Origin of the sequence: Arthrobacter sp. NPDC058288 (assembly GCF_042880995.1) — a bacterium.
Taxonomy (GTDB): Bacteria; Actinomycetota; Actinomycetes; order Actinomycetales; family Micrococcaceae; genus Arthrobacter.
Map to the genome: position 1 here is coordinate 284316 of NZ_JBHVYH010000002.1, position 111092 is coordinate 395407.

Genomic DNA, 111092 nt, shown 5'->3' on the forward strand with positions numbered 1-111092 from the left:
CGCGGCGGCGCCGGGGACATCCGGCGTGCCGGACCCCTGATCTACGGTGCCCTGGGCGCTGTCCTGCTGGCCTCCCTGTTCCCGCTGTACTGGTCCTTCCTAGTGGGCAGCCACGACAGCACTGCGCTGAGCCGGGGCATCCCGCTCCTTCCGGGCGGGAACTTCCTGGCCAACGCCGCGAAGGTCTTTGACAGCATTCCTTTCTGGAAGGCCATGGGCAACAGCATCCTGGTCTCCACCGTCACGTCCGCCTCCGTGGTGATCTTCTCGACCCTCGCCGGATTCGCGTTCGCCAAACTCCGCTTCCGCGGGAGCAAGGGGCTGCTGGTCTTCGTGATCGCCACCATGGCGGTACCCACGCAGCTCGGCGTGGTCCCGCTGTTCATTGTCATGTCCAAGCTGGGCTGGACCGGTTCGCTCTGGGCCGTCATAATTCCCGGCATTGTCACGGCCTTCGGAGTGTTCTGGATGACCCAATATCTCCGGGACGCCCTTCCGGACGAGCTCATCGAAGCGGTGCGGATGGACGGAGCTTCCATGATCCAGGCCTTCTGGCACATTGGATTCCCGGCCGCCCGGCCGGCCGCCGCCATGCTGGCACTGTTTACCTTTGTGGCCACCTGGACGAACTTCTTCTGGCCGTTCATCGTCCTGGATCCCTCAAACCCCACTCTTCCGGTGGCACTGCAGCTGCTTCAGGCCGCCCATTTCGTGGACTACTCCGTAGTCCTGGCCGGCGCCGTACTGGCGACGGTCCCGCTGCTGCTCCTGTTCATCGCGGCAGGGCGGCAACTCGTATCAGGCATCATGCAAGGAGCAGTAAAGGGATGAGTAACACCCCACTTTCCTTCCCACAGGACTTCCTGTGGGGCGCGGCAACAGCCGCTTATCAGATCGAAGGCGCCGCACACGTTGACGGCCGGCAGGACTCGATCTGGGATACCTTCGCGCGGCTGCCCGGCGCGGTGGCCGACGGACATAACGGTGACGAGGCATGCGATCACTACCGGCGCTACGCGGAGGACGTCTCCCTCATGAAGCACCTGAATATGAAGGCATACCGCTTTTCCACGTCATGGGCGCGCTGCATGCCGGATGGCGTGACGCCGAACTCCGAAGGTATCCGCTTCTACTCCCGGCTGGTGGACGAGCTGTTGGCCGCCGGAATCACGCCGTGGCTGACCTTGTACCACTGGGACCTGCCGCAGTCGCTGGAGGACAACGGCGGCTGGACCAACCGTGACACCGCCTACCGCTTCGCGGAGTACGCCGCCACCATGCATGCGGCGCTGGGGGACCGGGTCAGAATCTGGACCACCCTCAACGAACCGTGGTGCTCGGCGTTCCTGGGATATGCGGCCGGAATTCACGCGCCCGGAAGGCAGGACCCCCGGGCGGGACTGGCCGCAGCCCACCATCTGCTGCTCGGCCACGGACTGGCGGCTCGCGAACTGCGCCGCCTTGACCCGGATGCCACCCTGGGCATCACCTTGAACCTGACCGTCGCCGACCCCCGGGACCCTGCCAGCGAAAGTGATCGGGACGCCGCCAGGCGGATCGACGGCCAGTTCAACAGGATCTTCCTGGACCCGATACTGAAGGGGGAATACCCTTCCGATCTCTTGGCGGATGTAGCGGACCTGGGTCTGGCCGAACGCATCCAGGACGGCGACCTGGCGATCATCTCCACGCCGCTCGATCTGCTTGGCGTCAACTATTATCACGGGGAATCCGTCACCAAGGACCCGGCGGAGCACCCGGACCCGGCAGGTGCGGAGGTGGCTGCGGTGCGCCCCGTCTCCTCTCCGTTTGTCGCCGCTGACGGTGCGCGCTCTGTGCCCCGCGGGCTGCCGGTTACCGGCATGGGCTGGGAGGTCCAGCCCGAGGGACTGCGCCGGCTGCTCAACCGTCTGCAGCTCGAATACACCGGTCCCGCGGGCATCCCGGTTTTCATTACGGAAAACGGGGCAGCCTATGATGACGTTCCGAATGAAGCCGGTTTCGTGGACGACCAGGACCGGATCGGGTTCTTCGCTGCCCACCTCCGCGCGGTGCACGATGCGATGGGAGACGGAGTCGACGTCCGCGGTTACCTCGCTTGGTCCTTTCTGGACAACTTCGAATGGTCCTTCGGTTATCACCAGCGCTTCGGCCTGGTCCGGGTGGACTACCGAACCCAGGAGCGCATCCCGAAGGCCAGCGCTCTCTGGTATTCCTCGGTGGCGGCGGAGAATGCAGTTCCGGCCGCCGACACCCTCGCATCCGCTTCAGCGTCAGGTGTCGTATTGTCGGTGTAATGAAGGAACAGACGCTCCGGCCCGGCCGCCCTCAGGCAGGGCGGCCGAGCCCCACGCTTGAAGATCTTGCGACGGCGGCAGGGGTGTCCCGCTCCACGGCGTCCAGGGCGATCAACGGCGGCCTCAAAGTGAGCCCGGAAGCCCAGGCCGCCGTTGACGCCGCGATCGTCGCGTTGGGATACACGCCGAATCGTGCGGCGCGCAGTCTGGTGACCAAACGCACCGCATCGATTGCGCTGGTCATTCCGGAGCCGGATGCCCGGGTCATGATGGATCCCTTCTTCGCCGCCGTCATCACCGGCGTCAACGAGGCCCTCCGGGGGACGGACATGCAACTGGTTCTGCTGATGTCCCGTGCGGGCGACGACTCTGCCAGGACCATGCGCTATCTTCGCGGCGGCCACGTGGACGGTGCGATCGTGGTGTCCCACCACCGCGCCGACGACTGGGCGGAGACGCTCGCCAAAACGGGCCTCCCCACTGTCCTGATCGGCAGGCCGTGGGACACAGGGCTGGGCGTCCCGTTCGTGGACCTGGACAACTTCGAGGGCGGCCGTTTGGCGGCACGGCACCTTGCCTCCATAGGACGCACCAACCTCGGAACCGTAGCCGGGCCGGCCGACATGACCGCCGCCGCGGATCGGCTGGAAGGATGGAAGCAGGGACTTCGTGAGGCCGGCCTTCGTCCCGGACCCGTCAGCCACGGGGATTTCACGACGGCGGGCGGCGCCGACGCCGCCCGGAACCTGCTAGCCGAGGTGCCGGAGCTGGACGGGGTGTTTGCCGCATCGGACCTTATGGCGCTGGGGGTCATCGAGACCCTACGAAGCCGGGGCCGGACGGTACCCCGGGATGTCGCCGTCGTAGGTTTTGACAACCACGGGCTCACGGCCGGCAACGGCCTGGACCTGACCACAGTCACGCAGCCGATGGTGGATATGGCTGTCACGGCAGGCCAGCTCCTGATCCGCCGAATTGAAGATCCGGAGACGCCAATGGAACCGGTCATCTATCCGGCGGAACTGGTGGTGCGAGCCAGCACCGGAGGCCTGCCCGCCCAAGCGTAGGGGGCAGTTCCTGAAGGCCACGGGCCTTAAGTGAGGCTTTCTCCGGTGAGGCGGGCGAGGAGGTTGAGGAGCTCAGCCTGGAACCGTTGGTCGTAGACGGAGGGGTGTGCCTTTTCCCGGTGCTGATGGTGCCAGTAGCCGCCGCTGGTGAGCGCCTCCGGGTCGTCGCTGGCGGCAAGCCATTCCTGGGTGAGGTGACCGAGCCGCAGGTCGTCCGGAGCGCCGGCGCCGCCCATCCTGGTGGGGACCCAGCCGGGGTCCACAGAGTTGGTCAGAACGTCCGGCCACAGACGGGCAATGGCTGCGGCCAGGGTGGTGAGGTAGAGCTTGCTGTCGGAATAGGAGACGTTGTGTGGCTGCGCGCCCTGACCGATGGCGGCAAGGGAGGCCCGGCCCCCGCGGTGCATGCCGCTGCTGAGGTAGATCAGCCGGCGAGGGCGATGGATGAGTGCGGTCAAGAGGTACGGGGCAACGACATTGACCTGGAAGATGTGCGGGCGGTGGAGCACGCCAGCGTTATGAATCACGGCGTCCACCGGCCCGCTTCGGTTCACTTGGCGGGCGAGGTCGCGTGTTTGCTCGATGTCCGACAAGTCGCCGACTACGCCTGTGGCGCCGAGGTCAAGGAGATCCTGTATCGCGGCCAGCCGGTGGACGCTCCGTGCGTGCACGATGACCTCGTGGCCCTTGTCGTGGAGGGACTGTGCGGCAGCCCGTCCAAGTCCGTCGGTTGAGCCGGTGATGATGATGCGTGCCATCGTCCCTCCTGCGTCCGATAGTGGTCTCCAACGATAATCCCAACGGGTCAAGGCACAATGGAAGGTATGACCCTTACGACGTTCGCCCTTGTCCGACATGGCCAGACTGACTGGAATGCGCAGCGCAGGCTGCAGGGATCCACGGACATTCCGCTGAACGATGTCGGCCGCGGACAGGCGCGCGACGCCGCCGCGGCCCTGTCCGGCCACGAGTGGGACGCGATCGTATCCTCGCCGCTGAGCCGTGCTGCTGAAACTGCCAACCTGATTGCCGACGGGCTGGGCCTCAGCGTGGCCCGGCACGTGCCGGAGCTCACCGAGCGCAGCTTTGGACCGGCGGAGGGCCTGCAGGCCGGCCCCGAACTTGAAGCCCTGCGCATCCCGGGCGGTTTCCGCGGTGCGGAAAGCGAAGACGAGGCAGCCAGCCGCGGATTGACCGCGCTGGAAGCCCTGGCCGAAGAGTTCCGCGGCCGCCGCGTCCTGGTGGTGGCCCACGGCACGCTCATCCGCGTGAGCCTCAGCCGCGCCATCGGCCGTACGCTGCAGAGCGTCGACAACGCCGTGCTCAACCTCGCCCACCACCACGCCGTTGACGGCTGGCAGCTGGAATACTTCAACGGCGAACGGTTCGCAGCTGCCGTCGAGGCCTGAGCCGGGCCTAGGGGTGGAAGTACTTTTCCGCCGGTGTGAAGCCCGCCCGGTCCACTTTCCGGTGGTAATGAACTCCAACCATGCCGCCCAGAACGGAGCCCAGCAGAGCTAGGGCGGCGACGGCGATGGCCGCGATAATGCTGCTTGTACTCACCGGGGCTTCAGCTACGGGGAGCCGAAGAAACTCATTGAGCATGTTCCAGACATTGAATTGCCCGCCGCCGATAATGCCACCCACCATGGCCACGAGGGCCACTGCCGCGGCCACGATAACAGCCCACAGCCACACCATGAGGCCTTGGCCGACGCCGTTGAACCGCGCCATCCGTCCGGCAACGTAGCCGCCCGAGAAATACGCGAAGAAGGGGACCACCAGAAGCAGGGCCACGCCGGCGACGCCACCGGGCCATGGGAGTATTAGGCCGGATCCTGCGGCCACGCCCACGCCGGACAGAAGCCCCGCCCTCCCGGCGGCCACAACGAAGACAGCGAGCAAAACCGTCATCGCGGTCGCCGTCAGCCAGCCAAAGAAGGCCGCACCCACCTTGATGCCGCCAAACTGTTCCTCTTGCCTGGCAACGACAGTTTCCCGGCTGGTAGCCGACGGAACTGCCGGGAGGGGAACTTCTTCCGGGGCGCTGCCGTCGTCGCGGTCCAGGCCGCCATCAGAATCCCTTGCGCCACCCATCACGCGTCCCAGCTTTCGATAACCTAACGGTGGGTATGGCCCAAGGTAATCCAACTTAGGGGCGGTCCACGAGAGGCTTTGGGCCCGCCCTTTGACTCAATCGGCATGGGCGGGATCGCCGGTGAACCGGCGGTCTCAGGCAGCCTCGCGGGCCTGGCGCTTCCCATCCGGAAGGGACCGCGGCGGAGAACTTACCGTGGCCCTGGTCCTGGCCGGGAGGCGGCTGCCTTGGGCCACCTTGCTGTCGCCGTGGAGGCGGACTCCGTGACCTATCACGGCGCCCGCTCCGATCTTGGAGTGGCTGCCGATGTGGGCCCGGTGGCCGATCACCGCTCCCTGCCCGACGTACACAGCATCGCCGATCACCACTTTGTGGCCGACACGCGCACGCCGGTCGATCCAGCTGCCGCCGCCCACCCGGCATCCGGCCCCCACCTGGGCGCCGGCCTCCACATAGGCGGTTGAACTGATGAAGGACGACTCATCCACGTCGGCCCCACGGCCGATCAGGCCGCCGCCGTTGGGGTGCCGGTGGTAGCTGATGACCTTCCCGGCGTCGTCCTCGACTGTTTCGATTTTCCTGCTCATTACCTTCCCGTCAGTCCGGTGTAACCCATAACAGCGGACACTCTTTTTAACACCCGGTGAGCATCAAGCATTCCTTTCACAAACACGGCATTCCGCCCGATTTACGGAACATGTGGACCGGTTCGGTGGTTAATCAGGGAAAGGGCGCAGGCTTCCCACAAGGAGGTGTGTGGTGACAACGAATGACAAGGACCTGTCAGGGCGCCAGCCCCAAGGTGGTGTGCGCGGCGCGGGGTATCCGGCCATTGTGGACGGGCACCCGTGGCGCCGGTACGTGGCGCTGGGGGACTCGTTCACCGAAGGAGTGGGCGACCCCGACCCCCGGCGTCCCGGGGGAGTGCGCGGCTGGGCCGACCGTGTGGCAGAGGAACTGTCTGCCGGCCGAGCGGACTTCGCGTACGCGAATCTGGCCGTGCGCGGCCTCCTGCTGGACCAGATCCTGGCCCGGCAGACCGGTCCGGCGCTGGTCCTGCAGCCGGATCTGATCACGCTCTCCGCCGGAGGCAACGACATGGTCTTCCACGGCAGCGATCCGGACAAACTCGCTGACAGGCTCGACGACGGCGTGGCACTCCTGGGTTCTTCCGGTGCCACTTTGGTGCTCTTCACCGGGCCGGACTGGGGATCTACGCCCGTGCTGGGCCGTAACCGGAGCAAAGTCGCAGTCTTCAACGAAAACATCCGTGTGATCGCCTCCCGGCATAACGCTGTCATCGCCGATCTCTGGGGACTGCGGGAGCTCCGGGACCCGCGGATGTGGGACCCGGACAGGCTGCACTTGTCCCCGCTGGGTCACCATGCCGTGGCGATGAGGGTGCTCGATGCGCTTGGGGTGGGGCACCCGCTGCAGCCTCTGCCAGCGGGAGACCTGACACAGGGCGACTGGCGCCGGGCCAGGGCCGAGGACCTCGTCTGGGCCCGCAGGTATCTGCTGCCGTGGGCGTGGCGACGGGTCCGCAGGCCCGCCGGCGTCACGGAACCGACCGCGAAGCGGCCCTCTGCCGCCCCGGTCAACAGTTCCGGGCAACCCGCCGTCGTCATGGAGGGCCAGGCGTGAGCAGACGACGGCGCACCCGTAGCTCAGCTGGGAGAGCAGGGGACTTTTAATCCTCGGGTCGTGGGTTCGAGCCCCACCGGGTGCACAGTGGAGTGTCGCCCCGTCAGCGTCGGTGCCCTGCCATAAACTCACCCAGTGGCAGATTTAAGCACCGAAGGCAGTGCAAACATGGCGGTGATCCCGGTGCTGGAGGGTCAGACCTGCATTGGCGAACTGCTTCCGGACGTCAAGGAAATGGTGGGAATGAGCTTGCCAGAAGGGGCGCTGCCCGACTCCAGCGGATCAGCAGACGGCCAGCTGACGCTCTTCTGACACGCCTCCCGGTGCCACGGCAGGCCGTCGCGCCGGGTATGCTCCGCTCACGGCTGCAGCGGGAGGAACAGTACGGTGTAAATCCCCAGCAGGGCGAGGACGACGACGCTGGCGGCGACCGCCGCCGTCGAACCTATATGCGGTGGCATGGTTTCCTGCCTGATGCCCCGGACGGCCCGATGGAACCGGCGCTTTTGGGTGAGATTGATGGCCAGCGCGGTGACGACGGCGCCGCCGACCAGCGTCCCGACAAACCAGCCGTGGTGGGGCATCCACCGCAGGAAGACTGACGCAGCGATCACCATGGACAGGGTGGTGCGGCTCCAGGCCAGGTCAGTGCGTTCCGGCTGGAGGCCGGTATCGCCGTGCCAGGAGGCACCGCTGCGGTCGGCCATGCTCAGGCCGGCCGGACGATAACGAAAACCACCATGATGGCTGCCACGAGGGCCCCGCCGATTGCCAGTACCGGGGCCATAAGGGGGAGCGGCATGGGTGCTTTTCGCCGCATGGCCCGTTCCACGTTCACCCACCGGAAGAACGAGCCGCCGCCGATCAGCAGCGCCAGGACCAGCAGCAGGACTGAAATGGTCTTGCGCAGTTCGGGGCCCAGGAGCTCGGCCATAAAGGCTTCGACCGCAACGCCACCGGCCAGCAGGGCCAGCGACGTCCGGATCCACGCCAGGAACGTCCGCTCATTCGCCAGGGTAAACCGCGGATCGGGCTCGGTGCCGCCGCGGAGGATCCGGGACGTCAGCCGGCCCCTCGGATCCGGCTCTCCGGTGTTCGAATCTTCTGACAACGTGAATCCCTCCGCGCACGGCAGGTCGCAGCATGCTCCCTCTACTGCGTACCACGTTACCGGCCGCGGGTCAGGCAGCCCCCGACCAGTGCGGGACGGCGGGGGGCCGGCGGACCGCGGCGTGCTTGCGGAAGCCGTCAACCGGCAACCGCCGGGGGTCGCAGGCCGCGGGGACGGGGGCAGGCGTCGCAGCAGCCGGTGCCTGGGCGGGCGCCGGGACCGAACTGCCGGCAGGGCAGAGGTCGCTGATCAGCCCCATTCCCGCGCACTCGCGGACCGCTTCGATGGCCGCCACCGCCGACTGCTTGTCGCGGTAGGCGCCTGACACGGCAAGCTCGGCTCCTTCCGGCGTCGTCAGCCGGAAGCGGTACTGCAACTCTGCATCGACGAAAACTTCAAACTTCCCGGCCATAACTAATCCTTCCGGTCTGCGGAACCGGCCCGCCGGCAGCTTCGCCGCGAAAACGGGCCGAACGCATCTCTGCGAACAGCTTCCGCTGGTCTGGTCGAACGATCAGAATTGATCGGTTCATCAAGTGCTTCAAGTCTGTCCCGGCCCCTTGTAGGCTCACAAGACCGATCAAGTTAAGCCCACGTAAAATGCATGCAACGGATGCCACTCCAGAGCCGTCGCGTGTCCCGGCAAACACTGAGGAGCCCGTAATGACCACACTGTCGGATCGACCCAACACCGCCTTGCTGGTGATCGACGTCCAGAACGGAGTGGTGGCCGATGTGCACCGGCGCGACGCCGTCGTCGCCAATATCGCCGCCCTCGTTGACAAAGCGCGGGGCGAAGGCGTGCCGATCGTCTGGGTCCAGCACTCGGATGAGCAGCTGGAAAAGGGAAGTGATGCCTGGCAGTACGTTCCGGAACTGCAGCGGCAGGATCCGGAACCGCTGGTGCACAAGTCGTTCGCGGACTCCTTCGAGGACACCGACCTCGAAGATGTGCTGGCCGGAGCAGCGGTCGGACGCCTGGTGGTGACCGGCGCGCAGACGGATGAGTGCATCCGCTCCACCATCCACGGCGCCTTTGTCCGCGGCTACGACGTGACCCTCGTTGGCGATGCGCACACCACGGAGGACCAGAGCGAGTGGGGTGCCCCGCCGCCGGACAAGGTCATTGCGCACACCAACCTCTACTGGAAATATCACACGGCTCCCGGCCGCACGGCTGCGGTTGAGGACAGCAAGGATGTAACTTTCGCGGGCTGAGCCGGGCAATCCGGGAGAATGGGTCCCGGCAACAGGCCTCTTGGCGAGGCCGCGGGATCGAACTGGGTGGAGCTGTGGTGGAAGTTGACGTCGTCGTGGTCGGCGGAGGCGCGATGGGATCCGCTGCCGCGTGGCAGCTTGCCCGCCGCGGCAGGTCTGTGGTCCTGCTGGAGCAGTTTGAACAGGGGCATCACATCGGCGCCTCCCACGGTGCGACCCGCAATTTCAACATGGCCTACGCCGAGGCCGACTACCTGGACCTGGTCACCGAGGCCAAAGACCTCTGGGGCGAGCTTGAGGGGGAAACAGGCACGCAGCTCCTGGACCTCGTGGGCTTGGTGAACCACGGCAACGTCCGGCGGCTGCGGGAGGTCCGTTCGTCGCACGCGGCACGGGGCATTGAGAGCCACTTCATTCCGGCAGCCGAGGCGGCGGAGCGCTGGCGGGGCATGAACTTCCGGAGCGACGTGCTGGTGGTGCCCGGTTCGGGACGGGTCCGCGCCGCCGACGCGCTGCTGGCGCTGCGCCAGGCCGCCGAGGCGCACGGCGCCCGCTTTGACTACTCAACGCCGGTCCGCGACATCCGCGTTGACGGCGACCGCGCCGTCGTCGTTATCGACTCCGGCGAGATCACCGCGCGCCGTGTGGTGGTCACCGCCGGCGCGTGGACCGGCAAGCTCCTCGGGAACCGGGTCACGCTGCCGGAGCTTGTGGTCACGCAGGAGCAGCCTGCGCACTTCACGCCGCTGGACGACTCGCTGGCCTGGCCCAGCTTCAACCACAACCCGGACCCGGATGATCCCCGCGACGCGTACTGGTACAGCCCCGTCTACGGCATGCTCACCCCTGGCGAGGGCGTCAAGGCGGGCTGGCACGGCGTGGGGCCCGTGACGGACCCGGACGCGCGCAGCTTTACCCCCGAACCTGTCCAGCTGGAGGCGCTGGTGCGTTACGTCCGGGAGTGGCTCCCGGGCGTGGACGCGGAGTCGGCGGTTCCCATCAGTTGCACGTACACCAGCACCGCCAACGAGGACTTCGTGCTGGACCGTTTTGGTCCGGTGGTGGTGGGAGCGGGCTTCTCCGGCCACGGGTTCAAGTTCACGCCGGCCATTGGCCGGGTGCTTGCAGACCTCTCCGACGGCGGGGGCGCGCCCGCCCGCTTCACCGCCCGGCGCTAGGTTCAGGCCCCCGGGCGGCAGGACGGATTTCTCCGGAGCAGGTAGCGTAGGGTGACATGCGCAACGGTCGAATGCTTCCCTGCATCCTCGCGGTGCTGTCCGTCGCCGCAGCCTTCTTCCTGGGTTTCGCTGCACCTGCAAGTGCCGAACCCTGCCCGGACAAGCAGGTTCCGGCTGCCGCGGGCCGTTTCTGCGTCTCCGGCGGGCCGCCTTCCCCGGCGCCCACATCGCCTGCAACTGCACCGGCAGGAGCAGTCAGCCCCGGACCCGCGCAAGGCGGCGCCGGTCCCGCAGACACACAGCCCCCAGGCCCCGGTTCCGGCGCGGATAACGTGCCGGCGCAGCAAATCGTCGCCAGTGAGGGTTCAGCCCCCGCCCCCTCGGCGTCCGCCGGGGCGCCGTCCGCCGCAAGCTTTACCGCGCCGCCGGCGGGCGCGGCATCGCCGGTGCCGTCCCGCTCAGCCCGTACGCTGACAGCGGCACCTCCGGATTCCGGCAGGGCCGGGGAGGCGACCGTTCCCCTCGCGGGATACCTGGTCGCCCTGGGCGGCGGGATGCTCCTGCTCTCCTCGGCGTTTGGTTTCATGAGGTTCCGCCCCGCAGCCCGCTGACATTCAGGAAGGCCCGCCATGACTACCGCAAACGCCGTTGACGAGCTCACCGGGATAGCCGGCTTCGCCGCCCGCGGCATCGATGCGCTGGGGGAGTGGGGCGTCGGACTCTTCACCTTTGCCGAAACCATCATCCCGCCCATCCCCAGCGAGGTCATCCTGCCGTTGGCGGGTTTCCTCACCAAACAGGGGAGCATGAGCCTGGCCCTCGTGTTCCTCACCAGCACCCTGGGCGCCTACGCCGGCGCGCTCCTGCTGTACTGGATCGGCGCGAAGCTTGGCTTGGAGCGGTCCATCCGCGGGCTGTCCCGCCTGCCGCTGATGGACCGGGAGGACTTCGAGAAGGCCGCCGACTGGTTCCAGCGCCACGGCAAGTCGGCGGTGTTCTTCGGCCGCTTCCTGCCCGGGGTGCGCAGCCTGATTTCCCTGCCCGCCGGTGCGGAGAAAATGAACCTGGCCACGTTCAGTATCTTCACGATTGCCGGGAGCGGGCTTTGGAACGGCCTGCTGATCGGCCTCGGCGTGCTCCTCGGAGCGCAGTACCACCTCATCGAGGAGTACTCCAAATACCTTAATTACGCCGTCTATGCCGCGCTTGCAGCCGTGATTGCCTGGGTTTCGATCAGGGCGTACCGGCGGCAGCGCGAACGGGTGGACCAGAACCGGGGCTGAGGGACGCCCGTCAGGCTGTTGATCCCCGGATCACCAGGGAGCTTTCCAGCGTCACCTGGGGCTGCTCCAGCGGACGGCCCTCCATGAGGGAGCGCAACTGCTCGCCGGCCTTCAGTCCGAGGGGCGTGGCCGGCAGATGCACGCTCGTCAGGCCCGGATTGCTGGTGGCGGAATACGGCAGGTCATCGAAACCCGCCACCGCCAGCTCTTCGGGGATCCGAACCCCCGCAACGCGGGCTTCCTGCAGTACGCCGTAGGCGTGCGTATCGGTACCGCAGACGACGGCGGTGACCCCGTTCCGCCGCCACTGCGGCCATGCCCGGGCGAACGCCGCGGCCGCCGTCCCCACGTCGATGGTGGTGCTGATGATGCATTCGGACGGCACTGAGATCCCGCGCGCCGAAGCCTCCTCGAGGAACGCGGTGCGCCGCACATCGAACGTGGCCGTTCCCGTCACGCTGTCCACGTACGCCGCGCATTTGTGCCCAGCCGCGGCCAGGTGCGCTGCCAGCTCCCGCGCGCCGTGCGCCACATCGAGGTTCACCGACGGGGCGTAGGCCTCGAGGCCGGGAGCGTCCAGCAGCACCAGCGGGCCCGTAGTGGACAGTTCCTCCAGGAATTCGGCGTCGGGGGCATCCACCAGCAGGCCTGCGGGCCGCAGCGCCATCAGCTTCCGGACATCGTCGGCCTGCGGAAACTCGCCGGCCTCCGTGACGGACAGGAGCAGCTGGTAGTCGGCGCCCAGCGATTCGCGCACGCCGGCGATCACCTTGGCGAAGAACGGGTTGGAGATGTCCGGCGCCACCAGGATGACAATCGAACTCACTCCCTTGGCCAGGGAGCTCCCGATGCCGTCCACCACATAGCCCAGTTCGGAGATGGCGTCCCGCACGCGCGAAATGTTGTCTTCCGACACGCGGCCGCGGGTCTTGCCGTTGGCCACCAGGGAAACGGTGGCCGTGGAAACCCCCGCGCGGGCGGCAACCATGGCCGCCGTGACCCGCGGCGCTGCGGCCCTGGGTCCGGTGCCCGGTTGGTGCTGTACGTGGTGCGCGGATTCCATACCCTCGATCGTAGTGGGCGCGGTGAGCCCTTGTGCCGCTCCACCTGCGGATCACCCCCCGCGTGGCGTCAAGCGCTTAACGCCATTAACGTTAAGCGCTTGACGTAACCCTTCGTAAGGTGCCATGATCTCCCTGTTTGCTTTAGCACCCTGCCTCCGGGCGGGCCCCCAACGACGTGGAGATAGACGTGGACCCCAACCCCGTGACCCCTGCCCGCAAGAAGATCATCCTGGACTGCGACCCCGGGCATGACGACGCCGTGGCCTTGCTGCTGGCGCACGGCAACCCCGATATCGAACTGCTTGCCGTCACCACGGTGGTGGGCAACCAGACCCTCGAAAAAGTCACCCGCAACGCCCTGTCCGTCGGCACAATCGCCGGCATCACGGGCGTCCCCTTCGCCGCCGGCTGCGACCGCCCGCTGGTGCGCACCATCGAAACTGCGCCGGACATCCACGGCGAAACCGGCATGGACGGCCCCGCCCAGCCCGAGTCCGCCATCCAGCTGGACCCGCGCCACGCCGTCGACCTCATCATTGACACTGTGATGGCGCACGAACCCGGCACTGTGACCCTGGTCCCCACCGCCGGCCTCACCAACATCGCCATGGCCGCCCGCAAGGAACCGCGCATCGTGGAACGCGTCAAGGAAGTGGTCCTGATGGGCGGCGGCTACCACGTGGGCAACTGGAGCGCCGTGGCGGAATTCAACATCATCATCGACCCAGAAGCCGCGCACATCGTGTTCAACGAGGCATGGCCCGTGGTGATGGTGGGCCTGGACCTCACCCACCAGGCGCTGGCCACCCCCGGGGTGGTGGAGAAGATCGCCGCCGTGGGAACCGGACCCGCCAGGTTCGTCCTGGAACTGATGGAGTTCTTCACCAAGACCTACAAGGACGCCCAGGGCTTCGACCACCCGCCGGTCCACGACCCCTGCGCCGTGGCTTACGTGATCGATCCCAGCATCGTCACCACCCGCAAGGTTCCGGTGGACATCGAACTGCACGGCAGGCTGACCCTCGGGATGACCGTTGCAGACTTCCGTGCCCCGGCCCCGGCAGACTGCAACACCTCCGTCGCCGTGGACCTGGACCATGCACGGTTCTGGGACCTCGTCACCGACGCCCTCATCCGAATCGGCGAACCCGTGCTGGCGGCCCCGGCCGTCGTCACAGCCGGCGCAGCAGCCGGAGGGGTCAAGTAAATGACCACGCTCACCGAAACCAAAACCACCCGCGGCAACGTCACCGCCCTGATGGTGGCCCTGCTGGCCTCCTGCGTGGCGTTCCAGCTCAACGCCTCCATGCTCAGCCCGGCCCTGGTGACCATGGGGAAGGAACTCAACACCGACCAGGCCGTCATCGGCCTGTCCCAGACCTGGTTCTTCACCGCGGCCGCGCTGTTTTCCCTCTTCCTGCCGCGCCTGAGCGACATCATCGGACGGAAGAAGATCCTGATCGGCATGATGCTGCTGATGGCCGTCGGTTCGGTCATCGCCGCACTGGCCCCGGACGTCACCTGGCTCTTCGTGGGGCGCATCATCCAGGGCGTCAGCGGTCCCACCGTGCCGCTGTGCCTCATCATGCTGCGCTCCGCGGTCAGCAACCCGCGCAAATACGGGACGCTCATGGGCCTCATCACGGCAGTCAACGGGGGCGTGGCCGGCGTCGACTCCTTTGTGGGCGGCTACTTTGCCGAACACTTCGGCTTCCGCAGCATCTTCTGGCTCATGGTGGTCCTGGCCCTGGTGGCCATCGCACTGATCGCTCTCCTGGCCGGCGAAAGCAAGCCCGCGGCCGGCACCACGATGGACTGGCTCGGCGTCTTCTTCATTGTTGTTGCTGTCGGCGCGCTACTGACCGCCCTCAATGAGGGCTCCAAGCTGGTGGGCGGCTTCTCGGCGGGCACCCTGATGCTGGCCATCGGGCTGGTGGCGGTCGCCGCCGTCGCCTTCTACGCCTTCTGGACCGTCGAAAAGCGTTCCAAGGAGCCCATGGTGGAGATCGTGCACCTGCGCCAGCGCTCCACCTGGGCGCCCCTGTTAACCACCACGCTCACCATGACCGGGATTTTCGCCGTCATCAACGGCATCGTCCCGGCGTATGTGCAGGCGGCCGCTCCGGGCTTCGGAGTGGGTCCCACGGAAATGTCGCTGATCATCCTGACCCCGTACGCCCTGCTCGGCTGGGTGGTTGGCCCGCTCAGCGGCCGGTTGGCACCGGTCCTTGGATACACCAGGGTGCTGCGCATCGGCCTGCTGGGCAGCATCGCCGCGCTGGCCCTGATCGCCTTCTTCGGCCTGGGCAGCCTGCCGATGATGGTCGCCGGTACGGTCTTGCTGGGCATCATGTACGCCGGTACGGTCAACATCATGCTGAACGGACTCGGAGTGGTGCTTTCGCCCGCCGGAAACCCGGGCTTCCTGCCCGGCATGAACGCCGGTGCCTTCAACCTGGGCGCAGGGCTCAGCTTCCTGGTGCTTCCGGCCGTGCTGGTGGCAACCTCGGCGCTCGGGGACGCCAAGGCGTCGTACCTGACCGTCGTGGTGGTCGGCCTGGTCATCACCGTTGCCGCCTTCGGTGCCTCGCTCCTGATCCCCAAGCCGGTTGAAGCCGAGGTGGCCGAATGAGCGCCGCAACGGACGCGCACGGCCGGATCGTCGTCGTCGGCTCCCTGAACGCGGACCTGACCATCTACTGCGAACGGCTCCCGCTGCCGGGCGAGACAGTGCACGGCACCGGATTCGCCGTCAATCCCGGCGGCAAAAGCGCCAACCAGGCCGTGGCGGCAAGCTTGCTGGGCGGGGCAGTCAGCCTGGTCGGGGCAGTGGGGGACGACCCCAACGGCGAGATGCTCCTGTCCTCCACCGCGGGCGCCGGCGTGGACATTTCGCATGTGCGCACGTCGCAGTCCGCGGCCACGGGAGTCGCCGTGATCGCGGTGGACCAGCACGGCGAGAACAACATCATCATTTCCGCCGGAGCCAACGGAACCCTTGCGCCCGCCGATGTCGCGGCGTCCGCGGACGCGTTCGACGGCGCCTCCGTGGTGTGCCTCTGCCTCGAGGTCAGCCTGGACACTGTGGAAGCCGCCGCCGTCAAGGGGCACGACGCCGGTGCGACGGTCCTGCTGAACCTCTCGCCTTACGGCGAAATCCCGCAGAGCCTGGCGGACCTGACCGACGTGCTCCTGGTCAACGCGCACGAAGCGTCGCTGTTCCTGGGGGCAGGGGAGATGCCTGATGCCGAAGCGGACGACGCCGCGTGGGACCAGGTCCGGGAGCGCTTCGCCGCGCGCGGCTTAAAGCGGGTCGTGGTCACCCTCGGATCCAGCGGGTCGGTTGTCCTGGACTCGGCGTCCGCCGGCGCGGACCGTGTTACCAGGATCGCTCCGGTCAAGGTCCATGCTGTGGACACCACGGGCGCCGGCGATGCCTTCACCGGCGCCGTGGCCGCACGGCTCGCCGCCGGTGAGCCGCTGGCCGAGGCCGCTGCGTTCGCCTCCATAGCTGCGGCCCTGGCCGCAACCCGCAAGGGCACGCAGGCTGCGTACGCCGGTGTTGCTGACGTGGAGCGGAAGCGGGCGTAGCCGCCGAGATGGTCAGCATGATCCGCGCAGCCCCGCCCTATTCCCCGTGGACTTCGGCCTGCTTCTCCTCGGAGCGGTCAAGGTACGCCAGCAGCAGCTCGGCGGCCCGCTCGAACTCGCCGGCCTCCAGTGCCTCGCAGATCTCCTCGTTGTCCTTGAGGTAGCCGCTGTAGAAGTGCGCATCCATCGTGGCCTTGTGGAAGAACAGCCGCATCTCGGCCAGGACCTGGGACATGATGGTGTTCAGCCGGCGGCTGCCGGCCATGGCCACGATGGCGCCGTGGAAGTGCTGGTTTGCGGTGCCCAGCCCCTCGTCGTCGTTCGCGGCGGCCGCGAGCTTGCCTTCCTCCACCGCCGCCCGCACGGCCGCCACCGCTTCCGGGCTGCCCCCGCCGCGGATGGCGCTGACTTCGATGGTGCGGCGGACGGTGTAGACGTCGTGGATATCGCCGGCTTCCAGGCTGGCTACAAAAACCCCGCGGTTGGGGTGCCGGATCACCAGCCGTTCGCTTGCAAGCTCGGCGAAAGCTTCGCGCACCGTGTTGCGGGAGACGCCGAGGTCCTCGGCAATCGTGGATTCGGTCAGCCGTGCGCCCGGGAGCAGGATTCCTTCAGCCAGTTGCAGGCGCAGTTCATCGGCCACCCTGTCCGCCACCGACGGCACGGCGACGCGCAGCCGGGCTGCTGCCGTTGATGCGCTTGAGAGTGCTGTGGAGTTGCCCCGGGTTGCTGCTGCAGAAGTGGCCATACTCCAGAATTTACACGATCGTCACATCGTTGAATCGAAGGATTGTTGAACAATCGCTAAATTTGGTGCATCCTAGTAGGAGTAAATCGATGAGACGAGGATCACAATGGTGTATATGGATCTGAACAGCGACGTAGGCGAGTCCTTCGGCCGTTGGACCCTGGGTGACGACACGGCGATGTTCCAATCCGTGTCCAGCGCCAACGTGGCCTGCGGTTTCCACGCGGGCGATCCCACCGTTATCCGCCGCACCTGCCGCGAAGCCGTGCAGGCCGGCGTGATGATCGGTGCCCATGTGGGTTACCGTGACCTCTCCGGATTCGGCCGCCGCTTCGTGGACATCGATCCCAGCGAACTGGCGGACGACATCGTCTACCAGATCGGTGCGCTGCAGGCGCTGGCCGCCACCGAAGGCGCCCGCGTCCGCTACGTGAAGCCGCACGGCGGCCTGTACAACGCGATCGTCTCCCACACCGCCCAGGCACGCGCCGTCGTCGACGCCGTCAAGTCGATCGACGCCTCACTCCCCATCCTCGGCCTTCCCGGCTCGGAGGTGCTTCGCCTGGCAGAAGCAGCCGGACTCCGCGCTGTTTCCGAAGCCTTCGCCGACCGCGCGTACAACCCCGACGGCACGCTCGTTTCCCGCTCGCTCCCCGGAGCCGTCCTGCATGACCCGGCCCAGGTGGCCGAACACGTCCTGCGGATGGCTGCCGACTCCGCCATCCGCACCGTGGACGGCTCCATCCTGAGAATCAATGCAGACAGCATCTGCGTCCATGGCGATTCCCCCGGGGCCGTTGCCATGGCTGTCGCAGTGAAGGCTGCGCTTTCCGACGCCGGCATCACCATCAAAGCTTTTGCCTAAGACCGCGTTCGCCTGAACGGCCTACGCCTCACCCCGCCACCGCTTCGCGGAGTAAAGAGTTCCGCCCAGCAACCGCGCCCAGCACGCAGGCAGCACCACCGCACCCCTGAAGGAAAGACCATGACCACACACCACTCGGCCGCCCGTACCGGCCGGAAGATCCCGCCCGGCGCCCTGAAGGCATACATTGCCAGCCTGACGGGCACCTCGCTGGAGTACTACGACTTCGCCATCTACTCGGTGGCCTCGGCGCTGGTCTTCCCCAAGATCTTCTTCCCGGGCAACGACGAGTTCGTAGGACTCCTGCTTTCCTTCTCGGCTTTCGCCGTAGGTTACCTGGCACGGCCCATCGGCGGCGTGATCTTCGGCCGCCTGGGCGACAAGATCGGCCGTAAGCACGTCCTTGTGGTCACCCTGATGCTGATCGGCGTCGCCACTGTCCTCATCGGCCTGCTCCCCGACTACTCCGTTATCGGCGTGGCAGCACCCACCATCCTGGTGCTCCTGCGCCTGGCCCAGGGCATCGGCGTCGGCGGCGAATGGGGCGGTGCCGTCCTGCTCTCCAGCGAATTCGGTGACGCCAACAAGCGCGGCTTCTGGTCCTCCGCGGCCCAGATCGGGCCGCCGGCCGGAAACCTGATGGCCAACGGCGTCCTGGCTGTGCTGGCGGCCACCCTCAGCAACGAAGCCTTCCTCTCCTGGGGTTGGCGCGTAGCCTTCCTCGCCTCCGCCCTGCTGGTGGTGTTCGGCCTGATCATCCGCCTCAAGCTTGAGGAAACCCCTGTCTTCAAGGCCATCGCGGCCCACGGCGAACAGCCCAAGGCCCCCATCACCGAGGTGTTCACCAGGGAACCGCGCGCACTGATTGCCGCCGCCCTGTCCCGGGTCTGCCCGGACGTCCTCTACGCCCTGTTCACCGTGTTCGTAGCCGTCTATGCCACCAAGGAACTCGGCCTGACCACCGGCAACGTCCTCACCGCCATCCTGATCGGCTCGGCGTTCCAGCTGTTCCTGATCCCGCTGGCCGGCGCCCTGACGGACCGCTTCAACCGCCGCCTGGTCTATGGCATCGCAGCGGTGGGCACCGCCCTCTACATCCCGCTGTTCTTCCTCATGATCGATGGCAAATCCGTGCTGATGCTTATCATCGGCGTGGTGATCGGCCTGGCGTTCCACGCCTTCATGTACGGCCCGCAGGCCGCCTACATCACTGAGCAGTTCCCGGCCCGCCTGCGCTACGCCGGCAGCTCGCTGGCCTACACCCTGGCCGGGGTGATCGGCGGAGCCGTGGCACCGTTGATCTTCACCGCCCTCTACGCGGTCTCCGGTGACTGGTTCCTGATTGCGGCCTACCTCCTGGTGGCCGCGGCAGTAACGGTGGTGGGCCTCGCCCTCGGCCGCAACCCGCAGACCGCTGAAGAAGAGCGCCTCTTGGCGGACTCCCACGCCTAGCCGGCGCGGGAAACCTATCCGGCACGAAACCCGACCACGCCCCCGGCAACGATGAAAGCAGCAGCTATGGAAACCCTGACCGTCCACAAGGTCCTCTCGGTGCGGCCCGTGGGCACGCGTGCGGTGCTCGCGGAGCTCCCCGGAACGCAGGAGGTCCTCGCCCTCCAGACCCTGCTCCTGGAATCGCCGCTGCCGGGCCAGGTGGACGTGCTGGCGGCAGCGCAGACCGTCATGGTCCGCGCGGACTCGCCGGCGGCTGCCCGCCGCATGGGCGCGCTCCTGCTGGAGCTGGACCTCACCGCTCGGGCCAAACAGGACGGCGGCCTGGTGTTCATCGACACCGTGTACGACGGCGAGGACCTCGCCGAAGTGGGACGGCTCACCGGCCTGGGGGCGGAAGGCGTCATCAAAGCCCACACCGGCCAGGTCTGGACGGTGGCCTTCGCCGGGTTCGCACCCGGTTTCGGTTACATGGTGGGGGAGAACCAGACCCTCGAAGTGCCGCGCCGGAGCTCACCGCGCACTGCCGTGCCCGCCGGATCCGTGGCCCTGGCAGGCAACTATTCGGCGGTGTATCCGCGCAGGTCCCCGGGTGGCTGGCAGCTGATCGGCCGCACCGGCGCCCGCATGTGGGACCTCGACCGGGCCGAACCGGCCCTGGCCAGCCCGGGGCACCGGGTCCAGTTCCGCGCCGTCCGCGAAGTTGTGACCATGGCACCGGAGCCCGCAGCGTCCGAAGCCGCACCGGCCGCAGGAACGCCGGAGGGGCTGCCGGGCCAGGAAACACGTTCCGGGCTGCGGGTCGTTTCACCCGGGCTGCAAAGCCTCATCCAGGATCTTGGCCGGCACGGCCACTCCGCCCTGGGCGTCTCTGCCGCCGGCGCGCTGGACCGGGCTTCGCTACGCCGGGCCAACCGGCTGGTGGGCAACGGTTCTTCCGCCGCAGCCATCGAAAGCGTGGCCGGCGGTCTACGGGTCCAGGCCGTCGGGGACCAGGTCCTGGCCGTCGCCGGGGCGCCGTCGACACTGACCATTGATTCGCCGCCGGACGCTGAACCGGACGCTGAATCCGGCGAGGGTTACGACGCCGGCAAGCCTGCCCGGCAGCGCATCGTCCCCATGGCCACCCCGTTTGCCCTGCTCGACGGTGAAATCCTTACCCTCGGCGCACCGGAATCCGGGTTCCGCAGCTACCTGGCCGTCCGCGGCGGGGTGGACACCGCGCCGGTGCTGGGCAGCCGTTCCACCGACACGATGTCCGGCATCGGGCCTGCTCCGCTCGCCGCGGGCCAGCTCCTCGCATCCGGCGACGTCACCGAATCCGGCGTGGTGGGCAGCCCCGAACTCCAGCCGGACTTCCCCGGGGACGCCGTCACCGTACTGGACATTGTGCCGGGACCGCGGGCCGACTGGTTCGATCAGGCTGCCATGGACTCCCTGTGCGGGCAGGACTGGGTGGTGAAGCCGCAGTCCAACCGGGTGGGCATGAGGCTGGATGGCACGCCCCTGCAGCGCAGCCGGCAGGGCGAACTGCCCAGTGAAGGCACCGTGGCGGGCGCCATCCAGGTCCCGCCCGAGGGCCTCCCCGTCCTCTTCCTGGCGGACCACCCGATCACGGGCGGCTATCCGGTGATCGGGGTGGTGGTGGACCACCAACTGGACCTTGCCGCCCAGGTGCCGATCGGCGGCAGCATCCGCTTCCGCGTTGTCCCCGAAGAGGCTTCCGCCGAACCGGCTGCCCCGGAACAGGCTTCCGCTGTACAGACGTCCCCCGAACAGACTTCCCAAGAAAAGTGAGTAACTTGATGCGCAAGGTCCTGATTGCCAACCGTGGTGAGATCGCCGTCCGGATTGCCCGAGCCTGCGATGACGCACAGCTCGAATCCGTTGCCGTGTACGCGGATATCGACGCCGATGCCATGCACGTGGGTGCTGCCAGTGAAGCCTTCAGCCTGGACGGCAACTCCCCGGCGGATACGTACCTGAACATTCCGAAGCTGCTCGAGGTGGCTGCCAGGTCAGGTGCCGACGCCGTCCACCCCGGCTACGGCTTCCTGTCCGAGAACGCCGATTTCGCCCAGGCAGTGCTGGATGCCGGTCTGGCCTGGATCGGCCCGGCGCCGGACGCCATCCGGCAGCTCGGCAACAAGATCACCGCCCGTGAAATCGCCGTCCGGGCAGGCGCCCCGCTCGTGGCAGGCAGCGACGGTCCCGTGGATTCGGCAGCGGAGGCCCGCGCTTTCGCGGAACAGCACGGCCTGCCCATCGCCATCAAGGCGGCCTTCGGCGGCGGCGGGCGCGGGCTGAAGGTGGTCCGGAACATGGACGAGATCGAGGAATCCTTTGACTCCGCGGTCCGTGAAGCCGTGGCAGCCTTCGGCCGCGGCGAATGCTTCGTGGAGCGCTACCTGGACCGCCCGCGGCACGTCGAAGCGCAGGTCCTGGCGGATACCCACGGAAACGTGGTGGTGGTCGGAACCCGCGACTGCTCTTTGCAGCGCCGGCACCAGAAGCTCGTGGAGGAAGCACCCGCACCGTTCCTCAGCGACGATCAGCGGCAGCAGATTTACAGCGCCGCGAAGGCAGTCTGCCGGGAAGCCGGCTATTCCGGCGCCGGCACCGTGGAATTCCTGGTTGCGGCGGACGGTACCGTGGCCTTCCTGGAAGTGAACACCCGGCTGCAGGTGGAGCACCCCATCACCGAGGAAACGACAGGGATCGACCTGGTCCAGGAGCAGTTCCGGATCGCTGACGGCGAGGCCTTGCGCATCACCGCGGATCCCGAGCCCCGCGGCCACTCCTTCGAGTTCCGGCTCAACGCCGAGGACGTGGGGCGCGGTTTCCTGCCCTCGCCCGGAACCATCGCCGAATTCCACGGCCCCACCGGACCGGGCATCCGCCTGGACACCGGCGTCCGCTCCGGGTCCTTCGTCGCACCGCAGTTCGACTCGCTCCTTGCCAAGCTGATCGTCACGGGAGCGGACCGGCAGCAGGCCCTACGCCGGGCGCGCCGCGCGCTCGCCGAAATCGAGATCACCGGCGTTGCCACGGTGCTGCCGTTCCACCGCGCCGTGCTCGAATCGCCGGATTTCACCTCTGAGACCGGGCTGGGCATCCACACCCGCTGGATTGAAACGGACTTCGCGGACCGCATCCCGGCCGATCCGGGCTACAGCACAACCGCCCCCGACGGCGAACGCCGCACCATCACCGTCGAACTGGACGGCCGCCGCCTGGCAGTCGGGCTGCCCGCTGACCTGCTGGACGGCTGGGCACGCTCGGGCGGAGCCCTCCCCGCCGGCGTCTCGCTGGAGGGAACGTCCGACGGCGGTGCTGCCGCCGGTTTCGCCGCCGACCCCGGCGAGCTGCGCGCTGACATGGCCGGAACCGTCGTGAAGTGGCTCGTGGAGCCGGGCGCCGAAGTGTCGGCGGGGGACGCCGTCGTCGTTCTTGAAGCCATGAAGATGGAAACGCAGGTGACGGCGCACCGCGACGGAACGGTGACCGGCATCCGCACCGAGGCCGGCGGCGTGGTCAGTGCCGGGGCGGTGCTCGCGCTGATCGGCTAGGTGAACAACCCGCGGATGCTGGACGCGCCTCCGCGGGGCGGCGATGATAAAAACATGCGCGGTTGCCGGTCCGCCGGTGCCGGTTGCGGCGGGGCTCCGCGCACTGGAGGCGCATTGGCATGACACGAAAAACCCGGACTGTGAAGCACCCTCCGGACGGCGGGCAGCTCGAGCCGGACGGGCAGTTCCTGGCTGACTACTATGCCCATGTCGCCGCCGAGGACCTTCAAAACTACGCGCCGGAAACCCTCCGCAGCAGGGCGATGCACCACCTGACCGTGGCGGCGTCGCGCGCGCCGGGGGAGGCCGCCGTCGGCATCTTCAACGAACCTGATGCGCGCGTCATTGTGGTGGTCGCCGACGACTTGCCGTACCTGGTTCAATCCCTTACGGCAGAGCTCACCCGCGACGACGCCTCCATCCGCCTGCTGGTGCATCCCCTGCTTGAGGTGCTTCGCGATCCCCTTTCCAACGTGCTGTTGGAGGTCCGGCCAGGGCCCGCGAGGGAAGGGCTGGCAGCCGAACAAGGCCACGGAGCGGAAGGGCGCGCGGACGCTCCGGCCGAATTTTCCGGCGGCTCGGCGCGGACTGCCGAGGCCTGGGTTGCGGTGGAAATCGGCAGGGTGCCGGATGAGCCGTCCGGAGAAGCGCTCGCGGAGAGACTGAGGGCGGTCCTGGCCGACGTCCGCGCCTGCGCCGAGGACGCACCGGAAATGGACCGTAGGTTTGCCGACGCCGTCGCCGCCGCCGCGAATTATCCGCCGGCGATGGTTCCGGCGCCCGGGCAGCTGCGGGAGCTGCTGGGCTGGCTGGGGGAAGGCAACTTCGTCCTGCTCGGCTACTGCCGGTATGAAATCACGACGGCGGGCGGCCGGGAAGGGCTCGCCCGGCGCCCCGGTTCCGCCCTTGGCCTGCTGCGGCGCCCGCTGGCGGCCGGCACCCCCCGTGGGGACGGGGAGGAGCGGATGCCGTGGCCGAACTCGTGCACCCTCGCCACCTCGGACCTCCGGTCCACCGTGTTACGGGCCTCCTACCTGGACGAACTGCGCCTGCAATTGCTGGACGGGAACGGTGCTTTCGCCGGAGAACACCGGTTCGTGGGGCTGTTCACGCCGGGTGCGGCCCACCAGTCCGTGCGGCGGATTCCAGTGATCCGTGAAAAAGCCCGGATGGTCCGCGAACGGCTCGGACTCCAGCCGAGGTCGCACCGTGCCAAGGACCTTGTGGCCGTGCTCGAATCCTTCCCGCGCGACGAGCTCTTCCACGTCGACGTCGACGACCTCACCAGGCTGGCGTCCGAGATCCTGCGGGCCGAAGAACTGCGCCGGCCCCGCCTGTTCCTCCGCCAGGACAGCTTCGGCAGGTTCATGTCCGCCCTCGTCTTCTTTCCCCGCCGGCGGTACAGCACGGCGGTGAGGCTGCTGATGGAGCAGGAACTCAAGGCCGCCTTCCACACGGATGCCATCGATTTCGAAGTGCGGCTGACCGATTCCCCCATGGCCCGGATCTTCTTTCGGATCCTGCTGAACCGTACTGCCGCGTCCGCTCCGGACTCCCGGTGGCCCGGCGTCGACCCCGCACAGCTGGAGCGGCGCCTGATCTCAGCCACGCGCTCGTGGGAGGAAGGGCTGGAGGAGGCAATCCGGGACCGCTTCCCGGCGGCAGAAGCTGTCCGGCTCACCGCGCTCTGGTCCGGCGCCTTTCCGCCAAGCTACCGGGCGGACCATGAGGCGGAAACCGCCCTCCAGGACATCGTCAATTTCGAAAGCTTTGACCTGAACGGTGCAGGCGGGCGGCCCCCCGGAGACCCGCTTCTCATCGTGAACGTTCCGGGCGGATCCCCTTCACCGGGCAAGGACACCCGGCTCCGGCTGTACTTGACCCAGGCGCGCAGCCTCACCCAGATCCTGCCGCTGCTGCACGATTTCGGGCTCGACGTCCTGGACCAGAGGCCGTTTGAAATCCGGCGCGGGAACGGCCCGGGCCTGTTCCTCTACGATTTGGGCGTGAACTTTCCGCCCGGCGTGGACCCGGCCGCCACAGGAGGACTGCTCGCAGACGCCTTCGGCGCCGCCATGCGCGGGGACGTCGAGTCGGACCGGATCAACACCCTGGTCATCCGCGAGGGCATCGACTGGCGGCAGGCGTCCATTCTGCGCAGCTACGCGAAATATGTCCAGCAGCTGGGAACCGCCAACTCCTACGGATTCATTGCGGACACCCTCACCGCCAATGTGCGGGCTACGCACGCGCTGCTTGCCCTGTTCCACGCCCGGTTCGACCCCGGGCTGGATGTCCGGCGCAGGTTCCGGGACACCGCCGCCGCCCGCGCTGAGCTGCTGTCAGCTATTGACGAGGTCCCGCTCCTCGACGGCGACCGGATGCTGCGTACGTTCATGAACCTGGTGGAAGCCACGCTGCGCACCAACTACTTCCAGAACAAGCCGCACCTCAGTTTCAAACTGAATCCGGCGGCCATCTCCGTGGCCCCGCTGCCCCGGCCGAAGTACGAGATCTGGGTCTATTCGCCCCGGGTGGAAGGTGTCCACCTACGGTTCGGGGAGATTGCCCGCGGCGGCCTGCGCTGGTCCGAGCGGAGCGAGGATTTCCGGACGGAAGTTCTGGGACTGGTCAAGGCGCAGAACGTGAAAAACTCCGTCATCGTGCCCACCGGCGCCAAAGGCGGGTTCTACCCGAAACAGCTTCCGGACCCCGCAGTCAACCGTGACAGGTGGCTCGCCGACGGACTGGAGTGCTACCGCACCTTCATCAAGGGCCTGCTGGACCTCACGGACAACCTGGTCACCTCCGCCCGGGAACAGACAGTGGTGGCCCCGCCCCGGGTGGTGCGGCACGACGGTGACGACTTTTACCTCGTGGTAGCCGCCGACAAGGGCACTGCCTCTTTTTCCGATGCAGCCAACGCTGTGGCCCTGGAGTACGGCTTCTGGCTCGGGGACGCCTTCGCCTCCGGCGGTTCTGTGGGGTACGACCACAAGGAGATGGGCATCACCGCGCGCGGTGCCTGGGAATCCGTGACGCACCATTTCCGCGAACTCGGCATCGACCCGCAGCGCGAGGAGTTCACCGTGGCGGGCATCGGGGACATGAGCGGCGACGTCTTTGGGAATGCGATGCTGCTCTCGCCGCACCTCAGGCTTGTGGCGGCCTTCGACCACCGGCACATCTTCCTCGACCCGGCGCCCGATCCCGCAGCCTCCTTCGAAGAACGACGCCGGCTCTTCAGCCTGCCGCGCTCCTCCTGGGAAGACTACGATGAATCCCTCATCAGCGAGGGCGGCGGCGTCCACTCCCGGCGCGCGAAGGCCGTCAGCATCACCGAGCAGGTCCGGACCTGCCTGGGCCTCGATCCCGGTATTACGGCGCTCCCGCCCCATGCCCTGCTTCAGGCCATCCTCCGGGCGCCCGTGGACCTGCTCTACAACGGCGGCATCGGCACCTACATCAAGGCGTCCTCGGAAAGCCACGCAGACGTGGGCGACAAAGCGAACGATCCAATCAGGATCAACGGCAGGGAAGTGCGCGCCAGGGTGGTCGCCGAAGGCGGAAATCTCGGCATCACCCAACGCGGCCGCATCGAAGCTTCACTCGCCGGTGTCCTGCTCAACACCGATGCGATCGACAACTCGGCCGGTGTGGACTGCTCCGATCATGAGGTCAACATCAAAATCTTCGTGGACCGGATGATCGCCACCGGGCGGATGCCTGCCGCGGAACGCACCGCTTTCCTGCACTCCCTCGTGGACGACGTGGCCCGTCAGGTTCTGGCCAACAACGCCGACCAGAACGTCCTCCTGTTCAATGACCGGCATCTTGTCCTCGAATGGAGTCCGGGCTTCCAGCGGACCATCGACTGGCTGGAAAGCGCCACGGACCTGGACCGCGGACTGGAGGCTTTGCCGAGCACCGAACAGCTTGAGGAACGGGTGCGGCAGGGACAAGGACTGACCACTCCCGAATTGGCCGTGCTCGCCGCCTACGCGAAGACAGAACTGGCCAGGGAACTCACCGCCAGCGACCTCGCAGACGACCCCTGGTTCAAACGCGTCCTTCGCGGCTACTTCCCGCCCCGGCTTGCCGGACGTTTCGACGCGGATCTGGACGCACATCCCTTGCGCAAACAGATCGTGTGCACCGTGGTGGCCAACGACATGGTCAACCTGGGCGGGATCACCTACGCCTTCCGTGCCATCGAAGAAACCACAGCCACCCCGGCGGCGGTGGCAAGGGCCTTCGTGGTGGCCCGCGAGGCCTACGACCTGCCGTGGATTGCGAGCAAGCTGGCTGCCCTGCCGCCGGAGTTTCCCAGTGAACACTCCGCCGGAGTAGCCATCCATATGCGCCGCGTACTGGACCGGGCAACCCGCTGGTACGTCACTCATGACCACCGCGACCAGCCTGTCACCGAGGCGCTGGCGAGGATCATGCCCACCATGGACCTGCTGCGGACACGAACAGCCGACTTCCTGCGCGGCTCCGACCTTGACCGCGTCCAGGAACGCCTCGCCCATTGGGACGCCGTCCGGCTTCCGCATGACCTGGGCACACGGGCGGCGGACATGCTCGAAAGCTTCGGGCTGCTGGACATCTCCCTCGTGTCCGAGCAGACGGCCGAGCCCATCGAGGTGACCGCCGACCTCTACTACGCGGTATTCCAGCGCATCGGTGCCGCCAGCCTGCTGCTGCGCATCACCGATCTCCCCCGGCAGAGCCGATGGGAGACCCTGGCCCGCGCGGCACTGCGGGACGACGTCTACTCTGCCGTGGCGGACATGACTGTCTCCGTGATGCAGATGACCCCCGTGAGCGACCCCGGCCAGTCCGATGCGGTGGAGCGCATCGTGGCGTGGGAGCGCGGCCACCAGGAGCAGCTGGCCAGGATCAAGGACACCCTGGCCGAGGTAACCAAACCCGGGCAGGTGGACATCGCCTCGATCTCCGTGGCCCTTAAATTGCTCCGGACGCTGGTACGGCAATAGAAACTGCGCGGTATCGGCCGGGGAGCAGGTCCGGCGTGCCCCGCGAAGAGGGTCGCTAGCGGCCCACAGCTTCCTTCGCCGGCACGTCCACGGACTTCAGGGTCAGCCGGGTCGACTGCAGGACCGTTCCCAGCAGTGAGCGCGCCGAGAGGAGGAGGCTGCTCACTTCGGGGCAGGACAGTTCGTAAAACAGCCGGCCATCCTGGCGCGAGGGGATCACCAGGCGCTGGCGGCGAAGCACACCGAGGTGCTGGGAGAGGTTCGAGGGCTCCAGGCCTGTATCGTCCCGCAAGCGGCTGACGGCCACGGGGCCGTCGGCAAGCATCTCCAGGACCTGAATCCGGACAGGGTGTCCCATGGACTTAAAAAGTTCGGCCTTCACATCACTCAGGACCAGGCCTACGGGCAAGTCGTCCTTCATCGGGATTCCCTTCCTCCGTCCGCAGCCGGCGATAACCATAACGCTTGTTCAACGAATACAGCCTATGCCAGACAGAAAAGTCTGTCTCGCCCGCACGGCCAATTGGCGTGATGTGCATGTATATCGTAGCCCCGGCCGGTTTGGGATGATCGCTGGATTTAGTCCGTGGGCACCCCTTGCGCGGATGCCCTTGAGTAGTTCAGAATTTCATGAATTCATCAATTCGAGCCGGCTGTTCACAAGCGGCCGGCAACCCATGGATGGATTCAGGCTGCTTCCGCTGACAACGGCGTCACCGGGAGTGGCATGACCCGAGGTTCCAGGAGGGCTCAATGGCAGGAACGTTCGAACTATTCGCCGACTCAGATGCTTCCTTCAGATTTCAACTGACAGCCCCGGACGGCACCGTCATGGCGGTCTCGAAGCCGTTCCCCGACAAGCGGGCCGCCGTGGCCGGGATCGCCGCGGTGCGCGAGTATGCAGGGATGGGTTTTGTCACTGAAGTTCCGGCGCCGAAGCCGGGGCGGGTGTCCGCCGTCGCCGATTTCCCTGCGTGGTGAGCCCTGTGACCGCGCGGAAAGCCCCTCAGGCGCACAGCAGTCTCCTTGCCGCCGGGGACTGCATCGCCGGGACGTTCCGTTATGACGCGGTGACCGGCAAACTCGACTGGTCCGAGGAGCTTTTCCATATTCACGGATATCGCCGCGGAGAGATCGTGCCCACCTTGGACCTGTTGCTCTCGCACAAGCATCCCGACGACCGAAGCCGTGGCCTGGAGATATTGACCCGAATCCGGAACGCCGGGGGAAGTTTCTTCAGCTACGACAGGCTCATTGACGCGCGCCTGCGCGAGCACAGGATCCTGACGACGGGCGAGGGCGTGCTTGACCAGGCGGGCCGGCTGAGCCACATTGACGCCTTCGTGATAGACCTCACCAAGATGCTGCGGCGCGAGGCGGAGCAGTTCGCCCGCGCCGCCGTTACAGCGGCCAACGCGAGCCGCAGCACCATAGAGCAGGCCAAAGGCATCCTGATGGGGGCCCTGCGTATCGGATCGGAGGAGGCGTTCAAGCTGCTCGTCGCCCACAGCCAGCACAGCAACATCAAACTGGCCAGGACCGCAGCCGACCTCGTAGCCCTTGCCAACAACGCCAAGGACCCCGCGCTGCTGGACGGTTTCGTTCAGGCCCTCCACCGCGGACCTGCCGGACGCCGGCCCGGAACACTCGGCGTCCACGGCCCTCCGGGGAGGCGTCAACAGCGCGCCATGTAAAATTCCTTATACGATGACTGCCGACGACGCCAACCGTTCCACCCTGCTGCCCGCCCAAGCAATGGCGGGCCGCGATGACCCCGTGGACCGCATTCTTGCCACCGCTTATGAGCTGTTTTCACGCCGCGGGATCCGCGATGTGGGGACCAATGAACTCATCAGCCGCTCCGGGGTGGCCAAGGCGACGTTCTACCGGCACTTCCCTTCCAAGGACGCCCTGGTCCTGGCCTTCCTGGCGCTTCGTGACCAGGTGTGGACCGTCGACCTCATCGTCTCGGAAGCCCGCCGCCGGGGCGCCACACCCGAGGAGCGGCTGCTCGCCATCTTCGATGTGTTCGGTGATTGGTTCCACCGGGACGACTTCGAAGCGTGTACGTTCATCAATGTCCTGCTGGAAATGGGGCCCGACCATCCGCTGGGGAAGGCGAGCATCGGCTACCTCACCAGGATCCGCGGCCACATCCAGGCCCTGGCGGAGGAAGCCGGGCTGAGCCGCACCGAGGAATTCTCAAGGTCCTGGCACATCCTGATGAAGGGCTCGATCATCTCGGCCACGGAGGGGGACTTCCTGGCGTCAAAGCGTGCCCAGCAGATGGCCGGCTGGCTGATCGAGCACCACCGGAACTGAGCGTTTAGGCTTCCCGCGCTTAGGCGTCGCGTGCTGAGGTGTCCCGGGCGGTTGCGCCGCGAACCGGGGCGCCGCCGGTGGCATCGCTCAGCGGGCGCCGGGCCAGCCAGGCTGCCACGATCGCGCCCGAGATGTTGTGCCAGAGCGAGAACACCGCGGACGGCAGCGCGGCCAGCGGGCTGAAGTGCGCGGTGGCCAGCGTGGCGGCCAGCCCGGAGTTCTGCATCCCCACTTCAAATGCCAGCGCGCGGCGGGCTTTGTCATCCAGCCTGCCGAGTTTTCCGGCGAGGTATCCGAGGCCCAGGCCAAAGCCGTTGTGCAGCACCACGGCGAGGAACACGATGCCGCCGGCGGCCACAATCTTGCTGGCGCTGCCTGCCACCACGATCGCAACAATCAGGGAAATCACGACGGCGGACGCCCAGGGGAGTGCCGGGAGAACCTTCGCGACGAGCTTCTTGAGGAACAGCCGTGCCAGCAGGCCCGCAATTACCGGCAGGAGGACAGTCTTGACGATGTCCAGGACCATCGCTCCGGCGTCGATCTGCAGGAAAGACCCGGCCAGGAACAGGACCAGCAGGGGAGTGACGATGGGAGCTATCAGCGTCGAGACGGATGCTACGGCCACCGAAAGGGCAACGTCCCCCTTGGCGAGGAAGGCCATTACGTTCGACGCTGTTCCGGACGGCGCACAGCCCACCAGGATGAGGCCCACGGCCAGTTCGGGTGGGAGGTTGAGTGCCACGGCAATCAGCCAGCCGGCACCCGGCATGATCACGTAGTGGGCCACGATGCCCAGCACTACGGCCCAGGGACGCTTGACCACGGAGGCGAAGTCCGGCGGGGTGAGCGTCAGGCCCATGCAGAACATGATGACGCCCAGCAGGTACGGGACCCCGGGGGCCATCGGCTTGAAGGCGCCCGGCAGCAGGAAACCGGCAATGCCGGCGGCCACCACCAACAGCGGGAAGACCGTGACGGCAATTCGCGCAATTTTGGCCTCTGCGGCCAGGGCCGGATTAAGCGGGGCGGCGTCAGCTTCGGCGCCGGCCTTCAAGGTGTCGTGGGATTTGGTTGCTTCAAGCATCCAATAATGCTCACACTCCGGCGCCTGGTCGGGCCAGTTCATGAACAGATGTCTGACATTTGTGTCGGGCCCGACCAGGCGCCGGATGTCGGCCGCTACTGCGGCCCGGGCACCGCGCTATTGGGCCGGCGGGCCGCTGTAATCGGCGATGTGTGCCGTGGCTGCGTGCTCGCGAATCTCGGTGACGCCGGAAGCGGCCGCCGCGCTGTCCCGGTAGAGCCCCGAGACGGCAAGGATGTTGCCTGCCCCGTTGACGAGCCGGATACGGACGCCGCCTTGTTCCGCGGCGACGAGTTCAAATTTTCCTGCCATGCTGGACCTCCCCCAAGGTGGTGCGCCTGCCAGGTGGTCGCAGGCTGCTCCCACCACCCTAGATGACAAATCTTGTCACATGAACTACACAACGTTCTGTTTCGAGCCGGGGAGTGAGGCGGGCGCGCTAGTGTCCTGCGTTGAGCTTCCCGGCGAGCCGTTCACGCATCCGGGTGCTGGCGGAGTTCAGGCCGATCAGCTCCACTTCCCGGCCGTGCCTGCGGTACTTCTCGGTGACGGCGTCCAGCACGGCGATCGTGGACGCGTCCCACAAGTGCGAAGCGTGAAGATCGATGATGACGCGGTCCACCGCGGGTGCGGCATCGCGGGCGTATTCAAACTGGGTGTAGAGGTCGTTGGAGGACGCGAAGAAGAGCTCTCCGTCCACCGTGTACGTTGCCACGGTCTCGCCATTGAGCTCGATCTCGGTCCGTTCAACCGTGGCGAAATGGGCAACGCGCCGGGCGAACATGGCCATGGCGGCCAGGACTCCGACGCCCACTCCAATGGCGAGGTTGTGGGTGGCCACCACGGTGCCCACGGTGATCAGCATAACCGCTGTTTCGGATTTGGGCATCCGCTTCAGTGTCTTCGGGGCGATGGAGTGCCAGTCGAAGGTGATGGCGGAAACGAAGATCATCACGGCCACGAGTGCGGCCATGGGGATCAGGCCCACAATGTCGCCGAGCGTCACCACCAGGACCAGCAGGAAGACGCCGGCCAGGAACGTAGAGACCCTGCTGCGGGCACCGGAACCCTTGACGTTGATCATGGTCTGGCCGATCACGGCACATCCGCCCATGCCGCCCAGGAAGCCGGTGACGATGTTCGCCACGCCCTGGCCCCAGGACTCCCGGGTCTTGTTTGACCGGGTGTCCGTGATGTCGTCAACAAGCTTGGCCGTCATCAGGGATTCCAGCAGTCCCACCAGTGCCATGGAGAGCGCGAACGGGGCGAGGATCTGGAAGGTTTCCAGCGTCAGCGGCACGTTGGGAATGAAGATCGTGGGCAGGCTTTCGGGAAGCTGGCCTTTGTCCTCGACGGCGGGAACGTCAATCTTGGCGAGGACGGCAAACAGGGTGAGAGCCACGATCGCCACGAGCGGCGAGGGTACCGCTGACGTGAGCCGCGGGAGCGCAACGACGATCACCAGGCCGACAGCCACCAGGGGATAGACGAGCCATGGCACGTCGATCAGCTCGGGCAGCTGCGCCATGAACACGAGGATGGCCAGGGCGTTGACGAACCCCACCATCACTGAGCGCGGAATGAAGCGCATGAGTTTGGTGACGCCCAGGAGTGCCAGGAGGATTTGAAAGACCCCGGCCAGGATCACGGCGGCGATCAGGTAGTCCAGGCCGTGGCTCCGCATCAGCGGGGCGATCACCAGGGCCACCGCACCGGTGGCCGCGGAAATCATGGCGGGCCGGCCGCCCACGAAGGAAATCGTCACGGCCATGGTGAAGGACGCGAACAGCCCGATCCGGGGATCCACGCCTGCAATGACGGAGAATGCAATCGCCTCGGGGATGAGGGCCAGCGCCACCACCAGTCCGGCGAGGGCTTCCGTCTTGAGGCGGCGCGGGGAACGGAGCGTAGCCCGGACGGACTGGAGTTGTTCGGGCTTCATGTGTTCCTAGAGCTTGGTCTGGCGGTAGCGCTCGATCTGTTTCAGCCGCCGCAGGAGGCTGTCGCGCCGGGGGTGCGGAACGACGTCGGGCGCCTCCGCGGTGAGGTCAATGTGTTTGGTGCCGTACTGCCACAGCAGCAGGTCGTCCAGCAGCCGGTCGGGCCCGGGGGAGTACCTGTGGTCCAGGGCCTTGCGGACTTCGGTGATCCGGTTGGCGCTGAGCAGCTCTGCCAGCTGCACGGTCTGGTTGAGGCCGTGGGCCGCCATGAGTTCAGCTGCCCAGCCCCAATCATCATCCACTTTACGGTCTACGTGCGGAAGGAGGGTCCGCCAGACGTCGCGGATCCGGTTCGGGGTGAGCTGCGCGGCGCCTTCGCCGTCCGTGTCCCAGTATCCGCGGACTTCCTCGTAGCGTTCGTGAAGGTCCGCGAAGGCGCCCTCCACCGTTTCCAGCATTGCCGCCGTGGCCGTGAACTGGCGATCAAAGTGCGGAGTCCAAGCGCGGGGATCCTCGGCCTTGAAGCGGATGTCATGCTCGATCTCGCTCCACGCGTGGGCAAAGACCGTGCGGATCTGGCATTCGAAAAAGTAGCTGCCGTTGGGCTGGAGGTCCGGGTTGAAGACCTTCTGGTAGTCCTTGACGGCTTCGTTCTGGATGGTCCGCAGGATCAGGTGTCGGCTGGAGTAGCCGTAGGTCCCGGACTCGATGGAGCCGATGTCCTTCTCACGGTCGCCGCGGCAGTCAAAGAGCTGGCGTTGGCGTTTGATCAGGTTTGCCACCATGGCGTTCTCCGCCGGAAGCTTGGTGATGACCCGTACGCCCACCATGTCGTTGAGGGTCCGGAACGGGTCCGGGAACTTCAGTACGGGCGGCCCGCCTGGCTCCAGCGGCTTCTCCGTCCGGGAAATCTTTTCCTTGAAGGACTCCACCGTTTTGGTGCGGCCGGTGACGAACAGGGGCGTCACCTCGGTGTCCTTGAGCATGCTCCGGAGCGTGAGCAGGACTTCCCGGGTGACCAGCTTCAGGGCAGGGCGGACCCGTTCGTAGAGTTCCACGTTTTCCTGCACGGATTCGCGCAGGCCTGCGTCCAGGCGGTCCCAGTTGGTAGCCATGGTTCCAGCTTACGGGCGGGCGCCGACAGCCGGGGCTGACACTCCACCGGCTGGTCAGTCCGTGGCGCCGGTGCACGTGGCCGGCGCCGCCGTCGAACCCGCTGGCGCAAAGCTGTCCGACACCCAAGGTAGGCTCGGCACATGGCTGATGTGCGGCGCCGGACCTTCCTTTCGCAGGGGCTGGGCGCTGCCGCAGCGGTGACACTGGGGGCACTGTCCGCTTCCTGTTCGTCGGGCCCGAAGGAGGACGCAGTGAAGCGGCACAAGTACCAATACGGCGACGACCCCAGCCAATGGGGTGAACTCTTCCTCCCGGACGCCCCTGGAACCCGGGGCGTGGTGGTGGTCATCCACGGCGGGTACTGGCGCTCGCAGTACGGCGCGGAACTGGGCGAGCCGCTGGCCAGGGACCTCGCCATGCACGGAATGCCTGCCTGGAACCTGGAGTACCGGCGCGCCGGCAACGGCGGCGGCTGGCCGCACACTTTCGAGGACGTGCTGGCGGGCATCGACAAACTCCGGGACGTTGCTGCCATGCACGGGCTGGGCCTCGACAGAGTGGTGGCACTCGGCCACTCGGCCGGCGGGCACCTGGCCGTCTGGGCGGCAGGCCGTTCCCGCCTGGGGCAGCTCGGCGCACCGGACGCCGACCGCCAGTTGCAGCGCAAGAACGACGACGATGCGGTGCACCTTACCGGGGTGGTCAGCCAGGCCGGGCTCCTGAACCTGGCCGACGCCGAGAAGCTCAACCTCAGCAACGGCGCAGTCAGCAACCTGCTGGGAGGCTCGTCAGCTAAGTACCCGAAACGGCATAAGTTCGTTGATCCCATGAGCGCAGTCCCCCTGGGGGTCCCCGTCTACGCCGTCCACGGAAGCGACGACGACGACGTTCCGGTCAGCCAGTCCGTGTCCTACGCCTGCGCGGCCAAGGCTGCCGGCGCGCCCGTCCAGCTGCTCAACGTGCCCGGCGACCACTTCTCCCTGATTGACCCCAAGGCCCCGGCCTACCGGAAGTGCCGGGACCTGGTGCAGGAACTCCTCGGCTGACGCGGGGCCCGGCAGCGGCTTCATTTCCGCCCGGCGCGTTTAACCCGCGGTGGCGTCCGTCGCCTAGACTGGACCAAGGTGCGCCGGGAAGTCTGGTCGGCATGATTTTGTCGACTCAACGTTTAGGACGCTTTAATGAGCCACGCACCTACGCCCGCCCCCGATGCCAAACCGCGCACCGTCCTTGGCTACGGCAGCTACGCCGAATCGCTGCGCATCGGCGAGATCCTGCGCAAGGAAACAGTCGGCGGCGCCCTCCTGGTGGCCGCTGCCGTCATCGCCCTGATCTGGGCAAATTCACCGCTCTCGGACAGCTACTTCGCGTTGCGGGACTACAAGATCGGCTACGAGCCCTGGCACCTCGAATTGAGCCTGGGGGCCTGGGCTGCCGACGGGCTGCTGGCCATCTTCTTCTTCCTGGTGGGCCTGGAACTCAAGCGGGAATTCGTGGCGGGCGACCTCCGCCAGATCAGCAAATCAATCGTGCCCGTGGCCGCAGCGGCCGGAGGTGTTCTGGTACCAGCCCTCATATATGCCGCCGTGAACATATACAGTCCGGAAACCCTGCGCGGCTGGGCCATCCCCACTGCCACCGACATCGCATTCGCCGTTGCCGTGCTTGCCATCATCGGCTCGCACCTGCCCAGCGCCCTGCGAATCTTCCTGCTCACCCTGGCAGTGGTGGACGACCTCATTGCCATCAGCATCATCGCGTTCTTCTACTCCAGCGACATCCAGGCGGCCCCGCTGCTGCTCGCACTCATCCCGCTTGCCCTGTATGCCTTCCTGGCGCAGAAGTACCGCCGCTTCTTCGGCGCCCACTTCATGGCTGCCTGGGCCATCCTGCTGCCGCTCGGCATTGTCACCTGGGCGCTGGTGCACGCCTCCGGCATCCACGCCACGGTGGCCGGTGTCCTGCTCGGGTTCGCCGTGCCGGTGCTCCGGTCCAAGGCCAGCGGGGGTCCCGAAGCGGGCCCCGGCCTGGCGGAGATCTTCGAACACCGGTTCCGTCCCATATCCGCCGGCGTGGCCGTTCCCATCTTCGCCTTCTTCTCCGCCGGCGTGGCCGTGGGCGGCTGGGAAGGGCTGGGCTCCGCCCTGGCCGACCCCGTGGCCATCGGCATCATCATGGCGCTCGTCCTGGGGAAGCCGATCGGCATTATGGGCACCACGTGGATCCTCACCAAAGCCACCAGGGCGCGGCTGGACGGATCGTTCAAATGGATCGATGTTTTTGGCGTCTCGCTGCTGGCCGGAATCGGCTTTACCGTGTCCCTGCTCGTCGCGGAACTCAGCTTCGGTCACGGCAGCCTGCACGATGACCACGCCAAGGTGGGCATCCTGGCGGCGTCTCTCCTCGCCGCAATCCTGGCCACCGTGGTGTTGCGGACCAGAAACCGCCAGTACCGCCGCGCGGAAGAGCTGGAGAAGATCGACTCGGACCAGGACGGCATCCCGGACGTCTACCAGCACGAAAGCCGCGGCTGACGACCGGACCCCTTGCTGCGTCATACCCCTAGGGGTATGGTTTTGGTAGCGTGCGGAAGCCGCCGCCACCGCCCGAGGAGGATGCCATGGACGTCGTTGTCATCGATACCCCGCAGCTGGGGGACCGGAGCTACCTGGTGCATGATGGCACGGTGGGCTTGGTCATCGATCCGCAGCGGGACACGGACCGCGTGGAGGCCGCGGCCCGCGAAGCGGGCGTGACCATCACCCACGTCGCCGAAACGCATTTGCACAACGACTACGTCACCGGCGGCCTGGAGCTCGCCAAAGCCCATGGTGCGACGTACCTCGTCAATGCCGCGGACCCGGTCCAGTTCGAGCGCGAACCCATCGCCGACGGCCAGGAGGTCCGCGTAGGAGCGCTGACCGTGAGGGCTGTGGCCACTCCGGGCCACACCCACACGCACCTGTCCTTTATCGTGGACGACGGCGACAAGCAGGCGGTCTTCTCCGGCGGCAGCCTGCTCTACGGCTCAGTCGGCCGGACGGACCTCGTTGCTGCCTCCGACACCATCGGCCTGACCCATGACCAGTACGCGTCCGTGCGCCGGCTTGTGGCCGAGGCCCGCCGGGACGCAGCACTATTCCCCACCCACGGCTTCGGCTCATTCTGCTCATCCGGTCCGGCAACCGGCACGGGGTCCTCCACAGTGGGTGAGCAACTCACCGCCAACCACGCCCTGACCGATGCGGACGAGGACCACTTCGTCCAGGAGCTCATCGCCAACCTCTCCGCGTACCCGGCCTACTACGCTCACATGGGGGCCATGAACGCCAAGGGCCCGGGACCCGCGGACCTCACCGTTCCGGAGTCGCTGGACCCGGCCGAACTCACCCGGCGCCTGGAAGCCGGGGAATGGGTGGTGGACCTCCGCCGCCGCGTGGCGTTCGCCAGCAACCACCTCAAAGGCAGTGTCAGCTTCGAATACGGCAGCGGCTCCAACTTCACCACCTACCTGGGCTGGGTCCTGCCCTGGGATGAGAAGCTCACCCTCGTGGGCTCGCGGGACGACGTCGAAAAAGCCATCCGCGATCTCTCCCGGATCGGCATCGATTCGCCGGATGCCGCCGTCGGAACCGAACCGCACGCCCTGGCGCCGGACGCCGCCGTCGCCTCCTACCCGCGCGTCGGCTGGGACGGCCTGCTGGCCGGCCGGGCCGGCGGCGACACGATCCTTGATGTCCGGCGGACGGAGGAGTTTGCCGCATCCCACGTTTCCGGAGCCGTCAACGTCCCCGTCCACCAGCTCCTCACCCGCATGGATGAAGTTCCGGCCGGCAGGCTGTGGGTCCACTGCGGAACCGGCTACCGCGCCGGCGTTGCCGCCAGCCTGCTGCAGCGGGCGGGCAGGGACGTGGTCCACCTGGATGCGAGGTTCGAGGATGCCCGGAAGTCCGGCGTCCCCATGGACAACGCGCCATCGGCGTAACGGGCACGGCGTAATCAGGAGCGCGGGCACCCCGTTCTCTGGCAGAGTATGACCATGCTCACAGTAATTGGCGAAGGCCTGGTTGACGTTGTCCAACGCTCCTCGGGAATCGAGGCCCACGTGGGCGGCAGCCCGCTCAATGTGGCCGTGGGACTGGCGCGCCTGGACCATCCCGTGCAGTTCATCGGCAGGTTCGGGCGCGACGCCTACGGAGAGTCGGTGGCCGCCCACCTGAAATCCAGCTCGGTAATGGTGCCGCAGGGGCCGGACGGCCTGCCCACCAGCGTGGCCACCGCGTTGATTGACGACGACGGCGCCGCCACCTATACGTTCGACCTCGCCTGGGAACTGCCCGGCCTCGCGGACCGGCTGCCGTTCATGCTGCAGGGGACCACCCTGGTTCACACCGGTTCCATTGCCACCATGCTGGCGCCGGGCGCCGCGGACGTGCTTGCCGCCGTCGAGCACGCGCACCCGTCGGCCACCATCAGCTTCGATCCCAACTGCCGCCCCAGCATCATCACCGACGTGGACTACGCCCGCCGGCAGGCGGAAAAGTTCGTCACCCTGGCGGATGTGGTGAAGGCCTCTGACGAGGACCTTGAGTGGCTCTACCCCGGTGTGGACGTCTTGGATTCGGCCCGGCGCTGGCTCTCCCTGGGCGGTCCCGAGGGGCCGGCCCTGGTGGTGGTGACCCGGGGCGCGGCCGGGCCGTGGGGCATCACCGCCGCCGGGGAAGCGGAGTTCCCCGCGCCCGCGGTGGAGGTGGCAGACACTGTCGGTGCAGGGGATTCCTTCATGGCCGCGCTGCTTTCCGGCCTGGTGGACCGCGGCCTGGACGGCGCGCAGAACCGGAAGGAGCTGCGCGAACTGCCGGCCGAATCCCTCCGTGAACTGCTGGCCCATGCGGCGTGGGCCGCAGCCGTCACCGTGTCCCGGCCCGGAGCCAACCCGCCCACACGGGCCGAGCTGAACCACTTCGAGCTCGAAAGCCTAGAGCGCGAGGGCCTGGCGGGCGACGCGGCGCTCGCCGGGGACGACTTGAGGAATGCCGACTCCGCCAGCAACTGAAAGGCAACACATGTCTACCCACGGTGCCCCCTCCCTGCAGGTCCGCAGCCAGTCCTTCCGCGACGGCCAAACCCTGCCGCCCGCCCAGCGAAGCGGCAAGATGCGCGCCGGCGGCAAGGATGAATCTCCGCAGTTGAGCTGGAGCGGTGCGCCTGCCGGAACCAAGGGCTATGCAGTCACGGTGTTCGATCCCGATGCCCCGGGCCGGGGCGGATTCTGGCACTGGGCCGTGCTGGATCTCCCGGCAGCCGTCTCCTCGCTGCCCGAGGGTGCGGGCGCGGAGGGCGGCCGGCTCCTTCCCACCGGTGCGCTGCAGCTGAAGAACGACGGCGGGTTCCACGGCTATCTGGGGGCCGCGCCGCCGCCCGGCCACGGCCCGCACCGCTACATCGCCACCGTCTATGCCCTCGATGTTGAGCACCTTGGCCTGGACGCCGGGTTCAGCCCGGCGAAGCTGGAATCAAAGCTGGCCCCGCACATACTGGGCCGGGGAACGCTCACGGGGATCTTCGAACGCTAGGGCCTGCCGGCTGCCGGGCCGCGCCTGCCGGGGCCGCCGGGCCAACGTAGACTGGCAGTATGCGGCTGGTAGCAAGTGACATTGACGGAACGATCCTCGGGCATGACGGCAAAATCAGCCACCGGACCATCCGTGCCTTCCACGCGTGCCGTGACGCCGGCGTCGAACTGGTCTTTGTGACCGGACGTCCGCCCCGCTGGCTGCACCCGCTGGAGGACCAGCTGGGGCATGCCGGAACCGTGATCTGCTCGAACGGCGCAGTGGTGTGGGACCTCGAGGCGGGCCGCCTGGTCTCAGCACGTACGCTAGCCCTGGACGCGGTCTTCGAAACGCGCCGCATCATCAAGCAGCTGCGGCCGTCCGCCCTGTTCGCCGCGGAAACCCTCACCGGCTTCCACCTGGAACCGGGTTTCATCGAAAACGACTCCAGCGAGCTCCTGTCCGAGTACACCCCCGCCCCACTGGCCAGCACCCTCACCGCTGACGACGCCGTGGTGAAGTTCCTGGCCATTGTCCGCGAAGGCACCGCCGACGACTTCCTCGCCGAAGTGTCACCCGCGGTGGCGCACCTCGCGTCCGCCACCCACTCTGCACCCACCGTGGCCATGCTGGAGCTCGCCCTGCCGGGCGTCAACAAGGCCGTGACCCTGGCCGAATACGCCGCCACCCTTGGTATTGACGCCGCTGACGTAGTGGCGTTCGGGGACATGCCCAACGACATCGAGATGCTCCGCTGGGCCGGCGACGGCTACGCAATGGCCAGCGGCCACCCCGAGGCCATCCGGGCAGCAGGGCAGCAGGCGCCCCATTTCGACGACGACGGCGTGGCCCAGATTCTCGAGGCCAAGCTGGCCGGACTTGGCGTGAAGCCCGCCTAGGCAGGAGCCCGGCAATGACGGAGTTCCAGCCTTTCTTCGCCGCCGGAAGCGGCTCCGCGCGGATCGCGATGGCCCACCGCGGGTTTTCGCCGAACGGGCTGGAGAACTCGATGTCGGCGTTCCGCGCCGCCGTCGACCTCGGCTACCGGTACCTGGAAATGGACGTTCACACCACAGCTGACGGCGTGCTCCTGGTGTTCCATGACCCCTCCCTGGACCGTGTCACTGACGGGCAGGGCCGCATTGCCCGGCTCCCTGCCGGGACCGTCGCCCGGGCACGGATCGGCGGCGTGGAACCCATCCCGCTCTTCGAAGAGATGGTCCGGGCCTTCCCTGACGTGCGGCTAAACCTTGATGTCAAGGATTGGAACTCCGTGCCGAGCCTGGCTGCGGCGATTGAGCGCCACGGTGTTCACGACCAGGTGCTGATTGCGAGCTTCTCGGACCGTCGGCGCCGGGCGGTGGTCAAGCAGTTGAGCCGGCCGGTCGCGGCGTCCGCCGGCATGATGACCAACGCGCTCTTCACCATGTTGGGGCCGGTGCTTCCGGCGCCCGTCATCCGGCGGGCGCTGCGGGGCGTCCACGCGCTCCAGGTGCCCGTTAGCTACGCCGGCGTCCGGGTGGTGACGCCGGCCTTCGTCCGCCGCGCCCACCGGCACGGCCTTCAGGTCCATGTGTGGACCATTAACGACCCCGCGGAGATGCACCGGCTCCTGGACCTCGGCGTTGACGGCATCGTCACCGACCGGGCCGATCTCCTGAAAAAGGTGCTCCAGGGCCGGGGGCAGTGGGACTAGCTGCCGTGGCGTGACGCCCGCTGCGCGTCTAGCACTGCTGCGAACTCGTCCGCCGCCACAGGCCGGCCGAAGTAGTATCCCTGCGCGCTGACGCAACCGATGCTGGCAAGGTGCTGTGCCTGCTCCGCGTTCTCCACGCCTTCCCAGACCGCTTCGAGGCCGCAGGCCCGGATCAGCTGGAGGATCGCCGCTATCAGGGCGGGCTGGGCCGGGTCCGTGCCCAGGTCCTTCAGGAGGGAGCGGTCCACTTTGACCTTGTCCACGGGGAGCTTGCGCAGGTAGCTGATGGAGGAGTAGCCCGTGCCGAAGTCGTCGATTTCCAGCCCCACACCCAGCTTCCGCAGGCTGTTCAAGGAGTACCGGTCCAGTTCGTTGCCGCTGACGATGGCGCCTTCCGTCAGCTCGAGCACCAGGAGCTCCGGGTTGAGCTCCGCCTCGCTGAGGGCATCCCGGACTTCTTCGATGAACTCAAGGCGCTGAAGGTCCGTGGGGGAGATGTTGATGCGCATGGAGAATTCATCGCCCGCCCGGCCCTCTGCCCGCCAGTCCCTCAACTGTCGAACGGCGGTACGCAGGACCCAGCCGCCCAGCTCGGAAATGAGTCCGGCGTCTTCCGCGAGCGGGATGAATTCGTCAGGCATCACCATCCCGCGGGACGGGTGCTTCCAGCGGACCAGGGCTTCAGCGCCTTCGATCCGCCCCGTGGTCAGGTCCACCACGGGCTGGTAGAAAAGCACCAGCTCCGAGCCGGAAATGGCCGTCCGCAGGTCCTCAATAAGCTGGCTCCGCAGCTGGCGGGCGTGCAGCATCGCCGGTTCGAAGACTTTGAGCCGGCTGCGGCCCGCGGCCTTGGATGCGTACATCGCCACGTCGGCCTCAATGAGCAGCTGTTCCGCGCTCTGGCCGGTTCCACCGATGCACAGCCCCATGCTGGCGCCACACTGGACGGCGTCGTTCTCAAGCTCAACCTGGCCGTCCAGGGACGCGAGGATGCGGTTGCCCACGCTCGCGGCGCGGGCCACCGTGGTGGCGGGCATCAGAACGGCAAATTCATCTCCGCCCAGGCGGGCCACGGTGTCCGTTTCGCGGACCGAGCCTTTGATGCGCTCCCCGACTGCGGCCAATACCTGGTCACCGGCAGCGTGGCCAAGGGTGTCGTTGATGCCCTTGAAGGCATCAAGGTCCAGCAGGAGGAGTGCCGGCGGCAGGCTGCCCTGCTCAGCCTCCGCCAATGCCGCGTTGATGGCGCTGACCAAGGCGGCACGGTTCGCCAGGCCCGTCAGCGAGTCCGTGAGTGCCATCTTCTGCATTTCCAGATGTGCCTCGTTGAGCAGCCGGGTGCGCAGTTCCACCCGCTGTTCCAGCTCCTGGTACATGATCTGGAGATCCTCGGCGAGGAGGTTGGTTCCCATGATGACGGCATCCAGTTCGTCCCTGGCGGGGGACACTTCAATCCTGGAGTGCAGCTCTCCTGCGGCGAGGCGGACGATTCCGTCCAGCAGCTTGCCCAGGCGCGGATCGCCGTCAGTGAACATGGGCGTTTTCCTTCAACCACTTGAGTGCATCGATTTCGGACGTGAAGTAGCTCGCCGGCCCGGACTTGAAGTCACCGCCAAGGATGAAATGGGCCAGGATACGGTCCACGGGGGTCCGGCCCAGCAGCGCCCAAGCAGCCACGGTGCTCACGTTGCTGAAGACAGCCCTCGCTGCCCGGCTCACAGACGCAACGTCCGTCACATCCATCAGAACGGCCAAGGGGAAACCGGATTGCGGGGCCTTGAGGCCGGCAGCCAGCAGCTGTGCCGAGTGTTCGTCCAAGTGCTCGTCCCGGGGAAGCACGATCCGGACAATCTGCTCTTGCATCAATCCAAGCGGCTTAGGCATCAATCCCCCGAACATATGAGAGGAGCCGTTTGGCCTCCCTGGCCCTACCGAAACTCCGGCGAGGCCCTGCGACTAAAATACACTGTCCACCGGCGTCCGGAGCCCGTTAGCCCACATCGGCCGCAAACGCGCGGACCTGGGCGCTCCGTTCCGAGGCGGCGGCATTGTCGAAGAGCTCGGCAGCATCCGCCAGCCGCTGGAGGGCTTCGTCGCGTTCACCGTTGGCAAGGAGGGATTTTCCCAGCAGGAAAGAGGCTTCCCCGGCCGTTTGTGTGGCCAGAATCCCGGCTTCGGTGCAAAGCGGCCTGAGCATTTTGATGGCGGTGGCCATGTCACCGGTCAGGAAATTCCAGTGGGCGCGGGCAAAGGACATTTCAAGGAGGTCGCGATCGCTTCCGCCGACGACTTCAGTGGCAAGTTCGGCCCGTTCGATGCAGCGAAGCGTCGCGGGTCCGGTGAGTTCAGCCTCAAGACGCATCACCGCCGACGCGCGGTTAAACCGGGCCCAGAGGTCCACGTCCTTCGATGGTGAAAGGCTCTCTGCGGCCATGTCGTGGTACCGGCCGCCGTCCGTGACCCTGCCAGTGAGGAACGCGACGTTTCCGATCACCCAGTAGGCCTTGCCTGCGGTGTCCTCATCCACGAGCTCCGTCAGCAGGCCCTCCAGCAGAAGGCACTGGTCCCACGCCTCTTCCAGCCGGCGGCTCTCGGCCAGGGCGGCGATGAGTGCGCGCTGTGCTTCCACGTGGAGGTATACGTACTCGGCGTTGCCGGCCACGAGGTTGGCGGCTGTTGCGGCGGACGACACAGCGTCAGGGAGCCGGCCAAGTCCTTGCTGGGCCACAGCCAGCAGCGTGTAGGCGCGGGCGGCCAGCAAGGGGTGATCGGCTGACAGCGGGGATTCGGCGAGGGACCTGGCCACTTCCAGGCACTCGGAGATTGAGCCCTCGTCACGGAGGCACTCGGCCTTGAGGTAGATCATGTTCCACCAGCCGGAAAAATCACCGGACTCCAGGGCCAGGGCGGCGGCCGCGGCGGCCTGCGCTTTCGCAGCGGCATAATCGCGGTTTCTGGCACTTTCGCGGGCCTGCAGCTCGGCAACTACGTAGGGAGTCAAATTCCGGGGATACGGCATTTGCCAATTATCCATCATGGCTGCCCCGGCCGCAGTCGGGTTCCGGCAATTACTTTCGTATTACATGGCTTTAATGTTGATGATCGGACCGTATAATGACGCTCGTAATGCATGATCGAACCTAATTGATTGAAAGGACCAACGGATGAAGAAGATTGCCGCAACATTCTTGCTCACCGGCGTTCTGGCTGTCGCTGGATTTGCAGCACCCGCCAACGCCGCTCCTAAGTCGGACACAACTGTCAGCAGCTCCAGCAAGACGACGACTACCCAGTCCTCCATCGGTTGGTGGCCCAACTAGTTCGGCAAAAGACTGCCCCCGGATTTCTTATCCGGGGGCAGTTCCTTTTAAGGCCGAGAACGGCTTCAGGGTCCGGAAACCGGCAGTTGGACAGTGATGGTGGTTCCAGCCCCCAGCTCCGAGTTCACGGCCACATATCCGCGGTGTGCCTTCACGATGTCGTGTGCAATCGCGAGTCCCAGGCCGCTGCCCGGCACGGCAGTGGATGTGGCGTTGGAGGCACGGAAAAACCGGGTAAAAAGGTGCGGGATTTCTTCTTCCGGGATTCCTACCCCCGTGTCGCGAACATGAACATTTACGCCCGCCTCGCCGTCCGTCATTGCCTCAAAGCGGCAACTGACAACAATCCTGCCTCCGCGTGGCGTGAATTTGATGGCATTTGAAACAAGGTTGGTAAACACCTGCTCCAGCTGGACTTCATCGGCGATTATCGCCGGATCGCCCTCACACAGCTCCAAGGAGATGGAAACGTCCCCCAGTTCTGCCAGCGGACGCAGCGCAACCGTAACGATCTGCAGGGTGTGCCCCAGCTGGACGGGGCCCAGGTGCAGGTTGGCGCCGTCGTAGTCCTGGCGGGAAACAGTGAGCATATCTTCGATCAGCCGGCGGAGCCGCTCGGAGTTCCTGACAATGATGTCCAGCATCCGGTTCACTTCAGGAGGCACCGGACCCCCCACGCCGTCCTGGATCATGTCGAGGTAGGCGGAGATGGAAGTCAGCGGGGTCCGGAGCTCATGGTTGACGGTGGCCAGGAAGTCGGTCTTGGCCTGGTCAAGCTGCCGCAACTGCTTGACCACCCGTTGCTGGGCGCTCATCAAATGGCTTTGGATGAGCCCGTAGGCAACGTTGCCGGCAACGTGCTGAATCAGGGAAATTTCGGTCCGTGTCCACACGCGAGGCTCGTCCAGCTGCGCAATCCAGATGACGCCGAGCGATGACTTTCCCTCGCCCACGGGAACGAATGCGGACGCCCACGGGCCCATATTTTCGGACCAGGCCGCCAGTTCCTGGTCCTCAGGGGCCCATTCGTGGAAATGGTGGTCTTCCACCGCAAGAACTTCGGCCTCCGACCACAGCCGGTCCGCAACGCGGTGCGCGGAGGACTCCTGGATTCCGAGTCCTTCGGGGACCGGGGCGAGGCCCGGGCGGTGCCACTGGGCGGCTATCCGCGGTACCCGGTCGTCGTCGAACGTGGTGAACAGTACGCGGTCGGCGCAAAAAGTCTCCCCGAATCCCCTCACCAGGGAATCCGAAATCAGGCGGGGATCGTGGGTGGCGCGGATGGCGGAGGACACCAGGCGGAGCTTTTCGCGCAGCCGCTCAGCGCTTTGCCGGGCGTCGGAGCGCTGTGCGGCGCGGCTGACCAGAACGTCCGCCCGGTGCACCAGCTCGTCCGGCGCGGCCGGCTTCGCGATGTAGTCCGCCATGCCGAGCGTCCGGAGGCTGTCCGCTGCGGATTCGTCTGCCAGGTCAACGAGGAGCAGCAACGGCGCATCCACTGGCGGGACCCCGAAGGAATGGTCCGCGACGATGATGCTGGGCACGTGCTGCTCCAGGAGGCCGGTCAGTATTTCGTGGTTTGAGGCCGTGGAGACCTCGAACCCCGCGGCTGCCAGGAACCCGGCCGTGGCGGTCCGGCGACCGCTGTCCGGATCCGCCACGACGGCCGTGCGTGGTACGAGTGATTTCTCCGCCGTCTGAATTACCACACTGCCCCCTTCGGTCCCCGGTTGAGTACATTGTAGGGTTACATCACTGGCGAGCATCCCGTGCGGGCCACACCTGGCGGGAGGAAGGGCGGAAATGTCCGGAGACGACGAGGCGGGCGCGGAAGCGGGATTGACGCTCGGAACCAACGGAGTACTCCGGCTGACGTGGCCGCGGGGCGCCGTGATCACGGCCCAGGACGCGGAACGCGCCATGATCAGGGTGAACCAACTCTGCGGCAACGACCGGCATCCCATGCTGGTGGACATGGCCACGACGGCCGAGGTGTCCCGCGGCGCCCGCGCTGTGTTCGGCCGCCCGTGCCAGGCGTCCCGCATCGCCCTGCTGGGCTCCTCGCCGGTCGACAGGGTCCTGGCAAATTTCTTCCTGGGGATCAACTCTGTGCCGTGCCCCACCAAGTTCTTTACGTCTGAGCGGGACGCACTCACCTGGCTTGCCCTGACGTGAGTCGTGGCGCCTTTATTATTCGGGCGTCATCTCGTTGCCCTTATATTTGGACCATGCTCGCCGCCCTGAAAAAGTATCTGCTGGTCCCCAAGCTAGTGCGCTTATCCGCAGGCGCACCGCGGGACCACCATGTTGCGTGGGACCAGTTCTGGTCCAATGTCAAAGCCACGGGAGCCACCGGAGATGTGCTCTGGGACTCCGGCAGCGACCACGAAATGCGCGGCTATGTGGACAGGCTGCGACAGCACCTGGACCCCGGCCTGCCGGTGGTGGACATCGGCTGCGGCAACGGCAGCTTCACCCGGCAGCTGGCCGGGCATTTCCCCCATGCTGTGGGGGTCGACGTTTCCGCGCATGCAGTCCGGCGTGCCCGCGCCGAGTCGGCCGGGCTGGCGAACGTTTCCTATGCCGTGGCTGACATGACGGCGCCCGGTGCGGGGAGCCGACTGCGGGAGGAACTTGCCGCACTGGGGGCGGGACGCCCGGCAGGAGGCGGAGCGAATGTCTTCATCCGTGGTGTGTTGCACGTCCTGGGCGAACGTGACCGGTTCGCGTTGGCCGAAAATGCCCGTGCCATCACGGAGGCGAACGGCCGCGTCTTCCTGGCCGAAACCGACTTCCGGGGCAACGCCATCGACTACGTGTCGCACCTCGGCGCAACGCTCCGTTCCATTCCTGCGCCGCTTGAAGGCGCCATTCGCGGGCTGCCGATGCCGGGGCGCTTCGGCCCCAAGGAGCGGAGCCTGGCGTTCCCGGCCGGCCGCTGGACCCTGATCGAGGAAGGGCCCACGACGATCGAGACGATGCCCCTGTCCAACCCCGCCCGGTCCGATCTCATTCCCGGCTACTTCGCTGTGCTGGAGGCAAGGAGCTAGGCACAGCTCCCGGACCCCGTGCGGCCCGGCGCTAGCCGCGGCCCATGCCCCGGCGGGCCTGTGACACTCCAGAATTATCGGCATGCTTATGAATTGTCCAGAGGCCGTTGGGGCAGGATCAGGTTCCCAGTTCCATCATGAGGGCGGGCAGCTCATCGGCAAGTTCCCGGGCCAGGTATCCGAGGCTACCCAGCCGGCTCGCCAGCCTGTCGCCGGCAGCGGCGTGGAGATGGGTGCCCCAGCACGTCGCCTGCGCATCCGACGTCCCCCGGGCGCGGAGGCCCGCGATGGCGCCGGCCAGGATGTCCCCGCTGCCGGACGTGCCCAGGCCGCCATAGCCGGTGGTGATTTCCCACAGCTGGATCTCCGCGCTGCCGCTTTCGTCCCCCGGGCTTCCGTCCTGCTTCCCTTCCGGGCCGGGGCCGGCGATGACGCCCTGGCAACTCACCACGGCACCGTAACGCCCGGCTATTTCCGCCACGCCCTGGTGCAGTTCCTCGACCTCCCGCCCCAGCAGGATCCCGGCTTCGGTGATATTCGGGGTCAGGATGAGCCGCCCCGCCCACGGTTCGAGCTCGTCAACGAGCCCCGGAAGGCAGCCCAAAGCGTAGGCGTCGAGGACCACCGCCGGCCCCTTGCCGGAGCCGCCGTCGGCGTCCCTTCCTTCGTCGCCGTCGGCGCTCCGGGAATCCAGCTTCAGCAGCTCCCTCAGGAGGGACTCGGCTTCGCCCAAGTCGTCCAGTCCCGGTCCCACGAGGACGGCCGCGGCCTTCTTCAGTTCTTCGGCCAGGACAGATACCCCGGAGCCTTCGACGGCGCCGTCGTCTGTTTCGGCGAGGCCCACCACTCCCGCTTCCGGCAGCGCCACGGCAACGTGCACCGCTGTGGAAACCGCAACAGCCAGGGTCAGCCGGCCCGCGCCGGCGCGCAAAGCCGCGGTGCCGGCCAGAAGTGCGGCGCCCGGAGTCTTGCGGGCTCCGCCGATCACCAGCACGGATCCGCGGTCGTCCTTGCCGGATCCGCCGCCTGGAAGGGGCCAATCGCGCAGCATGGTGGGAGTGACCGGCTTGGCTGCCGGATTGCTAGGCAGGGTGGACATTGGCGTCCCCCGCATGTTCGGTCACCGGCACGCCTTCGCTGACCAGGTGGTCGGCCATGTTGAAGCTCTCCAGGATCCACGGCCCGGTCCCGTCCGGCCGCACGAACCGTGTGAGGGAGGCGTTGAGGATGGTGGACGTCGCGGCAATATCGAGGATTTCGGATTCATTGAGCCCTTCAAGAATGTAGCGGAACAGCAGGATCAGCGCGTCATGGCACACGAGCATGATCCGGCCGCCCGGTTGCCGTTCAAGATCGGCAAGCAGGGATCGAAGCCGAAGCACGACGTCGGCCCAGGACTCGCCGCCGGGGGGCCGATAGTAGAACTTTCCCAGCCAGCGCCGCCGGGCCGCTTCCTCCGGCAGCCGGGCTTCTACCCCTGCGGAAGTCAGCATGTCCAGGATGCCCAGTTCCCTGTCCCGGAGCCGTTCGTCGATGAGGATACCTGCGGGCCAGCCGCCGGTTTTGACGGCCAGCTCGGCCGTCTGCCGGGCGCGGACGTAGGGCGAAGACCACACCCCCGCGGGCCGATCTTCCTCGGGAAAGTCAGCGAACAGCCTGCCCAGGGCGAGGGCCTGATCTCGTCCGGTGGCGGAAAGCTCCACATCGGCATCCCGGGCCGGCACGTCGATGACATGCGCTCCGGCCTGTCTGGCCCTCGTCGCGGCCACGTTCCCTGCGCTCTCGCCGTGACGCACCAGCACCAGTTCGGTCAGTCCCGTTCCCGCGGGATCTCTTCCTAAGAAGTTCCGGTCATCGGATTGCGGCATTGCTACCCCCTTGGTCCGGGCCCGTTTCCCGGGCCGCGTTCGCGCCCTCGTTGGCTGCGTATAGCTCAGGAAGGCCCACGTTACTACTGCCCGTGAGTCCTTGTCGCGGTAATCATGGAAGGCTAGGCTGGCCACCCATCAGCCTGCACGTCTCCGCAGTCCATGCAGGCGGCCCCCGAAGAACGGACCCACCATGAGCACCTACCACCCGGAGAACGACCCCTCCAATCCGGACCGGCCCGGCAGCGCTGACCCGTCGTCGAGGCGGCCGGGCGCGGAAGCAACCAGCCCTGAAGAAACGGAGGGGAAGGACCGGACGTCCAAGGATCCTGCGGCCACGGCGAACCCGGACCCGCTGGAAGGCAACATCACCGGCCTGGAGCCCGGCGGGGGCGTTCCGCCCGGCGAAACGCCGCCCGCGGAAGACTCCATGAGCGCGGACCAGGGGCACGGCGAATAGCTGAATACGCTCCGCAGGGGGCTATTGTCGACGGATGAAGGGTGCCGTAGCTACAGACGTCGAGGCCGGAGGCCTCCGCGGGCGGATGTTCGCCTCGCGTGCCACAGCAACCGTCCGTGCGGAGGCTCCCGCGGAGTCCCCGACCATTGTCCTCATCCATGGGATTGGCGTCTCCCACCGCTACCTTGTCCGGCTGCACCAGGCAATGGCGCGGATGGCGGACACTATTTCGATAGATCTTCCGGGCTTCGGCTCCACGCCTCGCCCGGACCGCCAGCTCAAGGTGGCAGACCAGGCAGCCTTTATCCATGACGTGCTGGACCAGGCCGGGGTGGGGCCGCGTATCCTGGTGGGCCATTCCATGGGGGCGCAATTCGTCCTGGAAGCCGCCCTGCAACGGCCGGACGAAGTGCCGTACGTGGTGCTGATGGGACCTGTGGTGGATGTCAGGCGCCGCACGCTGCCCCGCCAGATGCTGGCGCTGGCCAAGGACGCACTCCTCTATGAAACCCCGGGTTCGAACGCTTTGGTGTTCAGCGATTACCTGCGCTGCGGGCCACTCTGGTACCTCAAGGAGCTGCGGGTCATGATGAACTACCGGACCGAGGAACGGATCCGCGGGCTGGTCACGCCCGTGATGGTCCTCCGCGGCGCATCCGACCCCATCGCGACTGGGGAATGGTGCCGGATCCTGTCCCGCCGGGCACGGGCGGGGACGTTGGTGGAGGTCCCCGGCTCCGGGCACGTGGTCCAGCACACCGGGACGGCCCAGGTGGCGCACGCAATCAGCAGCTTTACGGGCCTCCCCGGTTCCGGCGCCCCGGAACAAGTCCTGAACCGTCAGTAGTCCGGGCCGGCTGGTCACTTTCTCCGGTTTCATGACATGAAGGCAAGCGCTTTCCGGTGGATGCTGGCAGGATAGGCACATGCGCATTCTCATCGCTCCGGACAAGTTCAAAGGGTCACTCACCGCTGCCCAGGCGGCCAGCGCCATCGCCGAGGGTGCGCTGCGCGTCTATCCGGACGCCGTCGCCACGCAGTTTCCGGTGGCCGACGGCGGGGAAGGCACCCTTGAAGCGGCCGTCGCCGCCGGATACGAGGAACGGCTGAACGCAGTCGTCGGCCCCATCCTTGCGCCAGTCGGTGCTGCCTGGGCCATCCGCAAGGATGCCTTCGGCGGCGCAACCGCCGTCATCGAGACCGCCCAGGCGTCGGGACTGGCGCACATGGAGCCCACGCCCGCGAACGCGCTGCGTGCCCACAGCTACGGCTGCGGCCAGCTGATCGCTGCCGCGCTGGACGCCGGGGCCACCGAAATCGTGCTGGGGGTGGGCGGTTCTGCCATGTCCGACGGCGGGAGCGGCGCCTTGCGCGCCCTGGGGTTGAAGCCGGTGGATGCTGCCGGAAACGTGGTTCCCCTGGGTGGCGGTTCCCTCGTGGACGTTGTGGACGTGGATGTGTCCGGCCTGGACCCCCGGCTGGCGTCCGTGAAGTTCCGGATCGCAGTGGATGTTCAGAACCCGCTGTTCGGGAGCGAGGGAGCGGCACACGTCTTTGGCCCGCAGAAGGGGGCAGATGCGGATGCCGTGGAGCTGCTGGATGCCGGGCTCCGTAACTGGGCGTCCGTTCTGGGGCAGGCCACGGGACGCGATGTCAACGTTCCCGGGGCCGGTGCGGCCGGCGGTTTCCCGGCGTCGTTCCTTGCGTTCAGCGGCGCCACCCTCGAAGGCGGCTTCGCCCTGGTGGCGGGCCTGACCGGCCTTGCCGGCCAGTTGGCTGAGGCTGACCTGGTGATCACCGGTGAAGGGTCCATGGATTCGCAGTCGTTGACCGGCAAGGCCCCGATTGCACTGGCGGACGCAGCACGCGAGAGGGGCATCCCGGTCATTGTGGTGGCCGGCCGCATCCTGGTCACTCCGGAGGACCTCGCCGAGCACGGCGTGGTGGCCGCGGCGCAGCTGCTGGACGTCGCCAGCAGTCCGGAAGACGCCGTCGCCAACGCCGCGAAGTACCTCACCTGGGCCACCAGCCAGGTCCTCGAAGGGGCCTGACGCGGGGCCTCGGGTCAACCGCTAGGCGCCGGTCTCGTAATGCGGTTCCGCCACCGGTTTGGACTCGGGCGAACCCCGTTCGCGCAGGTAGACAGAGGCCCCGACCAGGACGGCGACAGCCAGGAATTCGCTCTGCCAGTTCTGGAAGGACTCGAACCAGAATCTGCTGGTGACGAGGTAGCCGAGCAGCGTCACGCCAGGCTGTCCGTGGCTTTGCTGTTCCTGGCTGTATTCCTCACTGCCGCCAACCGCATGGAGGGTGATGGATGCGAGGAACAGCAGCAGGAACATGATGGACAGGGAGTGCTCGTAGAGTTTGAGCACCCAGCCGCCCCGCCGCACGGGCCAGGGGGTGGTGGCCTTTACGGGAGCATCCCGCGGGTCCTGGTCCTGGGGTGCTTCCTTGCCCATCGGCTTCGATTCCGAGGAGCCCTTTTGGAAAAGGAATACCGTCAGGATGACGTACATGCCCATCTGCAGGAATTCCGATTCCCAGTTCTCGAAAGTCGCTTCAAGAAATGCCCCGGTGCCAAGATATTCGGCGATGCCCACGGCCGACTGTCCATGGGCGACCTGGTCTTCGCTGTAGTCGCTGGCACCGCTGATGACCATGCCGCAAAAGAACAGAACGAACAACCCGATATTGGCCAGCAGCAGCCCGTGTTCCTTAGCCCACTTCTTCATGGCGCCTCCCGTGGAGTTTGATTGAATTAGGGTCCAGCCCTGGCATTGTGGCTAGACCCTCGATGCCCGTTTGAGGAGCCAGATCGGCACGACCACAAGCAGCACGATCATGGCGGCGAGGAGTCCACCGCCGGCGAGGAGTCCTGCGTTCCGTCCGGCGGTCACATCGAAAACGAGTGACGCGGTCCCGGCGCTGAGGAGTGCGACGCTGGCCAGCGCCACTTTTGCTATCCGGTCCGCGCTCGAAACGAGCGTCCTCTTGAGTTGTTTCCGGAAGAGCCTGCGGTGCACGCTGACCGGGAGCAGGATGACGGCGGTGGTCAGTGCGGCAAGGATCACGTTGGCCAGGTAGAGTGCCACCTGGTAGTCGTCCAGGGTCTTGAACCGCTCCTGGAAGGGAATGGTCAGGAGGAAGCCCGCGAGGATCTGCACACCTGTCTGCAGTACCCGGAGTTCCTGGATCAGCTCTCCCCAGTTGCGGTCCATCTGCTGATTGACGGTTTCGTTCCGGCCGTCGCCTGCCACTGCGTCATGACTTTCTGACATGGGCTCACCTCCGGACCGGGCACGCCTTCGCGCGCAATTAACTTTCAACCTAGGCTTGAAGCATTCATCAGGCAATACTCCGCCTCCCCGGCAATACTAAGTTTGCTGACTAATTTGTCAAAAACGGTGGACTTGCCCTGTCTGCTGGGATAGTTTCGAAGGGCCGGTCACGGACCGGACCCAGTGGAAACCGAGACGTTAGCGAGGTGGACTATGACCGACAACAAGCAGGACCACCAGCCGCTGGACCCCAGGACGGGCTATCACGAGGGGCCGTTCCCGGAGCAGGTCCAGGAGCAGCCCGGGCTCACGGCGCCCATGGAGCCGCAGCCGGATCACGGCGAGGAGAGCTACGAGGGAAGCAACGCGCTCACCGGCAAGGCGGCGCTCATCACCGGCGGAGACTCCGGGATCGGCAGGGCCGTGGCCATTGCGTTCGCCCGCGAGGGGGCCGACGTCGCCATTTCCTACCTTCCCGAAGAGGAAGCCGATGCCCAGGACACGGCGGCGTGGATCCGCAAGGCCGGGCAGCGGGCGCTGCTGCTGCCGGGCGACGGCCGCAGTGAAGACTTCAGCACCCGGATCGTGGCGGATACGCTGGCGGAGTTCGGCCGCCTGGACGTGGTGGTACTGAACGCGGCCTACCAAAAGAACCGCGACAGCTTTGAGACGCTTCCCACCGAGGAATTCGACCGCGTCTTCAAGACGAACCTGTATTCCCTGCTCTGGACGGCCAGGGCGGCAGTACCCCATCTCAAGGCGGGCGCATCAATCATCACCACCGCCTCCATCCAGGCCTTCAACCCCTCACCGGGGCTCATCGACTACGCCATGACCAAGGGCGCCCAGGTTGCCTTCACCAAGGCCCTGGCCCAGGAGCTTGGCCCCAAGGGCATCAGGGTCAACGCGGTTGCACCCGGCCCCATTTGGACGCCGCTGATTCCCGCCACTGAATGGCCGGAGAAGCTCCCGAAGTTCGGCCAGGACACTCCGCTGGGACGGGCGGGACAGCCAGCCGAGCTGGCGGCAGCCTACGTCCTGCTGGCCTCCGACCACGGCTCCTACATCTCCGGGGCCGTACTTCCGGTGACCGGCGGAAAGGGTCTTTAGCGCTTGCCACAGACTTTCCATTCAGGCCCGACTACCCCAGGAGGAACGAGATGACGCAGGAGAACCAGGGCACGCCCATCGAGGAAGAAGGCGGCTACGGTACGCCTACAGTCGAGCAGGAAATGGGCGGTGCGGACACGAAGAAGTTCGCCCAGCCGCGTGACGAAGAGGCCTTCGACGCGGCTGGCCTGAGCCAGGACAGCCCCGACGGCGAAACCTACCCCGCCGGGGCGCCCGACCTCAGCCAGTTCGGCGCCGAGGACCAGGACAGTGCAGGAGAGCCCGGAGCGGGACGCTTCGGTGGAACGGAGGACCAGATGAACGCAGGGAACGAAAGCTCAGACCCCGGCTTTGAGCCGGAGAACACAGGACAGTCAGCAGGAGACGACGCCGCAGTGCCGTCCGCGGATGCCGAGATGGATGAGTCCAACACGGAGGATCCCGACGCCGGACGGCCGTTCTCCTCGGAACCTAACCAGGACGCGGCCGGGATTCCGGACGGCAGCGGCACCGACCTGCCGGACAGCAAGGCTCCCAAGGACCGGGGCGACGATAGTTTCGACGCCGGATAATTCGGTTCCGGATGAACTGTCCCTGCGGGCGGCTGCTGATGCGGCCGTCCGCAGGCGTCTTAGGGGCGCTTTTTCGGAGTCCGCTTGGCCGCGGCGTTGATTGCTGCCTTGGCTGCCGGAGGCAGCCCGGCCTGTTCGGTTTCCGGTTCCGCGACGCTGCCGCGGGCCTTCGCGATGGCCTTCATGCCGTGGTAGATCACCAGGGCGGCGGCGGAGCCCAGGGCGATGCCGGTGAACGTCAGTTCGCCGATGGTCCAGGTGTAGTTCGCGATGCCGATAATCAGGGCCACCGCTGCTGTGGTCAGGTTGACCGGGTTGGAGAAGTTGACCTTGTTCTGGACCCAGATCTTGACGCCCAGGATGCCGATCATGCCGTACAGCATGGTGGCGGCCCCGCCCAGCACGCCCGGGGGAACCGTTGCGATCAGTTCGCCGAATTTGGGGGAGAAGCTCAGGATGATCGCGAAGATGCCGGCCACCCAGTAGGCCGCCGTCGAATAGACCTTCGTGGCGGCCATGACACCGATGTTTTCCGCATAGGTGGTGGTTCCGGAGCCGCCGCCGAAGCCCGCCAGTACCGTTGCGGCGCCATCCGCCATCAGGGCACGGCCGGAGACGCCGTCGAGGTTCTGGCCGGTCATCGCGGACACGGACTTCACGTGGCCGATGTTCTCGGCAACCAGCACCAGCACCACGGGAACGAAGAGGCCCACCACGCCAAGGTGGAATTCGGGGGTCTGGAAGTGCGGCAGCCCCACCCACGCCGCGGCGTCCATTTTGGCGTAGTCCACCTCGCCTCGGATCATGGCCACGAAGTACCCCACCACCACACCCACCAGGATGCTGAGCCGGCCCAGGATGCCCTTGAACAGCACGCTGACCAGGATGATGGTGGCGAGGGTGATCGCCGCGGTCACGGGGGCGGCGTCGAAGTTGTTTTTCGCGGCCGGGGCCAGGTTCAGCCCGATCAGGGCCACGATGGCACCCGTGACGATGGGCGGCATGAGCCGGTTGATCCAGCCGGCCCCGAACTTTTGCACCACGGCGCCGATAACGGCCAGCCCGGCGCCGGCGAGCACCACTCCGCCAAGTGCGCCTGGAATCCCGAACTGCTGTTGGGAGGCCATGATCGGGGCAATGAACGCAAAGCTGGATCCGAGGTAGCTGGGTACCCTGCCCTGTGTGATTACCAGGAACAGCAGGGTTCCGATGCCGGAGAAGAACAGTGTGGTGGCCGGCGGCATTCCGGTGATGATCGGCACCAGGAACGTGGCGCCGAACATGGCTACCACGTGCTGCATTCCCACGCCGATGGTGAGCGGCCAGGTGAGTCGTTCACCGGGGGCCACCACCTCACCGGGCCGGACCGACTTTCCGTTGCCGTGAAGCTTCCATTTGGTACCAAGCATGCTCATGGCCGGGAGCCTTTCAAAGAATTTTATGTCGGGAGCGGGGAAGGAATCTTCCGGAGCAACATTACCGCGCGACGCCGTGGGGCCCACCGCTGTGCGGAAGGTCACGTGAGGTCACGGGAAGAGGAAAGATTCGCTTGAAGTTGCAACTATGGACAGCAAAAGCGCCGGCCGCCTCCGGGTGCGCGGGCCCAGCGAAAGGTATGCAGATGACAATTGCCCATGAAGAAGCAGTGATCGACGCAGCCGCAGTGGACGCGATCTTCGCCGAAGCGCGCACGGCCAACGCCTTCACCGGCGAGGTCACGGACGAGCAGGCCCGCGCCATCTACGAACTGACCAAGTTCGGTCCCACGGCCTTCAATTCCCAGCCGCTGCGGGTGACGTATGTTCGCTCCGACGAGGCCCGCGCGCAGTTGGTGGACACGCTGTCCAATGGCAACAAGGCCAAGACCGCGTCCGCCCCGCTTGTTGCCATCCTCAGCTACGACACCGCCTGGCAGGATCAGTGGGACAACTTCCTTCCCGGCTACAACGCCCCCAAGGCCATGTACGATGCCGCACCGGAGCTCGCGGCAAGCACGGGCAACAATAACGCACACCTGCAGGCCGGCTACTTCATCCTGGCCGTCCGTTCGCTCGGTTTCGCGGCCGGCCCCATGACGGGTGCCGATTTCTCCCTAATTGACGCCGCGTTCTTCCCCACCCGAGACCAGAAGAGCTTCCTAGTGGTCAACATCGGCCAGCCCGGTCCCGACGCCTGGGGTGCCGCAAAGCCCAAGTTCGCTTACGAAGATGTGGTCCGCACCGTCTAGGTCCGCGCCTGCTCACGGCGGCCTGGCTGCGGCTTAACCCGCGGCCTGCCGCGCAAAAGAGGCCCCCGGCACGATGGGGGACACGCCGGAGGCACTCTGGACAACATTTCTGCAGTTGAGTGCACGGCATGTATCCGGGGCCACTTCCCATTTTAGCCAAAATCGCCAATCCGGCTACTGTGCCCGGCCGCTCGCGGGACGGGCGCAGGCCGCCCTGCATCGTGGCACACTGGCCCTATGCGGAACCTGATTCTGGTGGCCTTCATCGAGCCCGTTTCTGACGGACTCGTGTTTCCCCGCGACGACTGGCCCCTGCATATCACCCTGGTGAGGTTCGACGTCGACCTGCAGTCCGGCGACGCGGACACCAGTGTTGATGCGGGAAACGACGACGGCGGCGGGCAAAGCGCCGGCCTCGCCGACCGGATTGCCGGACTTATCGACAAGCCTGTACGGGCGGCCCTGGGTTCTGGACTCACCATTGGTGAGGATGCCGGCTTCGGCCGGCAAGGATCCGTCCCGGTCGGCCTCGTACAGCCCAGCAGGCCCCTGCAGGAACTTCACGAGTCACTGGTGGGAACCGTTATGGAGCTGCCTGGCCGGGTGCCCACGCCGCAGCACATCCTGGACAAGTACCGTCCCCATGTGTCCCATCACGGGCCCAAGCGCCCTCAGCCGGGAGACGCCGTCGTTCTTGACCGCGTGGCCTTGGTGGACATGGCGCCGGACGGAAACCATTCCGTCCGGCGCATCCTCCATCTGTGGGAACTTACGAAATAACCCCGTCAACCAGGGCCTTGGCCTCCGCCTGGACCTGCTTGAGGTGATCGGCGCCCTTGAACGACTCGGCGTAGATCTTGTAGACGTCCTCGGTCCCGGACGGACGGGCGGCGAACCACGCGTTTTCGGTGACCACCTTCAGTCCGCCGATGGACGCCCCGTTCCCGGGGGCCTCCGTGAGCTTGGCCGTGATCGTTTCGCCGGCGAGCTCGGTGGCGGTGACGTCGGACGGCGAGAGCTTGCCCAGCGCCGCCTTCTGCTCGCGCGTGGCTGCGGCGTCGATCCGGGCATAGACAGGATCGCCGAACTGGTCAGTGAGGCCCTTGTAGAGCTGCGACGGCGACTTGCCGGTGACGGCGGTGATCTCCGAAGCCAGCAGCGCCAGCAGGATACCGTCCTTGTCGGTGGTCCAGACGCTGCCGTCCATCTTGTTGAACGAAGCGCCGGCGGATTCTTCGCCGCCGAACGCGCCCTCGCCGGACAGCAGCCCGGGAACAAACCACTTGAAGCCCACCGGCACCTCGACGAGTTTGCGGCCCAGGCTTTCGGCCACGCGGTCGATGATGGACGACGAGACCAGGGTCTTGCCGATCACGGATTGCGGGTTCCAGCCGGTGCGGTGGCGGTAGAGGTAGTCGATGGCGACGGCGAGGTAGTGGTTCGGGTTCATCAGCCCGCCGTCCGGTGTGACGATGCCGTGGCGGTCGGCGTCGGCGTCGTTTCCGGTGGCGACGTCGAAATTCGCGCCGCTGGACATGCGGTTGATCAGCGAGGCCATCGCTGACGGCGAAGAGCAATCCATCCGGATCTTTTCGTCCCAGTCCAGTGTCATGAACGCCCACTGCGGATCAACCGTGGGGTTCACCACGGTGAGGTTCAGATGGTGGCGCTCGCCGATCTCGCCCCAGTAGTCCACCGAGGCGCCGCCCATGGGGTCGGCGCCGATCCGGACGCCGGCCTCGCGGATGGCGTTGAGGTCCAGGACGGACGGAAGATCGTCAACGTAGCTGCTGAGGAAGTCGAACTTGCCGGTGGTCTCAGCCGCCAGGGCATCGGCCACCGGAATGCGCTTGACGCCGCGGAGCCCGTTTTCCAGGAGTTCGTTGGCGCGGTTGGCGATCCAGCCGGTGGCGTCGGTGTCTGCGGGTCCGCCGTGCGGCGGGTTGTACTTGAAGCCGCCGTCACCGGGCGGGTTGTGGCTGGGCGTGACCACGATACCGTCAGCCTGCGGGGCTCCCGCGGGGGCGTTCCGGTTGTGGGTGAGGATGGCGTGGCTCAGGGCAGGCGTGGGCGTGTACCCGTGGCGGGCATCGATCAGCACGTTCACGCCGTTGGCCGCCAGCACCTCGAGGGCGGAGTTCTGCGCCGGTTCGCTGAGTCCGTGGGTGTCCTTTGCCATGTACAGCGGTCCGGTGATGCCCTGGCCGGCGCGGTATTCCACGATCGCCTGGGTGATGGCCACGATGTGGGGCTCATTGAACGAAGCCTTGAGGCTGGATCCCCGGTGTCCGGAGGTGCCGAACGCAACGCGCTGGCCCGGATCGCTCAGATCGGGGGAAACATCGTAGTACGCATCCAGGAGCGCAGTGAGGTCAACAAGGTCTTGGGGTTGGGCAACTGTGCCCGCGCGGCTAGCCATTGCACCAGCATGCCAGACGACGGCGGGACGCAACACGCTTTGTCCGGAATCCGGCCCCTATGACGCCGAATTTCATCCCGCATTTACCAATTCACCCCTCTTTGCATTTATTCGGAGGCAGTAATTGGTTGCGAAAAAGCGAGTGGTGACGCCAAAACTACCTATATACCGCCCGTGCCGCGGCTGCTAATTTTCTAAACAAATTACGACGGCGGGTCCTCCGCCGCCGTCAGCGTTGCGGCGAATCCAAGGGGAGGACATTCCATGGCAGCAGGCGACGGAGCGTCAGAACAGTCACGGTTAGCTGCGGAGCGGATTGCGCGGCTGAAGCGCCAGTTGGACCACGCCGAACGTGCCGCCGACACGTGGGGCGCCGGGGCGGAGGGGGAGCGCCGCACTGCCACCCTGCTGGGCAGGCTGACCCCGGATGGCTGGTTCATGCTGCACGATGTGCACTGGCCCGGACGGCCGCTGGCCAACCTCGACCATGTCCTGGTGGGGCCGGGCGGCGTTGTGGTGGTGGATGCCAAGAACTGGTCCGGCACGGTTGAGGTCAGGGACGGCATCCTCAGGCAAAACGGCTACTCGCGGAACCCTGCAGTGGACGGCGCCCTGGGGCAGGCGGCAGCCGTTGCCGCACTGCTCGGTGCGCCGCACAGGCGCCTGGTCCGCTCCATCATTTGCCTGACCGGCCACCCTGACTTTGCAGAGGTAACAGAATCCGGCATTGAAGTGCTGGGCATCAACAGGGTGGTGGCACGGATTGCGGCCCTCCCGGCAGTGCTTGATGTCCAGACGGTGGTTGGCCTGTATTCCCACCTGGGACAGCAGCTCACGCAGCCCCAGGCGCCCGCCGCGAAAGCACCCGCCGTACCTGACTTCCGCGGTAACCCGGCCCGCAATCCGTTGGCTCGTCCCTATCAGGGCGGCGTTTATCCCGCGCCGGTCCCGGCGCGCAGCGGATACCGGTCCGCCGGGCGTCCCCCGCAACCCGGAGACCAGGCCTCTACGGGCAAGCTTGTGGCGGTCCTGTGGAGCCTGCTCGTCCTGGGAATCGTGGCTTTCTCACTTTCGGCGCCGCTCTGGAACCGCTAGTCCCTGACAGCGGCATGTCACGGGTGTATCACGGCGCGGCCCCTGGGGGCGGCGCATTGGTAGGCTGGATATACCCACCACAAAAGGGATTTCCCAATGACGAACCAGCCTGCCCCCGGCGACGAGGGGACGCCCCAGGGCTACCAGCCGCCGTCGTATGTTCCACCGCAGGGATCTCAGCCCGTTCCGCCCGGTGCCACTTATGGCCAGCCGGACTATGGCCAGCAGCCCGGACCTTATGGCCAGCACCCCGGACCGTACGGCACCGCCTACGGGCAGCCGTCGTATTACGGCATGCCCCCTGAGCCCAAGGGCCTGAGTATTGCCAGCCTGTGCTGCGGCATTGCGGTATTCATCGGGCTGGGTCTATTCATCCTGCCGCAGATCGCCGCCGTGGTCCTGGGCCACCTTGCCCTGCACCGGGAACCTGCCGGGCGAGGACTCGCCATCGCGGGCCTGGTGCTCGGTTACGTCGGCCTGGCACTGACGGCGATTGTGCTGACGTTCGCCGTGGCGGCCATCTTGGCGGCGTCCAACGCGGGGTACGGGTACTAGGCGGCCTCACTCCGCCCAGGCCCGCACCACACTACCGGGTCAGCGTACTCCGGCCATCAGTTTCTTAATGGCCGGAGAAGCCGCCGCGAGACCGACTGCCAGCGCCATGGCCGTGCCGCCGATGCCGATGAAGTACGGCAGTTCGTCCTGCGGGTTGTACAGCCCGGACAGGATGCCGGCCAGGGTGGTGCCGAGCGAAACGGACAGGAAGAACAGCGCCACCATCTGCGTGTGGAAAGCCTGCGGTGCCAGCTTGGTGGTAACGGACAGCCCGATGGGGGAGAGGAAGAGCTCCGCCAGCGTGAACAGGAACAGGATTCCCACCAGTGCCAGGAGTGGCGTCTTGCCGCTGCCGGCCAGCGGAATGAAGGCCAGGAAGGCCAGGCCCATCACGAACAGGCCGATGGAGAACTTCAGGGCCGAGCCGGGCTGCTTGTTGCCCAGCCGGGTCCACAGCGCAGCCATGACGCCGGCAAAAATGATGATGAACACGGGGTTGATCGACTGCACCCAGGCGGCCGGCATCTCCCAGCCAAAGAGGTTCCGGTCCAGCTTCTCTTCTGAGTACACGGCAATAAACGTGAACTGCTGCTGGAAAAGTGCCCAGAACGCTGCGGAGGCAATATACAGCGGGATGAAGGCCACCACCCGCTTGCGCTCGATGCCTGTCACTTTGCTGCTGGAGAAGATCAGTCCGAGGTAGAGGACGGACGCGCCGATGGCCGCGTACGCCATGGACATGGCCAGGTTTTCGGCGTTCACGGCACCGGTGGCCAGGAGAACGGCCACCACCGCGGCGATGGCCAGGAAGATCAGCCCGTACCTGGTGCGTTGGGCCGCCGGGAGCGGGTTGGGCACGTGGTGCGCCGCTTCGGGGAGCTTCCCGCGTCCCATCGCGTAGATGCCCAGGCCGAGGGCCATTCCCACGGCGGCGGCGCCGAAGCCCCAGTGGAACCCCTGGCTTTCCTGCAGCCACCCGGTAACCAGCGGGCCGATCAGCGCGCCGGCGTTGATGCCCATATAGAAGATCGAGAAGCCTGCGTCGCGGCGTTCGTCCTTCTCCCCGTAGAGGGTGCCCACCAGCGCTGTGGCATTGGCTTTGAGGCCGCCCGAGCCGACGCCCACCAGCACCAGGCCGGCAATGAGTCCGGGAATGCCCGGGACAAGCGCCAGGGCGATGTGGCCTGCCATGATCAGGACTGCCGAGCCGAACAGGACCCGTTCCGAGCCGAAGAGCCGGTCAGCCAGCCACGCGCCCAGAATGGTGGACAGGTAGACTCCGCCGCCGTAGGCGCCCACCAGTCCGGCGGCCAGGCCCTGCTCAATTTCGAGGCCGCCCTGCGCGGCCGTGAAGTACATGTAGTAGAGGAGGATGCCCTGCATCCCGTAGAAGGAGAAGCGTTCCCACATTTCTACGGAGAAGAGGCTGGCCAGCATCTTTGGGTGGCCAAAAAATGACGTATCGCCCGGCGTTGTAGCGGGGCGATCGGATAAATGAGTTGTGCTCATTTACTTAAGGGTGGCACCCGGACGCGCGATTGTCACATTCCCGCCGGCAGGAAAGCAAGGCGGACACGCCGTCAGAACCCGATCTGCGCCGCCACCTGCAGCAGTACCTTCTCGGATCCCGCAGGCCCCACCAGCTGGATGCCCATGGGCAGTCCGGCGCCGGGTGAGCCGCCCGTCCAGTGCACCGGAATGCTGATGGCGGGCAGGCCGCACACGTTGACCATGCTGGACCACGGCGCGTATTCGCACTGCTTTCGATAGTCGCCGTCGGCGTCCCCTGCCCATTCCGAGACGGGCCAGTAGCCGTCCCCGTGCGAGGCTCCCGTGAACCAGCCCACGGGACGGGGTGTCTGGGCCAGCGCCGGCATCAGCATGAGGTCCCACTGCCTGTACTGGGCCACCGTGTCCCGTTCAAACTGCCGCAGAAAGCCCAGGGCCTCGTTGAGTTTTGACGCGCTCCGCTGCTGTGCGCGCCGTCGGAACGTGCGCGTCAGCGGGGTTAGGAGGGCTTCGCGCTGCGGTGCAATCCGGGCGCTCCCGACGCCGGCGGTCCACGCCGTGGTGAACGCATCAGGGTAGCGGTTGTCATACCGGACGGCCGCTTCGGCGGTGGAGTGGCCCGCCGCTTCCAGCAAGCGCACGCCCTCGTTGAGCGCATCCATGGCTTCAGGGGCCGCCGTAAACGGAAAAATAGCCTGCCAGGGGCTGTCCAGGCTCACGCCGATCCGCAGTCGACCCGGCGGCCCGGAGACGGATGCGAGGTAGCCGCCCGCGTCCGGCGCGTTCACCAGGGCGTCCAGCATCAGGGCGGCGTCTGCGGCTGACCTGGCCAGCGGGCCGGCTACCACCAGACGGGCGGGATCACCGGTGCTTTCACCGGCCGGGACGAGTCCGCGTCCCGGTTTCAGGCCCACCAGCCCGCACGCCGCCGCAGGGATCCGAACGGAGCCGCCGCCGTCGGACCCGGGAGCGAACGGAACCAGGCCGGCGGCCACCGCGGCGGCGCTTCCGCCCGAGGATCCTCCCGAGCTGCGGCTCAGTGCGTGCGGATTGCGTGATGGCGGCGCGATCAGGTTTTCGCTGTAGGCGGTCAGGCCGAACTCCGGAACCTGGGTCTTGCCCAGCGAGATGGCACCGGCGCCCTTCAACACCGCCGCCAGTGCGCCGTCCACGGACGCAGGTTTGTGTTCCAGGGCTGCGCTGCCGTGGGTGGTCACCACGCCGGCCACATCTGTCAGGTCCTTGAAGGCCACCGGCATGCCGTGAAGTAGCGGAAGCTGCCCGGCCGATCGGGCGTACCGTGTGTCCGCGTTCGCGGCATCCGCCAGGGCCTGTTCCCCGGTCACCGTGATGAAGGCGCCGAGGGCTGGATTCCGGGCCGCGATCCGGGCGAGGAAATGCTCCGTTACCTCGCGGGCGGAGAGCTCGCCCGAGTGCAGGGCGTCGCGAAGCCCCACCGCGAAAAGTTCGTGGATGTCAGCCAAGGAAACGTGCCTCCAGGCGCTCTTCCGCGGCGGTCGCCGCGCCACCCTGGACCTGTCGGGTGACGCGATACGCTGCCTTGCCCCGCACTTCGGTGACCGCCTCCACGAGGTCGGTACCGAAGTAAACCAGCCCCGCGCCGTCGTCCGTGCAGTGGGTCTCGCCCAGAGTGGCGTCGGCCACCAGCCGGTGCACCAGCGGTCGGCGCTGGGCCTCCGAGTCGTAATGCACGCCGTTGGCATAGGGCAGGAAGCCCAGGGCGTTGGTCACCGGACGCAGCTGCGGGCCGAACGAATCAGTGGTGCCGCCCTGGAACCAGCAAATTGACCCTGCCGAGACGCCGGCGAGGACCACGCCTGCTTCCCAGGCGCGCCGCAGGATTTCGTCCAGGCCGTGGGCCCGCCAGACTGCCAGGAGGTTCACCACCGAACCCCCGTTGACCCACACCACGTCCTGTTCCAGGAGATGGGCTTCAGGATCGTCGAAGCTGGGCATGGTGAAGAGATTGAGGTGGCTGAAATCGAAGCCGGCTATCTTGGCAGCCTGGTCCAGTTCAGCGTTGAATGAGCGCTGGTCACCGGCCGCGGTGCCGATGTGCGTCACGCGCGGGGCGCGCCCGGTGAGGCCGGAAAGTTCGACGGCGTGGTGCAGCAGGGCGTCAAACTCCAGCCGTGAACGCCGGCCGGCCTTGTATCCGCCGGACGTGGCCAGGATGGTTGGCTGTGGGGCTGCCATCGACGATTCTCCTTTGCCTTCCATTGAAGCGTAACGTGCCCCGGATTCGGCGTGCCCGCCTTCTGCGGAGGCTACGCTGGAGGCAGACCTGCATTCTCCGGAGAGGACTTCCATGAGCGACTTCGAAACCGTGACCGTGACCGACGTTCCCGCCGAGGCCAGAATCCTTGACGTGCGGGAGGACTACGAGTGGTCGGCCGGGCATGCCGAAGGTGCCCTGCACATTCCACTGGACCAGCTGCCGGCCCGGCTCGGCGAACTGGACCCGGACGAGGATGTTTATGTCATCTGCCGCACCGGCGGCCGTTCCTTCCGGGCGGCCAAGTGGCTTGTGGGGCAGGGCTATTCCGCTTTCAACGTGGCGGGCGGAATGGACCAATGGCTGGAGTCGGGCCTGCCGCTGGTTTCGGACAACGGGCTCAAGCCGGTCATCCTCTAGCACGCGCCCCGGGGCCCGAAGGCGCTCTGGCACGCGCGGCACCAGCACTTCACCATAGGCCGCCCACCCGGCGGCGCTGACATGATCACTAAGGACAGTCCATGCCCGCCCATCCCGTCACCTACACTTTCCTTGGCCCGGAGGGAACCTTCACTGAGGCTGCGCTGATGCAGGTGCCGGGTGCAAACGAGGCCGTCCGCATTCCTTCTTCCAACGTGAACACCGCGCTGGACAAGGTTCGTGGCGGATCTGCCGATGCCGCCATGGTGCCCATCGAGAATTCCGTGGAGGGTGGCGTAACGGCAACGCTGGATGCCATCGCGTCCGGTGCGGAACTGAGGATTGTGCGCGAGGCGCTGGTGCCCATCAGTTTCGTTCTGGTCGCCCGCCCGGGCGTGGACATCGCGGACATCCGCCGGGTCTCCACCCATGGCCATGCCTGGGCCCAGTGCAGGCTCTGGGTGGAAGCTAATATGCCCGATGTGGAATACATTCCCGCGTCCTCCACCGCCGCGGGGGCCATGGGCCTGTTGGACGAGGAGGGTGTGCACTATGACGCCGCCATCTGCGCCCCGATCGTGGCCACTGAGCAGCCCGGACTGCGCGTGCTGGCAGAGAACATCGGGGACAACCCGGGTGCGGTAACGCGGTTTGTCCTGGTCAGCCGTCCCGGGGCGCTGCCCCACCGCACCGGAGCGGACAAGACCACGGTTGTAGTTCCGCTGCCGGAGGACCGGCCCGGCGCGCTGATGGAAATCCTGGACCAGTTCGCCACCCGCGGCGTGAACCTCAGCCGCATCGAATCGCGCCCCACCGGGCAGTACCTCGGCCACTATTTCTTCAGCATCGACGCCGACGGCCACGTGGAGGACGCGCGTGTGGCCGACGCCCTGGCTGGGCTCCACCGGATCAGCCCGGCCACGCGATTCCTGGGGTCCTACCCGAGGGCCGATGCGCAGAGCCCGGACGTGCCTCAGCACACCTCCGACGAAGCATTCCGGGCCGCACATGAATGGGTGGCAGGAATACTTAAAGGGGCATCGATCGAGCCTGTTCATGCCCCGCAGGGTTCGCCCACAGCTTAGGCAAATGCCCGTCCGGGTACTTCCCCGCCTGCACCGCAGTGCGTATGCTTGCCTGATCCATTGGGGAAGGCCTCTACCGGAAGGAGCGGGTCATGTCAGGATCCAGCAGCGACAACGACGGCCAGGGAATGATTGTCAATCCCAAGCCGACTGCCGAAAATCAGGACTGGGACGGCGACGATGCAGACAGGGCGGATCGCCTGCGCTTCGAAGAAGAACAAGCCATGATCCGTGAGCAGTCCGAAGCCCGGGCGGCGGCAAAGGCCGCAGCCGAGGCCGACGAGAAAAAGGCAAGCGCCTAGGTCCGCAGTGTCCGCAGGAGGCTGCCTGCCGGGTGCCTACTGCGGGGCTGAGGCTTCTCCTGTGGGCGTTTCGCCGCCCTGGCTTTCCGGAACGCGGACCAACAGGGAACGCGGTTCCACCCGAACAGTGACGTCGGTAGCCTCCCCGGACGGGTCGCCGTCCACTTGGGTCGCCACCGGCTCGGCGCATTTGATCACGATTTTGCCGGAGCGGTAATAGCTCATCACCGGCAGGTTTCTCTTGTGCTTGAACATGATCTTTGCGTACATCGCGATCCACCCGATGGCGCTGCGGGGACTCATCACCACCACGTCCAGCATTCCGTCGTCGATCATTGCCTGCGGAATGAAGTCGATGCCGCCGGGAATGAGGCCGCAATTGGCGAACAGCACACTGCGGATCTTCCGTGACTGTTCCGGCTGGTCGTCCAAGGAGATGGACACCTTCTTGCGCCGCCCCGGCAGGTGCCGGACGCCGGCCTCAGTGTAGGCGAGCCAGCCCACGGCCTTCTTCAGCCCGTCGTTGGTGTCCCCGACGACTTCGGCATCCATCCCCATGCCGGCGATCACCAGGAATGCGTGCTCTGATGAGGTGCCTGTCCGCGAATTCTTGATACCCATGCGCGCCGTGTCGATGTGCCGCTGGTGCCCAAAGAGCGCTGTCTGGATGCTGCCGTGGAGGTCGTTGACGTCCAGGTGGACATTCCTGGCCAGCAGGTTTCCCGTGCCCAGCGGGACCAGGCCCATGGGCACGTTGGTGTGGGCAAGCTTCTCGGCCACCACGCGCACGGTGCCGTCACCGCCGCCCACCAGGACGACGTCGGCCCCGCTGGCGACTGCCGCCTCGGCCTGCGCGTATCCGGGGTCCTCGGCCGTTGTCTCGAAAAAGAGGGGGGCCTCCCAGCCGGCAGACAGGCAGGCGCGCTGGATGAGTGCGCGGGCTTCCGATGACTTCGCTTTGACCGGGTTCATTACCACAGCCACCTTCTGCTGCACCATGCCCGGATGGTGAGTGTCCTCCTGGACGGCACTGCGCGTATGCAGTGCCTTCAGCCTCCGCACGCCCCACCAGCTGGAGACCGCGAAAGCCAGGGCCGCAGCAAGGATGAGGTAGAGCAGCCAATCGTTCATGGTGCTCCAACACTATCCCGCGCGGAGGTCCGCTCCGACGTCCATGCGGCCCGCCGCGTCATGGCGGGCGGATTCGATACTCTTGTCTGGTGATCGACGTAAAAGACCTCAGCGAAAATCCGGACAAGTTCCGTGCCAGCCAGCGCGCCCGCGGCGCCGACGAGTCCGTGGTGGATGCGATCATCTCCGCAGACGCGGCACGGCGGGCGGCCTTGATCCGCTTCGAAAACCTCCGCGCCGAGCAGAACGCGTTCGGCAAGAAGGTGGCGCAGGCCAAGGGCGAGGAAAAGCAGGCCCTGCTGGCGGAGGTCAAGGTCCTGGCCGCATCGGTCAAAGCCGCCTCGGCTGACGCCGACGTTGCCCAGGGCCAGCAGGAGGAACTGCTCCGCGGTATCCCCAACCTGATCGAGGACGGCGTTCCCGAAGGTGGCGAGGACGACTACATTGTGGTCAAGACCGTCGGCGAACCCCGTGAATTCCCGGATTTCGAGCCGAAAGACCACCTGGAAATCGGTGAGCTGATCGGCGCCATCGACATGGAGCGCGGCGCCAAGGTGTCCGGTTCACGCTTCTACTTTCTTCGCGGAGTTGGTGCCCGGCTGGAGATGGCTCTCCTGCAGATGGCCATGGAGCAGGCCATCGATGCCGGTTTCGTCCCGATGATCACCCCTACGCTGGTCCGTCCGGAAACGATGCAAGGCACCGGATTCGACGTCAAGCACGACGCCGAGATCTACCGGCTCGCCGAAGACGACCTGTACCTGGTGGGCACCTCGGAGGTGGCCCTCGCCGGGTACCACGCGGACGAGATCCTGGACCTCTCGGGCGGCCCCATCCGCTACGCGGGCCAGAGCTCCTGCTACCGGCGCGAGGCGGGGTCGCACGGCAAGGACACCCGCGGCATCATCCGGGTCCACCAGTTCAATAAGGTGGAAATGTTCATCTACACCACGGTGGAAGAGGCTGCCGCCGAGCACAAGCGCCTGCTGGCATGGGAAGAGGAGATGCTGGCCAAGTGCGAGCTCCCGTACCGGGTGATCGATACCGCCGCCGGCGACCTCGGCAACTCGGCGGCCCGTAAGTTCGACTGCGAAGCCTGGGTGCCCACGCAGGGCGCCTACCGCGAACTGACGTCCACCTCGAACTGCACCACGTTCCAGGCGCGCCGCCTGAACATCCGTGAGCGGGTGCTGAACGAGGACGGGGCACCCAAGGGGACCCGCGCCGTCGCCACCCTGAACGGCACGCTGGCAACCACCCGGTGGATCGTGGCCATTCTGGAGCACCACCAGAACGAGGACGGCTCCGTGAACGTCCCGAAGGCACTCCAGAAGTACCTCGGCGGGATGGAAGTACTGCCGGTGCTGTAGTTTCGGGTTCTCCTACGAAGAATCCCCGTCACGTGGTCGACTCCCCGGGTAACGCCAAGGAGATTAGGCCACGCGGCGGGGATTTTCGCGCTGTGATCCCTGCGGCGGGGATTTTGTGCACACGCACGGCGTCGGGTGACACGCCGGTAAACACTCACAGTGTGGACAAACTGTGGGTGTTTACCACATGTTCACGGCCGCTGTGGCGTGCGTCCTAGCGGCGCGTCCGCGGCGTCTGCTGTACTAGGTAAATGACAACATTGACTGAAACCTCAGTCGCTGGCAACGACGACCAGCGAAACAACGGCCAGAACGACCCCGCCCAGAAGCTCATGGTGGCCCTGGATGTCGACGGCACCCTGGTCAACCATGACGGCCACATGTCGGCTCCCGTGCGTGAAGCGGCCCAGGCAGTTGTGGCCGCTGGCCACGAAGTTCTCATCGCCACCGGACGATCCCTGAATGCCACCCTGCCCATCATCGAGCAGATCGGGATCGACACGGGCTACGCGGTGTGCTGCAACGGCGGCGTGACGCTCCGGCTCGATCCGGCCCACCCCGACGGCTACGAAGTCATCCGCAAAGCCACGTTCGACCCGGGCCCGGCTCTCCGTGCCCTCCGCAAGCGGCTTCCCATGGCCAAGTACGCGCTGGAGGATGAGCACGGAAACTTCCTTTCCACCGAGCGCTTCCAGGACGCGAGCTTTGGCGTGGAGGCAATCGGCGTGGACTTCCAGACCATGCTGGATGCCACTGCCGTGCGCGTTGTGGTGTTCAGCTCCGAGAACACGTCCGAGGAATTCAACGAGGCCATCAAGCACATCGGCCTCTCCGGCGTCACATATTCGGTTGGGTGGACCGCCTGGCTGGACATCGCCGCCGAAGGGGTGACCAAGGCCAGTGCCCTTGAGCACCTCCGCGGGCACCTGAGCATCGAGTCGCACCTCACGGTGGCGATCGGCGACGGCCGCAACGACATCGAGATGCTCACCTGGGCCGGACGTGGCGTCGCCATGGGCCAGGCTCCCGACGAAGTGCTTGCGGTTGCGGACGAAGTCACCATGTCCGTCCACGACGACGGCGCCGCGCACGTTCTCCGCAGCCTGCTTTCCTAAGTAACGGCTTCCCAAGCGGCAGGTTGCGCCGGTTCTACTTCTCGTCCGGTCCCAGGTCGGGCCCGGCGGCGAACCGCACCTCGCGCGTCGCGCTTCCGTGCAGTTCCAGGACGGCGAGCTCGTTGGCGCCCTTGCGGATCAAGGGGCCCGGAACGTAGAGCGTGCGCTGGGGGCCGCGGCTCCAGTAGCGGCCAAGGTTGAAACCGTTGATGAAGGCAACACCCTTGGTCCAGCCGTCCAGGCGCAGGAACCGGTCGCCGGGGCCGTCGGCCTCGAACGACGCAAACGACAGCGATGGGCCCGGCACGCCGGCCTCGGTGGTGCCCTGCGCCGGCAGTTCCTGTGCCGCATCCCTCAAGGACTCCAGATCGCCGGCGTCGACATGCCGGATCTGCCAGCCCTGCACTTCGACGCCGTTCAGCAGCGCCGGCCCGGTAAGCCCCTTGGCCTCGCCGATCCGCTCGCCGTAATTGACCCTGCCCTGGTCCTCCAGCAGGACCCGTAGGCGCCCGCCGCCGGGGAGGGTGATGGCGCGCTCGCGGAGCTCGCGGCTCAGGACGCCCACGGGAACGCCGTCCAGGAAGAACTGGGCACGGTCCCGGACCTCGGCGAAGGACAGGACGCCTCCTCGGGCAATGTCCACCTCGTAAAGATAGAAACCGCGATAGCGCCCGGTGGCCTCGGTAGTGGGCACCGGACCCGGCGCGGAGGGCGGGGAACCGAGGAGGGGCGCAAAGTCCAGGAGCGGCACGGACGTCTCCACGGAAACAACCGACGCAGGCGCCTCCGTCCGCCCAGCCGGGACCTCCTCCGGCACGGGGAAATGCTTGGCAATGACATCCCGGAATGCAAAGTACTTGGCGGTCGGATGGCCATCCTCGGCGAGCGGCGCGTCGTAGTCATACGAGGTGATGGTGGGCTCGTAGATGCCTTTGTCGTTGGCGCCGTTTGTGAAGCCGAAGTTGGTGCCGCCGTGGAACATGTAAATGTTCACCGAAGCCCCTGCGGTCAGGAGCGCATCCAGCTCGGCGGCGGAAGCAGCGGCGTCGGTGGTGTGGTGGTGGGTGCCCCAGTTGTCGAACCAGCCATTCCAGAATTCGGCGCACATGAGCGGCCCGGCGGGCTGCCGTTCGCGCAGGAACGCCAGGCGCTCCACAGCACGCGAACCAAAGGTCCCGGTCTTGTGCAGCCCGGGCAGCGAGCCGTCCTCGATCATGGTGCCGAAGGGCTGGTCGCAGGTGAACAGCGGAACGTCCACGCCCTCGCGCTTTACGAGGTCCACCAAGTGCTGCAGGTAGACCTTGTCCTTGCCGTAGGCACCGTACTCGTTCTCTATCTGGACCAGGATCACCGGCCCGCCGCAGCTGATCTGCCGCTTCGCAACTATCGGCAGGAGGGCTTCGAAATAGGAGTCGACAGCGGCAAGGTAGCCGGATTCGCTACTGCGGACACCGACGTCGGGGTCGGTGTAGAGCCACGCAGGCAATCCGCCGTTGTCCCACTCGGCGCAGATGTACGGCCCCGGACGGACGATCGCCTTCATTCCCTCGGCCGCCACCAGATCCAGGAAAAGCCCCAGGTCCAGCCCGCCCGAGGTATCAAAAACACCAGGAAGAGGCGAATGCTCATTCCACGGCACATATGTCTCGATGGTGTTCAGCCCCATGAGCCGGGCCTTGTGGATCCGGTCCGCCCAAAGGTCCGGGTGGACCCGAAAATAGTGGATGGCTCCGGAGAGGATGCGGAAGGGTTCATCGTTCAGGAGGAAGTCCCGGTCGCCGATGACAAAAGTGTCCAAAGAAGTTCCTAACGGGGGTGCTGCCCGCAGCGGTGCTAAGAGGAATGCAGAGCGGCGTGGAATGCGTACGAGGCGTTGCTCCAGACCACGAACAGCAGCGGTGCGGGCGCCAGGGCGACGCCGAGCACGGGCTGCAGGACAGCGGCCGAGACGATGATGCCCAGCAGGACCAGCAGGGCCAGGCTCAGGTACCAGCGCTGTGCGACCAGGTAAAGGGATGCCTTGAGGATGCTTTTAAGCCTCGCCTCGGGCAAAAGTACGACGCCGGCAGTCGCCGTCACCGTCAGGCTCACCGTCACAGCGGCCGCGACGACGATCAGCGGCACCAGCACCGCTGCTGCCGGCATGGACTGGACGATGACCAGGTCCAGGCCGAGGAACATCAGCACGGCAACCGCACTCAGGCCGAGCGGTGCGGCCCGCCGGAAACTGCGCGTGTATCCGCGAAGGAAGGCGGCAACAGGCCTGACCGCGGCGCCGTCGTCGTTCAATGAGCGGAAGGCGGCGAACATGCCGGCGAGCGACGGGGCCACGGTGACCGTGAGGGCAAGGAAGAACGGCCAGGCGGCCGCAGGATCGGCCACGAGCGCGAGGCAGAGCACCAGCGGTGCATTGGCCACCGCCAGCAGGACGTTCCCGGCCAGGAAGGTGTAGATGAACCCGAAGATGCTCCCGAAGGTTTCGAATCCCGGTCGCGCCCACGGGCGTCGCTGCTCCGGGGCAACCTGTTCTCGCACGGCTGTCATCCTTTCATTCCGCTCGTTGCGATGCCCTGGATGAAGTAGCGCTGGCCAAGCAGGAAGATGATGAGGATCGGAATCACGGAGATCACGGATCCGGTCATGATCATGGCGTACTCAGCGTCGAACTGGCCCACGAAGGAGCGCAGGCCAAGCTGGACGGTCCAGAGGCGGTTGCTGGTGAGGTAGATGAACGGGCCCATGTAGTCGTTCCACGTGTTGACGAAGGTCAGCAGCGCCAGGCTGGCGAGGGCGGGCTTGGACAGGGGCAGGATCACACGTGCCCAGATGCCGTACTCGCTGAGGCCGTCGATGCGGGCAGCCTCGCACAGTTCATCCGGGATGGTCATGTAGTACTGGCGCATCAGGAATACCCCGAACGCACCGAACGCCTGCAGGAGGATCAGGGCGTTGAAGCTGTTGGTGAGGCCCAGCTGCTGCATCATGATGTACTGCGGCACCATGTAGGCCTGCCACGGCACGGCGATGGTGCCGATGTACGCCAGGAACAGGACATCCCGGCCCGGGAAGCGGACCTTGGAGAAACCGTAGGCGGCCAGCGACCCCGTCAGCACCTGCAGGCAGGTGATGATCACCGCAAGGTACAGGGAGTTCTGCAGGTAGCCCATCATGGGGATGCGGGTCCAGATGTCCGTGTAGTTGCTCCACACGAACTCGCTGGGGATCCACTGGATGGGGACGGTGAGGACCTGGTTGTTTTCCTTCAGTGAGGAGGAAACCATCCAGATGAACGGGACCATGAGCGCCACCACCAGCACCACGAGCACGCCGTAGATGATGACGTTGGCGGTCCGCTTCTTCTGTTCGCGCGTGGAGCGCTTGCGCTGTGAAGCGCGGCGGTCTTCCGGGCTAAATGCCCCGCCCCCCAACGGTACTCCGCCTGTGAGATCAGGGGCCTTGAGGTCTTCGGCCATGTTGGTCATCAGCGTTCCCTCCGCTGTTGGATCTTGAATTGCAGGACGGTGACCGTCAGGACGATGAGGAACAGGACCAGGGAGATGGCCGACGAGTAGCCGAACTTTCCTTCGCCGATGCCCTCCTGGTAGATGAGCTGTGACAGCACCGTGGTGGAGCGTCCGGGGCCGCCGTTGGTCATGACCACGATCAGGTCGAACACCTTGAAGCTGGAGACTGTCAGCATGACCACGACGAAGAAGGTGGTGGGCCGCAGCGAGGGAATGGTGACGTTCCAGAAGCGCTGCCAGGCGCTGGCACCGTCCACTTCGGCCGCTTCATAGAGTTCGGTGGGGATGGCTTGCAGGCCGGCCAGGTACAGCACCATGTAGTAGCCCATGTCGCGCCACACGCTGGTGATGATGACGGCCGGGAGGGCCCAGTCCGAGCTGGACGTCCAGCCGGGTGCCTCGGCGATGCCGATCGCGTGCAGGAACTGGTTGATGGGGCCGCTGTCCGGACTGAACAGCATGTTCCAGACGACGGCGACTGCCACCAGCGACGTGATGTACGGGAAGAAGATTGCCACCCGGAAGAAACCGATGCCCTTGAGCTTGCGGTTCAGCAGCATAGCCAGGACCAGGGCGAGTGCCATGGTGAGGGGGACGTGGCCAAGCGCGTAGACCACGGTGTTGCGCAGGGCCACCCAGAAGGAGTCACTGGCGATCATGCGCTGGAAGTTGGCCAGGCCCACCCATCGGGGCGCGCTGAACGAAGTCCATTCCATGAAGGAGAGGGCGAATGCGGCGAGGACGGGGACGAGGGTGAAGGCGAGGAAGCCGAGGAAGTTCGGAAGGATGAACGTCCAGCCGATCAGCGTGTTGCGCCGGGCCTGCTTCCTGTTGCCGCGGCTGTGCGGTGCAGTCCGTGCCGGGATAGGAGCCTGGGTGATTGTTTCTGTAGTCATGGTTACTTCAGGACTTCGTCCTTGACGCGCTTGCCCATCTCGGCGATCCCGTCGGTAACGGACCGCTCGCCGACCATAATGAGGTCGTGCTCCTGGTTGAGGATCTTATCCGTGGCTGCGGACTTGTCGCTCACCGGCATTTCAAGGGCTGTGTCGTCCGGCGTGAAGGCCTTCTTGGAGAGCTCGTCGGTGGGCAGGCCGTCCAGCTTGAAGTACTCCGCCGTGACGGCGTCGTTCTTCAGGGCTGGCACAACACCGATCTTGGAGATGGCCTTGGCGCCTTCCTCGCCGGCTGCCCACTCGATGAATTTCTTGGCCTCATCGGAGTGCGCTGCGTTCTTGTTCACAGCGAAGGCAGTGGGGGAACCGAACGTGGTGACCTTGCCGTTGGCGTCCTTTTGCGGCAGTGGAGCCAGGCCCCAGTTGACGTTGGTCTTGCCGTCCTTCTTGGCCTGGAGGATGCCGGCGATGTACCAGGTGCCCATGGGCATCATGGCAGCCTGGCCGGATTCAAACATGGTGCGGTAACTGGTTTTCTGGCTCTTCGCGGTGCCAAAGTCCAGGGTGGCGCCGGCCTTCTGGAGATCCAGCGCAGTGTTGTACTGGTCCTCGAAGAAGCCGTAGTCGCCGCTGACCTGGTCGCCGTCGTTCTGTGCAGCGGCGATTGCCTGGACCACTGAACGCCAGATGTGGTGGTAGGTGCCGTAGACCTTCTTGCCGTCAGCGGTGGTGGAGAGCTTCTTGGCGATCTCCGAGTATTTCTCCCACGTCAGGTCCTTGGGGTCTTCGATACCGGCAGCTTTGAAGAGGTCCTTGTTGTAATACAGCAGCCAGAAGTCCTGCCGGTACGGAGCGGCGAAGTACTTGCCGTTGATGTCGAAAGCGTCCAAGCTGGCCAGTTTGTCCTTGCCCACCGTGTCCACCACGCTGTTGATCTCCTGCAGCTGGCCGTTGCTGGCGTACCGGGAGTAATCGATGACGTTCTTCATGGTGAGGACGTCGGTGGTGTCGCCGCCGGCCAGCATGGTTGTGACTTTCTGCGGGTAGTCGTCCGCCAGGATGTCCACGGGTTCAATGTCGACGTCGGGGTGGGCCGCTTCGTAGCCGTCAAAGAGTGCCTTGAACTCCGGGGTGCCCTCATAGTTCCAGACAGAGACCGTCAGCCGGGTCTTGCCTTCGGCCGCCTGCGGTTCCGCGGGTCCGGCGGCGCCGGCGCAGCCTGTAAGGCCGAGCCCTGCAGTTACCGCCAGTGCGATCCCGGCGAGGGTTGTGCGCTTCATTGCGTTCTCCTTAGTAGGGGTTAAAGTCTGCCGCACGTGCGGCTGTTGTTATGAGGTGGGGCGGGGTGGGCCTAGGCGCTGAGGCCGAGGTCTTCGTGCATTACCTGTGCCACAAGGTCTTTGCCGGCGAGGTACCGTTCAAGGTCGTCCAGCGCTGCATCCGACATCCTCCGCGTTTCGGTGCCGAGGGAGCCTGCGATGTGCGGGGTGATGATCACGTTGGGGAGGTCGTACAGGACGGAGTCTGCGGGCAGTGGCTCGGGTTCCGTGACGTCAAGCAGGGCGGTGATGCGTCCAGTGGCGCACTCGGCTTCGAGTGCTTTGGTGTCAAGGAGTGATCCCCGTGCGGTGTTAATGAGCGTCGCGTGGTCCTTCATGGCGCGAAGCTCCCGTGTGCTGATCATGTTGCGTGTTTCCGGCAGGGCCGGTGCGTGGATGGTGACGACGTCCGACACCGGCAGGAGTTCCTCCAAGGTCACCAGCCTGCCGCCCGCGGCCGCCACCTGGAGGGGATCGGCGTAGGGATCACTGACCAGGCAGGTAACGTCCTGGAGTTGCTGGACCAGTTGGACCACCCTGCGGCCGATGCGTGAGAAGCCGATGACGCCCACCACACGGCCGATGTTGCCAAGCTCGCCCCGTTCCGTGGCGTAGCGCCAGTCGTCGCGGCAGGTGCGGGCATCGTTGGCGAGGACATGGGCCTTCTTGCCGGCCAGGACGATCGATGCGAACGTGAATTCGGCAACGGGGATCGCGTTGGCGTCGGCGCCGTTGGTCACGAGGATGCCCCGGTCCCATAGTTCCTCGCTGACGAAGCCCCGGACCGTTCCCGCGCAGTGGAAGACGGCGCGCAGCCTGGGCATGCGCTCCAGCCGCTCTGCGTTGAGATGCGGCACGCCCCAGCTGGTGATGAGGATTTCCACCTCGTCCAGACGTCCTGCGAGTTCGGGCGTGTCAAGGGACTCCGTCCACGGCTGACCGCCGAGGTCGACCAGTCCTGCCAGCCGGTCCAGCCGGGTCGAATCGAACTGGTCAGCAAAGGTTCCGCTGTTCATGACCAGCAGGGCCTGGGGCTTGAGCGACATTGAGGGGACCTCCCTTCGGGTTCCGGACCGGCCTGTTCAGCCGGTTATTTATGTGTTGCATCACATCTAATAATCAGTACATACTCATAAACAAGACATTTCATTCAATTCAATCGCACTCGATCTAAAACAATCAGATTCGAACAAACGAGAAGGATCCAGCATGGCAACACCCATCGGCACCGCAGCCGTGGAAGCGCCGCCACCGTCCCGAAAGCACCCGCTGCGCGCCGCGTGGGGCAACAAAGCCGACGCCTCCGCGCTAATCAAGGCACTCAAGGGTTCGAAGCAGCGCCTCACCGTCCGTCCAGCGACCGACGCCGCGTGGCAGCGTGTTGCCGCCCGCCCGCTGGGGCAGTTGGCCGCACGGGCGGAAGGCGAAAAGGGGAGCCCCTGGCCCCAGCCGCTTGTGTCCCAGTACGCGCGGTACTTCCGCGATGGAAACCGCACGGCCTATGAAGGACTCGTGGCGGATCGACAGCAGCGGCTGACCCGCGCCGTCGTGATGGCTGCCGTGTCCGGAGAGCGTGACTGGCTCGACGAGGCGATCGACGGTGCGTACCTCCTGTGCGAGCAGAGCTCCTGGAGCTGGGCGGCGCACGACGACGTCTTCAGTCACGGCGGGGAGGTGGTCCCGGTCCGTTCCCGCCCGTACCTGGACCTTGGCGCGGGCGAGGTTGCGGCGCAGCTTGCCTGGCTGGACCTGGTGCTGGGCCAACGGCTGGACGATCGGGCACCCGGGCTGCGGAAGCGCCTGCGGTACGAGACGCATCACCGCGTGATCCGCCCGTTCCTGGACCGCCTCGACTGGCACTGGCTGGGCCTCGACGGGGATGTCCACAACTGGAACCCGTGGATCCACTCGAACATCATCGTCGCCTCGCTGCTCCTGATGGACGATCCCGCACTGCAGGCCCGCACCATCGCGCGGTGCATCGAGGGCATTGACCGTTTCCTCGCCTCCATTCCGGAAGACGGCGCCATCGACGAGGGTTTCGCCTATTGGTGGAACGGCGCAGGCCGGGCGTTGGAAGGCCTCGCCGTCCTGGAACAGGCCACCGACGGGATGCTCGACGTCGACCTCCCGGTCATCCGTGCGCTGGCCGCCTTCCCGCACCGCATGCACCTCGGCCACCGCTGGTTCCTCAATGTTGCTGACGGTCCGGCCCGAGCCGCCCAGGGGCTCGCGTGGGACATGCTGCACCGCTGGGCCGTGCGTTTGGGCGATACGGAAGCCGCGCAGCACGCGGCGGCCTTCAACTCCAGATTCCCGGACGCCGCCGCGGGACTCGGCAGGGTGTTGCACTCACTATTGGCGCCCGCGCCAGAGGCCGGGCACCAACAACCACCACTGACGGCCTTCGCCTACCTGCCGTCCGTGCAGATCATGGTGGCCAGGCAGACTCCGGGCAGCGCCTCCGGTCTGACCCTGGCGGCCAAAGGCGGGCACAACGGCGAGCACCACAACCACCGCGACGTCGGCTCGGTAGTGGTCGCCGTCGACGGTGTGCCGTTGCTCGTTGACGCGGGCCAGCCCACCTACACCGCCCAGACCTTCGGACCCGACCGCTACCAGATCCGGGCCATGCAAAGCGCCTGGCACAATGTCCCGGCGCCGTTCGGGCTGGAGCAGGGGACCGGGACGGAGTTCGCGGCCGCCGTTCTCCACGAGCCGACGGCGCAGGAACCGGTGCTTGCACTCGGACTCGGCGCTGCTTACGGACTGGGCCACGCCGAACAATGGATCCGCACGTCGCTGCTCAACAGGGAACACGGCACGGTGGTCATCGACGATCGCTGGAACCTGCCTGAATCTCCGCCGCGAAGGCTTCCGCCAGACGGAACTGACGACGTCGATATCACTTACCTCGTAGCCGGGACCCTGAGCGTCGGCAACGACGCCACCGCGACAGTCCTGCCGCACGGCATCCCGGCTGCCGGGAGCGGCCGGGGCGCCCGGTTGCGTTGGAAGCCGGCCACCGCCGTCGTACTGGTGGATGAATGGCACCTCGACGATCCGCTGCTGCGGGAAGTGTGGGGCGAAAAGCTGACCCGCCTGCGGTTCCGCATGCCAGCCGAAACCCGCGCTTCCGGCGCATTCACCCTCACTGTGGAGGCAACGAATGAGTACTGAATCAAGCCCGGAAACGGGCGGCAAGTCCCTGTTCTCGCTCCAGCGCCGGGAGCGGCTCATGGAGGAACTCCGGGCGCACGGCGCGATCACCGTGCGTGGCATCGCCGCGAAACTGGGTGTCAGCGAACTGACCATCCGGCGTGACGTGAACATCCTTGCGGATGAAGGACTGGTGTCCCGCGTGCACGGAGGCGCCACGCTGCCCAGCCCGCTGGACCGTTCCGCGTCGGCGGGCAGGCCGTCCTCCCACAGCTACTCCATCGGCATGGTGGTCCCTTCCCTGGACTACTACTGGCCGCAGGTCATCAGCGGCGCCAGGGCCGAGGCCGAGGAGCAGAACCTGCGGATCCTGGTCCGCGGTTCCACCTACGACGCCGCCGACAACCGCCGGCAGGTGCAGGCTCTGCTCGACACGCAGAACATCGACGGGCTGATTGTGGCCCCGGACATGACCGGCGAACGCGGCCAGGAGCTGCTTCGCTGGCTGAATGCGCTGCCCATTCCGGTGGTGCTGGCGGAGCGCCGCTCACCCGGCGACAACCCGGCCCACCGCCTCGAGTGGGTTGCCACTGACCACGCGTTCGGCGCCGGCATGGCAGTCCGGCACCTGTGGCAGGAAGGCCACCGGCAGATCGGCTGCCTCACCGATTCCTCCAGTCCCACCAGCCCCCATGTGGTGCGGGGGTGGCAACAAGCCATGAAGGCCCTCAAGATCCCGGTGGAAGGCTCCGTCCACGAGGACTCCGCCCAGCTGGTCAACGGCGATCGGACGGCACATTTCGACCACGTCCTTGAGCTCTGCAAGAAGTCGGGGACCACGGCAATGCTGGTCCATTCGGACACCCAGGCGGTGGCGTTCGTGCAGCACTGCGTGGACAGGGGACTGCAGGTGCCGGGGGACATGGCGATCGTGGGGTACGACGACGAAGTGGCCTACCTTGCCGAGCCCGCCATCTCTGCGGTCCGGCCGCCCAAGCAGTATGTGGGCAAGGTTGCCGTCCAGCTCATGGCCGCCCGCCTGGCGGAGGGAAGGATGCGGCCGGTACACCGCATTGAGCTGAACCCGGAGCTGATCCTTCGTGAGTCGTCAGTCGGCGCGCCACGCGTTCCTGCCGCAGGCGTGCTTCAGGACTCCCTGTGACCCCGGCGGTGGCTGCACCCCGGGCGCTGGTGCTGAGCGGCGCGGGGCGGTATGCGGATCCCTGGCACCCCTTCGCGGAAACCTCCGCGGGCCTTGCGGAACTCCTCCGGGAAGCGCGTTTCGGCGTGGCGACGGCTGACGACGTCGACGCCGCCCTCGCGGAGCTGGCTGCCCCGAATGGGCCATCCACTTTGGACCTGCCCGACCTTTTGGTGGTTAACGTCGGCCTGCCACGGGATGGCCGGCCCTCGCCCGGAACGCCGGAAGCTTCGGCAGGCCTGCGGCGCTGGCTGGCGGGCGGCAGGCCCATGCTGGTGAGCCACGCCAGCTCCACCAGTTTCCTTGACGCCCCTGAATGGGCGGACGCGCTGGGCGGACGCTGGATCCGCGGAACGTCCATGCACCCTGACTACGGCCCCGCATCGATTCGCCTGCGGACGGAAACCGGCGGCCTGGTTGAGGGCATCAGGGACTTCGAGCTGATGGACGAGCGCTATAGCTACCTGCAGACGGCGCCCGCCATCAACGTCCATGCCACCCACACCCACGACGGCCTTGAGCATCCCGTGATGTGGTCCCTGGACCGGGGTCCGGGCCGGACGTTCTACGACGCCCTGGGCCATGACGCCGCCTCCTACCAATCCCCTGAGCACCGCGAGGTCCTGTTGCGCGCCATTGCGTGGCTCACGGCCTAGCCTCCACGACCCCAAGGAACCCATGCCCTCCACAGCGACTCCTGCTGCCTTGACCCTGCCCCCACTGGATCGCTCGGTTTCGCCGCGCACCGGCCTGACCCGCGAGCATTGGTGCGCCTACGCCGACTTCCTGCTCCGCTCCGCCCACCGCTACAGCAGCGAAGACCACGCCAACCTCCGACTGCCTGGTGCGAACAGCGCCTATGGCCCGCGAAGCGATTCGCTGGAGGCGTTCGCCCGCACCTTCCTTTTGGCGTCCTTCCGGATGGCCGGCGATGCCGAGGGGACCGGCTGGATTGCGGACTGGTACGCCCGCGGGCTTGACGCCGGGACGAACCCCGCAAATGCGGACCGCTGGCCTACGCCCGGGGAACTCGGCCAGGCCAAAGTGGAGGCCGCCTCGCTGGCCGTCGGGCTGGCTTTGACCCGCGACGTGCTGTGGGACAAACTCCCGCAGCGGGTCCAGGAACAACTGATCGCCTGGTTCGAGACGGTCATCGGAGAGGAATACCCGCCCATCAACTGGGTGTGGTTCCAGATTGTGGTGGAGACGTTCCTGGCCAGCGTGGGAGGACGATATTCGGAGGCAGACATCGAAGCCGGGCTGGCCATCCATGATTCCCTTTATCGCGGCCACGGCTGGTTTGCCGACGGCCCGGAGCGCGCTTATGACCACTACGTCGGCTGGGCCTTCCAGGTCTACCCGCAGCTCTGGGCGCTCATGGCCCCGCACGATCCGCGGGTGCAGGCCCGGAAAAAGCGTGACGGAGAGCGGCTCGCTGACTTCCTCGACGATGCCGCCTGCCTTGTCGGAGGGAACGGGGCGCCGCTAATCCAGGGACGCAGCCTCATTTACCGCTTCGCCGCCGCCGCGCCTTTCTGGGCGGGCGAGCTTTCGGGGCACACGCGGCTGGCCCCCGGGATGAGCCGGCGGGCCGCTTCCGGGATGCTGGACTATTTTGCCCGCCGCGGGGCGATTAACGGGAACGGCCTGCTCTCCATCGGCTGGCACGGCGAATTTCCCGGCATGAGGCAGTCCTATTCGGGGGCCGGCTCACCGTACTGGGCCGCCAAGGGGTTCCTGGGGCTGGCCCTGCCTGCGGACCACCGGGTGTGGACCGCGGTCGAGGAGCCCCTCCCCGTGGAGGCGGGCGATACCCAGCGGCTTATCACCGCCCCGGGGTGGCAGGTGGACGGAACCGCGGCAGACGGCGTGGTGCGCATCCGGAACCACGGAACGGACCACGCCAATCCGGGAGTTGAGGCGGCAGACTCACCGCTTTACGCACGCCTCGGTTATTCGACCCACACCTTCCCGGACCTTGAACCGGAATCCCTGGACAACGCGGTCGTGTTGGTGGACAGCGAGGGCCGGCTCACGCACCGCACCGGTTTCGAATCCCTCGGCCAGAGGGATCTCGGCGGAGTCCTCGCCGGCGCATCCCGGGCCGGCACCAACTGGATTGCGGTTGAACCCGACGGCGGGCCCGACCATGGCAGCGGAGCCACAGGGACTGCGACCCGAGGTCCCGAAGTGACGGTGGTGTCCCTGACCCGGGGAGCGGTGGAACTGCGGCTGCTCCGCGTCCGCGGCGCAGCCCCGGACGCGGAGGCCAGGTTGCGGATCGGCGGCTGGCCGGTCGATGCCGGATCGGCGGTGGCCAGCCGGATCCGTCCGGTTGCCGGCTGGGGTTTGCCCTTGAACGACGCCGGAACGTGGCACCGTCAACGGCCGCACCCGATGGGGGAGCATCTGGTTATTCCGTGGGTCGGCACGTCGGGGCCGGTGGCGGACGGTGACTACGCCGCCGTCGTCGGGCTGTATGGAAAGGGCACGGAACAGGCCTTGGAGGGTGCCGTTTTGGCCGACGGGGGTCGGCGGTTTGAGTTCGCGGACGGCACCCCGGTTGACCTTGACGCCGTGTGGGCGGAGTTCACCGGCTGACGGCCAACGACATAACGAAAGCGAGTCCCTGGCCGGATGTTGAGCCATCGGGCCAGGGGCTCCCGTTTCCGTCGAGTGCTACCTGGAGGTGAAGTAGCTTACGCACTCTCCTTCGGTGCGGAATCCCGGCTCGACGTTGGTTGCCCAGCCGCCGTTCGCGCAGGCGACCTTACCCGTTACGAAGGCCACGGTGTAGCTCCGCGTGGTGCCGTTCGGGGCGGTCACTGTGACGGCTGCCGTCGGGGTGTCTGCAGTCGCCTGCACCACCGACACCTTGGCGTTCGTATCCAGCGGATAGGCCGCGACCGAGGGGGCAGCCGCAGAGGCCGTCAGCACCTTGTAGCCTTCGATGGCAGGTGAAAAGCCAGCTACGGATTTCTGGTCCACCAGCAGCCGGCCTAGGTCGGGGAGCCCCGCCTCACCCAGGCGGGAGCCTGAGATGACCACCTCTGCCACCTTCGTGTATGAACCACTTGTTGCCAGGGCAACCCGGATGCCGCGCGTCGTGACCGGGTTGAAGGGGACCGTCGCCGGGACAGCCGTGCTGAGGCCGGTCATGGTTCCCGCCGAGGTGTCCTGCCAGACCCCGGCAGCGTCCTGATACTGCACCGTCAGGCTCTGGGCGGCCTTTTCGGCGAGGCTGACAGTTACCGAATCCACGGTGTAGTCCCTGCTGAAGGCGTAGCTCAGGCTGTCAGCACTCCGGCCTCCACTGACCCAGTTGGACCAGCGGGTGGCGGTGTTGCCGTCGCACGTGTTCCTGGCAATGTAGGACCCCTCGGTGTAGCTGGCAGTCACAGAGGTGGTGGGATCGTCCTTGCAGATGTTGCTGCTCGGGACGCGGTCCACCACCAGGACGGTGAGGGTGGCGTCGAGCGGTTTATCGCCGTCGCTCCCCGTGGCTGCCTTGCCGTGTACGGTTGCCGTGCCCACAGCCTGGAGCGCTGTCGGGTCAAGGGTCGCCCAGTCCCACGTGACCGGGAGGTCGTTTCGAACCGATGCCGTGCCCACCTGTCCGGGGACCGTGGCCGGAGCGGCGGCCCGGACGTCGGCCGGCAGAGATCCGGTGCCGACCGTGGCGGAGACCGGGTCCGTGGCAGTGTACTTGCCGACCGTTACGGTGACCTTGGCGTCGTTGAACGGCTCGCCGTAGACGTCAGTGCCTGAACCGGTGATGGTGACTGTGCCGCGCTTCTTCCAGACCGCAGGATCCACGGATTCCCACTGGACCGGCACGGGCCGGCCCTCGCCCTTTGAGTAGAGCGGAGCCACGGTTGCCGGAAGCTGGGGCGCGACGCCGATCGGCGTGCTGAGCTCCACTGGTTTGGTGCCGATGAGTTTGAGGTCCGCGAGGTCAGTGAAACCCCAGGCCTGATGGGGGTTGCCGCTTGCCGTCGCCGTGGTGCCCGTGGAAGAGCCCAGCGCAACAGGCGTTCCGGCGGCGGTCTGGCTGCCGGAAACCTGCAGGGCGATGGCTGCCGCAGCGTTGACCAGGGACCACTGCTTGCCGTTCTCGGTGGTGACGATCCACTGGGACGACGGACTCACCTTGGCCTGATCGAGTGTCATCGCGGCCAGCGAAGCAGCGCCGGACTGGCTTGCATTGAGCACTCCGCCGTTGCCGGTCAGTACGCGGCCGTCCTTGTTGGTGATCACCCAGCGTCGGTCATTCGCGTAGTCCTCGTTGCTGTTCACCGCCTGGAAGGTCCACAACTGCGGGGTGACCTCCGCCGTCGTCGTCCCCAATTCCTGGATGGAGGCCGATCCGTCGGCCCGGGCGGTCAAGTACTTGCCGCTGGCCTCACCGGTCAGGTGATAGCTGTGGCCGTCCTGAACCGGTGCGGCGTCCTCTGCAACGCCGCTGACGCCGTCGACGACGAACGTCACCACGGAGGCTGCAGGCACCTCCAGCGTTGCGGACTTGGCAGATGCGTCGACGGCGATCGGCGCGCCCTGCACGAGCGCGTTGCGTTCGATGTCCTCCAGGGGCGACTTGGTGGTGACCACCGGAGTGACGGTTGCTCCCGGCGCGATGGCTCCGAAGCGGCTAAGGTCCAGGGTGACCTTTTCCGCCGTCGGAGTGTCGTTGAAGTGCACCAGCGTGGCGCCGTTGCCGTCAGCGTCCAGTGCGCTGGCCGTCTTGGCGTTGTCGTTCTGGATGAGGAAGTCGCCAGGGCGGATGTAGTGGGTGAAATTCCGGGTGGTGTTGTACTTCTGGTTGGTCAGGACGCGGCACTTGGCGTCCTCGGGAGTGTTGCCGTCGTTGAGCCGGCGGTTGGAGAAGCCTTCGCGGCCCTCGTAATTGCAGTCGAAATCCACGTAGATGGAGCCCCAGCCCTTGTCGCCCTTCTCCTGTTTGTACGTGTCTTCGACTGGCTGCCACAACACCCAGGCATCCGGTTCGAGTTCCCGCAGGTCGTTGACCATGCGGCTGGCGATGCCCAGGCCATTGGTGATGTTGGAACGGTCCCAGCCGCTGGTGGAGTCGCCCAACACCGGATTGCCGGGCCAGAAGCCGCCCACTTCGCTCATCCACAGCGGCTTGACTGTGGACTTTGCCAGGTCACGCACCCGGCGGCGATCGCTGGTGCCGTAGGTGTGGACGTTGAGCTGCGCGACGGCGTCCTTGGCTTGCTGGCTGTAGCCGTTCCAGTTGGTCATGAACTTGGAGGGGTCCGTCTCGTCCATCGCGGAGATGACTGCGTCGGTGCTGGTGCCGTCCTTGCCAAGTTCCGCTGCGAGCAGCTTGGTGACGCGGTCCTGTGCCGCGGGATGGATCAGGGCGCCTTCCTGCTTCTGGGTGTAACTGGTGGGCGGCTTTCCGGTGGCCGGATCGATCGCGGTGCCCCAGTAGCCCGAGTTGGGTTCGTTGAAGGGGTCGATGGTCTTCACATCGATGCCGCTGCCGTTTTCGAGAAGCTCGACGGCGTGCTTCATGTATGCGGCGAACTTCGCTTCCGCTTGGGGCAAAAGGTTTTCGCCCTTGTTCGAGTTGACCTGGCCGGAGACGTAGCCGCTCTTGGTCATAAACCACGGCGGGGAGTTGCTGAAGGCTTCCCAGTGGGTGATTTGCCGCTCTGTTGCCAGCCGCTCCACCCACCAGCGCTGGTTCCGGTCGGCATCAGGATTATAGGAAGCGGGATCGTCCGGGTTCCACTGCTCGAGGAACGCGAGTTTGTTTGCCTGGGCTGGATCCACGGATCCGTCGGTGTTGTACAGTCGGGAGGATATTTTGCCGTCAGCTGCCTCCTTAAGCGGCTTCCACCAGCCTTCCACTGCGCTGCCGTCGTTGAGGTAGTCCGCGACGTCGGACGCGTTGCCTCCCCCTACGTTGTAGCGGGCGATATTGAGGTTCAGTCCGTCCTCGCCGAAGACTTTTTGGTAGAGCTCCTCGCGGAGCTCGGGGGAATAGCCTGCCGTCGCATTAGCGAACCAGACAAGGCTGGTGCCCCAGCCTTCGAAGGCTTCGCCGCGGCTGGCAGGGTTGGGGGTGATGGTGACAGAAGCGGCGGCATCTGCTCCGGCCGGTGGCGCGGCTGGCAGGAGTGCCAGGGCGGCAACTGCCATGACTGTGGTGGCAAAAGCCGCCACAGGTCTGCGTGTTCTTCGGGCGGAAAACGTCATTGTTGTACCTCGTTGTCTCAGGGGTGCGATGCTGATCCGGCCGTGGTGTGGATTGCCGGGGCTAAGGAATCCGGGAAGCCGGGCAAAGCGAGACTATGGGCGAGGTGTGCGCGGTTCAAGGCATACGAACAGGCTCGTTCGTGCTCGATCAGAGGTGTTCAGCCACGGTAGCGCGGAGGGCGCCAGTTGCGGGACAGCGCCAGCTCAGCGGACCTCAAGGATCAGCTGGAGCAGCCGGGCCGCTGCCGGGCGGGCTGCATGTTCCTCGTTCCACTGGGCCCTGGCCACGGCCTTGCTGACGGCCTGGGTGGTGATGCCAAGCTCTTGGGCGACAGCCTTTTGCTGGCCCCGCACTCCGGGTGTCAGCAGGTCCAGGACACGCCACTCCGCCGCACTGCGGTCATGCACAATGTGGCCAAGGAGCTTCAGGACGGCCTCGGCTTCCGCGGCGAGATCGGCTAACGGACCGTCAACAGCAACGGGGACGCGGTCCTTGCCGTTCCGCAGGCGGTCCACGGCGCGGCGGGCGTAGATCAACCCGTGCCCGGTGGCGTCCTTGATCCGGTTGGGCAGCGGCTCGTTAACCGGCCCCACGCCGATACCCACGAACCAGGTGCCGGAGCGAAGCGCGATCAGGGCAGCTTCCACCGCCTGGTGCGGGGACTCAACGATGCCCTGGACCTCGTCCTCAACAGACCGGTCGAAGTCAAGGCACGCCGGTATGTGCCGCAGGTCCTTGAGCAACTGCGGCACCCGGTCGCCGTCGCGCCGGCTGTCCGTTTGGTTGATGGTCAGCGTGAACATTGTGGATCACAGAATACCCGGTGGCCGTCCTTCCGGGCCTACCACTGCGCGGACGTCCACGGCAGTGAACTTCGCGTCAAAGGTGTCCCCGCTGCCGCCTCCGAGTGCGGAGGCGAACGCCATCAGCATGTAGGCGGGTGCGAATGACCAGCAGACGGCGCGCCAGCCGCCCAGCCAGGCTCCCGACGTCGTGCCGTCCGCGATTCTGACAGAACGCATCCCGGCGGCCGCGTCGCCCAGGCTGCCGGTAGTCCCCATGATCATGCCGTAGGCAAAAAGCACCAGTAACCAGACGGCTGCAAGGGCTGCGACGAACAGCCCGTCGCTGGACAGCAACGCCAGTGAGACTGAGCCGAGTGCCAGATTCTGGACCAAGGAGTTCAGCACTGCCATCAGGATTCCCGAAACGGCCATCACAACGAGGGCATCCAGAGCCCGGCCCCAGAAGTGAGGCCAGCCCGGCTTAGGCACGTAGGACGCCCCGGAGACGGTGTGCCGACGGACCGGGCGTCCGGTGGCGGGGTCGACCAGTCCGGTGTTCCGGGCAAATTTTTCGTCAGTCGTGGCCATGACGGACTTAGTTGACGGGGGCCGGAACAGTGGGGAGCCGCTGGTCAAGCGTGATGTGGCGGGCCTGGGGGCCGTTCATCGTGGGGCTGGATCCCCCTGCGGCGGCGAGTAGCAGGAACAGGCCAACAACCGGAAAAAGTACCGTGCGGGAAAACATGACCCAGCCGGACCGCCAGATTCCTGGTTTTTCGCCTGAGGAGAATCGCACCACGCGTGTGCCCGCCGCGAGGGCGCCCAGGGATCTGCCGCCGGGGCAGAAGAACCCGTAGGGCCATGGCGTGACCAGCCAGGCGGCGATGGCAGCCGTCACGGCCGTGCCCGTTGTTCCTGTGTCGGAACCGGCCATTGCCCCGTAGGCACCAGCCGCCAAAACGGCGATGAGGCCGAAATCCACGCCCCATGCCCCGAACTGCTGCCACGCGCTTGCCTTGATCACGGACACACCGTTGCCCAGCCTGGTGCTTCTTTCATGGACCATCGCCACGTGGGTTCCCCTTATTCCAACGCCGAACCAAAACAGAATGAACTTACCCTGTGAGGCATTGCATCGCGATGGGTAGGACAACCCACCCTGCCCGTAGGTTGTGCCCGTGCCGTGAAGATGTTGCGATGGGGGAGGACGCTGCCGACGGCGGCAATGACGGAAACGGAGGACCGCCATGGCCAACGCGCCCGGTGGGGACACAGTCAGTGACACCACACCACGTGATGCCAGGACTTTGGCAGGCGACAGCAGCGAATTGGCGCTCGTGGACCGCTGGTGGCGGGCGGCCAACTACCTGTCCGTGGGCCAGATCTACCTCCGCTCCAACCCGCTGCTCCGTGAACCGCTGCAGGCGGAGCACACAAAATCCCGGCTCCTGGGCCACTGGGGGACCACCCCCGGCCTCAACTTCGTTTACGCCCACCTCAACCGCGTCATCCGGCGGGACAGCCAGGAGATGCTCTTTATCGCCGGACCGGGCCACGGCGGTCCGGCCGTGGTTGCCAACGCCTGGCTGGAGGGCACCTACTCGGAGATCTACAGCAACGTGGGCAACGACGAGCCGGGGCTTGCCGAGCTCTTCCGGCAGTTCTCCTACCCCGGCGGAATCCCCAGCCACGCCGCACCGGAAACCCCGGGTTCCATCAGCGAGGGCGGCGAACTCGGGTATTCGCTGGCACACGCCTACGGGTCCGTCTTCGACAATCCGAAGCTGATTACCGCCGTCGTGATCGGTGACGGCGAGGCCGAAACCGGGCCGCTGGCGGCCAGCTGGCACTCGCACAACTTCCTGGACCCCGTGGCTGACGGCGCGGTGCTGCCCATCCTGCACCTGAACGGCTACAAGATCGCCAACCCCACGGTCCTGGCCCGGATGCCGGAAGCCCAGCTGGAGCAATTGCTCCGCGGCTACGGCCACACACCGCACTTCGTCACCGTGCAGGATCCGGACGATTTCGAGGGGGCACACCGTGACTTCGCCGCTGTCCTGGACACCTGCCTCGCCGAAATCCGCGCCATTCAGGCGGAGCGCCGCGACGCCGAGGCTCCGGCAGCGGACGATGCAGGCGCCGCCCAATGGCCCATGATTGTGCTGCGTTCACCGAAGGGCTGGACCGGCCCGAAGACGGTGGATGGCAAGCAGGTCGAAGGCACGTGGCGGAGCCACCAGGTGCCGCTGTCCGAGGTCCGCACCAACCCGGAGCACCTGGCCCAGCTGGAGGCTTGGCTCCAGTCCTACGGGCCCAAGGAGCTCTTTGACCAACACGGCCGCCTCCGGCCCGAAATCGCCGCGAATGCTCCGGCGGGGGAGCTGCGAATGAGTGCCACGCCGTATGCCAACGGCGGCATCCTGCTGCGCGACCTCAAGCTGCCGGACTACCGCAAGCACGCCGTCGAGGTTCCCCGGCCGGGGGTTGAGCGGGTCAGCGCCATGATCACCCTCGGCGGCTGGATGCGGGACGTTATTGCCCAAAACCCGGAGACTTTCCGGCTCTTCGGCCCCGACGAGACCGCGTCCAACCGCCTGCAGGACGTCTACGACGTCACGGACAAAGTGTGGCAGTACCGGATAGACGACGTCGACGAGCACCTTGCGCGCGCCGGCCGCGTGATGGAGGTGCTCAGCGAGCACCTGTGCCAGGGCTGGCTGGAAGGATACCTGCTGACCGGCCGGCACGGAGTGTTCAGCTGCTACGAGGCCTTTATCCACATTGTCGACTCGATGTTCAACCAGCATGCCAAGTGGCTCAAGGTCCACCGGGAGCTCGCTTGGCGCCAGCCGGTCGCGTCACTGAACTACGTGTTGTCCTCGCACGTCTGGCAGCAGGACCACAACGGCTTCTCGCACCAGGATCCGGGCTTCATAGACCACGCAGTGAACAAAAAGGCCGAGGTCATCCGCGTCTACCTGCCACCGGACGCCAACACGCTGCTGTCCGTCATGGAGCACTGCCTGGCTTCCCGGGACTACGTCAACATCGTGGTCAGCGGCAAGCAGCCCTCACCCACCTGGCTGGGACCGGCCGATGCCGCCCACCACTGCCAGCGGGGACTGGGAATCTGGGAATTCGCCGGATCCGAGGTGCCGGGAGAAGAGCCGGACGTAGTGCTGGCCTGCGCCGGAGACGTGCCCACGGTGGAGACCGTCGCCGCCGCGGAGCTGCTGAAGGAAGGGGCGCCGGGGCTGAAGATCCGGGTGGTCAACGTGGTGGACCTGATGCGCCTCCAGGATTCCAGCGAGCACCCCCACGGGCTGAGTTCACGCGATTTCGACGGCATTTTCACCGCGGATAAGCCCGTCATCTTCGCCTATCACGGCTACCCGTCCCTGATCCACCGGCTGGCGTACCGGCGGACCAACCAGGAAGGCCTCCACGTCCGGGGATACAAGGAGGAGGGCACCACCACGACGGCGTTCGACATGGCCATGCTCAACGGGATCGACCGCTTCCAACTGGCCATCGACGCGATCGACCGGATACCCGGCCTGGCGGAGCGGCACTCGCTGCTGCGCCAGTCGCTGCAGGACAGCCGCATCCGGGCGCACAACCACACGCGCAGCCACGGCGAAGACCAGGCTGAGATCAGCGACTGGACGCTCGGCGGCGGGTGATGCCGTTACCCGGCGAGGGCTGCCAGCGGGCCGGACGGCAGGTGGATCCAGCCTTCGCTGAGGGCCGCTGCGGCGTTGCCGCCCGGCGGCATCAGGGTCTGGCCGAGGCTCACGGCGCGGGCGGTAAGCGCGGCGATGACGGCGTCGAACATGTCGTCCGAGGCCGCGAGGGCATCACGGTGTCCGGCCAGGTCCAGCCAGGGCGCCGCGGCGGTCAGGCTGTCCAGGATCAGGGCCAGCCGCTCTGCTTCCGGAGTGCCGCGCCCTTTGTAGCCGCGGGCGTGGATTCCCCAAAGTTTCAGCGACGCTGCGGGATAGACCTCCGCCAGCCTGCCCGAACCGTCCCTGGCCTGCGCCCCGTGGTCCCGGGCGATCTTGGCCTGGATGACCGCGCAGCGCATGGCGGGGTGGGCCAGCCGGTCGGCGGAGACGCTGAGCGGGATCAGCCCCGTTGAGCCGGTGACGAACCGGTCCGTGTCCCGGTAGGCCAGGAGCCGTCGGCCCTCGATGCCGTCGTGGTCCAGCACCGGGTGGGCGTCGAAGTTCAGGTGCCCGGCAATGAAGGGCAGGAACGCGTCCGGCCAGCCCACCGGGCAGTCGATGCCCGTCATGTCAGTGCCGCCGAACAGTTCCACGATGTCCTCGTCAGTGACGTCCAGGGACACGTGGATCAACTGTGCACCGCCATGCGTCCAGTCAAGGACTGCCGCGGCAGTCTTCCTGGTGGCCGCGGCGAGGTCCACGCCCAGTGTCTTCACGGGTTATACCGAGCGGTAGCGGAGTGCGCCGGGAAGCTCCCCGCGGTTCCCGAGGCCCTCCCCGGAAGCGAACCGGGCCCAGACGGCGCGGAGGGCGCGGCCGTGGGCGTTGATCTCGTCCCAGGAGGCGCCCGCGACAAGGCCGGCGGCCGCCCAGGTCTGCTCGTTGCCGAACAGCAGCGGCAGGTCAACAGTGTGGGCGGCCCGGAAGAAGTTGCCGGGCGCGGCCCATGTAAGCACGTAGCTGTACGCTTTCCCTCCCGCCCGGGCGTGCCGCCGGGCGAACTTCCTGGCGGACCGGCCGTACACGGCTTCGGTTACGGCCCGGCTGATGGCATTGACGACGGCGGTCCCGACGACCGGAACCCTGGCGAGGCGGCTGGCGACGGGATTGCCGGGCAGGAACATGCGCGCCTCGTCGGCGGTGTGGCCGATCAGGACCTCGATCCCAGGGGCGGTCGCGTTCCATGCGGCTTCAATCTCGTGTTCCGGCGGCAGGGGTGCATGTCCGTACTGCGTGCCGAAGGGCATCGCCGCCTTCAGCCCGAACTTCCGGGCCACCTGCGAAACACGCCCTTCAATGGCCACCACGTCCATCGCCGGGGTGTCTTCGGTGACATGTTCCGCGGCGACGCCCATCGCGGCGCTCATTTTTTCCCGGCCACGAGTGATGCCCAGGGGTGCGCTCTGGATGATGGCGCGCTGGAACAGCGACGGTGCTTCCGGCGTCGCCATCAGGTGGGCCACGGCGTCGCCTCCAGCTGACTGGCCGAACGCGGTGACACGTTCCGGATCGCCGCCGAAGGCGCCGATATTGCGCTGCACCCAGCGGAACGCCTCGAGCTGGTCCAGCAGCCCAAGGTTGGCGGGGCGTCCCGTACCCGTTGCCAGGTATCCGAAAAGGCCCAGACGATACGTCACGGACACAACGATGACCCGGTTCTCGGCAACCAGGGCCTTGGGGTCGAAGATGGCCAGGTCCCCGGAGCCGGAGGTGTAGGACCCGCCATGGAGCCAGACCATGACCGGGACGCGCTCGCCGTCGGCGAGGCCCGCCGGAATGGTGATCGAGAGCCGCTGGCAGTCCTCGCTGCCGGGAAGCTCGCCATAGCGGGTTCCCAGGATGTCATCCAGGAACGGTACGGGACCCTGCGGGCACGCGGGCGAGAGCGAGGTGGCTTCACGGACCTCGGTCCAGTCGGGCGCACTTGCCGGCGGCTGGAATCGGGCCGCCGTGGCGTAGGGGATCCCGGTGGCACGCACAACATCGCCGTCCCGCCACCCGGTCACCGGCCCGCAGGGAGGACTGAAGCACGGAGGACTAGAGGCAGGGGCGGCGGTCATGAGGCAACGATTTCACGGATTCCTGGCACACCCCTGAAAACGACGACGGCGGGCACCGGGTTCCCGTGAGTGCGCCCACAGCGCGAACGGACACTTGAGGCCCCGCAATCCGCAGATTAAAGGGCCTCAAGTGTCCGTTCGCGCTTGGCGAGGCGGTGGAATTACTAGTGCGCTGCCGGAACGTAGCGCTTGATGGACGCTTCCAGCTCGGCTTCGGCAGCTGCGCAGTCGCCCCAGCCTTCAGCCTTGACCCACTTGCCCGGTTCCAGGTCCTTGTAGCGGGTGAAAAAGTGCTCGATTTCCTTGATCAGGAATTCGCTGACGTCGCTGACCTCTTTGATGTGGTCAAAGCGGGCGTCAACAGGAACGCAGAGCACCTTGGCGTCCCCGCCGCCGTCGTCCGTCATGTTGAACACGCCGATGGGGCGGGCCTCAACGATGACGCCCGGGTGCAGATCGAAGTCCTGCAGGAGCACCAGTGCATCCAGCGGGTCGCCGTCTTCGCCGAGGGTGTTCTCGAAGAAACCGTAGTGGGTGGGGTACTGCATGGAGGTGAACAGGACGCGGTCCAGGCGGACGCGGCCGGTCTCGTGATCGACTTCGTACTTGACGCGCGATCCCTTGGGGATCTCGATGGTCACGTCATGCTTCATGGAATGCTCCTCGACTTCAGGGGTGTTCGCGGCACACATAAACATCAGCAAAAGGAGTGTCGGTGCCGCCGACTACTATTGAGGATATAGCGATAGGCCCAGGTTTCATGAACTAGTGGGGACATTTCAGGACTAAAGGACCAACTGCAGCATGAAACGCATGATGAGCCGCGCGGCCGGGCATCCCTGGCTTGAGATCATCAGGCGGCAACTGCCGCTGGCGCTGTTGACCATCCTGATTGTGGCGCTCGCCGTTCCGGGGGCCATGCTCGTAGCCCCCGCGCTGACGGGCCAGCGGCCCAACCCGGAAGGCACTGACTCCACGGCCCCCGCCTGGCAGCAGGTCCCGCGGGACCTTTCCCTTCCGCAGGGCATCTCACCCCTTAAGGACTCGGCGCCGGTTCCGTGGCCGGACACGCTCGCCGCGCAGCTCAACGCCACCCTGAAGGCCGACGGCGGCGGGTCATTTACCGGCGTGGTGCAGGACGCCGCCACCGGCCAGGTGCTGTTTGACCGGGGCGGCTCCGAGGGCAGGGTGCCCGCCTCCAACATGAAGCTCCTGACGGCCGCTGCCGCCCTCCGCGCCATCGGACCTGACCAGCGCTTCAGCACCAAAGTGGTTTCCGGCGCTGAACCCGGATCGGTGGTCCTGACCGGCGGCGGCGACGTCCTGCTTGGTGCGGGGGAGTCCTCCCAGGACGCTGTGATGGGCCACGCCGGACTGGCCACGCTGGCCAGGCTGACCGTCAAGTCGCTCCAGGAAAACGGCGTCACGGGTCCGGTGCAAGTCCGGCTGGATGACTCCTTGTTTACCGGCCCGGCACTGAACCCGACATGGAGCCTGGACGATGTGGCCGCCGGCGAGACCGCGCCCCTGTTCCCCCTTGCCCTCAACTCGGCCAGGTACGACCCCGCCGTCACCACCGGACCCCGCCCTCAGGACGCAGCCATGGCAGCAGCGGAGGCGTTCTCCGCCCAGCTCACAGCGGCAGCTGCCGCAGCCGGGCTGTCCGTCACGCCCGGCGTCGAGCGCGCCAAGGCCCCGGCAAGCGGCACGGTGCTGGCGGAAGTCCAGTCGGCCACACTCCGCCAGCAGGTGGACCTGATGCTGCAAACCTCGGACAACTACCTGGCCGAGGTGCTGGGCCGCCTGGCGGCCGTGGCCAGCGGGCAACCCGGCAGCAATGACGGCGCCACGGCCACTGTGTACAAGCAGGTGCAGGACCTGGGAATCCCCGCGGACGGTCTCCGCGTGGCAGACGTCTCCGGCCTGTCACTGGGGAACCAGGTATCGGCCAGCCAGTTGGCGGAGATCGTCAGGGCCATCACCTCCGGAACCGAACCCGGCCTGCGGGCTGCCATTGGCGGGTTTCCGGTGGCAGGGCTCACCGGAACGCTGGGCAACCGGTACACCGACGCGTCCACGGAGCGCGGTGCGGGGCTCGTGCGGGCAAAGACCGGAACGCTGAACTCCGTGATTGCCCTCAGCGGCTATGTTGTGGACGCCGACGGACGCCTCCTGGTGTTCTCCTTTATAGGGAACGGGCTGGACCCCGGAGCTGCGGGGAACAGGACGGCGCTGGACCGCACGGCGTCGGCACTGGCCTCCTGCGGTTGCCGCTGACCGGCGGCTGCAACGTTCCCGCTAACCGGCGGTATCGCCCGAGCGGGCAGCTGCGGCGTCGCCGGCATCGGCTGCGGAACTCAACCGGGTACCTGCCCCGGCGGATGCTTCCGCGGCAGTGCCAAACGCGGCGGTCCCCAGCAGTGCCGCCATGACGACGGCGGACAGGACGGACCTCCAGTTGTTGCTCTGGCCCAGGCTCAACGGCGGGATCGGGCGGTAGGTAATCATCGGACTCTCCTCGGTGTGTTGGTCTCCTATGCCTACTCTGGTCCGGAATATTTGTGTTCATCTGTTCCGGTCCTGTGCCCTGCCTGTGCGTTGCGGCCCCGCCCGCAACCCCACCGGCCCCTCCGCAACGCCTACTCGTCCGGTTCGCCGGTCAGCGAACTTAAGGCGCAACCGCGGAGTGCTGTGATCTGATGGACGCTATGGAGTCAACTGCAGGCGATTCATCAGTACAGGCCCAGGCGCTGATCAACTGGGAGCTCGCGGCGTCAACAGCGGCGCGGCTGGCTCCGGCGGGACCCTCGCTGGGGTCCGCCGAAATCGGGACCGCCGTGGAGAACCTGCGCCTGATGGCGGACATCTCCGTGCCGCATGTCCATGACATCACCGGGCTGGAAGCCGCGCGGGACCTCCGCGATTCCTCCGTGCTGGTGGTGGACCGCGCTTCCTGGGCCAAGGCCAACACCCAGAGCTTTGCCGTGATGCTGAAGCCGGCCATGGAAAAGATGCTGGAGGGGCGCCGCGGAACCATGAGCCCCGGTGCCGCGTCTGTCAGCGGAGCCATCACGGGAAGCCAGTTGGGCGCTGTGCTCGCCTTCCTCTCCAGCAAGGTCCTGGGCCAGTACGATCCCTTCGCGGCGCTCGCCGAAGACTCAACGGCCCCCGCCGCCGGACGCCTTTTGCTGGTCGCGCCGAACATCGTCCAGGTGGAGCGCGAACTCAACGTTGCGCCCGAGGACTTCCGGCTGTGGGTCTGCCTGCACGAACAGACGCACCGGGTGCAGTTTGCGGCCGCACCCTGGCTGCGCCACCACATGCTCAACGAAATCGACAACCTCAGCGAGCATCTGCTGGGCAACGTCGATACCCTCCTCGAGCGCGCGTCCGCTGCCGCCAAGTCACTCAAGGACCGCACCGCCGCCGGAACCGCCCCGGGACGCGGCGCCATCCTGGACCTGCTGCAGGACCCGGAAGAAAAGGCGTCCCTGTCGCACCTGACCGCCGTGATGAGCCTGCTGGAGGGCCACGCCAACGTGGTGATGGACGCCGTCGACGCCAGCATCGTCCCGTCCGTCAAGACCATCCGGCAACGCTTCAACGCCCGGGGAAAAGACCGCGGCGTCGTGGAGAAGTTCATCCGCAGCCTGCTGGGCCTCGACGCCAAGATGCGCCAGTACACGGACGGTGCCAAATTCGTCCGCGCCGTAGTGGACGTGGCGGGCATGGAAGGCTTCAACCGTGTGTGGGAATCCGCTGCGAACCTGCCCACGGAACCGGAAATCCATGACGCCAAGCTCTGGCTCGAGCGGATGGGGCTCTAGTTGTCCCACGCACCAAGCGGACGACGGCGGCCCGGCCGGTTGTCGCCCGTCGTCGGCAAGGCGCGGAAAATGCTGCAAAACGCCCTGGCCGACGCCGGCTACCCGGCGCGGGTGCTCGTCGCCTGCAGCGGCGGCCCGGACTCCCTGGCCCTCGCAGCCGTCGCGTCGTACTTCGGCCGCCGCGGCCACGTGGACGGCCACCCCGTATCGGTGGGCGCCGTCGTCGTTGACCATCAGCTGCAGCCCGGTTCCGCCGGCGTCGCCGCCCAAACCGCCGAGGTCCTTCGGGACCTGGGGCTTTCCCCTGTGGAAGTGCGGCGGGTTGACGTCGCGTCCACCGGGATCGGTCCCGAAGCCGCGGCCCGGGACGCCCGCCACGCGGCCCTGGAGGAAGCCGCCGCCCACGCCGGTGCCGGCGCAATCCTCCTCGGCCACACCCTGGACGACCAGGCGGAACAGGTGCTGCTCGGGCTGGCGCGGGGCTCCGGCACACGGTCGCTGGCGGGAATGCGGCCGGTCCGCGGACTCCTGCTCCGGCCGTTCCTTGGCCTCCGCCGTGCCGACACCCTGGAGATCTGCGCCGTCGAAGGACTGGACCCATGGCACGATCCCAGCAATGCCGACCCGTCCTTTGCCCGGTCCCGGACGCGGGTGGAGGTCCTGCCCATGCTGGAGGAAAAGCTCGGTCCCGGCGTCGCGGAGTCCCTGGCCAGGACGGCCTCCATCCTGCAGTTGGACGCCGACTACCTCGACGACGTGGCGAACAGCACGTATGAGCAACTGGCGGAGCAGTCCGGCGGCGAGATCCGCCTCCCCGAAACTGCGCTGGGCGAGTTGGCCCCCGCCATCCGCTTCCGGGTGATCGCCAAGGCGGCCGCCGCCGTCGGGGGCCAGCAGCCGAGCTATCAGCGGCTGCTGGCCGCGGAGGCACTCCTGCGCCGGCAGGGTTCCGCGGGCCCCGTGGAACTGCCCGGCGGAGTGAGCGCCTACCGGTTGTCGCTGGCGCAAATCCTCGCCGGCGAAGGGCAGGATCCTCCAGACCGGGCCGGAGATGCCGCCAACGGCGGTCCCCGCGAGGCCGCCCGCTGTGGGAAGCTAGTATTCCGGCCTCAAAGGCCGCCCCAAAAATAGTCGCACCCGCATCTACACAGGAGCCATTGGTGGATTCAAACGACGTCCAGGCAGACCTCAAGCACGTTCTCTACACCAAGGATCAGATCCAGCAGCGGATTACCGAGCTCGCTGCACAGATCGACAAGGACTACGAGGGCCGGGAGCTCCTCATTGTCGGCGTATTGAAGGGCGCGGTCATGGTCATGGCAGACCTGGCGCGGGCACTTCACAGCCACGTTTCGATGGACTGGATGGCAGTTTCCTCCTATGGTTCGGGGACCCAGTCGTCAGGTGTTGTGCGCATCCTCAAGGACCTCGACACGGACCTCATGGGCAAGGATGTCCTGATCGTTGAGGACATCATCGATTCGGGCCTGACGCTGTCCTGGCTCAAGACCAACCTGGAATCCCGGGGCACGGCGTCCGTGGAGATCTGCACCGCCTTCCGCAAGCCCACGGCCGCCAAGGTGCAGATTGATGTCAAATACGTCGGCTATGACATCCCGAATGAATTCGTAGTGGGCTATGGCCTGGACTACGCCGAGAAGTACCGCAACCTGGACTTCGTGGGCACGCTCGCCCCGCACGTCTACGAATAGGCGCTTCCCCGGGATCCCTCCCGGCCGGCCGGACCCCCAGCGGGCCGCGGCCCTGTACCGCTACGCCTAGAGGGAACTTTTGCCCTGCACCGTGCGTGATTCACTCCGAACGGTGTATAGCTAGAAGCTGACGCAGCACCACACGCGCGCAGACCAGTCGCCGTGCAGCACTACCAGGAGGGACGGGGCCAGCCCCCGATCAGATGAAAGCTAAGAGTTTCTTCAAGGGCCCGGGCATCTGGATCGTTGTTGTGGTCGGAATGCTCCTGCTGGCCTTTGCCACGCTCGCCCCCGGAGGCGCAACGCGGATCGACACCAAGCCGGGCCTCGAGCTCCTTGCGGACAAGGGCAAGGTGGAGCAGGCCAAGATCTTTGACGCGGAGAACCGCGTGGACCTTGTGCTCAAGGACAACCTGGTCATTGACGGTCAGGACAAGGGCAAGAACGTCCAGTTCTTCTTCGTCAATGCCCGCGCCGCGGACGTGGTCAAGGCCGTCACCGACGCCAACCCCTCCAGCGGTTACACCGATCAGCCCATCGAAAACAACTGGTTCTCCGGGCTGTTCTCCCTCCTGATTCCCGTGCTGCTGCTGGGCGTCCTCTTCTGGTTCCTGCTCTCCCGAATGCAGGGCGGCGGGTCCAAGATCATGCAGTTCGGCAAGTCCAAGGCCAAGCTGGTCAACAAGGACATGCCCCAGGTGACGTTCAGCGACGTCGCAGGCGCTGATGAGGCCGTGGAGGAACTCCAGGAAATCAAGGAATTCCTCCAGGAACCGGCCAAATTCCAGGCTGTGGGAGCCAAGATCCCCAAGGGCGTGCTGCTCTACGGCCCTCCGGGAACCGGTAAGACCCTGCTGGCCCGCGCCGTGGCCGGTGAAGCGGGAGTGCCGTTCTTCTCAATCTCGGGTTCCGACTTCGTTGAAATGTTCGTAGGCGTGGGTGCGTCCCGTGTCCGCGACCTCTTCGAGCAGGCCAAGGCCAGCTCGCCCGCCATCATCTTCGTCGACGAGATCGACGCCGTCGGCCGCCACCGCGGTGCGGGCATCGGCGGCGGCAACGACGAACGCGAGCAGACCCTCAACCAGCTTCTGGTTGAAATGGACGGCTTCGACGTCAAGACCAACGTCATCCTGATCGCCGCCACGAACCGCCCCGACGTGCTGGACCCCGCCCTGCTGCGCCCGGGCCGCTTCGACCGCCAGATCACCGTTGAAGCCCCGGACCTCGTGGGCCGCGACCAGATCCTGCAGGTCCACGCGAAGGGCAAGCCGATGGCTCCCGGCGTCGACCTCAAGGCCGTAGCCAAGAAGACGCCCGGGTACACCGGTGCCGACCTCGCCAACGTCCTCAACGAAGCCGCCCTGCTGACGGCCCGCTCCAACGCGAACCTGATTGACGACCGCGCCCTGGACGAGGCCATCGACCGTGTCATGGCCGGGCCGCAGAAGCGCAGCCGCGTCATGAAGGAGCACGAGCGCAAGATCACGGCCTACCACGAAGGCGGACACGCCCTGGTGGCGGCCGCACTGCGGAATTCGGCCCCGGTCACCAAGATCACCATCCTGCCCCGCGGCCGCGCCCTGGGCTACACCATGGTGGTTCCGGAGAACGACAAGTACTCCGTCACCCGCAACGAACTGCTGGACCAGATGGCGTATGCCATGGGCGGCCGGGTGGCCGAGGAGATCGTTTTCCACGATCCGTCCACCGGTGCCTCCAACGACATCGAGAAAGCCACGTCGACGGCCCGCAAGATGGTCACGGAGTTCGGCATGAGCGAACGGGTCGGGGCGGTACGCCTCGGCCAGGGCGGCGGCGAGCCGTTCCTGGGCCGCGACGCCGGCCACGAGCGCAACTACTCGGACCAGATCGCCTACATCGTGGACGAGGAAGTACGCCGCCTGATCGACCAGGCCCACGACGAGGCCTACGCGATCCTCACCGAGAACCGCGACATCCTCGACTCCCTGGCCCTGGAACTCCTCGAACGGGAAACCCTCAACCAGGCCGAAATTGCGTACGTCTTCCGCGACATCCGCAAGCGTGACTTCCGTGAAGTGTGGCTCTCCAAGGAAACCCGCCCGGTACAGACCGCCGGACCCGTGGAGTCCCGGCACGAGCGGGCCGAACGCGAAGCGCAGGAAGAAGCCAAGGAAGCCCGCCTCGAGGAGCCGCTGGATGCCCGGCCGCCGCACCCGCAGGGAGTGGCAGGGCAGGAGACCTTCGGCGGCGGTGTTACGGACGTCAGCACCGACGGACCGCAGCACGGCTAAGCTTCTGCTGTGAATCATTTCGACGACGACGACGTTTCCGCCGGCCCCGGTCCCTCAACCGAAGGCCACGCGCAGCATGCCGGACATACCAAGGTTGACCGCCCGCGGATCGAGGCCGCGGTCAGGGAAATCCTGCTGGCCATCGGCGAAGACCCGGACCGGGGCGGCCTGCTGGACACCCCGAAAAGGGTGGCCAAAGCCTACGCCGAGGTGTTCGCCGGCCTGCACCACGACCCCGCGGAAATCCTGGCCACGACCTTTGACCTGGACCACGAGGAACTGGTCCTGGTCAAGGACATTCCGTTCTACTCCACCTGCGAGCACCACCTGGTGCCGTTCCACGGTGTGGCCCACGTTGGCTACATTCCGTCCCATGACGGCAAGGTCACCGGGCTGAGCAAGCTCGCCAGGCTGGTGGACATGTTCGCCAAACGTCCCCAGGTGCAGGAACGGCTCACCACCCAGATCGTCGAAGCACTCGTAACTCACCTGAAGCCGCGCGGAGCGATTGTGGTGGTGGAATGCGAACACCTGTGCATGTCCATGCGCGGCATCCGCAAACCCGGTGCCAAGACCGTCACCAGCGCCGTGCGCGGTCAACTGCATGACCCGGCCACCCGCGCCGAGGCCATGAGCCTCATACTCGGAAGGTAATAGACAGACTATGGACTCCCTAGCTGCAGCCCCTGGAACCGGACCCGCAACAAGCCCCTTGCCCATCCTGCGTAAACCGCGGCCGGCAGCCAAGTTTGAAGATCTCCCCACGGACCGCACGCTGGTGATGGGCATCCTTAACGTCACCCCGGATTCCTTCAGCGACGGCGGTACGCACCCGACGCCGGACACCGCCATCGCGGCTGGCCTCCGGATGTTCTACGCGGGTGCCGACATCATCGACGTCGGGGGCGAGTCCACCCGCCCCGGCGCGGAGGAAGTCAGCCCGGAAGAAGAACAGCGCCGTGTCCTCCCGGTGATCGAGGCCATGGTCAAGGCCGGCGCCCTGGTCAGCATTGATACCACCCACGCTTCAACGGCCGCCGCTGCCCTCATGGCCGGCGCGACCATCATCAACGACGTTTCCGGACTGACGATGGAGCCGGAAATGGCCGAACTGGCCGCCCGCACCGGCGCCCCGTACGTCCTGACCCACCGCCGCGGCGATGCCAAGACCATGAACTCGCTCACGGACTACGGCAACGTGGCAGAGGAAGTCGCTGCTGAACTTGTGGGCGTGCGGGACAAACTGTACGCAGCCGGAGTCGCTCCGGAACAGATCATCGTGGACCCCGGCCTGGGCTTTTCCAAGAACGATGCACAGAACTGGGAGCTCCTGCGGAACCTGGGTCCGCTGGAAGCGCTGGGCCACAAAATCCTGGTGGGTGCCTCCCGCAAGCGCTTCCTCGGCACCTTGCTGACCGTTGCGGGCAAGGCTGCCGCTCCCGGCGAACGGGACCACGCCACTGCCGCCATCACCGCCATCAGCGCCGCCCGCGGCGCATGGGCCGTGCGCGTGCACGACGTCGGACCCAGCCTTGACGCCGTCAAGGTTGCCGCACGCATGTCCGCCGGACCTCACGGCCACTCCAGTCCCACCAACTAGGCAGCCACAATGGACACAATCACGCTGAGCGGTGTTACCGCCGTCGGCCATCACGGGGTGTTCGATTTTGAACGCCGCAACGGCCAGCCGTTCATCGTTGATGCCGTGCTGCATCTGGATTTCACCAAGGCCGCCGCCTCGGACGACGTCCTGGACACCGCCCACTACGGCGAGGTGGCCGAGCGCATCAAGCACTGGATCACCGGTGACCCGCTCAACCTGATCGAGGCCCTGGCCGTCCGCATCGCGGAAGACCTCCTGCAGGAATTCCCGCTGGCCGCCGTGGACATCACGGTGCACAAGCCCAAGGCCCCCATTGAGGTGGAGTTCGGCGACGTCTCCGTCAGCGTGCATCGGCGGCGGTCATGAACCCGCCGTATTCAAACAACCCTTACGTCCGCGCGGTGCTGGCCCTCGGCAGCAACCTGGGGGAGCGGAACGACACCCTCTCCAGCGCCGTCGCCGACCTGGTGGACCGGCCTGAAGTGCGGCTGACCGCGGTTTCCCCGGTGGTCCAGACCAAGGCCGTGGGCGGACCTGAGGGCCAGCCCGACTTCCTCAATATGGTGATCACTGTGGAAACCTCGCTGCCGCCGTCGGAGCTGCTGCGCCATTGCCAGGCTGTGGAAAACAAGCACCACCGCGTGCGCGAAGTCAGGTGGGGTCCGCGGACCCTGGACGTGGACATCATCGCCTACGGGGACGTCGTGAGTTCGGATCCGGCACTGACACTGCCGCATCCCCGCGCCGCCGAGCGGGCGTTTGTGCTCTACCCGTGGTCCCTCATCGACCCCGCGGCGGAGCTCAACGGCGTCCGGGTGGGCGAACTGGCCGCCAGGGCCGCCGACTTCCCGGACCTCGCCCCCTTCGACGGCTTCGGCGACTTCGACGGCCTTCCCACAGCAGGAGCAGTGGAGTAGGCCGTGAAACCCGTCAATCCGTTCCTGCTGATCGTCGTCGGGCTGATCCTGGCCATCGCCGGCTGGTTCGCGACAGTCATGACCACCCGCTACGGACTCGCCACCCCGGTGCTGCCCCAGACCGGGCTGGTGACCATGGGAGTGATCGTAGCCCTCACGCTGGTGCTGGGGATCCGCGTCCTGCGCTGGCGGAACGGCAAGAAAAAGAAAATGCTGAACCCCATCCTGGCCGCCTGGACCCTGGTCCTCGCCCAGGCCTGTGCGTACACGGGAACAGTGCTGCTGGGCTGGCACGCCGGAATCTTCCTGGACCTGCTCAGGCTGTGGAACCTGCGCAGCGACCAGGGAATCACCTGGCTGGCCCTTTCCATGGCCGGCGGGGGACTGGCCATGATCATCGTGGGTCTTGTGGTGGAACGCTTCTGCCGGATCCCGCCCGAAGATGGCGACGCCGACGGTGCCACGGGAGCACCGGGACGGGGCGCCCGCAAGCCCAAAGGGGAAGGCGAATATGCCTACCGAGGCGATTGATCCGCCGGGGATTTCCTGGCACCGGGTTTCGCCCAAATACGTGACCGTCCGCCTGGTCGAATGGGCCTTCGGGAACCTCATCGCCGTGGCACTGCTATCCCTTCCGCTCGTTTTCAGGCTGGCGGGCTGGTGGGTCTGGGTCCCGCTCTGGCTCGCCGTCGCCGTCCCGGCAGTCACATTGCTGCTGGCCGTCTGGCGGTTGCTGCTGATTCCCCGCCAGGTCCGGGCCATCGGCTACGCCGAGCGCGACGACGACCTCCTGATCCGCAGCGGCATCTTTTTCCAGCGCACCCTGGTGGTTCCCTACGGCCGGATGCAGTATGTGGACATCGGAGTGGGTCCGGTGGAACGCGGCCTGGGCCTGTGCACGCTGAAGCTGCACACCGCTTCGGCCGGGACCAATGCGGAGATTCCCGGCCTGCCGGCCGACGAGGGGGCGCGGCTCCGCGAGCAGCTGTCCGCACGGGGCGCTGCACGGCTGGCCGGGCTGTGACCCCTGACAGTGCCGTGACACCCGGCAGTACCGGTCCGACCCCCGGCGCTCCGGGGCCAACCCCCAACCCTGTCGGGCAGGTCGCCGGAAAGCCCGACGGCGAGTGGCTGCGGGTGCATCCCGCCTCCCCGTTCATCCGCGGCTGGGTGGCGCTTGCCGCCATCGGTTTCTTTTTCGGCCGCGACACCTTTGAGCGCCTCCTGCAAGGCCGGCCCCTCATGGATGACATGTTCACCGGACGCGTGCCGTTCCTGCTTGCCGGCGGCGGGCTGGTCCTGGTGCTGGCCGTACTGGGGTTCATCACGACCTGGTACTTCACCCGGTACCAGGTGGCCGGGGGCTACGTCCGGGTGAACACGGGCTTCCTGTTCAAGCAGCAGCGCCAGGCGCGGCTTGACCGCGTGCAGGCCATCGACATCGTGCAGCCCCTCCTGGCCAGGATCTTCGGCCTTGCCGAGCTGAAGTTCGAAGTGGCCGACGCCGGCGAATCGGCCGTGCGCCTCGCCTACCTTCGGATTGACGATGCCCGCCAGATGCGGGCCACCATCCTGGCCCGGGCGGCCGGACTGGAGCCCCTCCCCGGGCAACCCGAAGCAGCCCTGCCGGAGGCGCCGGAGTACGCCGTCCTGTCCGTGCCGCCGTCGCGCCTGGTCGGTTCGCTGCTGCTCAGCGAGCAGAGCTTCTTCCTGGTCCTGGGCGCGGCGGCGTCCGTGGTGCTTTCCGCCGTTACCGAAAGCCGCCAGATTTACTTCTACCTGATCCCGGCCGTCCTGGGCATGGCCGCCGCCTACTGGGGATCGTTCAATAAGGGCTACAACTTCACCGCCGCCATCTCGCCGGACGGCATCCGGCTCCGCTACGGGCTGCTGGACACCCAGGCGCAGACCCTGCCGCCCGGCAGAATCCAGGCCGTAAAGGTGACGCAGCCGCCGCTGTGGCGGATCTTCGGCTGGTACCGGATGCAGGTGAACGTTGCCGGCTACGGCGGACCTGGCAGCAACGGTGAAGGCGCGTCGCGCACCATGCTTCTCCCGGTGGGTGTCCTTGCCGACGTCATGAGGATGCTCTCGCTGGTGCTCCCCGACCCGGGAACGCCTGACCCGGCCCGCATCTTCGCCGCCGGCCTGACCGGTATCGCTCCGGCCGGTCCGCCCCCGGCCGGTCCGTCCCCGTCCGGGGAGACGTCCGGCGAAGAGCCCGACGGCGGGTTCGTCACCAGCCCGCGACGCGCGCGCCTGCTGGCACCGCTGGGCTGGCGCCGCAACGGTTTCACCGCCACTGACACAGCGCTGCTGATCCGCTCCGGCCGGCTGTGGCGCGAGCTGGTGGTGGTCCCGCACCAGCGCACGCAGTCGATGGCCCTGCACCAGGGGCCGCTGGCGAGGCGCTTCCGGGTGGCGGACCTGGTACTTCACACCACCGCGGGACCGGTGTCGCCGCGGGTCATCCAGGCCGGACTGGACGAGGCCCGCGGCCTGTTCGATGCCCAGGCCGCGCGTGCCCGGGAGGCCCGCAAACGCCAGACCAGCGAGCAATGGCTCGCGCAGGTGGCCCCGGCTACTGTGGTTGGGGCGGAAGATCACCCGCAGACCCACCAGGAAGGCCCGCAACATGGCTAAGCCAGGACGCCTCGGCGTCGGAATCATTGGAGCCGGCAAGGTGGGCGCAGTCCTCGGTGCGGCACTGCGCGCCGCCGAGCACGCCGTCGTCGGGGTTTCCGCGGTTTCGGACGCAAGCCGGGAACGCGCCGAAACCCTGCTGCCGGGCGTGCCCGTGCTCGACGTGCAGGACATCGTGGAACGCTCCGAGCTGGTGCTGCTGGCCGTCCCCGACGACGCCCTCGGCGGGCTCGTGGAAGGCCTCGCCAAGCTCGGAGCCTGGCAGCCCGGACAGCTCGTGGCCCACACCTCGGGCCGCTTCGGCGTGGGCATCCTGCATCCGGTCCGCGCAGCCGGCGCCGTCCCGCTCGCGCTTCACCCCGCCATGACCTTCACCGGCATGAGCCTGGACCTCACCCGGCTGCTGGACTGCACCTTCGGGGTCACGGCGGACGCTGCGATGCTGCCCATTGCGCAGGCATTGGTGGTGGAGATGGGCGCCGAGCCCGTGGTGATTGCTGAGGGCGACCGCACCCAGTACCACGCAGCCCTGGCGCACGGGTCGAACCACCTGGTCACCCTCGTGGCCCAGGCCTCGCAGCTGCTGCGCGAAGTGGGAGTGGAATCGCCCGAACGCATGCTGGGACCACTGCTGCGGGCAACGTTGGAGAACGCGCTTGCCTCCGGCGAGTCCGCACTGACCGGCCCGGTGGCCCGGGGGGATGTTGGCACGGTTGCCGCGCACGCGGAGGCCTTGCGGGAACACGACGCCGGTGCCGGCGGCGATATTCTGGAGGCCTACCTGGCCATGGCGCGGGCCACCGCGCGCCGCGCCGGGAGCCGGGGACTGCTAAAACCGGACCAGCTGGACGCCATCCGGAAAGCCCTGGACGGTGCGGACAACGACGGTGCGGACAACGACGGTCTTGACAATGACGGGCCGCAGGCCCCTGGAGGAAACTGACTTGGCGATCAAACTCGTGACCACCGCGGCGCAGCTGCGGGCCGAAAGCGCGCGGCTGCTGACGGAAAAGCAGGGCTCGTCGCAGGGCCTCGTTCCCACCATGGGCGCTCTGCACGAAGGCCACGCCAGGCTGGCGCGCACCGCCGTTGAACAAAACGACGTTGTGGTGGCCAGCATCTTCGTCAACCCGCTGCAGTTCGGCGAGGCCGTGGACCTGGACCGCTACCCCCGCACCCTCGAGGCGGACATGGAACTCCTGGACGCCGAGGGCGTGGACCTGGTGTTCGCACCTTCCGTGGAGGAGGTCTACCCGGGCGGCGAGCCGCTGGTCCGGGTGACGGCAGGCCGGCTGGCCGGGAAATGGGAAGGCGCATCCCGCCCCGGCCACTTCGACGGTGCCCTCACGGTGGTGGCCAAGCTGCTGCACTATGGCATCCCCGGGACCGGGCTCCCCGTCGGAGGCGCCTTCGTGAGCGGTGCCAGTGCGGGCCTGCCGGTCTACCGGGCCTACTTCGGCCAGAAGGACGCCCAGCAGTTGACCCTGGTGCGGCGCATGGTGGCGGACCTGAACTTCCCCGTGGAGATCGTGGCGGTTCCCACGGTCCGTTCCGCCGACGGGCTGGCGTTGAGCAGCCGCAACAGGTTCCTGTCCGGGGAGGAACGCGAGGCCGCGCTGGTTCTGTCCCGGGCGCTGAGGCTCCTCGAGGAGCGCGCCAACGCCCACGAGCCGCTGGACCTGGAATCCGCCCAGGCCCTGGTGGAATCCCAGCCGCTGGTTGGACTGGACTACTTCGACGTGGTGGACCCGGAGACTCTTGAGCCCCTGGCCGAGAACTGCAAGGAAACGCCGTTCCGCGGCGAAGGGCTGGCCATCATCGCGGCGAAGGTGGGGCCCGTCCGGCTGATTGACAACGTGCCGCTCAGTTCCTGAGGTTTTTCCAGTGACGGGAATTACCCCGGGGGATAGACTGTTGGAATCTGCAGCGACGATGCTCGCCGGAAACCACTTCACATCTCCCTAAGGGAATCCCCATGTCTACAGACGTCTCTTCCAACGGCCACGGCGACCCCGTGGCCCCTGCCGCCGGGGAGGCGCCGGCGGCGGCCCCCGTGAAGATGTCCCGCGAGTCGGTCACCATCATCGTCACCCTCCTCGTTGCCACCTTCGTGGTGATCCTCAACGAAACGATCATGAACGTCGCCCTCCAGCGGCTCATGGTGGACCTTGGTGTCGACGCCCCCACGGTGCAGTGGCTGTCCACCGGTTTTATGCTCACCATGGCCGTGGTCATCCCCACCACCGGATTCATCCTGCAGCGCTTGTCCACCAGGGCCGTCTTCATGCTGGCCATGGGACTGTTCTCGGGCGGTACGCTCCTTGCCGCGCTGGCTCCGGGATTCGAAGTCCTCCTGCTGGCCCGCATCGTCCAGGCCGGCGGCACCGCCATCATGCTTCCGCTCCTGATGACCACCATCCTGACGCTGGTCCCGATCGAGCGCCGCGGCGCCGTCATGGGCAACGTGAGCATCGCCATTTCGGTGGCACCGGCCATGGGCCCCACCGTGTCCGGGCTGATCCTTGAGCACTTCACGTGGCGCTTCATGTTCGTGTTCGTCCTGCCCATCGCCCTGGCCGCCTTCGCCATCGGAGCCCGCTACCTCACGAACATCGGCGAATCCGAGAAGACCCGGCTGGACATCCTGTCCGTGCTGTTGACCGTTCCCGCCTTCGGCGGACTCGTGTACGGACTTAGCCAGATCGGCGGGGGCCACGGCGGACAAAGCGGTCCCGGCACCACTGCCGTGGCTGCGCTGGCTGTCGGCCTGGTGGCCATGACGGCGTTCGTCTTGCGCCAGCTGAAACTGCAGAAGTCCGAAGGACCCCTGCTGGACCTGCGCGCGTTCAACTTCCGCATGTTCACCGTTTCCGTGCTGCTCCTGGTGGTGGCCATGATCGCCCTCTTCGGCGCCGTGATCCTGCTGCCGCTGTACCTGCAGGAAATCCGGGGCCTGAAATCCCTGGAGACCGGCTTAGCGCTCCTGCCCGGCGGCCTGGCAATGGGCCTGCTGGGCCCGTTCATCGGCCGGGTCTTCGACAAGGTGGGCCCGCTTCCGCTGACCGTTACCGGCTCAGTCATGATGGTGCTGTCCCTCTGGCAGTTCTCCATGCTGAACGCGGAAACGGCCGTGTGGTGGATCGTGACGCTGCACGTGGTCCTCAGCCTGGGGCTGGCGCTCCTTTTCACGCCGGCGTTCACCACGGGCCTCAACCCGCTGCCGCCGCACCTCTACTCGCACGGATCGGCCATCATGAGCACGCTCCAGCAGGTGGCCGGTGCCGCCGGAACCGCGCTCCTGGTCTCGATCTACGCGGTAGTGGCCGCCGGATCAGGCATTGTCGCCGGCATGCACGCAGCGTTCCTGACGGCCGCGATCATAGCTGTGGTCGCCGTCGTGCTTTCCGCCATGATGCGCAAGACCGCGGGAGCGGAACACCCGGTGCCCGCAGCCCACTAACCCCTTCAAGCGCGAAGGCTCAAGCGCGAACGGACACTTGGGGCCCCCTTTCCGAGGGCCCCAAGTGTCCGTTCGCGCTGTGCGTTGCGAAGCCGTGGTCAGCCGGCGAAGAACTCGCTGAGTTCGGCGATCAGCTTGTCCGGCGCGCGGTTGACGCCGTCGTGGCCGGCCCCGGGCAGGATGGTGTAGCTCGAACCGGACAGGACGTCGTGGATCTGGCCGCACGCTATCCCGAAGTAGGCCGGGCTCTTCTCGCCCACAATAATGAGGGTTTCCAGCGGCAGCGCCAGGAACGGTTCGGCTGGCATGTCCGCAGCAATGATCGCCTTGATCTCCCGGACCCCGGTCTTCATCAATTCGCGCTGCTGCTTGCCCACCGGCGTTCCGGCGGTGAGTTTGTTGGCCAGGGTCAGCATGGAGAGGGGCATCCGTGAGGACAGGGCCCCGCCCGTCTCGAGTCCCTTGAGCAGCACGGCGAGGGCCCGGTCGTCGTCACCGGCCGCGGTGGCGCGTTCGTATTCGGTGATCCAGTCGGCTTTGACGCTGTGGTTCACGGAGACGGCGGGATCGTAGACGGCCAGCCGTTCCACCGGGAGTGTGCGCGCGGCGTGGAGTGCCACGGCGCCGCCGAAGCTGTGGCCGAACACGTCCGTGCTGGCCGTGTGCTTCATCACTGTGTCCAGGTCCCGGATATCAACATCGAGCGTGTAGTCGTCCGGCTGCGCCGACGATT

107 protein-coding genes and 1 tRNA gene (2 of these 108 cut by a window edge) are annotated in these 111092 nt (G+C 66.6%); 66 read left to right on the forward strand and 42 right to left on the reverse strand.

Annotated features, from left to right (window positions below; all coding sequences use genetic code 11):
- The 3 genes in view from ACFVWT_RS10085 to ACFVWT_RS10095 are tightly spaced (each overlapping or abutting the next) and all read left to right on the forward strand, a layout consistent with a single transcriptional unit that may run on beyond the window.
- Nucleotides 1-831, forward strand: the 3' portion of a protein-coding gene (locus tag ACFVWT_RS10085; RefSeq protein ID WP_390247614.1) for a carbohydrate ABC transporter permease. Its footprint begins 96 nt before the window's first position; only the last 831 of its 927 coding nucleotides appear in the window; its start codon lies beyond the left edge, outside the window; the stop codon is at nucleotides 829-831.
- Nucleotides 828-2297 carry a GH1 family beta-glucosidase gene (locus tag ACFVWT_RS10090; RefSeq protein WP_390247616.1) on the forward strand — a complete coding sequence of 490 codons (1470 nt, stop codon included), beginning with the start codon at nucleotides 828-830 and terminating at the stop codon, nucleotides 2295-2297. The genes ACFVWT_RS10085 and ACFVWT_RS10090 overlap by 4 nt, the downstream gene beginning before the upstream one ends.
- A complete protein-coding gene (locus tag ACFVWT_RS10095; RefSeq protein ID WP_390247618.1) occupies nucleotides 2297-3364 on the forward strand; it encodes a LacI family DNA-binding transcriptional regulator in 1068 nt (355 codons plus the stop codon). Before ACFVWT_RS10090 ends, ACFVWT_RS10095 begins: the two co-directional genes overlap by 1 nt.
- A gap of 26 nt (nucleotides 3365-3390) precedes the next feature.
- On the opposite strand, the gene ACFVWT_RS10100 is transcribed toward ACFVWT_RS10095, so the two are convergent.
- Entirely contained in the window at nucleotides 3391-4122 is a 732-nt protein-coding gene (locus ACFVWT_RS10100) for an SDR family NAD(P)-dependent oxidoreductase (RefSeq protein WP_390247620.1), read from the reverse strand.
- A gap of 66 nt (nucleotides 4123-4188) precedes the next feature.
- Between ACFVWT_RS10100 and ACFVWT_RS10105 the strand changes: the two genes are divergently transcribed.
- Complete coding sequence (locus ACFVWT_RS10105; protein ID WP_390247622.1) at nucleotides 4189-4773, forward strand: histidine phosphatase family protein; 585 nt, start codon at nucleotides 4189-4191, stop codon at nucleotides 4771-4773.
- A 7-nt stretch (nucleotides 4774-4780) separates the two neighbouring features.
- Here ACFVWT_RS10105 and ACFVWT_RS10110 read toward each other — a convergent pair whose 3' ends face one another.
- Together ACFVWT_RS10110 and ACFVWT_RS10115 are read right to left on the reverse strand one after the other, a co-directional pair.
- Nucleotides 4781-5461, reverse strand: coding sequence for a hypothetical protein (locus ACFVWT_RS10110; RefSeq protein WP_390247841.1), 681 nt, complete (start codon nucleotides 5459-5461; stop codon nucleotides 4781-4783).
- Nucleotides 5462-5596: 135 nt separating this feature from the next.
- Nucleotides 5597-6049, reverse strand: coding sequence for a transferase (locus tag ACFVWT_RS10115; RefSeq protein ID WP_390247624.1), 453 nt, complete (start codon nucleotides 6047-6049; stop codon nucleotides 5597-5599).
- A gap of 172 nt (nucleotides 6050-6221) precedes the next feature.
- Here ACFVWT_RS10115 and ACFVWT_RS10120 point away from each other — a divergent pair, with 172 nt between their 5' ends.
- From ACFVWT_RS10120 to ACFVWT_RS10130, 3 genes are all read left to right on the forward strand, one after another.
- The gene (locus tag ACFVWT_RS10120) at nucleotides 6222-7106 is read left to right on the forward strand and encodes an SGNH/GDSL hydrolase family protein (protein WP_390247626.1); all 885 of its coding nucleotides are present in this window, start codon (nucleotides 6222-6224) and stop codon (nucleotides 7104-7106) included.
- Between the two features lie 12 nt (nucleotides 7107-7118).
- A tRNA-Lys gene (locus ACFVWT_RS10125) sits at nucleotides 7119-7191 on the forward strand.
- Nucleotides 7192-7241: 50 nt separating this feature from the next.
- Nucleotides 7242-7418 carry a hypothetical protein gene (locus ACFVWT_RS10130; RefSeq protein ID WP_390247628.1) on the forward strand — a complete coding sequence of 59 codons (177 nt, stop codon included), beginning with the start codon at nucleotides 7242-7244 and terminating at the stop codon, nucleotides 7416-7418.
- 47 nt (nucleotides 7419-7465) lie between these two features.
- On the opposite strand, the gene ACFVWT_RS10135 is transcribed toward ACFVWT_RS10130, so the two are convergent.
- The 3 genes from ACFVWT_RS10135 to ACFVWT_RS10145 all read right to left on the reverse strand — a co-directional run bounded on the left by ACFVWT_RS10135 (nucleotide 7466) and on the right by ACFVWT_RS10145 (nucleotide 8629).
- The gene (locus ACFVWT_RS10135; protein WP_390247630.1) at nucleotides 7466-7813 is read right to left on the reverse strand and encodes a DUF202 domain-containing protein; all 348 of its coding nucleotides are present in this window, start codon (nucleotides 7811-7813) and stop codon (nucleotides 7466-7468) included.
- A gap of 2 nt (nucleotides 7814-7815) precedes the next feature.
- The gene (locus ACFVWT_RS10140; RefSeq protein WP_390247632.1) at nucleotides 7816-8217 is read right to left on the reverse strand and encodes a YidH family protein; all 402 of its coding nucleotides are present in this window, start codon (nucleotides 8215-8217) and stop codon (nucleotides 7816-7818) included.
- A 70-nt stretch (nucleotides 8218-8287) separates the two neighbouring features.
- The gene (locus ACFVWT_RS10145) at nucleotides 8288-8629 is read right to left on the reverse strand and encodes a YegP family protein (RefSeq protein ID WP_390247634.1); all 342 of its coding nucleotides are present in this window, start codon (nucleotides 8627-8629) and stop codon (nucleotides 8288-8290) included.
- Nucleotides 8630-8880: 251 nt separating this feature from the next.
- Here ACFVWT_RS10145 and ACFVWT_RS10150 point away from each other — a divergent pair, with 251 nt between their 5' ends.
- The 4 genes from ACFVWT_RS10150 to ACFVWT_RS10165 all read left to right on the forward strand — a co-directional run bounded on the left by ACFVWT_RS10150 (nucleotide 8881) and on the right by ACFVWT_RS10165 (nucleotide 11896).
- Entirely contained in the window at nucleotides 8881-9435 is a 555-nt protein-coding gene (locus ACFVWT_RS10150) for a cysteine hydrolase family protein (RefSeq protein ID WP_390247636.1), read from the forward strand.
- Between the two features lie 77 nt (nucleotides 9436-9512).
- The gene (locus ACFVWT_RS10155; protein ID WP_390247842.1) at nucleotides 9513-10613 is read left to right on the forward strand and encodes an FAD-dependent oxidoreductase; all 1101 of its coding nucleotides are present in this window, start codon (nucleotides 9513-9515) and stop codon (nucleotides 10611-10613) included.
- Nucleotides 10614-10669: 56 nt separating this feature from the next.
- Entirely contained in the window at nucleotides 10670-11224 is a 555-nt protein-coding gene (locus ACFVWT_RS10160) for a hypothetical protein (protein ID WP_390247638.1), read from the forward strand.
- An 18-nt stretch (nucleotides 11225-11242) separates the two neighbouring features.
- Complete coding sequence (locus ACFVWT_RS10165; protein ID WP_390247640.1) at nucleotides 11243-11896, forward strand: DedA family protein; 654 nt, start codon at nucleotides 11243-11245, stop codon at nucleotides 11894-11896.
- A 10-nt stretch (nucleotides 11897-11906) separates the two neighbouring features.
- Here ACFVWT_RS10165 and ACFVWT_RS10170 read toward each other — a convergent pair whose 3' ends face one another.
- The gene (locus ACFVWT_RS10170) at nucleotides 11907-12884 is read right to left on the reverse strand and encodes a LacI family DNA-binding transcriptional regulator (protein WP_390247843.1); all 978 of its coding nucleotides are present in this window, start codon (nucleotides 12882-12884) and stop codon (nucleotides 11907-11909) included.
- Between the two features lie 251 nt (nucleotides 12885-13135).
- Between ACFVWT_RS10170 and ACFVWT_RS10175 the strand changes: the two genes are divergently transcribed.
- The 3 genes from ACFVWT_RS10175 to ACFVWT_RS10185 are packed head-to-tail and all read left to right on the forward strand — an operon-like array spanning nucleotide 13136 to nucleotide 16551.
- Nucleotides 13136-14167, forward strand: a complete 1032-nt coding sequence (locus tag ACFVWT_RS10175) for a nucleoside hydrolase (protein ID WP_390247642.1) — start codon at nucleotides 13136-13138, stop codon at nucleotides 14165-14167.
- Nucleotides 14168-15592: an MFS transporter gene (locus tag ACFVWT_RS10180; RefSeq protein ID WP_390247644.1), complete on the forward strand. Its 1425-nt coding sequence runs from the start codon at nucleotides 14168-14170 to the stop codon at nucleotides 15590-15592.
- The gene (locus tag ACFVWT_RS10185; protein ID WP_390247646.1) at nucleotides 15589-16551 is read left to right on the forward strand and encodes a ribokinase; all 963 of its coding nucleotides are present in this window, start codon (nucleotides 15589-15591) and stop codon (nucleotides 16549-16551) included. Before ACFVWT_RS10180 ends, ACFVWT_RS10185 begins: the two co-directional genes overlap by 4 nt.
- A gap of 37 nt (nucleotides 16552-16588) precedes the next feature.
- Here the strand turns inward: ACFVWT_RS10185 and ACFVWT_RS10190 are convergent, their stop codons facing one another.
- Nucleotides 16589-17299, reverse strand: a complete 711-nt coding sequence (locus tag ACFVWT_RS10190) for a GntR family transcriptional regulator (RefSeq protein ID WP_390247648.1) — start codon at nucleotides 17297-17299, stop codon at nucleotides 16589-16591.
- Between the two features lie 106 nt (nucleotides 17300-17405).
- Between ACFVWT_RS10190 and ACFVWT_RS10195 the strand changes: the two genes are divergently transcribed.
- From ACFVWT_RS10195 to ACFVWT_RS10215, 5 genes are all read left to right on the forward strand, one after another.
- On the forward strand, nucleotides 17406-18164 hold the full coding sequence (locus ACFVWT_RS10195; RefSeq protein ID WP_390247650.1) for a LamB/YcsF family protein: 759 nt from the start codon (nucleotides 17406-17408) through the stop codon (nucleotides 18162-18164).
- A 120-nt stretch (nucleotides 18165-18284) separates the two neighbouring features.
- Entirely contained in the window at nucleotides 18285-19616 is a 1332-nt protein-coding gene (locus tag ACFVWT_RS10200; RefSeq protein WP_390247652.1) for an MFS transporter, read from the forward strand.
- 66 nt (nucleotides 19617-19682) lie between these two features.
- Nucleotides 19683-21413: a carboxyltransferase domain-containing protein gene (locus tag ACFVWT_RS10205; protein ID WP_390247654.1), complete on the forward strand. Its 1731-nt coding sequence runs from the start codon at nucleotides 19683-19685 to the stop codon at nucleotides 21411-21413.
- 8 nt (nucleotides 21414-21421) lie between these two features.
- Nucleotides 21422-23185 (forward strand): acetyl/propionyl/methylcrotonyl-CoA carboxylase subunit alpha, encoded by a 1764-nt coding sequence (locus ACFVWT_RS10210; RefSeq protein ID WP_390247844.1) that lies wholly within the window; start codon nucleotides 21422-21424, stop codon nucleotides 23183-23185.
- A 119-nt stretch (nucleotides 23186-23304) separates the two neighbouring features.
- On the forward strand, nucleotides 23305-28185 hold the full coding sequence (locus ACFVWT_RS10215; protein ID WP_390247656.1) for an NAD-glutamate dehydrogenase: 4881 nt from the start codon (nucleotides 23305-23307) through the stop codon (nucleotides 28183-28185).
- Between the two features lie 55 nt (nucleotides 28186-28240).
- Here ACFVWT_RS10215 and ACFVWT_RS10220 read toward each other — a convergent pair whose 3' ends face one another.
- Complete coding sequence (locus tag ACFVWT_RS10220) at nucleotides 28241-28606, reverse strand: ArsR/SmtB family transcription factor (protein WP_390247658.1); 366 nt, start codon at nucleotides 28604-28606, stop codon at nucleotides 28241-28243.
- A gap of 332 nt (nucleotides 28607-28938) precedes the next feature.
- Between ACFVWT_RS10220 and ACFVWT_RS10225 the strand changes: the two genes are divergently transcribed.
- From ACFVWT_RS10225 to ACFVWT_RS10235, 3 genes are all read left to right on the forward strand, one after another.
- Entirely contained in the window at nucleotides 28939-29166 is a 228-nt protein-coding gene (locus ACFVWT_RS10225) for a YegP family protein (RefSeq protein ID WP_390247660.1), read from the forward strand.
- Nucleotides 29167-29171: 5 nt separating this feature from the next.
- Nucleotides 29172-29879, forward strand: a complete 708-nt coding sequence (locus ACFVWT_RS10230) for a PAS and ANTAR domain-containing protein (protein WP_390247662.1) — start codon at nucleotides 29172-29174, stop codon at nucleotides 29877-29879.
- A 61-nt stretch (nucleotides 29880-29940) separates the two neighbouring features.
- Nucleotides 29941-30507, forward strand: a complete 567-nt coding sequence (locus ACFVWT_RS10235) for a TetR/AcrR family transcriptional regulator (RefSeq protein ID WP_390247845.1) — start codon at nucleotides 29941-29943, stop codon at nucleotides 30505-30507.
- Nucleotides 30508-30526: 19 nt separating this feature from the next.
- Here the strand turns inward: ACFVWT_RS10235 and ACFVWT_RS10240 are convergent, their stop codons facing one another.
- The 4 genes from ACFVWT_RS10240 to ACFVWT_RS10255 all read right to left on the reverse strand — a co-directional run bounded on the left by ACFVWT_RS10240 (nucleotide 30527) and on the right by ACFVWT_RS10255 (nucleotide 34649).
- Nucleotides 30527-31594, reverse strand: coding sequence for a bile acid:sodium symporter family protein (locus ACFVWT_RS10240; RefSeq protein ID WP_390247664.1), 1068 nt, complete (start codon nucleotides 31592-31594; stop codon nucleotides 30527-30529).
- 117 nt (nucleotides 31595-31711) lie between these two features.
- Entirely contained in the window at nucleotides 31712-31906 is a 195-nt protein-coding gene (locus tag ACFVWT_RS10245; RefSeq protein ID WP_390247666.1) for a YegP family protein, read from the reverse strand.
- 127 nt (nucleotides 31907-32033) lie between these two features.
- On the reverse strand, nucleotides 32034-33536 hold the full coding sequence (locus ACFVWT_RS10250; protein WP_390247668.1) for a SulP family inorganic anion transporter: 1503 nt from the start codon (nucleotides 33534-33536) through the stop codon (nucleotides 32034-32036).
- A gap of 6 nt (nucleotides 33537-33542) precedes the next feature.
- Complete coding sequence (locus ACFVWT_RS10255; protein ID WP_390247670.1) at nucleotides 33543-34649, reverse strand: GTP pyrophosphokinase family protein; 1107 nt, start codon at nucleotides 34647-34649, stop codon at nucleotides 33543-33545.
- 252 nt (nucleotides 34650-34901) lie between these two features.
- Here ACFVWT_RS10255 and ACFVWT_RS10260 point away from each other — a divergent pair, with 252 nt between their 5' ends.
- The 7 genes from ACFVWT_RS10260 to ACFVWT_RS10290 all read left to right on the forward strand — a co-directional run bounded on the left by ACFVWT_RS10260 (nucleotide 34902) and on the right by ACFVWT_RS10290 (nucleotide 41901).
- Entirely contained in the window at nucleotides 34902-35696 is a 795-nt protein-coding gene (locus ACFVWT_RS10260) for an alpha/beta hydrolase (RefSeq protein WP_390247846.1), read from the forward strand.
- Nucleotides 35697-35831: 135 nt separating this feature from the next.
- A complete protein-coding gene (gene nhaA / locus ACFVWT_RS10265; RefSeq protein WP_390247672.1) occupies nucleotides 35832-37184 on the forward strand; it encodes a Na+/H+ antiporter NhaA in 1353 nt (450 codons plus the stop codon).
- Nucleotides 37185-37270: 86 nt separating this feature from the next.
- Nucleotides 37271-38635, forward strand: a complete 1365-nt coding sequence (locus tag ACFVWT_RS10270; protein ID WP_390247674.1) for a rhodanese-like domain-containing protein — start codon at nucleotides 37271-37273, stop codon at nucleotides 38633-38635.
- A gap of 54 nt (nucleotides 38636-38689) precedes the next feature.
- Entirely contained in the window at nucleotides 38690-39706 is a 1017-nt protein-coding gene (locus tag ACFVWT_RS10275; RefSeq protein WP_390247676.1) for a carbohydrate kinase, read from the forward strand.
- Between the two features lie 10 nt (nucleotides 39707-39716).
- Nucleotides 39717-40226: a YbhB/YbcL family Raf kinase inhibitor-like protein gene (locus tag ACFVWT_RS10280; protein ID WP_390247678.1), complete on the forward strand. Its 510-nt coding sequence runs from the start codon at nucleotides 39717-39719 to the stop codon at nucleotides 40224-40226.
- A 59-nt stretch (nucleotides 40227-40285) separates the two neighbouring features.
- Entirely contained in the window at nucleotides 40286-41104 is an 819-nt protein-coding gene (locus ACFVWT_RS10285) for an HAD family hydrolase (protein ID WP_390247680.1), read from the forward strand.
- 14 nt (nucleotides 41105-41118) lie between these two features.
- On the forward strand, nucleotides 41119-41901 hold the full coding sequence (locus ACFVWT_RS10290; protein WP_390247682.1) for a glycerophosphodiester phosphodiesterase: 783 nt from the start codon (nucleotides 41119-41121) through the stop codon (nucleotides 41899-41901).
- Here the strand turns inward: ACFVWT_RS10290 and ACFVWT_RS10295 are convergent.
- The 3 genes from ACFVWT_RS10295 to ACFVWT_RS10305 all read right to left on the reverse strand — a co-directional run bounded on the left by ACFVWT_RS10295 (nucleotide 41898) and on the right by ACFVWT_RS10305 (nucleotide 44920).
- Complete coding sequence (locus ACFVWT_RS10295; protein WP_390247684.1) at nucleotides 41898-43436, reverse strand: putative bifunctional diguanylate cyclase/phosphodiesterase; 1539 nt, start codon at nucleotides 43434-43436, stop codon at nucleotides 41898-41900. The genes ACFVWT_RS10290 and ACFVWT_RS10295 overlap by 4 nt on opposite strands.
- On the reverse strand, nucleotides 43426-43764 hold the full coding sequence (locus ACFVWT_RS10300) for an STAS/SEC14 domain-containing protein (RefSeq protein ID WP_390247686.1): 339 nt from the start codon (nucleotides 43762-43764) through the stop codon (nucleotides 43426-43428). Before ACFVWT_RS10300 ends, ACFVWT_RS10295 begins: the two co-directional genes overlap by 11 nt.
- Before the next feature lie 127 nt (nucleotides 43765-43891).
- Nucleotides 43892-44920 carry a hypothetical protein gene (locus ACFVWT_RS10305; protein ID WP_390247688.1) on the reverse strand — a complete coding sequence of 343 codons (1029 nt, stop codon included), beginning with the start codon at nucleotides 44918-44920 and terminating at the stop codon, nucleotides 43892-43894.
- Between the two features lie 145 nt (nucleotides 44921-45065).
- Here ACFVWT_RS10305 and ACFVWT_RS10310 point away from each other — a divergent pair, with 145 nt between their 5' ends.
- Complete coding sequence (locus tag ACFVWT_RS10310) at nucleotides 45066-45221, forward strand: hypothetical protein (protein WP_209741713.1); 156 nt, start codon at nucleotides 45066-45068, stop codon at nucleotides 45219-45221.
- 65 nt (nucleotides 45222-45286) lie between these two features.
- Here the strand turns inward: ACFVWT_RS10310 and ACFVWT_RS10315 are convergent, their stop codons facing one another.
- Nucleotides 45287-46930 carry an ATP-binding protein gene (locus tag ACFVWT_RS10315; protein WP_390247690.1) on the reverse strand — a complete coding sequence of 548 codons (1644 nt, stop codon included), beginning with the start codon at nucleotides 46928-46930 and terminating at the stop codon, nucleotides 45287-45289.
- A 94-nt stretch (nucleotides 46931-47024) separates the two neighbouring features.
- Between ACFVWT_RS10315 and ACFVWT_RS10320 the strand changes: the two genes are divergently transcribed.
- Nucleotides 47025-47396, forward strand: a complete 372-nt coding sequence (locus tag ACFVWT_RS10320; protein WP_390247692.1) for an STAS/SEC14 domain-containing protein — start codon at nucleotides 47025-47027, stop codon at nucleotides 47394-47396.
- Nucleotides 47397-47449: 53 nt separating this feature from the next.
- A complete protein-coding gene (locus ACFVWT_RS10325) occupies nucleotides 47450-48271 on the forward strand; it encodes a class I SAM-dependent methyltransferase (RefSeq protein WP_390247694.1) in 822 nt (273 codons plus the stop codon).
- A gap of 118 nt (nucleotides 48272-48389) precedes the next feature.
- Here ACFVWT_RS10325 and ACFVWT_RS10330 read toward each other — a convergent pair whose 3' ends face one another.
- Both ACFVWT_RS10330 and ACFVWT_RS10335 read right to left on the reverse strand, forming a co-directional pair.
- Nucleotides 48390-49370, reverse strand: coding sequence for an NAD(P)H-hydrate dehydratase (locus tag ACFVWT_RS10330; protein ID WP_390247696.1), 981 nt, complete (start codon nucleotides 49368-49370; stop codon nucleotides 48390-48392).
- Nucleotides 49354-50139 carry a histidine phosphatase family protein gene (locus ACFVWT_RS10335; protein ID WP_390247698.1) on the reverse strand — a complete coding sequence of 262 codons (786 nt, stop codon included), beginning with the start codon at nucleotides 50137-50139 and terminating at the stop codon, nucleotides 49354-49356. The genes ACFVWT_RS10330 and ACFVWT_RS10335 overlap by 17 nt, the downstream gene beginning before the upstream one ends.
- A gap of 193 nt (nucleotides 50140-50332) precedes the next feature.
- Here ACFVWT_RS10335 and ACFVWT_RS10340 point away from each other — a divergent pair, with 193 nt between their 5' ends.
- The 3 genes from ACFVWT_RS10340 to ACFVWT_RS10350 all read left to right on the forward strand — a co-directional run bounded on the left by ACFVWT_RS10340 (nucleotide 50333) and on the right by ACFVWT_RS10350 (nucleotide 52650).
- Nucleotides 50333-50599 (forward strand): DUF6480 family protein, encoded by a 267-nt coding sequence (locus tag ACFVWT_RS10340; RefSeq protein WP_390247700.1) that lies wholly within the window; start codon nucleotides 50333-50335, stop codon nucleotides 50597-50599.
- Between the two features lie 34 nt (nucleotides 50600-50633).
- Nucleotides 50634-51446: an alpha/beta fold hydrolase gene (locus tag ACFVWT_RS10345; RefSeq protein WP_390247702.1), complete on the forward strand. Its 813-nt coding sequence runs from the start codon at nucleotides 50634-50636 to the stop codon at nucleotides 51444-51446.
- 79 nt (nucleotides 51447-51525) lie between these two features.
- Nucleotides 51526-52650: a glycerate kinase gene (locus ACFVWT_RS10350; protein WP_390247704.1), complete on the forward strand. Its 1125-nt coding sequence runs from the start codon at nucleotides 51526-51528 to the stop codon at nucleotides 52648-52650.
- Between the two features lie 21 nt (nucleotides 52651-52671).
- On the opposite strand, the gene ACFVWT_RS10355 is transcribed toward ACFVWT_RS10350, so the two are convergent.
- Together ACFVWT_RS10355 and ACFVWT_RS10360 are read right to left on the reverse strand one after the other, a co-directional pair.
- Nucleotides 52672-53334: a DUF6766 family protein gene (locus tag ACFVWT_RS10355; RefSeq protein ID WP_390247706.1), complete on the reverse strand. Its 663-nt coding sequence runs from the start codon at nucleotides 53332-53334 to the stop codon at nucleotides 52672-52674.
- Nucleotides 53335-53385: 51 nt separating this feature from the next.
- A complete protein-coding gene (locus ACFVWT_RS10360) occupies nucleotides 53386-53880 on the reverse strand; it encodes a DUF6328 family protein (RefSeq protein WP_390247708.1) in 495 nt (164 codons plus the stop codon).
- Nucleotides 53881-54093: 213 nt separating this feature from the next.
- Here ACFVWT_RS10360 and ACFVWT_RS10365 point away from each other — a divergent pair, with 213 nt between their 5' ends.
- Both ACFVWT_RS10365 and ACFVWT_RS10370 read left to right on the forward strand, forming a co-directional pair.
- Complete coding sequence (locus ACFVWT_RS10365; protein ID WP_390247710.1) at nucleotides 54094-54990, forward strand: SDR family oxidoreductase; 897 nt, start codon at nucleotides 54094-54096, stop codon at nucleotides 54988-54990.
- 50 nt (nucleotides 54991-55040) lie between these two features.
- Nucleotides 55041-55562 carry a hypothetical protein gene (locus tag ACFVWT_RS10370; RefSeq protein ID WP_390247712.1) on the forward strand — a complete coding sequence of 174 codons (522 nt, stop codon included), beginning with the start codon at nucleotides 55041-55043 and terminating at the stop codon, nucleotides 55560-55562.
- A 59-nt stretch (nucleotides 55563-55621) separates the two neighbouring features.
- Here the strand turns inward: ACFVWT_RS10370 and ACFVWT_RS10375 are convergent, their stop codons facing one another.
- Nucleotides 55622-56977 (reverse strand): uracil-xanthine permease family protein, encoded by a 1356-nt coding sequence (locus ACFVWT_RS10375; RefSeq protein ID WP_390247714.1) that lies wholly within the window; start codon nucleotides 56975-56977, stop codon nucleotides 55622-55624.
- 206 nt (nucleotides 56978-57183) lie between these two features.
- Here ACFVWT_RS10375 and ACFVWT_RS10380 point away from each other — a divergent pair, with 206 nt between their 5' ends.
- The gene (locus tag ACFVWT_RS10380; protein WP_390247716.1) at nucleotides 57184-57789 is read left to right on the forward strand and encodes a malonic semialdehyde reductase; all 606 of its coding nucleotides are present in this window, start codon (nucleotides 57184-57186) and stop codon (nucleotides 57787-57789) included.
- Between the two features lie 237 nt (nucleotides 57790-58026).
- On the forward strand, nucleotides 58027-58569 hold the full coding sequence (locus ACFVWT_RS10385) for a hypothetical protein (RefSeq protein WP_390247718.1): 543 nt from the start codon (nucleotides 58027-58029) through the stop codon (nucleotides 58567-58569).
- Here ACFVWT_RS10385 and pgm read toward each other — a convergent pair.
- Nucleotides 58559-60208 carry a phosphoglucomutase (alpha-D-glucose-1,6-bisphosphate-dependent) gene (pgm, locus tag ACFVWT_RS10390; protein WP_390247720.1) on the reverse strand — a complete coding sequence of 550 codons (1650 nt, stop codon included), beginning with the start codon at nucleotides 60206-60208 and terminating at the stop codon, nucleotides 58559-58561. The two genes, ACFVWT_RS10385 and pgm, sit on opposite strands and share 11 nt — an antisense overlap.
- A 264-nt stretch (nucleotides 60209-60472) precedes the next feature.
- Here pgm and ACFVWT_RS10395 point away from each other — a divergent pair, with 264 nt between their 5' ends.
- Nucleotides 60473-61303 (forward strand): nuclease-related domain-containing protein, encoded by an 831-nt coding sequence (locus ACFVWT_RS10395; protein WP_390247722.1) that lies wholly within the window; start codon nucleotides 60473-60475, stop codon nucleotides 61301-61303.
- Between the two features lie 96 nt (nucleotides 61304-61399).
- Entirely contained in the window at nucleotides 61400-61858 is a 459-nt protein-coding gene (locus ACFVWT_RS10400; protein ID WP_390247724.1) for a DUF4190 domain-containing protein, read from the forward strand.
- 39 nt (nucleotides 61859-61897) lie between these two features.
- Here the strand turns inward: ACFVWT_RS10400 and ACFVWT_RS10405 are convergent, their stop codons facing one another.
- The 3 genes from ACFVWT_RS10405 to ACFVWT_RS10415 all read right to left on the reverse strand — a co-directional run bounded on the left by ACFVWT_RS10405 (nucleotide 61898) and on the right by ACFVWT_RS10415 (nucleotide 65584).
- On the reverse strand, nucleotides 61898-63367 hold the full coding sequence (locus ACFVWT_RS10405) for a peptide MFS transporter (RefSeq protein ID WP_390247726.1): 1470 nt from the start codon (nucleotides 63365-63367) through the stop codon (nucleotides 61898-61900).
- A 71-nt stretch (nucleotides 63368-63438) separates the two neighbouring features.
- The gene (locus tag ACFVWT_RS10410; protein ID WP_390247728.1) at nucleotides 63439-64851 is read right to left on the reverse strand and encodes an amidase; all 1413 of its coding nucleotides are present in this window, start codon (nucleotides 64849-64851) and stop codon (nucleotides 63439-63441) included.
- The gene (locus ACFVWT_RS10415; RefSeq protein ID WP_390247730.1) at nucleotides 64844-65584 is read right to left on the reverse strand and encodes a Type 1 glutamine amidotransferase-like domain-containing protein; all 741 of its coding nucleotides are present in this window, start codon (nucleotides 65582-65584) and stop codon (nucleotides 64844-64846) included. The genes ACFVWT_RS10410 and ACFVWT_RS10415 overlap by 8 nt, the downstream gene beginning before the upstream one ends.
- Before the next feature lie 112 nt (nucleotides 65585-65696).
- On the opposite strand from ACFVWT_RS10415, the gene ACFVWT_RS10420 reads away from it, so the two are divergent.
- From ACFVWT_RS10420 to ACFVWT_RS10430, 3 genes are all read left to right on the forward strand, one after another.
- Nucleotides 65697-66023 (forward strand): rhodanese-like domain-containing protein, encoded by a 327-nt coding sequence (locus tag ACFVWT_RS10420; protein WP_390247732.1) that lies wholly within the window; start codon nucleotides 65697-65699, stop codon nucleotides 66021-66023.
- A 101-nt stretch (nucleotides 66024-66124) separates the two neighbouring features.
- On the forward strand, nucleotides 66125-67108 hold the full coding sequence (gene pheA, locus ACFVWT_RS10425) for a prephenate dehydratase (protein WP_390247734.1): 984 nt from the start codon (nucleotides 66125-66127) through the stop codon (nucleotides 67106-67108).
- 92 nt (nucleotides 67109-67200) lie between these two features.
- Entirely contained in the window at nucleotides 67201-67410 is a 210-nt protein-coding gene (locus ACFVWT_RS10430; RefSeq protein WP_390247736.1) for a hypothetical protein, read from the forward strand.
- A 36-nt stretch (nucleotides 67411-67446) separates the two neighbouring features.
- Here the strand turns inward: ACFVWT_RS10430 and ACFVWT_RS10435 are convergent, their stop codons facing one another.
- Nucleotides 67447-68541, reverse strand: a complete 1095-nt coding sequence (locus ACFVWT_RS10435) for a diacylglycerol/lipid kinase family protein (protein WP_390247737.1) — start codon at nucleotides 68539-68541, stop codon at nucleotides 67447-67449.
- A gap of 89 nt (nucleotides 68542-68630) precedes the next feature.
- On the opposite strand from ACFVWT_RS10435, the gene serS reads away from it, so the two are divergent.
- Together serS and ACFVWT_RS10445 are read left to right on the forward strand one after the other, a co-directional pair.
- On the forward strand, nucleotides 68631-69911 hold the full coding sequence (serS, locus tag ACFVWT_RS10440; RefSeq protein WP_390247738.1) for a serine--tRNA ligase: 1281 nt from the start codon (nucleotides 68631-68633) through the stop codon (nucleotides 69909-69911).
- A 251-nt stretch (nucleotides 69912-70162) separates the two neighbouring features.
- Nucleotides 70163-71026, forward strand: coding sequence for an HAD family hydrolase (locus ACFVWT_RS10445; protein ID WP_390247739.1), 864 nt, complete (start codon nucleotides 70163-70165; stop codon nucleotides 71024-71026).
- 34 nt (nucleotides 71027-71060) lie between these two features.
- On the opposite strand, the gene ACFVWT_RS10450 is transcribed toward ACFVWT_RS10445, so the two are convergent.
- The 6 genes from ACFVWT_RS10450 to ACFVWT_RS10475 form a co-directional block, all read right to left on the reverse strand.
- Complete coding sequence (locus ACFVWT_RS10450; protein ID WP_390247740.1) at nucleotides 71061-72824, reverse strand: beta-galactosidase family protein; 1764 nt, start codon at nucleotides 72822-72824, stop codon at nucleotides 71061-71063.
- 35 nt (nucleotides 72825-72859) lie between these two features.
- Complete coding sequence (locus ACFVWT_RS10455) at nucleotides 72860-73561, reverse strand: DUF624 domain-containing protein (protein ID WP_390247741.1); 702 nt, start codon at nucleotides 73559-73561, stop codon at nucleotides 72860-72862.
- Between the two features lie 5 nt (nucleotides 73562-73566).
- Nucleotides 73567-74508, reverse strand: coding sequence for a carbohydrate ABC transporter permease (locus ACFVWT_RS10460; protein WP_390247742.1), 942 nt, complete (start codon nucleotides 74506-74508; stop codon nucleotides 73567-73569).
- A complete protein-coding gene (locus ACFVWT_RS10465) occupies nucleotides 74508-75446 on the reverse strand; it encodes a carbohydrate ABC transporter permease (protein WP_390247743.1) in 939 nt (312 codons plus the stop codon). Before ACFVWT_RS10465 ends, ACFVWT_RS10460 begins: the two co-directional genes overlap by 1 nt.
- A 2-nt stretch (nucleotides 75447-75448) precedes the next feature.
- A complete protein-coding gene (locus tag ACFVWT_RS10470; RefSeq protein ID WP_390247744.1) occupies nucleotides 75449-76726 on the reverse strand; it encodes an ABC transporter substrate-binding protein in 1278 nt (425 codons plus the stop codon).
- Nucleotides 76727-76797: 71 nt separating this feature from the next.
- Nucleotides 76798-77811, reverse strand: coding sequence for a hydroxyacid dehydrogenase (locus ACFVWT_RS10475; protein WP_390247745.1), 1014 nt, complete (start codon nucleotides 77809-77811; stop codon nucleotides 76798-76800).
- A 163-nt stretch (nucleotides 77812-77974) separates the two neighbouring features.
- On the opposite strand from ACFVWT_RS10475, the gene ACFVWT_RS10480 reads away from it, so the two are divergent.
- From ACFVWT_RS10480 to ACFVWT_RS10495, 4 genes are read left to right on the forward strand one after another with little or no spacing between them, the layout of a single operon-like run.
- Nucleotides 77975-79945 carry a heparinase gene (locus ACFVWT_RS10480; protein WP_390247746.1) on the forward strand — a complete coding sequence of 657 codons (1971 nt, stop codon included), beginning with the start codon at nucleotides 77975-77977 and terminating at the stop codon, nucleotides 79943-79945.
- Nucleotides 79935-81086: a LacI family DNA-binding transcriptional regulator gene (locus ACFVWT_RS10485; RefSeq protein ID WP_390247747.1), complete on the forward strand. Its 1152-nt coding sequence runs from the start codon at nucleotides 79935-79937 to the stop codon at nucleotides 81084-81086. Before ACFVWT_RS10480 ends, ACFVWT_RS10485 begins: the two co-directional genes overlap by 11 nt.
- Entirely contained in the window at nucleotides 81083-81781 is a 699-nt protein-coding gene (locus tag ACFVWT_RS10490) for a ThuA domain-containing protein (RefSeq protein ID WP_390247748.1), read from the forward strand. The genes ACFVWT_RS10485 and ACFVWT_RS10490 overlap by 4 nt, the downstream gene beginning before the upstream one ends.
- 22 nt (nucleotides 81782-81803) lie before the next feature.
- A complete protein-coding gene (locus tag ACFVWT_RS10495; RefSeq protein ID WP_390247749.1) occupies nucleotides 81804-83726 on the forward strand; it encodes a DUF2264 domain-containing protein in 1923 nt (640 codons plus the stop codon).
- A 78-nt stretch (nucleotides 83727-83804) separates the two neighbouring features.
- On the opposite strand, the gene ACFVWT_RS10500 is transcribed toward ACFVWT_RS10495, so the two are convergent.
- From ACFVWT_RS10500 to ACFVWT_RS10515, 4 genes are all read right to left on the reverse strand, one after another.
- Nucleotides 83805-87317 (reverse strand): discoidin domain-containing protein, encoded by a 3513-nt coding sequence (locus tag ACFVWT_RS10500; RefSeq protein ID WP_390247750.1) that lies wholly within the window; start codon nucleotides 87315-87317, stop codon nucleotides 83805-83807.
- Nucleotides 87318-87554: 237 nt separating this feature from the next.
- Entirely contained in the window at nucleotides 87555-88154 is a 600-nt protein-coding gene (locus tag ACFVWT_RS10505; protein ID WP_390247751.1) for a hypothetical protein, read from the reverse strand.
- A 6-nt stretch (nucleotides 88155-88160) separates the two neighbouring features.
- Nucleotides 88161-88724 (reverse strand): hypothetical protein, encoded by a 564-nt coding sequence (locus ACFVWT_RS10510; protein ID WP_390247752.1) that lies wholly within the window; start codon nucleotides 88722-88724, stop codon nucleotides 88161-88163.
- Nucleotides 88725-88731: 7 nt separating this feature from the next.
- Nucleotides 88732-89202 (reverse strand): RDD family protein, encoded by a 471-nt coding sequence (locus ACFVWT_RS10515; protein WP_390247847.1) that lies wholly within the window; start codon nucleotides 89200-89202, stop codon nucleotides 88732-88734.
- 181 nt (nucleotides 89203-89383) lie between these two features.
- Here ACFVWT_RS10515 and ACFVWT_RS10520 point away from each other — a divergent pair, with 181 nt between their 5' ends.
- Entirely contained in the window at nucleotides 89384-91822 is a 2439-nt protein-coding gene (locus tag ACFVWT_RS10520; protein ID WP_390247753.1) for a phosphoketolase, read from the forward strand.
- A gap of 5 nt (nucleotides 91823-91827) precedes the next feature.
- Here the strand turns inward: ACFVWT_RS10520 and ACFVWT_RS10525 are convergent, their stop codons facing one another.
- From ACFVWT_RS10525 to ACFVWT_RS10535, 3 genes are all read right to left on the reverse strand, one after another.
- Entirely contained in the window at nucleotides 91828-92580 is a 753-nt protein-coding gene (locus ACFVWT_RS10525) for a DUF429 domain-containing protein (protein WP_390247754.1), read from the reverse strand.
- A 3-nt stretch (nucleotides 92581-92583) separates the two neighbouring features.
- Nucleotides 92584-93924, reverse strand: coding sequence for a carboxylesterase family protein (locus tag ACFVWT_RS10530; RefSeq protein WP_390247755.1), 1341 nt, complete (start codon nucleotides 93922-93924; stop codon nucleotides 92584-92586).
- 164 nt (nucleotides 93925-94088) lie between these two features.
- Nucleotides 94089-94577, reverse strand: coding sequence for an inorganic diphosphatase (locus tag ACFVWT_RS10535; protein ID WP_390247756.1), 489 nt, complete (start codon nucleotides 94575-94577; stop codon nucleotides 94089-94091).
- A 151-nt stretch (nucleotides 94578-94728) separates the two neighbouring features.
- Here ACFVWT_RS10535 and dacB point away from each other — a divergent pair, with 151 nt between their 5' ends.
- Nucleotides 94729-96201, forward strand: coding sequence for a D-alanyl-D-alanine carboxypeptidase/D-alanyl-D-alanine-endopeptidase (gene dacB / locus ACFVWT_RS10540; protein ID WP_390247757.1), 1473 nt, complete (start codon nucleotides 94729-94731; stop codon nucleotides 96199-96201).
- Nucleotides 96202-96222: 21 nt separating this feature from the next.
- Here the strand turns inward: dacB and ACFVWT_RS10545 are convergent, their stop codons facing one another.
- Nucleotides 96223-96432: a hypothetical protein gene (locus tag ACFVWT_RS10545; protein WP_390247758.1), complete on the reverse strand. Its 210-nt coding sequence runs from the start codon at nucleotides 96430-96432 to the stop codon at nucleotides 96223-96225.
- 200 nt (nucleotides 96433-96632) lie between these two features.
- Between ACFVWT_RS10545 and ACFVWT_RS10550 the strand changes: the two genes are divergently transcribed.
- From ACFVWT_RS10550 to ACFVWT_RS10615, 14 genes are all read left to right on the forward strand, one after another.
- On the forward strand, nucleotides 96633-97751 hold the full coding sequence (locus tag ACFVWT_RS10550; protein WP_390247759.1) for a zinc-dependent metalloprotease: 1119 nt from the start codon (nucleotides 96633-96635) through the stop codon (nucleotides 97749-97751).
- Nucleotides 97752-97820: 69 nt separating this feature from the next.
- Nucleotides 97821-98882: a tRNA lysidine(34) synthetase TilS gene (gene tilS / locus ACFVWT_RS10555; protein WP_390247760.1), complete on the forward strand. Its 1062-nt coding sequence runs from the start codon at nucleotides 97821-97823 to the stop codon at nucleotides 98880-98882.
- A gap of 29 nt (nucleotides 98883-98911) precedes the next feature.
- Nucleotides 98912-99463: a hypoxanthine phosphoribosyltransferase gene (gene hpt / locus ACFVWT_RS10560; RefSeq protein ID WP_011690021.1), complete on the forward strand. Its 552-nt coding sequence runs from the start codon at nucleotides 98912-98914 to the stop codon at nucleotides 99461-99463.
- A 203-nt stretch (nucleotides 99464-99666) separates the two neighbouring features.
- The gene (gene ftsH / locus ACFVWT_RS10565) at nucleotides 99667-101736 is read left to right on the forward strand and encodes an ATP-dependent zinc metalloprotease FtsH (RefSeq protein WP_390247761.1); all 2070 of its coding nucleotides are present in this window, start codon (nucleotides 99667-99669) and stop codon (nucleotides 101734-101736) included.
- A gap of 9 nt (nucleotides 101737-101745) precedes the next feature.
- Complete coding sequence (gene folE, locus ACFVWT_RS10570; RefSeq protein WP_390247762.1) at nucleotides 101746-102390, forward strand: GTP cyclohydrolase I FolE; 645 nt, start codon at nucleotides 101746-101748, stop codon at nucleotides 102388-102390.
- Between the two features lie 10 nt (nucleotides 102391-102400).
- Nucleotides 102401-103336 (forward strand): dihydropteroate synthase, encoded by a 936-nt coding sequence (gene folP / locus ACFVWT_RS10575; protein WP_390247763.1) that lies wholly within the window; start codon nucleotides 102401-102403, stop codon nucleotides 103334-103336.
- A 9-nt stretch (nucleotides 103337-103345) separates the two neighbouring features.
- Nucleotides 103346-103705, forward strand: coding sequence for a dihydroneopterin aldolase (folB, locus tag ACFVWT_RS10580; RefSeq protein ID WP_043476775.1), 360 nt, complete (start codon nucleotides 103346-103348; stop codon nucleotides 103703-103705).
- On the forward strand, nucleotides 103702-104256 hold the full coding sequence (gene folK / locus ACFVWT_RS10585) for a 2-amino-4-hydroxy-6-hydroxymethyldihydropteridine diphosphokinase (protein ID WP_390247764.1): 555 nt from the start codon (nucleotides 103702-103704) through the stop codon (nucleotides 104254-104256). The genes folB and folK overlap by 4 nt, the downstream gene beginning before the upstream one ends.
- A 3-nt stretch (nucleotides 104257-104259) precedes the next feature.
- Nucleotides 104260-104787 (forward strand): DUF3180 domain-containing protein, encoded by a 528-nt coding sequence (locus ACFVWT_RS10590; protein ID WP_390247765.1) that lies wholly within the window; start codon nucleotides 104260-104262, stop codon nucleotides 104785-104787.
- Entirely contained in the window at nucleotides 104768-105280 is a 513-nt protein-coding gene (locus tag ACFVWT_RS10595; protein ID WP_390247766.1) for a PH domain-containing protein, read from the forward strand. Before ACFVWT_RS10590 ends, ACFVWT_RS10595 begins: the two co-directional genes overlap by 20 nt.
- Complete coding sequence (locus tag ACFVWT_RS10600) at nucleotides 105277-106899, forward strand: PH domain-containing protein (protein ID WP_390247767.1); 1623 nt, start codon at nucleotides 105277-105279, stop codon at nucleotides 106897-106899. The genes ACFVWT_RS10595 and ACFVWT_RS10600 overlap by 4 nt, the downstream gene beginning before the upstream one ends.
- On the forward strand, nucleotides 106892-107842 hold the full coding sequence (locus ACFVWT_RS10605) for a Rossmann-like and DUF2520 domain-containing protein (protein ID WP_390247768.1): 951 nt from the start codon (nucleotides 106892-106894) through the stop codon (nucleotides 107840-107842). The genes ACFVWT_RS10600 and ACFVWT_RS10605 overlap by 8 nt, the downstream gene beginning before the upstream one ends.
- Before the next feature lies 1 nt (nucleotide 107843).
- Nucleotides 107844-108773: a 4-phosphopantoate--beta-alanine ligase gene (locus ACFVWT_RS10610; RefSeq protein WP_390247769.1), complete on the forward strand. Its 930-nt coding sequence runs from the start codon at nucleotides 107844-107846 to the stop codon at nucleotides 108771-108773.
- A gap of 101 nt (nucleotides 108774-108874) precedes the next feature.
- Nucleotides 108875-110359, forward strand: coding sequence for a DHA2 family efflux MFS transporter permease subunit (locus tag ACFVWT_RS10615; protein ID WP_390247770.1), 1485 nt, complete (start codon nucleotides 108875-108877; stop codon nucleotides 110357-110359).
- Between the two features lie 98 nt (nucleotides 110360-110457).
- On the opposite strand, the gene ACFVWT_RS10620 is transcribed toward ACFVWT_RS10615, so the two are convergent.
- Nucleotides 110458-111092, reverse strand: the 3' portion of a protein-coding gene (locus ACFVWT_RS10620) for an alpha/beta fold hydrolase (protein WP_390247771.1). Its footprint extends 202 nt past the window's final position; 635 of the gene's 837 nt are visible here — the last part of the coding sequence; its start codon lies beyond the right edge, outside the window; it ends in the stop codon at nucleotides 110458-110460.

What these genes read in the sequence shown, in the direction of transcription:
- ACFVWT_RS10090 (WP_390247616.1), top strand. Translation starts at nt 828, where the DNA reads ATGAGTAACACCCCACTTTCCTTCCCACAGGACTTCCTGTGGGGCGCG.
- ACFVWT_RS10095 (WP_390247618.1), top strand. Translation starts at nt 2,297, where the DNA reads ATGAAGGAACAGACGCTCCGGCCCGGCCGCCCTCAGGCAGGGCGGCCG.
- ACFVWT_RS10100 (WP_390247620.1), bottom strand. Translation starts at nt 4,122, where the DNA reads ATGGCACGCATCATCATCACCGGCTCAACCGACGGACTTGGACGGGCT.
- ACFVWT_RS10105 (WP_390247622.1), top strand. Translation starts at nt 4,189, where the DNA reads ATGACCCTTACGACGTTCGCCCTTGTCCGACATGGCCAGACTGACTGG.
- ACFVWT_RS10110 (WP_390247841.1), bottom strand. Translation starts at nt 5,461, where the DNA reads ATGGGTGGCGCAAGGGATTCTGATGGCGGCCTGGACCGCGACGACGGC.
- ACFVWT_RS10115 (WP_390247624.1), bottom strand. Translation starts at nt 6,049, where the DNA reads ATGAGCAGGAAAATCGAAACAGTCGAGGACGACGCCGGGAAGGTCATC.
- ACFVWT_RS10135 (WP_390247630.1), bottom strand. Translation starts at nt 7,813, where the DNA reads ATGGCCGACCGCAGCGGTGCCTCCTGGCACGGCGATACCGGCCTCCAG.
- ACFVWT_RS10145 (WP_390247634.1), bottom strand. Translation starts at nt 8,629, where the DNA reads ATGGCCGGGAAGTTTGAAGTTTTCGTCGATGCAGAGTTGCAGTACCGC.
- ACFVWT_RS10150 (WP_390247636.1), top strand. Translation starts at nt 8,881, where the DNA reads ATGACCACACTGTCGGATCGACCCAACACCGCCTTGCTGGTGATCGAC.
- ACFVWT_RS10160 (WP_390247638.1), top strand. Translation starts at nt 10,670, where the DNA reads ATGCGCAACGGTCGAATGCTTCCCTGCATCCTCGCGGTGCTGTCCGTC.
- ACFVWT_RS10165 (WP_390247640.1), top strand. Translation starts at nt 11,243, where the DNA reads ATGACTACCGCAAACGCCGTTGACGAGCTCACCGGGATAGCCGGCTTC.
- ACFVWT_RS10170 (WP_390247843.1), bottom strand. Translation starts at nt 12,884, where the DNA reads ATGGTTGCCGCCCGCGCGGGGGTTTCCACGGCCACCGTTTCCCTGGTG.
- ACFVWT_RS10180 (WP_390247644.1), top strand. Translation starts at nt 14,168, where the DNA reads ATGACCACGCTCACCGAAACCAAAACCACCCGCGGCAACGTCACCGCC.
- ACFVWT_RS10185 (WP_390247646.1), top strand. Translation starts at nt 15,589, where the DNA reads ATGAGCGCCGCAACGGACGCGCACGGCCGGATCGTCGTCGTCGGCTCC.
- ACFVWT_RS10190 (WP_390247648.1), bottom strand. Translation starts at nt 17,299, where the DNA reads ATGGCCACTTCTGCAGCAGCAACCCGGGGCAACTCCACAGCACTCTCA.
- ACFVWT_RS10195 (WP_390247650.1), top strand. Translation starts at nt 17,406, where the DNA reads ATGGTGTATATGGATCTGAACAGCGACGTAGGCGAGTCCTTCGGCCGT.
- ACFVWT_RS10200 (WP_390247652.1), top strand. Translation starts at nt 18,285, where the DNA reads ATGACCACACACCACTCGGCCGCCCGTACCGGCCGGAAGATCCCGCCC.
- ACFVWT_RS10205 (WP_390247654.1), top strand. Translation starts at nt 19,683, where the DNA reads ATGGAAACCCTGACCGTCCACAAGGTCCTCTCGGTGCGGCCCGTGGGC.
- ACFVWT_RS10210 (WP_390247844.1), top strand. Translation starts at nt 21,422, where the DNA reads ATGCGCAAGGTCCTGATTGCCAACCGTGGTGAGATCGCCGTCCGGATT.
- ACFVWT_RS10215 (WP_390247656.1), top strand. Translation starts at nt 23,305, where the DNA reads ATGACACGAAAAACCCGGACTGTGAAGCACCCTCCGGACGGCGGGCAG.
- ACFVWT_RS10220 (WP_390247658.1), bottom strand. Translation starts at nt 28,606, where the DNA reads ATGAAGGACGACTTGCCCGTAGGCCTGGTCCTGAGTGATGTGAAGGCC.
- ACFVWT_RS10225 (WP_390247660.1), top strand. Translation starts at nt 28,939, where the DNA reads ATGGCAGGAACGTTCGAACTATTCGCCGACTCAGATGCTTCCTTCAGA.
- ACFVWT_RS10235 (WP_390247845.1), top strand. Translation starts at nt 29,941, where the DNA reads ATGGCGGGCCGCGATGACCCCGTGGACCGCATTCTTGCCACCGCTTAT.
- ACFVWT_RS10240 (WP_390247664.1), bottom strand. Translation starts at nt 31,594, where the DNA reads ATGCTTGAAGCAACCAAATCCCACGACACCTTGAAGGCCGGCGCCGAA.
- ACFVWT_RS10245 (WP_390247666.1), bottom strand. Translation starts at nt 31,906, where the DNA reads ATGGCAGGAAAATTTGAACTCGTCGCCGCGGAACAAGGCGGCGTCCGT.
- ACFVWT_RS10250 (WP_390247668.1), bottom strand. Translation starts at nt 33,536, where the DNA reads ATGAAGCCCGAACAACTCCAGTCCGTCCGGGCTACGCTCCGTTCCCCG.
- ACFVWT_RS10255 (WP_390247670.1), bottom strand. Translation starts at nt 34,649, where the DNA reads ATGGCTACCAACTGGGACCGCCTGGACGCAGGCCTGCGCGAATCCGTG.
- nhaA (WP_390247672.1), top strand. Translation starts at nt 35,832, where the DNA reads ATGAGCCACGCACCTACGCCCGCCCCCGATGCCAAACCGCGCACCGTC.
- ACFVWT_RS10270 (WP_390247674.1), top strand. Translation starts at nt 37,271, where the DNA reads ATGGACGTCGTTGTCATCGATACCCCGCAGCTGGGGGACCGGAGCTAC.
- ACFVWT_RS10275 (WP_390247676.1), top strand. Translation starts at nt 38,690, where the DNA reads ATGCTCACAGTAATTGGCGAAGGCCTGGTTGACGTTGTCCAACGCTCC.
- ACFVWT_RS10280 (WP_390247678.1), top strand. Translation starts at nt 39,717, where the DNA reads ATGTCTACCCACGGTGCCCCCTCCCTGCAGGTCCGCAGCCAGTCCTTC.
- ACFVWT_RS10285 (WP_390247680.1), top strand. Translation starts at nt 40,286, where the DNA reads ATGCGGCTGGTAGCAAGTGACATTGACGGAACGATCCTCGGGCATGAC.
- ACFVWT_RS10290 (WP_390247682.1), top strand. Translation starts at nt 41,119, where the DNA reads ATGACGGAGTTCCAGCCTTTCTTCGCCGCCGGAAGCGGCTCCGCGCGG.
- ACFVWT_RS10295 (WP_390247684.1), bottom strand. Translation starts at nt 43,436, where the DNA reads ATGTTCACTGACGGCGATCCGCGCCTGGGCAAGCTGCTGGACGGAATC.
- ACFVWT_RS10300 (WP_390247686.1), bottom strand. Translation starts at nt 43,764, where the DNA reads ATGCAAGAGCAGATTGTCCGGATCGTGCTTCCCCGGGACGAGCACTTG.
- ACFVWT_RS10305 (WP_390247688.1), bottom strand. Translation starts at nt 44,920, where the DNA reads ATGCCGTATCCCCGGAATTTGACTCCCTACGTAGTTGCCGAGCTGCAG.
- ACFVWT_RS10310 (WP_209741713.1), top strand. Translation starts at nt 45,066, where the DNA reads ATGAAGAAGATTGCCGCAACATTCTTGCTCACCGGCGTTCTGGCTGTC.
- ACFVWT_RS10320 (WP_390247692.1), top strand. Translation starts at nt 47,025, where the DNA reads ATGTCCGGAGACGACGAGGCGGGCGCGGAAGCGGGATTGACGCTCGGA.
- ACFVWT_RS10325 (WP_390247694.1), top strand. Translation starts at nt 47,450, where the DNA reads ATGCTCGCCGCCCTGAAAAAGTATCTGCTGGTCCCCAAGCTAGTGCGC.
- ACFVWT_RS10330 (WP_390247696.1), bottom strand. Translation starts at nt 49,370, where the DNA reads ATGTCCACCCTGCCTAGCAATCCGGCAGCCAAGCCGGTCACTCCCACC.
- ACFVWT_RS10335 (WP_390247698.1), bottom strand. Translation starts at nt 50,139, where the DNA reads ATGCCGCAATCCGATGACCGGAACTTCTTAGGAAGAGATCCCGCGGGA.
- ACFVWT_RS10340 (WP_390247700.1), top strand. Translation starts at nt 50,333, where the DNA reads ATGAGCACCTACCACCCGGAGAACGACCCCTCCAATCCGGACCGGCCC.
- ACFVWT_RS10345 (WP_390247702.1), top strand. Translation starts at nt 50,634, where the DNA reads ATGAAGGGTGCCGTAGCTACAGACGTCGAGGCCGGAGGCCTCCGCGGG.
- ACFVWT_RS10350 (WP_390247704.1), top strand. Translation starts at nt 51,526, where the DNA reads ATGCGCATTCTCATCGCTCCGGACAAGTTCAAAGGGTCACTCACCGCT.
- ACFVWT_RS10355 (WP_390247706.1), bottom strand. Translation starts at nt 53,334, where the DNA reads ATGAAGAAGTGGGCTAAGGAACACGGGCTGCTGCTGGCCAATATCGGG.
- ACFVWT_RS10360 (WP_390247708.1), bottom strand. Translation starts at nt 53,880, where the DNA reads ATGTCAGAAAGTCATGACGCAGTGGCAGGCGACGGCCGGAACGAAACC.
- ACFVWT_RS10365 (WP_390247710.1), top strand. Translation starts at nt 54,094, where the DNA reads ATGACCGACAACAAGCAGGACCACCAGCCGCTGGACCCCAGGACGGGC.
- ACFVWT_RS10370 (WP_390247712.1), top strand. Translation starts at nt 55,041, where the DNA reads ATGACGCAGGAGAACCAGGGCACGCCCATCGAGGAAGAAGGCGGCTAC.
- ACFVWT_RS10375 (WP_390247714.1), bottom strand. Translation starts at nt 56,977, where the DNA reads ATGAGCATGCTTGGTACCAAATGGAAGCTTCACGGCAACGGAAAGTCG.
- ACFVWT_RS10380 (WP_390247716.1), top strand. Translation starts at nt 57,184, where the DNA reads ATGACAATTGCCCATGAAGAAGCAGTGATCGACGCAGCCGCAGTGGAC.
- ACFVWT_RS10385 (WP_390247718.1), top strand. Translation starts at nt 58,027, where the DNA reads ATGCGGAACCTGATTCTGGTGGCCTTCATCGAGCCCGTTTCTGACGGA.
- pgm (WP_390247720.1), bottom strand. Translation starts at nt 60,208, where the DNA reads ATGGCTAGCCGCGCGGGCACAGTTGCCCAACCCCAAGACCTTGTTGAC.
- ACFVWT_RS10395 (WP_390247722.1), top strand. Translation starts at nt 60,473, where the DNA reads ATGGCAGCAGGCGACGGAGCGTCAGAACAGTCACGGTTAGCTGCGGAG.
- ACFVWT_RS10400 (WP_390247724.1), top strand. Translation starts at nt 61,400, where the DNA reads ATGACGAACCAGCCTGCCCCCGGCGACGAGGGGACGCCCCAGGGCTAC.
- ACFVWT_RS10405 (WP_390247726.1), bottom strand. Translation starts at nt 63,367, where the DNA reads ATGAGCACAACTCATTTATCCGATCGCCCCGCTACAACGCCGGGCGAT.
- ACFVWT_RS10415 (WP_390247730.1), bottom strand. Translation starts at nt 65,584, where the DNA reads ATGGCAGCCCCACAGCCAACCATCCTGGCCACGTCCGGCGGATACAAG.
- ACFVWT_RS10420 (WP_390247732.1), top strand. Translation starts at nt 65,697, where the DNA reads ATGAGCGACTTCGAAACCGTGACCGTGACCGACGTTCCCGCCGAGGCC.
- pheA (WP_390247734.1), top strand. Translation starts at nt 66,125, where the DNA reads ATGCCCGCCCATCCCGTCACCTACACTTTCCTTGGCCCGGAGGGAACC.
- ACFVWT_RS10430 (WP_390247736.1), top strand. Translation starts at nt 67,201, where the DNA reads ATGTCAGGATCCAGCAGCGACAACGACGGCCAGGGAATGATTGTCAAT.
- ACFVWT_RS10435 (WP_390247737.1), bottom strand. Translation starts at nt 68,541, where the DNA reads ATGAACGATTGGCTGCTCTACCTCATCCTTGCTGCGGCCCTGGCTTTC.
- ACFVWT_RS10445 (WP_390247739.1), top strand. Translation starts at nt 70,163, where the DNA reads ATGACAACATTGACTGAAACCTCAGTCGCTGGCAACGACGACCAGCGA.
- ACFVWT_RS10460 (WP_390247742.1), bottom strand. Translation starts at nt 74,508, where the DNA reads ATGACCAACATGGCCGAAGACCTCAAGGCCCCTGATCTCACAGGCGGA.
- ACFVWT_RS10465 (WP_390247743.1), bottom strand. Translation starts at nt 75,446, where the DNA reads ATGACTACAGAAACAATCACCCAGGCTCCTATCCCGGCACGGACTGCA.
- ACFVWT_RS10470 (WP_390247744.1), bottom strand. Translation starts at nt 76,726, where the DNA reads ATGAAGCGCACAACCCTCGCCGGGATCGCACTGGCGGTAACTGCAGGG.
- ACFVWT_RS10475 (WP_390247745.1), bottom strand. Translation starts at nt 77,811, where the DNA reads ATGTCGCTCAAGCCCCAGGCCCTGCTGGTCATGAACAGCGGAACCTTT.
- ACFVWT_RS10480 (WP_390247746.1), top strand. Translation starts at nt 77,975, where the DNA reads ATGGCAACACCCATCGGCACCGCAGCCGTGGAAGCGCCGCCACCGTCC.
- ACFVWT_RS10485 (WP_390247747.1), top strand. Translation starts at nt 79,935, where the DNA reads ATGAGTACTGAATCAAGCCCGGAAACGGGCGGCAAGTCCCTGTTCTCG.
- ACFVWT_RS10495 (WP_390247749.1), top strand. Translation starts at nt 81,804, where the DNA reads ATGCCCTCCACAGCGACTCCTGCTGCCTTGACCCTGCCCCCACTGGAT.
- ACFVWT_RS10505 (WP_390247751.1), bottom strand. Translation starts at nt 88,154, where the DNA reads ATGTTCACGCTGACCATCAACCAAACGGACAGCCGGCGCGACGGCGAC.
- ACFVWT_RS10510 (WP_390247752.1), bottom strand. Translation starts at nt 88,724, where the DNA reads ATGGCCACGACTGACGAAAAATTTGCCCGGAACACCGGACTGGTCGAC.
- ACFVWT_RS10515 (WP_390247847.1), bottom strand. Translation starts at nt 89,202, where the DNA reads ATGGTCCATGAAAGAAGCACCAGGCTGGGCAACGGTGTGTCCGTGATC.
- ACFVWT_RS10520 (WP_390247753.1), top strand. Translation starts at nt 89,384, where the DNA reads ATGGCCAACGCGCCCGGTGGGGACACAGTCAGTGACACCACACCACGT.
- ACFVWT_RS10530 (WP_390247755.1), bottom strand. Translation starts at nt 93,924, where the DNA reads ATGACCGCCGCCCCTGCCTCTAGTCCTCCGTGCTTCAGTCCTCCCTGC.
- ACFVWT_RS10535 (WP_390247756.1), bottom strand. Translation starts at nt 94,577, where the DNA reads ATGAAGCATGACGTGACCATCGAGATCCCCAAGGGATCGCGCGTCAAG.
- dacB (WP_390247757.1), top strand. Translation starts at nt 94,729, where the DNA reads ATGAAACGCATGATGAGCCGCGCGGCCGGGCATCCCTGGCTTGAGATC.
- ACFVWT_RS10545 (WP_390247758.1), bottom strand. Translation starts at nt 96,432, where the DNA reads ATGATTACCTACCGCCCGATCCCGCCGTTGAGCCTGGGCCAGAGCAAC.
- ACFVWT_RS10550 (WP_390247759.1), top strand. Translation starts at nt 96,633, where the DNA reads ATGGAGTCAACTGCAGGCGATTCATCAGTACAGGCCCAGGCGCTGATC.
- tilS (WP_390247760.1), top strand. Translation starts at nt 97,821, where the DNA reads ATGCTGCAAAACGCCCTGGCCGACGCCGGCTACCCGGCGCGGGTGCTC.
- ftsH (WP_390247761.1), top strand. Translation starts at nt 99,667, where the DNA reads ATGAAAGCTAAGAGTTTCTTCAAGGGCCCGGGCATCTGGATCGTTGTT.
- folP (WP_390247763.1), top strand. Translation starts at nt 102,401, where the DNA reads ATGGACTCCCTAGCTGCAGCCCCTGGAACCGGACCCGCAACAAGCCCC.
- folB (WP_043476775.1), top strand. Translation starts at nt 103,346, where the DNA reads ATGGACACAATCACGCTGAGCGGTGTTACCGCCGTCGGCCATCACGGG.
- folK (WP_390247764.1), top strand. Translation starts at nt 103,702, where the DNA reads ATGAACCCGCCGTATTCAAACAACCCTTACGTCCGCGCGGTGCTGGCC.
- ACFVWT_RS10595 (WP_390247766.1), top strand. Translation starts at nt 104,768, where the DNA reads ATGCCTACCGAGGCGATTGATCCGCCGGGGATTTCCTGGCACCGGGTT.
- ACFVWT_RS10605 (WP_390247768.1), top strand. Translation starts at nt 106,892, where the DNA reads ATGGCTAAGCCAGGACGCCTCGGCGTCGGAATCATTGGAGCCGGCAAG.
- ACFVWT_RS10615 (WP_390247770.1), top strand. Translation starts at nt 108,875, where the DNA reads ATGTCTACAGACGTCTCTTCCAACGGCCACGGCGACCCCGTGGCCCCT.